This window comes from Actinoplanes sp. NPDC004185 (assembly GCF_053603475.1).
The window spans coordinates 53881-166187 of the sequence record NZ_JBSGFR010000009.1; the positions used below are offsets into that span (position 1 = coordinate 53881).

Annotated in this window: 106 protein-coding genes, 4 tRNA genes and 1 other RNA gene (2 of these 111 only partly in view); 56 read left to right on the forward strand and 55 right to left on the reverse strand. The window is 69.9% G+C overall.

Annotated features, from left to right (window positions below):
* Window positions 1-1023, forward strand: partial view of a hypothetical protein gene (locus tag ACWEOZ_RS11485; RefSeq protein WP_451910769.1) — the 3' portion only. 981 nt of this gene lie to the left of the window's left edge; the window shows 1023 of its 2004 coding nt (coding positions 982-2004); the start codon falls outside the window, past its left edge; its stop codon occupies window positions 1021-1023.
* Between the two features lie 160 nt (window positions 1024-1183).
* Here the strand turns inward: ACWEOZ_RS11485 and ACWEOZ_RS11490 are convergent, their stop codons facing one another.
* The gene (locus tag ACWEOZ_RS11490; protein ID WP_451910770.1) at window positions 1184-1900 is read right to left on the reverse strand and encodes a hypothetical protein; all 717 of its coding nucleotides are present in this window, start codon (window positions 1898-1900) and stop codon (window positions 1184-1186) included.
* Window positions 1901-2298: 398 nt separating this feature from the next.
* Between ACWEOZ_RS11490 and ACWEOZ_RS11495 the strand changes: the two genes are divergently transcribed.
* Window positions 2299-3858, forward strand: a complete 1560-nt coding sequence (locus ACWEOZ_RS11495) for a peptide deformylase (RefSeq protein WP_451910647.1) — start codon at window positions 2299-2301, stop codon at window positions 3856-3858.
* Here ACWEOZ_RS11495 and ACWEOZ_RS11500 read toward each other — a convergent pair.
* Window positions 3855-4964: a globin domain-containing protein gene (locus ACWEOZ_RS11500; protein ID WP_451910648.1), complete on the reverse strand. Its 1110-nt coding sequence runs from the start codon at window positions 4962-4964 to the stop codon at window positions 3855-3857. The two genes, ACWEOZ_RS11495 and ACWEOZ_RS11500, sit on opposite strands and share 4 nt — an antisense overlap.
* A gap of 156 nt (window positions 4965-5120) precedes the next feature.
* On the opposite strand from ACWEOZ_RS11500, the gene ACWEOZ_RS11505 reads away from it, so the two are divergent.
* On the forward strand, window positions 5121-5894 hold the full coding sequence (locus tag ACWEOZ_RS11505; RefSeq protein ID WP_451910649.1) for a CPBP family intramembrane glutamic endopeptidase: 774 nt from the start codon (window positions 5121-5123) through the stop codon (window positions 5892-5894).
* Here the strand turns inward: ACWEOZ_RS11505 and ACWEOZ_RS11510 are convergent.
* Window positions 5881-6531 (reverse strand): hypothetical protein, encoded by a 651-nt coding sequence (locus ACWEOZ_RS11510; RefSeq protein ID WP_451910650.1) that lies wholly within the window; start codon window positions 6529-6531, stop codon window positions 5881-5883. The genes ACWEOZ_RS11505 and ACWEOZ_RS11510 overlap by 14 nt on opposite strands.
* Here ACWEOZ_RS11510 and ACWEOZ_RS11515 point away from each other — a divergent pair.
* Both ACWEOZ_RS11515 and ACWEOZ_RS11520 read left to right on the forward strand, forming a co-directional pair.
* The gene (locus tag ACWEOZ_RS11515) at window positions 6530-7003 is read left to right on the forward strand and encodes a hypothetical protein (protein WP_451910651.1); all 474 of its coding nucleotides are present in this window, start codon (window positions 6530-6532) and stop codon (window positions 7001-7003) included. The genes ACWEOZ_RS11510 and ACWEOZ_RS11515 overlap by 2 nt on opposite strands.
* 788 nt (window positions 7004-7791) lie before the next feature.
* Window positions 7792-7885 (forward strand) — tRNA-Ser (locus tag ACWEOZ_RS11520).
* 54 nt (window positions 7886-7939) lie between these two features.
* Here ACWEOZ_RS11520 and ACWEOZ_RS11525 read toward each other — a convergent pair.
* Together ACWEOZ_RS11525 and ACWEOZ_RS11530 are read right to left on the reverse strand one after the other, a co-directional pair.
* Entirely contained in the window at window positions 7940-8617 is a 678-nt protein-coding gene (locus ACWEOZ_RS11525) for a hypothetical protein (protein WP_451910652.1), read from the reverse strand.
* Window positions 8617-9171, reverse strand: a complete 555-nt coding sequence (locus tag ACWEOZ_RS11530) for a SigE family RNA polymerase sigma factor (protein ID WP_451910653.1) — start codon at window positions 9169-9171, stop codon at window positions 8617-8619. The genes ACWEOZ_RS11525 and ACWEOZ_RS11530 overlap by 1 nt, the downstream gene beginning before the upstream one ends.
* A gap of 173 nt (window positions 9172-9344) precedes the next feature.
* Here ACWEOZ_RS11530 and ACWEOZ_RS11535 point away from each other — a divergent pair.
* Window positions 9345-9420: transfer RNA gene (locus tag ACWEOZ_RS11535), tRNA-Arg, on the forward strand.
* Between the two features lie 353 nt (window positions 9421-9773).
* On the opposite strand, the gene ACWEOZ_RS11540 is transcribed toward ACWEOZ_RS11535, so the two are convergent.
* The 3 genes from ACWEOZ_RS11540 to ACWEOZ_RS11550 are packed head-to-tail and all read right to left on the reverse strand — an operon-like array spanning window position 9774 to window position 11826.
* The gene (locus tag ACWEOZ_RS11540; protein WP_451910654.1) at window positions 9774-10175 is read right to left on the reverse strand and encodes a contact-dependent growth inhibition system immunity protein; all 402 of its coding nucleotides are present in this window, start codon (window positions 10173-10175) and stop codon (window positions 9774-9776) included.
* Window positions 10176-10193: 18 nt separating this feature from the next.
* The gene (locus ACWEOZ_RS11545; RefSeq protein WP_451910655.1) at window positions 10194-11360 is read right to left on the reverse strand and encodes a putative T7SS-secreted protein; all 1167 of its coding nucleotides are present in this window, start codon (window positions 11358-11360) and stop codon (window positions 10194-10196) included.
* The gene (locus ACWEOZ_RS11550; protein ID WP_451910656.1) at window positions 11353-11826 is read right to left on the reverse strand and encodes a hypothetical protein; all 474 of its coding nucleotides are present in this window, start codon (window positions 11824-11826) and stop codon (window positions 11353-11355) included. Before ACWEOZ_RS11550 ends, ACWEOZ_RS11545 begins: the two co-directional genes overlap by 8 nt.
* A gap of 241 nt (window positions 11827-12067) precedes the next feature.
* Here ACWEOZ_RS11550 and ACWEOZ_RS11555 point away from each other — a divergent pair, with 241 nt between their 5' ends.
* The gene (locus ACWEOZ_RS11555) at window positions 12068-12277 is read left to right on the forward strand and encodes a hypothetical protein (RefSeq protein ID WP_451910657.1); all 210 of its coding nucleotides are present in this window, start codon (window positions 12068-12070) and stop codon (window positions 12275-12277) included.
* 224 nt (window positions 12278-12501) lie between these two features.
* Here the strand turns inward: ACWEOZ_RS11555 and ACWEOZ_RS11560 are convergent, their stop codons facing one another.
* Together ACWEOZ_RS11560 and ACWEOZ_RS11565 are read right to left on the reverse strand one after the other, a co-directional pair.
* A complete protein-coding gene (locus ACWEOZ_RS11560; protein WP_451910658.1) occupies window positions 12502-13251 on the reverse strand; it encodes a DUF7662 domain-containing protein in 750 nt (249 codons plus the stop codon).
* A 293-nt stretch (window positions 13252-13544) separates the two neighbouring features.
* The gene (locus ACWEOZ_RS11565; RefSeq protein WP_451910659.1) at window positions 13545-13817 is read right to left on the reverse strand and encodes a hypothetical protein; all 273 of its coding nucleotides are present in this window, start codon (window positions 13815-13817) and stop codon (window positions 13545-13547) included.
* Between the two features lie 1028 nt (window positions 13818-14845).
* Between ACWEOZ_RS11565 and ACWEOZ_RS11570 the strand changes: the two genes are divergently transcribed.
* The 3 genes from ACWEOZ_RS11570 to ACWEOZ_RS11580 all read left to right on the forward strand — a co-directional run bounded on the left by ACWEOZ_RS11570 (window position 14846) and on the right by ACWEOZ_RS11580 (window position 18883).
* Window positions 14846-15166, forward strand: a complete 321-nt coding sequence (locus ACWEOZ_RS11570) for a helix-turn-helix domain-containing protein (protein WP_451910660.1) — start codon at window positions 14846-14848, stop codon at window positions 15164-15166.
* A gap of 157 nt (window positions 15167-15323) precedes the next feature.
* Complete coding sequence (locus ACWEOZ_RS11575) at window positions 15324-15623, forward strand: fibronectin type III domain-containing protein (protein WP_451910661.1); 300 nt, start codon at window positions 15324-15326, stop codon at window positions 15621-15623.
* 1103 nt (window positions 15624-16726) lie between these two features.
* Window positions 16727-18883 carry a hypothetical protein gene (locus ACWEOZ_RS11580; protein ID WP_451910662.1) on the forward strand — a complete coding sequence of 719 codons (2157 nt, stop codon included), beginning with the start codon at window positions 16727-16729 and terminating at the stop codon, window positions 18881-18883.
* 60 nt (window positions 18884-18943) lie between these two features.
* On the opposite strand, the gene ACWEOZ_RS11585 is transcribed toward ACWEOZ_RS11580, so the two are convergent.
* A complete protein-coding gene (locus ACWEOZ_RS11585) occupies window positions 18944-20524 on the reverse strand; it encodes a hypothetical protein (RefSeq protein WP_451910663.1) in 1581 nt (526 codons plus the stop codon).
* Window positions 20525-20670: 146 nt separating this feature from the next.
* Window positions 20671-21123 carry a winged helix-turn-helix transcriptional regulator gene (locus ACWEOZ_RS11590; RefSeq protein ID WP_451910664.1) on the reverse strand — a complete coding sequence of 151 codons (453 nt, stop codon included), beginning with the start codon at window positions 21121-21123 and terminating at the stop codon, window positions 20671-20673.
* An 82-nt stretch (window positions 21124-21205) separates the two neighbouring features.
* On the opposite strand from ACWEOZ_RS11590, the gene ACWEOZ_RS11595 reads away from it, so the two are divergent.
* Window positions 21206-21712, forward strand: coding sequence for a pyridoxamine 5'-phosphate oxidase family protein (locus ACWEOZ_RS11595; protein WP_451910665.1), 507 nt, complete (start codon window positions 21206-21208; stop codon window positions 21710-21712).
* 4 nt (window positions 21713-21716) lie between these two features.
* Here the strand turns inward: ACWEOZ_RS11595 and ACWEOZ_RS11600 are convergent, their stop codons facing one another.
* The 3 genes from ACWEOZ_RS11600 to ACWEOZ_RS11610 all read right to left on the reverse strand — a co-directional run bounded on the left by ACWEOZ_RS11600 (window position 21717) and on the right by ACWEOZ_RS11610 (window position 24184).
* Complete coding sequence (locus ACWEOZ_RS11600; RefSeq protein ID WP_451910666.1) at window positions 21717-22541, reverse strand: DUF1206 domain-containing protein; 825 nt, start codon at window positions 22539-22541, stop codon at window positions 21717-21719.
* 122 nt (window positions 22542-22663) lie between these two features.
* Window positions 22664-23719 (reverse strand): NaeI family type II restriction endonuclease, encoded by a 1056-nt coding sequence (locus tag ACWEOZ_RS11605; protein WP_451910667.1) that lies wholly within the window; start codon window positions 23717-23719, stop codon window positions 22664-22666.
* A gap of 6 nt (window positions 23720-23725) precedes the next feature.
* Window positions 23726-24184 (reverse strand): very short patch repair endonuclease, encoded by a 459-nt coding sequence (locus ACWEOZ_RS11610; protein WP_451910668.1) that lies wholly within the window; start codon window positions 24182-24184, stop codon window positions 23726-23728.
* 101 nt (window positions 24185-24285) lie between these two features.
* On the opposite strand from ACWEOZ_RS11610, the gene ACWEOZ_RS11615 reads away from it, so the two are divergent.
* Together ACWEOZ_RS11615 and ACWEOZ_RS11620 are read left to right on the forward strand one after the other, a co-directional pair.
* On the forward strand, window positions 24286-25527 hold the full coding sequence (locus ACWEOZ_RS11615) for a DNA cytosine methyltransferase (RefSeq protein WP_451910669.1): 1242 nt from the start codon (window positions 24286-24288) through the stop codon (window positions 25525-25527).
* A 109-nt stretch (window positions 25528-25636) separates the two neighbouring features.
* The gene (locus ACWEOZ_RS11620; RefSeq protein WP_451910670.1) at window positions 25637-26473 is read left to right on the forward strand and encodes a phosphoribosylaminoimidazolesuccinocarboxamide synthase; all 837 of its coding nucleotides are present in this window, start codon (window positions 25637-25639) and stop codon (window positions 26471-26473) included.
* Between the two features lie 3 nt (window positions 26474-26476).
* Here the strand turns inward: ACWEOZ_RS11620 and ACWEOZ_RS11625 are convergent, their stop codons facing one another.
* The 5 genes from ACWEOZ_RS11625 to ACWEOZ_RS11645 all read right to left on the reverse strand — a co-directional run bounded on the left by ACWEOZ_RS11625 (window position 26477) and on the right by ACWEOZ_RS11645 (window position 28706).
* On the reverse strand, window positions 26477-26650 hold the full coding sequence (locus tag ACWEOZ_RS11625) for a hypothetical protein (protein WP_451910671.1): 174 nt from the start codon (window positions 26648-26650) through the stop codon (window positions 26477-26479).
* Window positions 26651-26669: 19 nt separating this feature from the next.
* Complete coding sequence (locus ACWEOZ_RS11630; RefSeq protein WP_451910672.1) at window positions 26670-26963, reverse strand: DUF3040 domain-containing protein; 294 nt, start codon at window positions 26961-26963, stop codon at window positions 26670-26672.
* Between the two features lie 80 nt (window positions 26964-27043).
* The gene (locus tag ACWEOZ_RS11635; RefSeq protein ID WP_451910673.1) at window positions 27044-27496 is read right to left on the reverse strand and encodes a hypothetical protein; all 453 of its coding nucleotides are present in this window, start codon (window positions 27494-27496) and stop codon (window positions 27044-27046) included.
* Window positions 27493-27804, reverse strand: coding sequence for a CU044_2847 family protein (locus tag ACWEOZ_RS11640; protein WP_451910674.1), 312 nt, complete (start codon window positions 27802-27804; stop codon window positions 27493-27495). The genes ACWEOZ_RS11635 and ACWEOZ_RS11640 overlap by 4 nt, the downstream gene beginning before the upstream one ends.
* A gap of 14 nt (window positions 27805-27818) precedes the next feature.
* Window positions 27819-28706, reverse strand: a complete 888-nt coding sequence (locus tag ACWEOZ_RS11645; RefSeq protein ID WP_451910675.1) for a LysR family transcriptional regulator — start codon at window positions 28704-28706, stop codon at window positions 27819-27821.
* An 80-nt stretch (window positions 28707-28786) separates the two neighbouring features.
* Here ACWEOZ_RS11645 and ACWEOZ_RS11650 point away from each other — a divergent pair, with 80 nt between their 5' ends.
* A complete protein-coding gene (locus ACWEOZ_RS11650) occupies window positions 28787-29578 on the forward strand; it encodes an NAD(P)-dependent oxidoreductase (protein WP_451910676.1) in 792 nt (263 codons plus the stop codon).
* Complete coding sequence (locus ACWEOZ_RS11655; RefSeq protein ID WP_451910677.1) at window positions 29575-29973, forward strand: RidA family protein; 399 nt, start codon at window positions 29575-29577, stop codon at window positions 29971-29973. Before ACWEOZ_RS11650 ends, ACWEOZ_RS11655 begins: the two co-directional genes overlap by 4 nt.
* A 210-nt stretch (window positions 29974-30183) precedes the next feature.
* Here the strand turns inward: ACWEOZ_RS11655 and ACWEOZ_RS11660 are convergent, their stop codons facing one another.
* Complete coding sequence (locus tag ACWEOZ_RS11660; RefSeq protein ID WP_360546324.1) at window positions 30184-30510, reverse strand: hypothetical protein; 327 nt, start codon at window positions 30508-30510, stop codon at window positions 30184-30186.
* 314 nt (window positions 30511-30824) lie between these two features.
* On the opposite strand from ACWEOZ_RS11660, the gene ACWEOZ_RS11665 reads away from it, so the two are divergent.
* Window positions 30825-31715: a helix-turn-helix domain-containing protein gene (locus tag ACWEOZ_RS11665; protein ID WP_451910678.1), complete on the forward strand. Its 891-nt coding sequence runs from the start codon at window positions 30825-30827 to the stop codon at window positions 31713-31715.
* A gap of 49 nt (window positions 31716-31764) precedes the next feature.
* On the opposite strand, the gene ACWEOZ_RS11670 is transcribed toward ACWEOZ_RS11665, so the two are convergent.
* Window positions 31765-32001: a DUF397 domain-containing protein gene (locus ACWEOZ_RS11670; RefSeq protein WP_212987754.1), complete on the reverse strand. Its 237-nt coding sequence runs from the start codon at window positions 31999-32001 to the stop codon at window positions 31765-31767.
* Window positions 32002-32259: 258 nt separating this feature from the next.
* Between ACWEOZ_RS11670 and ACWEOZ_RS11675 the strand changes: the two genes are divergently transcribed.
* Both ACWEOZ_RS11675 and ACWEOZ_RS11680 read left to right on the forward strand, forming a co-directional pair.
* Window positions 32260-32508, forward strand: coding sequence for a hypothetical protein (locus ACWEOZ_RS11675; RefSeq protein WP_451910679.1), 249 nt, complete (start codon window positions 32260-32262; stop codon window positions 32506-32508).
* The gene (locus ACWEOZ_RS11680) at window positions 32486-32857 is read left to right on the forward strand and encodes a hypothetical protein (protein ID WP_451910680.1); all 372 of its coding nucleotides are present in this window, start codon (window positions 32486-32488) and stop codon (window positions 32855-32857) included. The genes ACWEOZ_RS11675 and ACWEOZ_RS11680 overlap by 23 nt, the downstream gene beginning before the upstream one ends.
* A gap of 316 nt (window positions 32858-33173) precedes the next feature.
* On the opposite strand, the gene ACWEOZ_RS11685 is transcribed toward ACWEOZ_RS11680, so the two are convergent.
* Together ACWEOZ_RS11685 and ACWEOZ_RS11690 are read right to left on the reverse strand one after the other, a co-directional pair.
* Window positions 33174-34001 (reverse strand): SAM-dependent methyltransferase, encoded by an 828-nt coding sequence (locus ACWEOZ_RS11685; protein WP_451910681.1) that lies wholly within the window; start codon window positions 33999-34001, stop codon window positions 33174-33176.
* 107 nt (window positions 34002-34108) lie between these two features.
* Window positions 34109-35713 (reverse strand): diguanylate cyclase, encoded by a 1605-nt coding sequence (locus ACWEOZ_RS11690; RefSeq protein WP_451910682.1) that lies wholly within the window; start codon window positions 35711-35713, stop codon window positions 34109-34111.
* 204 nt (window positions 35714-35917) lie between these two features.
* Here ACWEOZ_RS11690 and ACWEOZ_RS11695 point away from each other — a divergent pair, with 204 nt between their 5' ends.
* Window positions 35918-36589 carry a TetR/AcrR family transcriptional regulator gene (locus ACWEOZ_RS11695; RefSeq protein WP_451910683.1) on the forward strand — a complete coding sequence of 224 codons (672 nt, stop codon included), beginning with the start codon at window positions 35918-35920 and terminating at the stop codon, window positions 36587-36589.
* Between the two features lie 116 nt (window positions 36590-36705).
* A complete protein-coding gene (locus ACWEOZ_RS11700; protein ID WP_451910684.1) occupies window positions 36706-38133 on the forward strand; it encodes an MFS transporter in 1428 nt (475 codons plus the stop codon).
* A 160-nt stretch (window positions 38134-38293) separates the two neighbouring features.
* On the opposite strand, the gene ACWEOZ_RS11705 is transcribed toward ACWEOZ_RS11700, so the two are convergent.
* Complete coding sequence (locus ACWEOZ_RS11705; RefSeq protein WP_451910685.1) at window positions 38294-39901, reverse strand: MDR family MFS transporter; 1608 nt, start codon at window positions 39899-39901, stop codon at window positions 38294-38296.
* The gene (locus ACWEOZ_RS11710) at window positions 39898-40386 is read right to left on the reverse strand and encodes a MarR family winged helix-turn-helix transcriptional regulator (RefSeq protein WP_451910686.1); all 489 of its coding nucleotides are present in this window, start codon (window positions 40384-40386) and stop codon (window positions 39898-39900) included. Before ACWEOZ_RS11710 ends, ACWEOZ_RS11705 begins: the two co-directional genes overlap by 4 nt.
* A 106-nt stretch (window positions 40387-40492) precedes the next feature.
* On the opposite strand from ACWEOZ_RS11710, the gene ACWEOZ_RS11715 reads away from it, so the two are divergent.
* Window positions 40493-41095, forward strand: a complete 603-nt coding sequence (locus tag ACWEOZ_RS11715; RefSeq protein ID WP_451910687.1) for a TetR/AcrR family transcriptional regulator — start codon at window positions 40493-40495, stop codon at window positions 41093-41095.
* A gap of 144 nt (window positions 41096-41239) precedes the next feature.
* Here ACWEOZ_RS11715 and ACWEOZ_RS11720 read toward each other — a convergent pair whose 3' ends face one another.
* Window positions 41240-42682, reverse strand: coding sequence for a cellulose binding domain-containing protein (locus tag ACWEOZ_RS11720; protein ID WP_451910688.1), 1443 nt, complete (start codon window positions 42680-42682; stop codon window positions 41240-41242).
* A 183-nt stretch (window positions 42683-42865) separates the two neighbouring features.
* On the opposite strand from ACWEOZ_RS11720, the gene ACWEOZ_RS11725 reads away from it, so the two are divergent.
* Together ACWEOZ_RS11725 and ACWEOZ_RS11730 are read left to right on the forward strand one after the other, a co-directional pair.
* Window positions 42866-43627 carry a dienelactone hydrolase family protein gene (locus ACWEOZ_RS11725; RefSeq protein ID WP_451910689.1) on the forward strand — a complete coding sequence of 254 codons (762 nt, stop codon included), beginning with the start codon at window positions 42866-42868 and terminating at the stop codon, window positions 43625-43627.
* 157 nt (window positions 43628-43784) lie between these two features.
* Window positions 43785-45452 (forward strand): hypothetical protein, encoded by a 1668-nt coding sequence (locus ACWEOZ_RS11730; protein WP_451910690.1) that lies wholly within the window; start codon window positions 43785-43787, stop codon window positions 45450-45452.
* Window position 45453: 1 nt separating this feature from the next.
* Here ACWEOZ_RS11730 and ACWEOZ_RS11735 read toward each other — a convergent pair whose 3' ends face one another.
* The 4 genes from ACWEOZ_RS11735 to ACWEOZ_RS11750 all read right to left on the reverse strand — a co-directional run bounded on the left by ACWEOZ_RS11735 (window position 45454) and on the right by ACWEOZ_RS11750 (window position 50095).
* Window positions 45454-45819 (reverse strand): hypothetical protein, encoded by a 366-nt coding sequence (locus ACWEOZ_RS11735; protein WP_451910691.1) that lies wholly within the window; start codon window positions 45817-45819, stop codon window positions 45454-45456.
* A 65-nt stretch (window positions 45820-45884) separates the two neighbouring features.
* On the reverse strand, window positions 45885-47522 hold the full coding sequence (locus ACWEOZ_RS11740; protein ID WP_451910692.1) for a DUF2334 domain-containing protein: 1638 nt from the start codon (window positions 47520-47522) through the stop codon (window positions 45885-45887).
* Complete coding sequence (wecB, locus tag ACWEOZ_RS11745; RefSeq protein WP_451910693.1) at window positions 47522-48715, reverse strand: non-hydrolyzing UDP-N-acetylglucosamine 2-epimerase; 1194 nt, start codon at window positions 48713-48715, stop codon at window positions 47522-47524. The genes ACWEOZ_RS11740 and wecB overlap by 1 nt, the downstream gene beginning before the upstream one ends.
* Window positions 48716-48748: 33 nt before the next feature.
* Window positions 48749-50095: a glycosyltransferase family 2 protein gene (locus tag ACWEOZ_RS11750; protein WP_451910694.1), complete on the reverse strand. Its 1347-nt coding sequence runs from the start codon at window positions 50093-50095 to the stop codon at window positions 48749-48751.
* Between the two features lie 493 nt (window positions 50096-50588).
* Between ACWEOZ_RS11750 and ACWEOZ_RS11755 the strand changes: the two genes are divergently transcribed.
* From ACWEOZ_RS11755 to ACWEOZ_RS11765, 3 genes are read left to right on the forward strand one after another with little or no spacing between them, the layout of a single operon-like run.
* Complete coding sequence (locus ACWEOZ_RS11755; RefSeq protein WP_451910695.1) at window positions 50589-51164, forward strand: hypothetical protein; 576 nt, start codon at window positions 50589-50591, stop codon at window positions 51162-51164.
* A 27-nt stretch (window positions 51165-51191) separates the two neighbouring features.
* A complete protein-coding gene (locus ACWEOZ_RS11760) occupies window positions 51192-53258 on the forward strand; it encodes an SPFH domain-containing protein (protein ID WP_451910696.1) in 2067 nt (688 codons plus the stop codon).
* Window positions 53255-58144, forward strand: coding sequence for a DNA repair ATPase (locus tag ACWEOZ_RS11765; RefSeq protein ID WP_451910697.1), 4890 nt, complete (start codon window positions 53255-53257; stop codon window positions 58142-58144). Before ACWEOZ_RS11760 ends, ACWEOZ_RS11765 begins: the two co-directional genes overlap by 4 nt.
* A gap of 11 nt (window positions 58145-58155) precedes the next feature.
* On the opposite strand, the gene ACWEOZ_RS11770 is transcribed toward ACWEOZ_RS11765, so the two are convergent.
* From ACWEOZ_RS11770 to ACWEOZ_RS11810, 9 genes are all read right to left on the reverse strand, one after another.
* A complete protein-coding gene (locus ACWEOZ_RS11770) occupies window positions 58156-58875 on the reverse strand; it encodes a hypothetical protein (protein WP_451910698.1) in 720 nt (239 codons plus the stop codon).
* Between the two features lie 108 nt (window positions 58876-58983).
* Window positions 58984-59613, reverse strand: a complete 630-nt coding sequence (locus ACWEOZ_RS11775; protein WP_360546282.1) for a GTP-binding protein — start codon at window positions 59611-59613, stop codon at window positions 58984-58986.
* Window positions 59591-60061, reverse strand: coding sequence for a DUF742 domain-containing protein (locus ACWEOZ_RS11780; RefSeq protein ID WP_451910699.1), 471 nt, complete (start codon window positions 60059-60061; stop codon window positions 59591-59593). Before ACWEOZ_RS11780 ends, ACWEOZ_RS11775 begins: the two co-directional genes overlap by 23 nt.
* Window positions 60058-60528 (reverse strand): roadblock/LC7 domain-containing protein, encoded by a 471-nt coding sequence (locus ACWEOZ_RS11785; protein WP_203768908.1) that lies wholly within the window; start codon window positions 60526-60528, stop codon window positions 60058-60060. The genes ACWEOZ_RS11780 and ACWEOZ_RS11785 overlap by 4 nt, the downstream gene beginning before the upstream one ends.
* Window positions 60525-63281 (reverse strand): sensor histidine kinase, encoded by a 2757-nt coding sequence (locus tag ACWEOZ_RS11790; protein WP_451910700.1) that lies wholly within the window; start codon window positions 63279-63281, stop codon window positions 60525-60527. Before ACWEOZ_RS11790 ends, ACWEOZ_RS11785 begins: the two co-directional genes overlap by 4 nt.
* On the reverse strand, window positions 63268-64344 hold the full coding sequence (locus ACWEOZ_RS11795; protein WP_451910701.1) for a hypothetical protein: 1077 nt from the start codon (window positions 64342-64344) through the stop codon (window positions 63268-63270). The genes ACWEOZ_RS11790 and ACWEOZ_RS11795 overlap by 14 nt, the downstream gene beginning before the upstream one ends.
* 561 nt (window positions 64345-64905) lie before the next feature.
* Window positions 64906-66576: a DUF885 domain-containing protein gene (locus tag ACWEOZ_RS11800; protein ID WP_451910702.1), complete on the reverse strand. Its 1671-nt coding sequence runs from the start codon at window positions 66574-66576 to the stop codon at window positions 64906-64908.
* A 38-nt stretch (window positions 66577-66614) separates the two neighbouring features.
* A complete protein-coding gene (locus ACWEOZ_RS11805) occupies window positions 66615-67682 on the reverse strand; it encodes a PHP domain-containing protein (protein ID WP_451910703.1) in 1068 nt (355 codons plus the stop codon).
* A gap of 16 nt (window positions 67683-67698) precedes the next feature.
* Window positions 67699-68658 carry a hypothetical protein gene (locus ACWEOZ_RS11810; protein WP_451910704.1) on the reverse strand — a complete coding sequence of 320 codons (960 nt, stop codon included), beginning with the start codon at window positions 68656-68658 and terminating at the stop codon, window positions 67699-67701.
* Between the two features lie 139 nt (window positions 68659-68797).
* Between ACWEOZ_RS11810 and ACWEOZ_RS11815 the strand changes: the two genes are divergently transcribed.
* Window positions 68798-70639, forward strand: coding sequence for a M48 family metallopeptidase (locus ACWEOZ_RS11815; RefSeq protein WP_451910705.1), 1842 nt, complete (start codon window positions 68798-68800; stop codon window positions 70637-70639).
* Between the two features lie 22 nt (window positions 70640-70661).
* The gene (gene mtnA, locus ACWEOZ_RS11820; RefSeq protein ID WP_451910706.1) at window positions 70662-71624 is read left to right on the forward strand and encodes an S-methyl-5-thioribose-1-phosphate isomerase; all 963 of its coding nucleotides are present in this window, start codon (window positions 70662-70664) and stop codon (window positions 71622-71624) included.
* On the opposite strand, the gene ACWEOZ_RS11825 is transcribed toward mtnA, so the two are convergent.
* Together ACWEOZ_RS11825 and ACWEOZ_RS11830 are read right to left on the reverse strand one after the other, a co-directional pair.
* On the reverse strand, window positions 71621-72193 hold the full coding sequence (locus tag ACWEOZ_RS11825) for a DinB family protein (RefSeq protein WP_451910707.1): 573 nt from the start codon (window positions 72191-72193) through the stop codon (window positions 71621-71623). The two genes, mtnA and ACWEOZ_RS11825, sit on opposite strands and share 4 nt — an antisense overlap.
* Before the next feature lie 40 nt (window positions 72194-72233).
* A complete protein-coding gene (locus tag ACWEOZ_RS11830) occupies window positions 72234-73241 on the reverse strand; it encodes a prephenate dehydrogenase (RefSeq protein WP_451910708.1) in 1008 nt (335 codons plus the stop codon).
* 138 nt (window positions 73242-73379) lie between these two features.
* Here ACWEOZ_RS11830 and ACWEOZ_RS11835 point away from each other — a divergent pair, with 138 nt between their 5' ends.
* Window positions 73380-74483: a hypothetical protein gene (locus tag ACWEOZ_RS11835; protein ID WP_451910709.1), complete on the forward strand. Its 1104-nt coding sequence runs from the start codon at window positions 73380-73382 to the stop codon at window positions 74481-74483.
* Window positions 74484-74556: 73 nt separating this feature from the next.
* Here ACWEOZ_RS11835 and ACWEOZ_RS11840 read toward each other — a convergent pair whose 3' ends face one another.
* Entirely contained in the window at window positions 74557-75300 is a 744-nt protein-coding gene (locus ACWEOZ_RS11840) for a M23 family metallopeptidase (RefSeq protein WP_451910710.1), read from the reverse strand.
* 95 nt (window positions 75301-75395) lie between these two features.
* Between ACWEOZ_RS11840 and ACWEOZ_RS11845 the strand changes: the two genes are divergently transcribed.
* The 4 genes from ACWEOZ_RS11845 to ACWEOZ_RS11860 all read left to right on the forward strand — a co-directional run bounded on the left by ACWEOZ_RS11845 (window position 75396) and on the right by ACWEOZ_RS11860 (window position 77110).
* Window positions 75396-75782, forward strand: coding sequence for a hypothetical protein (locus ACWEOZ_RS11845; protein WP_451910711.1), 387 nt, complete (start codon window positions 75396-75398; stop codon window positions 75780-75782).
* Between the two features lie 67 nt (window positions 75783-75849).
* Window positions 75850-76053, forward strand: coding sequence for a hypothetical protein (locus ACWEOZ_RS11850; RefSeq protein ID WP_212987928.1), 204 nt, complete (start codon window positions 75850-75852; stop codon window positions 76051-76053).
* 89 nt (window positions 76054-76142) lie between these two features.
* Window positions 76143-76664 (forward strand): tRNA adenosine deaminase-associated protein, encoded by a 522-nt coding sequence (locus ACWEOZ_RS11855; protein WP_451910712.1) that lies wholly within the window; start codon window positions 76143-76145, stop codon window positions 76662-76664.
* Window positions 76664-77110 carry a nucleoside deaminase gene (locus ACWEOZ_RS11860; protein WP_451910713.1) on the forward strand — a complete coding sequence of 149 codons (447 nt, stop codon included), beginning with the start codon at window positions 76664-76666 and terminating at the stop codon, window positions 77108-77110. Before ACWEOZ_RS11855 ends, ACWEOZ_RS11860 begins: the two co-directional genes overlap by 1 nt.
* Before the next feature lie 15 nt (window positions 77111-77125).
* Here the strand turns inward: ACWEOZ_RS11860 and deoD are convergent, their stop codons facing one another.
* A complete protein-coding gene (deoD, locus tag ACWEOZ_RS11865) occupies window positions 77126-77833 on the reverse strand; it encodes a purine-nucleoside phosphorylase (RefSeq protein ID WP_451910714.1) in 708 nt (235 codons plus the stop codon).
* A 108-nt stretch (window positions 77834-77941) separates the two neighbouring features.
* Here deoD and ACWEOZ_RS11870 point away from each other — a divergent pair.
* The 5 genes from ACWEOZ_RS11870 to ACWEOZ_RS11890 all read left to right on the forward strand — a co-directional run bounded on the left by ACWEOZ_RS11870 (window position 77942) and on the right by ACWEOZ_RS11890 (window position 81332).
* Window positions 77942-78031: transfer RNA gene (locus ACWEOZ_RS11870), tRNA-Ser, on the forward strand.
* 179 nt (window positions 78032-78210) lie between these two features.
* Window positions 78211-79071, forward strand: coding sequence for a pentapeptide repeat-containing protein (locus tag ACWEOZ_RS11875; RefSeq protein WP_451910715.1), 861 nt, complete (start codon window positions 78211-78213; stop codon window positions 79069-79071).
* Between the two features lie 21 nt (window positions 79072-79092).
* Window positions 79093-79587 (forward strand): hypothetical protein, encoded by a 495-nt coding sequence (locus ACWEOZ_RS11880; RefSeq protein WP_451910716.1) that lies wholly within the window; start codon window positions 79093-79095, stop codon window positions 79585-79587.
* Between the two features lie 243 nt (window positions 79588-79830).
* Window positions 79831-80910: a hypothetical protein gene (locus tag ACWEOZ_RS11885; RefSeq protein ID WP_451910717.1), complete on the forward strand. Its 1080-nt coding sequence runs from the start codon at window positions 79831-79833 to the stop codon at window positions 80908-80910.
* The gene (locus tag ACWEOZ_RS11890; RefSeq protein ID WP_451910718.1) at window positions 80910-81332 is read left to right on the forward strand and encodes a ribosomal maturation YjgA family protein; all 423 of its coding nucleotides are present in this window, start codon (window positions 80910-80912) and stop codon (window positions 81330-81332) included. The genes ACWEOZ_RS11885 and ACWEOZ_RS11890 overlap by 1 nt, the downstream gene beginning before the upstream one ends.
* Here ACWEOZ_RS11890 and ACWEOZ_RS11895 read toward each other — a convergent pair.
* Entirely contained in the window at window positions 81262-81675 is a 414-nt protein-coding gene (locus tag ACWEOZ_RS11895; protein WP_451910719.1) for a glutaredoxin domain-containing protein, read from the reverse strand. The genes ACWEOZ_RS11890 and ACWEOZ_RS11895 overlap by 71 nt on opposite strands.
* 58 nt (window positions 81676-81733) lie before the next feature.
* Here ACWEOZ_RS11895 and ACWEOZ_RS11900 point away from each other — a divergent pair, with 58 nt between their 5' ends.
* From ACWEOZ_RS11900 to ACWEOZ_RS11930, 7 genes are all read left to right on the forward strand, one after another.
* Window positions 81734-82960, forward strand: coding sequence for an ArsB/NhaD family transporter (locus ACWEOZ_RS11900; RefSeq protein ID WP_451910720.1), 1227 nt, complete (start codon window positions 81734-81736; stop codon window positions 82958-82960).
* Window positions 82957-83430, forward strand: a complete 474-nt coding sequence (locus ACWEOZ_RS11905; RefSeq protein ID WP_451910721.1) for a universal stress protein — start codon at window positions 82957-82959, stop codon at window positions 83428-83430. The genes ACWEOZ_RS11900 and ACWEOZ_RS11905 overlap by 4 nt, the downstream gene beginning before the upstream one ends.
* A gap of 228 nt (window positions 83431-83658) precedes the next feature.
* The gene (locus tag ACWEOZ_RS11910) at window positions 83659-83868 is read left to right on the forward strand and encodes a hypothetical protein (RefSeq protein WP_203768881.1); all 210 of its coding nucleotides are present in this window, start codon (window positions 83659-83661) and stop codon (window positions 83866-83868) included.
* Window positions 83869-83974: 106 nt separating this feature from the next.
* Window positions 83975-84499 carry a DUF6886 family protein gene (locus ACWEOZ_RS11915; RefSeq protein ID WP_451910722.1) on the forward strand — a complete coding sequence of 175 codons (525 nt, stop codon included), beginning with the start codon at window positions 83975-83977 and terminating at the stop codon, window positions 84497-84499.
* 81 nt (window positions 84500-84580) lie between these two features.
* Window positions 84581-84922, forward strand: a complete 342-nt coding sequence (locus ACWEOZ_RS11920; RefSeq protein ID WP_451910723.1) for an STAS domain-containing protein — start codon at window positions 84581-84583, stop codon at window positions 84920-84922.
* 32 nt (window positions 84923-84954) lie between these two features.
* Entirely contained in the window at window positions 84955-85569 is a 615-nt protein-coding gene (locus tag ACWEOZ_RS11925) for an ArsR/SmtB family transcription factor (protein ID WP_451910724.1), read from the forward strand.
* Window positions 85566-86810, forward strand: a complete 1245-nt coding sequence (locus tag ACWEOZ_RS11930) for an MFS transporter (protein ID WP_451910725.1) — start codon at window positions 85566-85568, stop codon at window positions 86808-86810. Before ACWEOZ_RS11925 ends, ACWEOZ_RS11930 begins: the two co-directional genes overlap by 4 nt.
* 83 nt (window positions 86811-86893) lie before the next feature.
* Here the strand turns inward: ACWEOZ_RS11930 and ACWEOZ_RS11935 are convergent, their stop codons facing one another.
* The 4 genes from ACWEOZ_RS11935 to ACWEOZ_RS11950 all read right to left on the reverse strand — a co-directional run bounded on the left by ACWEOZ_RS11935 (window position 86894) and on the right by ACWEOZ_RS11950 (window position 92235).
* Window positions 86894-88675: a trypsin-like serine protease gene (locus ACWEOZ_RS11935; protein WP_451910726.1), complete on the reverse strand. Its 1782-nt coding sequence runs from the start codon at window positions 88673-88675 to the stop codon at window positions 86894-86896.
* A gap of 572 nt (window positions 88676-89247) precedes the next feature.
* The gene (locus ACWEOZ_RS11940; protein ID WP_451910727.1) at window positions 89248-90234 is read right to left on the reverse strand and encodes a DUF3800 domain-containing protein; all 987 of its coding nucleotides are present in this window, start codon (window positions 90232-90234) and stop codon (window positions 89248-89250) included.
* A gap of 53 nt (window positions 90235-90287) precedes the next feature.
* Window positions 90288-91937: a glycosyltransferase family 39 protein gene (locus tag ACWEOZ_RS11945; protein ID WP_451910728.1), complete on the reverse strand. Its 1650-nt coding sequence runs from the start codon at window positions 91935-91937 to the stop codon at window positions 90288-90290.
* A gap of 210 nt (window positions 91938-92147) precedes the next feature.
* Window positions 92148-92235: transfer RNA gene (locus ACWEOZ_RS11950), tRNA-Ser, on the reverse strand.
* Window positions 92236-92314: 79 nt separating this feature from the next.
* Between ACWEOZ_RS11950 and ffs the strand changes: the two genes are divergently transcribed.
* From ffs to ACWEOZ_RS11995, 9 genes are all read left to right on the forward strand, one after another.
* Window positions 92315-92410, forward strand: an RNA gene (gene ffs / locus ACWEOZ_RS11955) — signal recognition particle sRNA small type.
* A 68-nt stretch (window positions 92411-92478) separates the two neighbouring features.
* Entirely contained in the window at window positions 92479-96138 is a 3660-nt protein-coding gene (locus ACWEOZ_RS11960; protein WP_451910729.1) for a DNA polymerase III subunit gamma and tau, read from the forward strand.
* A gap of 95 nt (window positions 96139-96233) precedes the next feature.
* On the forward strand, window positions 96234-96542 hold the full coding sequence (locus ACWEOZ_RS11965; protein WP_239130031.1) for a YbaB/EbfC family nucleoid-associated protein: 309 nt from the start codon (window positions 96234-96236) through the stop codon (window positions 96540-96542).
* A 4-nt stretch (window positions 96543-96546) separates the two neighbouring features.
* Complete coding sequence (gene recR / locus ACWEOZ_RS11970; protein ID WP_360546216.1) at window positions 96547-97140, forward strand: recombination mediator RecR; 594 nt, start codon at window positions 96547-96549, stop codon at window positions 97138-97140.
* A 147-nt stretch (window positions 97141-97287) separates the two neighbouring features.
* Complete coding sequence (locus ACWEOZ_RS11975; protein ID WP_451910730.1) at window positions 97288-98967, forward strand: ABC transporter substrate-binding protein; 1680 nt, start codon at window positions 97288-97290, stop codon at window positions 98965-98967.
* A gap of 91 nt (window positions 98968-99058) precedes the next feature.
* A complete protein-coding gene (locus tag ACWEOZ_RS11980; RefSeq protein ID WP_451910731.1) occupies window positions 99059-100066 on the forward strand; it encodes an ABC transporter permease in 1008 nt (335 codons plus the stop codon).
* Window positions 100067-100080: 14 nt separating this feature from the next.
* A complete protein-coding gene (locus ACWEOZ_RS11985; RefSeq protein WP_451910771.1) occupies window positions 100081-101022 on the forward strand; it encodes an ABC transporter permease in 942 nt (313 codons plus the stop codon).
* 6 nt (window positions 101023-101028) lie between these two features.
* Entirely contained in the window at window positions 101029-102012 is a 984-nt protein-coding gene (locus tag ACWEOZ_RS11990) for an ABC transporter ATP-binding protein (RefSeq protein WP_451910732.1), read from the forward strand.
* Window positions 102009-103118, forward strand: a complete 1110-nt coding sequence (locus ACWEOZ_RS11995; RefSeq protein WP_451910733.1) for an ABC transporter ATP-binding protein — start codon at window positions 102009-102011, stop codon at window positions 103116-103118. Before ACWEOZ_RS11990 ends, ACWEOZ_RS11995 begins: the two co-directional genes overlap by 4 nt.
* Here ACWEOZ_RS11995 and ACWEOZ_RS12000 read toward each other — a convergent pair.
* The 5 genes from ACWEOZ_RS12000 to ACWEOZ_RS12020 all read right to left on the reverse strand — a co-directional run bounded on the left by ACWEOZ_RS12000 (window position 103115) and on the right by ACWEOZ_RS12020 (window position 108840).
* Window positions 103115-104725, reverse strand: coding sequence for a beta-N-acetylhexosaminidase (locus ACWEOZ_RS12000; RefSeq protein WP_451910734.1), 1611 nt, complete (start codon window positions 104723-104725; stop codon window positions 103115-103117). The two genes, ACWEOZ_RS11995 and ACWEOZ_RS12000, sit on opposite strands and share 4 nt — an antisense overlap.
* Window positions 104726-104777: 52 nt before the next feature.
* Window positions 104778-105305 carry a hypothetical protein gene (locus ACWEOZ_RS12005; protein ID WP_451910735.1) on the reverse strand — a complete coding sequence of 176 codons (528 nt, stop codon included), beginning with the start codon at window positions 105303-105305 and terminating at the stop codon, window positions 104778-104780.
* Window positions 105302-105946 (reverse strand): HNH endonuclease family protein, encoded by a 645-nt coding sequence (locus ACWEOZ_RS12010; protein WP_451910736.1) that lies wholly within the window; start codon window positions 105944-105946, stop codon window positions 105302-105304. The genes ACWEOZ_RS12005 and ACWEOZ_RS12010 overlap by 4 nt, the downstream gene beginning before the upstream one ends.
* 136 nt (window positions 105947-106082) lie before the next feature.
* A complete protein-coding gene (leuA, locus tag ACWEOZ_RS12015) occupies window positions 106083-107828 on the reverse strand; it encodes a 2-isopropylmalate synthase (RefSeq protein ID WP_451910737.1) in 1746 nt (581 codons plus the stop codon).
* Between the two features lie 205 nt (window positions 107829-108033).
* Window positions 108034-108840: a hypothetical protein gene (locus ACWEOZ_RS12020; protein ID WP_451910738.1), complete on the reverse strand. Its 807-nt coding sequence runs from the start codon at window positions 108838-108840 to the stop codon at window positions 108034-108036.
* A 221-nt stretch (window positions 108841-109061) separates the two neighbouring features.
* On the opposite strand from ACWEOZ_RS12020, the gene ACWEOZ_RS12025 reads away from it, so the two are divergent.
* Window positions 109062-110327 (forward strand): aspartate kinase, encoded by a 1266-nt coding sequence (locus tag ACWEOZ_RS12025; protein ID WP_212987807.1) that lies wholly within the window; start codon window positions 109062-109064, stop codon window positions 110325-110327.
* 7 nt (window positions 110328-110334) lie between these two features.
* Window positions 110335-111399 (forward strand): aspartate-semialdehyde dehydrogenase, encoded by a 1065-nt coding sequence (locus ACWEOZ_RS12030; protein WP_451910739.1) that lies wholly within the window; start codon window positions 110335-110337, stop codon window positions 111397-111399.
* Window positions 111400-111456: 57 nt separating this feature from the next.
* Here ACWEOZ_RS12030 and ACWEOZ_RS12035 read toward each other — a convergent pair whose 3' ends face one another.
* Window positions 111457-112307, reverse strand: partial view of a methyl-accepting chemotaxis protein gene (locus ACWEOZ_RS12035; protein ID WP_451910740.1) — the 3' portion only. It continues 436 nt past the right edge of the window; 851 of the gene's 1287 nt are visible here — the last part of the coding sequence; its start codon lies beyond the right edge, outside the window — the gene reads right to left on this strand; it ends in the stop codon at window positions 111457-111459.

A 112307-nucleotide genomic window follows, 5' to 3' on the forward strand; every position in this document is an offset into this window, starting at 1 on the left:
CAGTTCTTCGGGCCGCAGAGCTATCACGGGCTTCCCGAGTTCGTCCGTTACTTCGGGGCCGACCTGGGTTCCTTCACCGCGTACGCGCAGCGCTCGATCGCCGGAAACAGCGTGACCGCGGGCCGCCTCGCCCAGAACGCCGCCGAGGAGAACGCGTTCTTCGGCTGGGGGCTGGTCATTCTCTTCTTCGGCCTGGTCGCCTGGATGCGTCGTAGTGTGACGATCGTGACATTGGCCGGCGTGGCTCTGTTCTTCGGCGCGATGTCCCTCGGCCCGCGCATCCGGCTCAACGGCGTCGACACCGGCGTCCCCGGCCTCTGGTCGCTGCTGCACAGCGTCCCGATCCTCAACTCGGCCGTGCCGACCCGCTGGGCCCTGGCCATCGCGCCGATCGTTGCCATCATGCTGGCCCTGGGCGTCCAGCGCGCCTCGGAGCTGATGAAGGCCCAGCCGGCCGCCCGCGGCCCGGTCCGAGTGGCGATGATCACCGCGGTGGCCATGGCGCTGGTACCGCTCACGCCGACGCCGCTGCGCACGGTCCCCATGGACCCGGTTCCGGCGTTCGTGACCTCGGGTGCCTGGAAGCAGTACGTGGACGAGGACCACACGCTGGTCGCCCTGCCCCTGCCCGACAGTTCATATCCGGACCCGCTGCGCTGGAGTGCCTACACGGGCCAGGACATGCGGATCGTCAGCGCGTACGCCCTGCTGCCGAGCCGCAATCCGCTCGATCCGACGGACCGCTCGGCCCAGTTCGCCCCGCCGTGGCGCCCGACCAGCGGCCTGATGGCGTCGATCAAGCAGGGCAATCCGATCCCGGAGATCACCGAGACCCGCCGCGAGATGACCCTGGCCGACCTGCGGTACTGGAAGGCGGGGGTGGTGGTGCTGACCCCGCAGGTCCGCGACATCGAGATGCTGCGGGCGATGACCCAGCTGCTGGGCTTCCAGCCGACCTGGACCGGCGGCGCCTGGGTCTGGAACGTCCGCAACCTCGTCGACGCCCAGAAGGTCGACCAGTAAGCGCGGCTCACAGTCAATCCGGCATCAGCGCTGCCGGAAAGTTCGGAGCTGGTCGTCGCTCTGCCCGAGCCCGCGAGGCGCATCGTGCCGTCAGCAAGCTCGGCATGCAGGGCAGCCCGCAGCGCATCCACAGTCGGCTCGGTGAGCCGGCTCAGGGTCACTACTTGATGCAGCAGCCCACGCAGACCTTGGGCTTGGGCAGGGTGAAGGCCAGGCAGCAGGTCTTGCGCTGCACGTCCAGGTTTCCGCCGCGCCCCGGGACCAGCTCGATCAGGTCCTCGACCCCGAGCGTGCCCAGCAACGTGGCGATCGTCTCCGCCGACGAGCCCGGCAGCACATCCGCCGACCGCAGCACCGCGTAGGCCACTCCCGACGACAGCGACCCCAGCAGCGTGCGCTGACCCAGCCGCACCTTCGTGTGGATCGCGTCGAGCAATGGCGTCAGGTGCTCGTCCAGCAACGAGCGCCGCAGCTCCTCCAGCAGTGCCGCCTCGTCCGCGACGACCCGGACCTGGGCCAGGCCGCTCAGCGCCAGCGGGTCGGACGGCAGCACCGCCACCGTGATGTCGCTGCGGAGACCGAGAGTGACCAGCGGCCGCGGGTCGTTGAAGTGCATCAGCACGTCGGTGCCGGTCAGCAGCGGCACCCGGCGGGCGGAGGCCCAGCCCAGCACGGCCGGCAGGGCCAGCCAGTACGTGTATGCCTTCCAGGCCAGCGCGGCCGCCGCGTGCGGCTGGGCCTGCCAGCGTTCGCGGGACGAGTCGAGCAGGGTGTCGAGGCTGGCGCCGGTCAGGTCGGACGTGGGCTGCCAGCCGGCCGGGTCGTGGACCGTGAGGTCCGGCGCCAGGCCGGGCAGCTCGGTGCTCGTGCCGAACATCGCCCGCAGGGTCGCGGTCACCGGCGCCAAAGGCTGCGCGGGGTGGGCGGAGTGATCGGAGACGACACGATCGAGAGCTGTGGTCACCGGCGTGCGCCGCTCAGGGAGAGGCAGCGCGGCTTCATCCGCTGGATCACCACTGTCACCTCGCCACGCTTCGCTGGTCAGGACGGCCCACCATACCTTGTTAAGGCTAACCTAACCACGCCAGCAAAACCCCCACATACCCGGCCCCGGACAGGTGTTCTTCGGGGAAATACCCCCAGCAAGGGTGACCTAACCGAGCGTTGCGCCGTTGCCGGTTTCGTCAAGGTATCTGTCGGCAACGCGCTACTAGCCCCATGCGGACACCGGAAGACATGGACACTGAAATTCCTGTCGCAAAGGGGACATCCGTGATGACCACCTCGCCTGTCGAGAGGGCTGCCGACCACTTCGTGTCGGCGCTCGCGCAATGGCGGGTCGAGCGCGGGATGACGAAGAAGCAACTCGCCGCGCGCATGGGGTTCGATCCGTCCTACGTCAGTCACGTCGAGGGCCGCCGGCACAAGCCCACCGAGGACTTCGCCCGGCGTGCGGAGGCGGTCCTGGCCGCCGGTGGCGCGATCTGGCAGAGGTTCCAGGAGTACGACGAACTGCGGCACGCCCGCGGCCCCGTCCTGCACCGGGACCCTCCCGTGCCCGCGCAGTGGATGCCGCCGGGCACCGGCCTCATCGTCGAGCAGGAGGTCGCCGAGCTCACGTACACCGAAGGGGCCTATCGGTGTGTGATCCGGCGGGCGCTCTACAACGCCGGTGTGGAGCCGGTCACCCGCTATCTGGTGAAGATCGCCGTGGACCGGTATCCGCACGATCCGCAGGGCTCCAACCGCCACCACCGCCAGCATCCGCTCAGCTTCGAGGAGATGGATCTGCGCGCGGTGGCCGGCGAGGGCGCCGCCACCGAGCCGATGCAGTGGCGGCTCAAGCTCGACCGGGACGCCGCCAAGGAGGTCTGGCTGCTCTTCGCCAACGACCACGGCCAGTTCCCGCTCTATCCCGGCGAGCGCACCACGATCGAGTACGCCTACACCGTCGGCGAGGAGAAGTGGGGGCAGTGGTTCCAGCGGGCCGTGCGCCTGCCCACCCGCAACCTCACCGTACGGCTGAACTTCCCGGTCGAGTTCGAGCCGCAGGTGTGGGGGGTCGAGACCTCGCTCGCCGCCGAGGTGCCCGTGCGTACCCCGTTGGAGCGGCACAACGACGCCCGCCGCGCCGTCTTCGAGTGGTCGACCGACGCGCCGCTGCTCAACGCCCGGTACCGCCTCGAGTGGCGGTTCCGCGGCGAGTCCGCACCGACCACCCCGGACGAAGGAGTCCCCAAGCCCCGCAACGGCCAGGAGCGCCGCACCAACGGCCATGAGCTGAGAGCGAGCCAGCGGATGCGCGGAATCGGCATCGTGCAGCGCGGCGCGGATCTGCTGCGCCAGCGCGCCCGGCACTTCCAGCTGCCCCGGGAGGAAGCGGCCGCCCGCGACGCGGTCGCCGGGCTGCGGGCCACCCTCGAACGGCTGGAGGGGCTGCACGACTTCAGCAAGGGGGTGGGACTGGCCGCGTCGCAGATCGGCCTGGCGGTTGCCGCCGCCGTGGTACGCCCACCCGAACGCGGAGCTGAGTCCGTGGTCCTGCTGAACCCGCGGGTCGTCGACGAATCGAGCGAGACCGACGAGCAGTACGAGGGCTGTCTCTCTTTCTTCGATTACCGCGGTCTGGTGGTCCGGCCGTTGCGCGTCGACGTGGAGCACGCCCGTTTCGACGGCACCCGGGTCATCACCTCCTTCGAGCGGGCCATGGCCCGCCTGGTCAGCCACGAGATCGACCACCTCGAGGGCCGGCTGTACGTGGACCGGATGGTTCCCGGGGCCAACCTCGTGCCGGTCGAGGAGTACCGCCAGACCGGCCAGCCGTGGAACTACTAGTCGGAGAAGCTGTCGTACTTGATGCGTACGGATGGGACCTGGAGCTCGGCCAGGGTCCGCAGGGTGGCCTTGACCATCTTGCCGGAGCCCGACACGAAGAAGTCGTGCTCGTTCCACGGGCCGTAGCGGGCCACGACGTCGGAGATGTTGCCCTGCTCGCCGGGGAACGTCGGGTCCTCGCTGCACGCGGTCACCACGGAGAGCCAGGGGTAGCGGGCGGCGAGCCGGTTCAGCTCGGCCAGGTCGTAGAGGTCCTCGCGGGTACGGGCGCCGAAGAAGACGTGCACCCAGCGCGTCCGGTTGTAGCGGGTCAGTTCCTCGAGCAGTGACTTGACCGGGGCGAGGCCGGTGCCGCCGGCGACGAAGACCGCGTCGCGGGTGGAGCGCCGGTCCAGGTTCATCGAGCCCATCGGCGCGGCCAGCCGGATCATGTCGCCGACCTCCAGCCGGCGCACCAGCGCGCTGGAGACCCAGCCCGCCCCGACCGCCTTGACGTGGAACTCCAGGGTGTTGTCGCGCCGGGGAGCGTTCGCCGGCGAGTAGGTCCGCCAGAGCCTGGGCTGGAAGCGCGGGCATTCCAGGCTGAGGTACTGGCCCGCGCGGTACTCCAGCGGCTGCATCGGCATGACGGTGAAGACGGCGATGTCGGTCGCCCGGCGTTCGTGCGCGGTGACCTCGGCGTACCAGTACGGCGGGTTGGTGTCGGCCTCGGCGCCGGCGAGCATCTTGGCCGCGATCACCGCGTACGCGTCGGCCCAGGCCTGGTCGTACTCGACGCCCCACTGCTCGCCCGCGAACTGCCGCATCGCCTCGATCAGCGCCCCGCCGACCACCTCGTAGTGGGCTGGTTCCACGTGGAACTTGCGATGATCACGACCGAGGGACCGGAGGTACTCGTCGAACTTCTCCGGGTCCTCCAGCGTCTGCACGGCGGTGACGATGGCGTTGAGCAGCCGGGCTCGCTGGACGTCCATGTGCACGGGGAACAGGTCCCGCAGGTCCGGGTGTGACAGGAAGATCCGCGCGTAGAAGTAGCCGGCAACCTTGTCCTGATGCTCCTCGACGAGGCTCCAGCTCTCCTTGAGCAAACGCGCGAGGTCTCCCATGCCTTCAGCCTGGGGAAAACAGCGCGTAACGCATCGCACCCGAAGTGCGATGTACGCCGCACAATTGCCGACACACGGCGAGTCGCTTGCCCCGATAGGTCCGAATATGCATGAACGCGATCACTCGAACGGTGGAGTCGAATCTAGAGTGGTCGGGTGACGGTAGCTCTAGATCGGCCGCAGGCCACCCGCAAGCAGCTGCGCCTGGAGATAGGGATCGTCCTTTTGCTGTCCCTGGGCCAGTCCGCGGTCTATGCGGTCGTGTCCCTGGTGGCGAAGCTCACGGCCGGCAAGCCGCTGTCCCAGCAGACGGCCACGCTGAACCCGTCCCAGTCGCCGCGGCCGTACCTCGATCTCACGTACCAGTTGCTCGGGATCTTCTTCGCCCTGATCCCGGTCCTGCTGGCGCTCTATCTGCTGAACCGCGACCGGCTCGACCCGGCGCGCACCCTCGGCATCGACTTCCGCCGCCCCGCCGGCGACGCCGGCTGGGGCACTGCCCTGGCCGCGGCCATCGGCATCCCCGGCCTGCTCCTGGTGTACGCGGCCGCGACGCTCGGCCTGAACGCCCAGATCGTGCCGGCCGCCCTGCAACCGGTGTGGTGGGCCGTCCCGGTGCTGATCATCGCGGCCATGCAGAACGCGATCCTGGAAGAAGTGATCGTCGTCGGCTACCTGATGACCCGCCTGCGCGAGATGGGCTGGCGCATCGGCTACATCGTCGCGGCCAGCGCGGTCCTGCGCGGCTCGTACCACCTGTACCAGGGCTTCGGCGCGTTCGTGGGCAACGCCGTGATGGGCGTCGTGTTCGCACTGTTCTTCCTGCGCAAGGGCAGGGTCATGCCGCTGATCGTGGCCCACAGCCTGCTCGACATCGCCGCCTTCGTGGGCTACACCCTGCTGCCCAAGGACTGGCTCAGCTGGCTGTGACCGAGCCTCGGCTCAACGCGCGGTAGTGCACGGTCGCCCGGGCCGCCATGGCCCGCGCGGCGCCCCGGCTGGTCAACGTGGCGACCAGCAGGCTGGTGCCCGGGAAGAAATGATTGATCGCCCGGACGGCCGCCCACCCGCCGGCCTGCGCGGCGATCATCCGGCCCAGCCGCCAGGTGGCGTCGGTGAGCCCGCTGTTGTCGTAGCTGTGCTGCTCGGCGGTGGCGAGGGCCGCCACCGCGTCCTCCCGGACGGGATGCACCCGGGTCAGGACCAGCAGGTCGACCGCGCGCTCCCGGTCGGTCGGGTCCAGGCCGTACGCGGCGGCGACGTGCAACGCCAGCTCGGCGTGCGTGTAGGCGGCCGCACCGAGCAGCGCGATCGGCGCGTACGACCCGGCGACCGCGGCGAAGACACTGCTGACACTGCCGAACCGGGTGAACTGCGAAACGGCCAGCCGGGCCAGCGCGTCCGGGCCGGCGCCCGGGTAGGCGGCGCGGGTGCGGGCGACCCACTCGCCGGCCCGCGGGCCGATGGTCTGCAGAGCGGCGAGGGCGAGCAGCTCGGGAGCGTGGCCGGGATCGGCGATCAGCGCGGGCCAGGCCTCGGTGCGCACGCCGGACAAGGTGTCCGCCATGGCGGCGACGGCCGGCGGCAGGGTCGGGACAACGGGGACGGCAGCCCCCGGCTGCCCCGGGGCCGTAGCCGGGGGCTCGGCAGCCGGGGATGTCGCCTTTTCCTGTACGACGGCAGCCAGGCTCGGCGTGTCCTCGGGGATCAGCTCGTCGTCCGCGGAGGGCGCGTTGCCCTTCACGGCCGATCCGTTGTCGCTCGCTGATCCGTTGTCGGTGGCCGGTTGCCGGCTCGGCGGCGTCTGCGCCGGCGTGGCGGTGCGCGGCTCATCGGGCACTGTGGTCATGTCCGGGGTGACCACGGCCGGAGCGATCTCCGCGGCGGCTGCCTTGATGGTCGCCGCTGCCTTCTTCGCGGACCTCGCCGCCTTCTTGACCGGCGCTGCCTCGCCTTGCGTCGGCGTCGCTTCGGGCCGGGCTGCCTTGGACGGCGCTGTCTCCGGCCGCGTTGCCTTCGCCGGCGTCGCCTCGGGCTGAGGCGCTTTCGCCGGTGCCCCCGTGGACGGGGCCTGCTTGGCAGGCTGTGCGTCCTGTCGGGTTGGCTCGGCGGTCGTCGTCGCCGCGGCGGGAGTTGTCGTGGCGGGAGGGGTGGCTTTGCGGGGCTGGCGCTTCGCGGGCGTCGCCTTGGCCGGGGGCGTCGCCTTGGCCGGGGGCGTCGCCGTGGCGGCGGGCGTTGCTTTGGCCGGCGGGGCGCTTTCCGTGGCGGGCGTGTCCGTTGCGGCCTCGACGCGGGGCGCGGCCGACTTCGCGGCGGCTTGGGTCCTGCTGCGGCTGGGCGGCTGGTTGCCGGTGCTCGGGCGCTGCGGGCTCTCGCCAGGCGGCGGGGCCGGGGTCGGGGCGGGAGCCGACCTCGCGCGGCGTTGCGGGGCCGTTGCCTTGCGCGGCGTGGACTCCGCTGGATCGCGTTGCGGGCGGGGCGACGGTGTTGCTTCTGGTGCGTCTGTGCCCGTACCGGAAGAGGTTTTGTCGGCAGCCGGTGGCCGGAAGGTCACCGCCGGGGGTGCCTTCGCCGGTTTGGCCTGGGGAGTTGGCTGGTCAGGCGTGCTGAACGCGGGGTTGGACGTCCGCGGACGGCGCTGCTTCGGCTCGTTCTCCTCCATGCCGAGGCAGCCTAGTCGCGTGGCGGTCATTTCACCTGTTGGAAGACGGTGCGGTCCGTCGATTTCTCCGGATTTCGATGATCGGCGTGGCCGAGGGGCAACCTCTTTGCCGGGCCCCCGGGCGGTCCGGTATCCTCAACCGTCGGTGGCCCGCGAGCCACCGGAGGAGACTTCGCCTAGTCCGGTCTATGGCGCCGCACTGCTAATGCGGTTGGGGTTTTATAGCCCCTCCCGGGTTCGAATCCCGGAGTCTCCGCCACGCACGCGAAAGGGCCGTGAGCTTAGCGCTCACGGCCCTTTCGCATGGACCGGATCAGCCGGCGCCCTGCTTGGCGGCCTTGGTCACGTGGACGCCGGCGCCGAAGTCGACCATCTGCTCGTGGCTCAGCCCGATGTCGGCCCAGAACTGGATCTGCAGGTAGACGCCCGACGGCTGCTCGACCCACAGGGTCCGGCCGCTGTCGTTGTCGAGGCTCTTGGCCAGCACGCCGTTCCGGTCGCCGACCTTGACCGCGGTGCCCGCCGGCGGGCCGTCCTGGTCACGGCTCTGCAGCATCACGGCGATCTTGCCCTCGAAGCTGCGCGGGTCGTACAGCGGATCCTGGGACGGTTCGACGCCCGGCTTGCTCTTGATGCGGCTGGGCGCCAGCACGATGCTGCTGTCGTCGTCCGCCTGCACGAACCAGCCGTCCGGCACCTTGTCGAGGACAAAACCCTTGGGCTGCTTGCCCTTGTAGGACACGAGCCGGGTGGTCGAGACGGCGGTGCTGCTGTCCGTCGCGCCGGGCCCCGGAACGCCGCCGCCGAGACCGGTGGTGAAGATGAAGGCCGCGACGAAGGCCGCCGCGGCGAAGGCGGAACCCCCGAGCGTCTGAGCGGTACGGCGGCGGCGCAGCGCCCGGCGGCCCCGGGCCAGGTCGGCGTCCGCGTCGGCCGCGGTGGGGGCGACCGCCGGACCGGCGATCGCGTCGAGCTGATCACGCAGGTCCATCACGAGGTCACTCCTTGGCGAAGAAAGGTGCGATTCTGCTCACTGGGCTGCCCTTTGGTCCGCGTTTGCAGGGCGGCCCTCAGGCGGTCCAGCGCGCGGGCGGTCTGGCTCTTGACGGTCCCTTGCGAGCACCCGAGCGCATCGGCGGTCTCAGCGACATCAAGGTCGTAGAAGTAGCGGAACACAACGGCGGCGCGCATGCGCGGAGGAAGCTCCCGCAACGCCGTCCGCAGCCGCTCATCGAGCTCACCGGGTGGCCCGGACTCACCCGGATGCGGCCGGTCGGGCAACTCGGCGGTGGGCCGCTCCCGCCGCCACCACAGCCGCCGCCGTTCATCGACGAGGACATTGACCAGGACGCGGCGTACGTAACCGTCCGGGCTGTGCGCCCGCTGGAAGGCGGGCCAGGCGAGGTACAGCTTGGTCAGCGTGGACTGCACCAGATCCTCCGCGAGATGCGCATTCCCCGCGGTGAGCAGGGTGGCAGTCCGCACCAAGCCGGCCCGGCGAGCCAGGACGAAGTCATGGAACTGCGCATCTCGCTCGCTACTCACGAGCTCTCCTCGTATCTCACAGCCCCCAGACGGATGAAGGGCCGCAAGGGTTGCATGGGCGAGCGAGGGGGTCGCGGACCGCCTTGGGGGAGGGCCGGGACGACATGCTAGAGTCGTCGTCTAGCAGGTCCGGGGTGCGGGAAAGGCCCAGGACCAGCGGAAACGTTCGGCAAGCGCCCGTAGCTCAATGGATAGAGCATCTGACTACGGATCAGAAGGTTAGGGGTTCGAGTCCCTTCGGGCGCACCAGAATTGTAAAGCCGTCACCAGCGGAAACGCGGGTGGCGGCCTTTCTCGTTCCCATATTCAGCGGGCCGTTTCCCAGCGTTTGGGAGCGTGGTGCTCGAATGGTGCTCGTCGAGCATCCGGACCACTGCTTTTTTTGCGTCCGAGAGCGCTCATGACTTGACCGTCTCGAGGAGTGGAGCGACTGTTCGTGCACCCGGCCGCCTGGCGCCGGCACCGTGGCGGCTGCTCCGAGAGCCGGACGTCGCTGTGGCGGCGTCGCTGGAGGCCCGCCCTCAGGTTCGCGATGCATCCCGCGCTATTGGGTGATCGCGCCCGGTGGCTTCTCGATCTTGTCGGCGACTCTTGGCATGACGCTATCGGCGGAGGAATTCGGTGGCGCGGTTGTACAAAACGTCAAAGGTCTCCTCCGGGTCCAGCGCCTCGGCCACGGCGCGCGCGCGCGTACGTTGATCTTTGTGCGCCTGCCAGTAAGAGTCGGGCACGCGCCGGATCAAGGCGTCGAGGAGGTCTCCCGGATAGAAGTCGCCCTCGGCAAGCGGATCCTGCTCGACCTGTTCGAGTGCCAGCGGAACGATGGTGTCCAGCCCGATCTGTTGCGAGATGAGCAGCCGCAGACCCTCGGCGTCGAGTGCACCTACGGGACGCTTGCGCAGCGCGTAAGCCGTGCTGACCAGCCGGGTCGCGCCAGCCGGCGGGTCGCCCCAGCGGTCGTCCTCGATCTCTTCGAGTGACCGGCTCTTGTCAGGCTCGGACACCGTGTCTCCTTAACTCGTTCAGGCCCGGGGGACGAATTGCTCGGAGTAGTCGAGCAACCGGCTCGCCTCGGACAGTTCGGCCTCGAACTGCGCACGATCCGCAGCTGACACTCGCGAGTCGCCGAGCAAGCGCTTCAGCTTGCCGATCCGATTGACCAGGCCGTCCTGGGCGTTCCTCACCTCGTCCACATGGTCCCACGGCACGCCGTTCGATTTGGTTGCCACCACCTCGCCGTTCAACTCCCGACGCGCCGCGTCGAGGTCCCGGTCGGTGAGGTGTTCCTTCATGTTGTCGGTCTTCGTCGGCCCGACCGGCTCCGAGCGGCCGGTACGTACAGGTGTGATCGCGTCGTCCGAAGCGGCGTGCTGCATCAGCAGGCCACTCGCCGTGGCCGTCATCCCCGCGCCGGCGGTGATGCCCGCCGCCGAGACGATGTTCAAAGGAACACCGCCGATCGCGCCGACCCCGGTCGCGTCAAGAACCAGACCGGTTCCCTCGCCCAATGCGCTGACCTCGGTCAGCAGAAGACCGCCGACGAGCGATGCGGTCTCAGCGGGGTGGTGCACCATCGCGTTGCCGAACGAGGCCAGTCCGTTGACGACATGTGCGCCCGCGGTCTGCAGGAAGCCGCCCACCTTGTCCAGCCAGCTCGACTTCTTCGGCGCCGACTCCGCCTCCTGGTCGAGGAAGCGGGCGGCCACGTCCCCGGCCGACATGACCTGGTTGCGGGCGGCGCTCAGTGTGTCGACCGCGTTCTGCCGTCCGGACGCGCCGGTGTCAACGAACGGGCCGACGGCCTGCTCGGGCGGTGCCTGCGCAACGGCCTGCTGGTAGTCCTGCTGAGCCTTCTGGGTCTGCGCCTGAGCCTCGTCCCAGAGCCGGATGGCTTCGGCGGCCTGCTGCTGCGCCCATTCCAGAACGTGCGCGTACGTGCTGAGGGCGCTTGCCGCGGTCGCGAGCGAGCCGGCCGCCAGGTACCACTTGTTGGGTTCGTAGCTGAACTTGTCCCGGAACTCGTCCGCGGCCGGCCCCGTCCACGCGCCGGTGTCGATGTCGACAAGGCCGTCGCCGGCCTTCTCCACGTGCTCCGATCGCGCCTTCAGTGCTGTCGCGTTCGCCCTGATGGCGCCAGGATCGCCGGGTATCAACGCTCGCGGATCGTGCGTCTGCCCGAGCTCACTCATCGACGACCGGCTTACCCGGGTCGGAGGTCAGCCGGCCCGCTGCGGCCTGGTCGGCTGCCTGGTATGCGTCGGCCACCTTGCCCAGCAGATCCCCGATAACCTTGGCGTCCTTGGTCAGGATGTCGATGCCGTCGCTCCACCGATCGCAGAAGATCTCCATCGACTTGTGCAGGCGGTCGTGGCCGTAAACGCTCTCCGCCCGATCCAGGTGCGAGAGTGCCGACCCCTTCTGGTCGGCCACACTCTCCTCGATCCCGGCGGATGCCGACTTCAAGGTGCCGATCTCGACGTGGAATCCAGGTCCGCCCATGCCAACCTGCCCTCCCGGCTGGAATCCACAGAGTATGACCGCCCCGCCAATGCCCGTCCGCTCTTCCGAAGACGGTGCTCCGCCGCTCGGCCTGTCACAGCGACGTCTGGCGGATTTCTTCACGGCCTGGTGATCGGCGACCGCGGGGAAGATCATGCGCACCGACTGGGAAGAGATCGATTCCGTGCCGCCAATCCGGCGCGAACTGTAGCCCCGTCGGCGCGCCGGGACCCGCCGATTCGACGCCGACAGACTGTAAGCCGTTGTCGGCTGACATTTCCCGCACCATGGCGGACAGCTGCCCGCCTGCTTGAAGAGCGCCATCGAGCAGCGCCGCTACCGACATGCTCGGCCGCTTGGCTCCTGCCTCCAGGTCCCATACATAGCCGTGTGATCAGTGGATCATCTGGCCGAGTCGTCGCAGCGATATAGCGTGCTGTTCGCGCAGGTCCTTGAGCATCCGCGAGAAATCGGGATCAACGACGACAGTCCGTCGCGGCATGAATCGATCCCCCAGGCTTCGGCCGACAAGATCGGCTTTTGCATTCCTTTGGATCGCGTAGCGTGCGCGAACCATACCGGATCCGCTTTGATCCATCCGGCCTAGATCGGTGGACAGAGGACGGACCCTTTGCCGACCCGGCCCCGTCTTCTCGGCTGTCGTTACGCCGCTTCGCGGGAATGAGGTCGGCGTCGGCGTTGGGGTCGCCGTAGTTCGAGGATGCCGATGGTGGAGTGGCCGAGGACCTCTTGGATCTCTTTAATGTCGGCGCCCCGTGGCCGAAGGACGTGGCGGCGCAATGCCGGAGGTCGTGCAGGCGTACCGGCCTCCTAACCCGGAGAGACTTCGCCATCCTCGGCGACGAGGAGCACGTCGATTCCAGCCCGGTGCAGGCTGGTCTTCGTGCGCTGGAAGAGGCTGCGGTAGGTGGGCACGTCGGGAAGGGCGATCGCGACGTCGACGTCCGGCTCTTCGTCGCGGATCAGCATGCACTTGAGTACGGCCTGGGCGTACCAGTGCCTTGCCTGAGTGGCGGGCTGGGTGGGCTTGAGTTCGTCGGCTCGGCGGGGATCCGCGTAGGTCAGGCTGGGGTATCCCTTGACCTCGACGGCGAGGGTGCGCTCGTGGCGGGTTGCCAGCACGTCCGTCCCTCGTTCACGGGTGGCAGTGTGGGCTACTCGGAGGATTCGCCAGCCCTCCTTGACCAGGTACGCGACGAGGCGGCCCTGCACGGCCTCCTCGGTCATGTCGGAGCCGAGGTTCTGCTGATTGGCCTCTCCCCGCGTCCTTGGCGCGCCCCCGGTGGCCGGTTCGACCTTGCGGGTGGCCAAGTACGCCCCGCCGACCGTCCCTCGGGCGAAAGTGACCCGCCCTATCGTCTGGTCGACGGCCGCGACGTGCCACCCCGCCGATCGCCACGCCTGGGCCTGCACCTTGGAGTCGTTCGCCCACCAAGCGCGGTGTTGGTGCGCGGAAAGTGGCAATGGCCCGACCAGCGTCTCGACTTCGTCGAACGTGAGGACGACTTCGTCAAGCTGCCGGGATGCCAGAAGGTCTCGGAGAGGGTCGTACTTACCCATGTGCTTCCTTCACGACTTCATCGGTGGAGCTCGTGCTGATGGCGATCACGTTGGTACGCCGGCGGCCATCCTGCTCGCCTGTCATGGTCAGCGTCTCCACGTGCCCGGGCCTGGATCTCTCGAAAGGATGCCGCCGGTCGTGGACCGTCGCAAAGCGGGCCGACTGTGTGTGGCGACGTCGGTCCGACGTTGACGGCATGAAGCCGCTGAGATGGGGATCGGGCTTTGCTTGGCGGTGGCTTCCGAGGGGTGTTGCCCGCAGGCTTGGCATCCGTTGCAGCGGGGACGGTCGTTCAGTTCGGTGTGGTCCGGCGGCGGTCGGACGCGGCGACTTCTTCGGTGCTGCTGACGGTCCACCGTTCGGTGCGGCTGTCGTAGAGAATGATGCTGCCGTCGTTCAGGACGATCCGGTCGCGGTAGCGCTCGGGGTCGGCCGCAGTCGTGGCCTCCTGGTCGTATTCGGCCAGGGCGGGGATGATCTCGGCGAGCAGGATCGTCATCGTCATGGTGGGTTCGTCGAACGCGCGGTTGAGTGTCTCGGCGACGTCGGCGGCGGTGGCGCTCATGTGCGTGACCTTCCTCGTACGGCTGGCGGAGTGGCTGCCCCTGTCACGGAAGGCGCGGGTGAGGTTCGCCCGCTTCCCTGAGTGCATCGTGCGGCATGCCGCGGCGTGGGGCGTGATGCCCCGCGAGCCCGAATTGCTGAAGGCGCCTGGGAGCGCTACGTAGGTTCGCCGCTTTGCCCAGGCCCGCCGGCGTTGTGACGATGGCGTCGCGGGCGCTCGGCTCTGCGGCCGGCTTGATGGTCGTGGTCCTGCAGACTCAGCGGACCGTCGGCGACACGGCTGAAGCCCTCACGGCTCGCCGAGAAAATCTATGGCGACAGGGCTAGACATTCTGGTGAAGGCTGGTTAGTGTTTCCCTCGTTGACAACAAAGATCGTTGAAGACGCAGACGAAGACCGAGCGTCAAGCAGGGCCCGGATCCTTTCGTGGCTCGCTCGGCAACGCGGTGGCACAGCACCACCGCATGCATGTCAGTAAGGCAGTTGTATGACAAGACCTTGACGTAACTCCAGGTCAGGGCACATGCGGGTGGGGCTAGTGCAGGTTCAGGGCCCCAGCTGATGCAGGACAGCAGTCGAAGTAGTGAGTAAGGCAAGTGCGAGACAAGACCTTGACGACGTTCCAGGTCAAGGCAGACGCAGGTGGGGCCGGTGCAGGTTCAGGGCTCCAGCTGATGCAGGAAGATCCGCCGTACGTGTGCGGGGCCGTGAAGTTGGCGTGGGGCTCCGCCACCGGCAGGTAGTACGACAGCACCACAGGAAGTGGAAGCAGAGGAAAGGGAGGGACGAGCACCGTTGGATCGCCCGCCGTCAGAACAGTTTTCGGGTTCTGGGGCGGACACCGCAGTCTCCATCGAACGTGAGGTGGTCTCCGGTCACGCTTATGCGATCCTCGCACCGCAAGCCGCGAGAGGCGGCAGGTGCGGAAAAGGCAAGCCGACGAACCTGTCGGTAGATGGTGTTGTGAACCCGTAACCCTGGGCCCCGGCGCTTCCCGCGCCGGGGCCCTCGTCATGCAGAGGAGTGTGGATGGCCCAACCCGATGACATGCTCGACGACGAGCACTACCCGGCCTACACGATGGGCCGCGCCGCGGAGATCACCGGCGCCTCGCAGGATTTCCTGCGCCGCCTGGAGAAGGCGAAACTGTTCACCACGTCCCGCTCGGCCGGCGGTCATCGTCGTTACTCGCGTTACGACCTGCGTCTCGCCGCCCGGGCCCGCGAGATGGTCGATCAAGGCATCGCCCTGGAAGCCGCATGCCGCATCATCGTTCTCGAGGATCAGCTCCAGGAAGCTCTTCAGCGCAACCCGAGCCAACCGCACCGACAGCAGGCGGAAGCGGCCTGATCCCGATCGCCTTCACGGTCCTTCTCCGATCATGGGAGGAGGACCGTTTCGCATGGCCCACGTTCCCCCTGACCGTACGTGTCACCGGCAGGGCGGCTGTTCAGACGGTGGGGGTGCGCAGCGTGATGGGACCTGGTACCACCCCGGCGACTCCACCGTGACGAGCTGCCAGGTCACCAGCATCGCCCAGGAATTCACCCCCGGCGAGCAGCGAGAACTGGAATGGCAGAAGGTCAACCCCAGCGAGGACTGCGGGGAGCTCACCGCCACCGTCACCGGCCTCGAACCGGACTCCGCCTACGTATTCTCCGTCGACGCCGTCCGTCCGGGAGGCCACCTGTCAGAACGCCGCCCGTACCGCTGCTGTCGCCCGCTCTTAAGCCGTGCGCACGCTCTGACCGTGGTTGCCGTCGCGGCGGGCCTGCCGCCCGTTTGCTACGCGCCGGTCCGGGAGTAGCCGATGCCGGTAGTCGCGCTGGTCCCAAGGATGAGACTCCACGGCCGGCGCTCTGCCGATCACGAAAGGATCACCGCCGCCGTCCGGCCGGTGGAGCTACACCAGCACCGCTGGACTGCTCCTCGTCGGTGAGGTGCTGTCCGGAGGATCTGGAGTCGTTGGCCGGATCATCAAGCGCTACGCACGGTGGACAGGGGTGCAGGGCTGCCTCACAGGTGGACCCGGACGATCGAATCGCGGTCTGCCCCTCGCCGATGGGGGCCGGCACCCGGTTGCCGTGTGTGTCCTCAGGCGGCTGGCTGCCTGGTCCTGGTTTTGGCCGGAGAGGCGTGGTGGCGGCCGACTTCAACGCAGAGTGATCTGATCCGGTGGTGATCCGGTGGTGATCGGATGTCGGCGACCGTTTCAGCACGGGCGCGACTAATCAGCACGATCGATTGAGCGATGCCCGTTCGACGGGCCTGGAAATCATGCACTCGGCCGGTGCCTGCGAATAATTGCACCCACTCCGACCTGGCTCAACGCCTTTGATGCGGTCCTGCGCGACGGTGGTAACAGAGTGTACTAGTGACCACTAGGCATTTGACTACAAGTCGGAAGGTCAACGAGAGATGCACGGCTGAGGCGAGCGAACTACGTGGTGCCCCGACGGTGCTCGGATGTTCGGCGCTGATCGGGCACGAACGAGCCCGGCCAAGCACCTAACGCTACATGTGGTGCGGCCCTCGGGTCCGGAGCCTGGCTGGCACGGCCAGGACCAGCGCAGACGGAAGCGACTTTGTGTCGGACGTTCGGCTCTCGGGTCGGACGGATGGCATGTCTGCGAGCTGCATATGTGACTCTTCAGATCTACCTGGCTACGGATCGAAAGGTTACGGGTTCGAGTCCTTTCGGGCGCACCAGCAAAGCAAAGCCCTTCATCAGCCATAGCGGCGCGGTGAAGGGCTTTCTCATTCCGCGACACCAGCCCCACCGCCGACCCTCGGCTCGGACAAGGTCACTTTCTTCGCCGAGTATTTCCCACGGGAGGGCCAGGCAGCCGGGCATTGCCCAGAGGGCTGGCCCATTGGTTCATCCCAGTGGTTGCCGTAGCCGTTCTCACCATGAGCCCGCCCATGCCGCCACCTGTTGTCCTGCCGACGGCCCCGCTGGTGCTTCTCTTACGGTCGGGTCGAAACGGTACCGTTCTGAGACCTTGTCTTCTTAGGATGATCGCGTTGATCTATGTCGGTTCACGGGGGCCATCCATGAAGTCTGTTCTGTCCTTGACGGTCCGCCGTCGTCGTCGTGTCCGGGCGGCCGCCCTGGCCGTAGCCCTGTTGGCCGGGCTCGGAGCGGTTCTCACCCCGTCCGCCCCGGCGTCGGCTGCCACGCCTGACGGGCACCTGCTGCCGATCACCGGGACCGGCGACATAGTCATCGACGGCAGCCATCAGCGAATCTTCATCGCCGACCCGTGGGGCAGCAAGGTGGTCGCCGTCGGATACGACGGCACCATCCTGGGAACCGCGACCAACCTTCCCGGTGTGGAAGGACTCGCTCTCTCTCCCGATGAGAGCACGCTCTACGCGGCCGCCGTTCGTGCGGACGCCATTGTCGCGATCAACACCGAATCGGTCACTGAAACCGCCCGGTACTCGACCGGCGCCGGCACCGAGCCGATGTACCTCGCGGCCGCCGGTGGCAAGGTCTGGTTCGGGTACGGCCCGGACGGCGGTCATGGCGGCCTCGGCTCGCTCGATCCGGCGGCCGGGCAATCGTCGGTGACTCTCGAGCAGGACGCCGGCTGGTACAACGCGCCGATGCTGGCCGCCACCTCGGATGTGCTGGCCCTCGCGGATCCGTACACCACCTCGGGCTTCGTCAAGATCCTCAATGTTGCCGGCGACAGCCCCCAAAAGATTGCCAGCAAGAGCCTGGGCAGCTTCATCGTCGAGGATCTGGCGTTCAGCCCGGACGGCAGCCGGTTGCTCACCGCCGCCCGGGGCACAGAGGTGGACAGCTGGCAGACCTCGGATCTGTCCGAGTCGACCGCCTACGCCACGAAGGTGGGCACGAACGCTGTGGCCGTGGCTCCAGACGGGCGGCTGGCGGCCGGCACAACATGGGGGGACGAGAGCCCCCGGGTGCACGCCTTCCTGCCGGACACCACCACCCCGGTGCGGCAGTTCCGGCTGGCCGACACCGACAGCACCACCAGCAGCCAGGATGACGTCGCCGACCGGGGCCTGCTCTGGGAACCGAACGGCACCCGGCTCTTCGCGATCAGCTCCTCCTACCCCAACACGTACCGGCTCGTGGTGCTCACCGATCCGACGATGTCCGAGCCCAAGCTGACGGTGAGCGTTCCCGCCACCGCCGGCCGGGCGAAGACGATCACCGTCTCCGGTTCGCTCATCTCGTCCCTGCCGCTGGTGGCCGGCACCGGAGTCACGGTCACCCGCACGGACGCGGAGTCACCCACGGGCAAGTCGCTCGGCGTCAAGACGATCAACGCGACCGGCCGGTTTTCCTTCACCGACACCCCGGCCGCCGGCGGGAAACTCACCTACCGGCTCGGTTACGCCGGCGACGCGACCCACCTCTCCGCGTCCGCTGTCGGCGTGGTCACCGTCCCGAGCGACGCGTCCGGGTTGACCCTCAACGGCAACGGCAAGACCTACGCGTACGGCACCAAGGTCACCTTCACGGCGAAGCTCGGCAAGGCGTACACGAATCGGACGGTGGAGATCTGGGCCGACCCCAACGGCGCCGACCAGCGGAACCGCCTGATCAAGAAGGCCGTGGTCAGCTCGAAGGGCACGATCACGGCCGCCCTCACGCTGACCCGCAACACCTCGGTCACCGCCGTCTATCGCGGCGACACACGCACCGCGGCCAGATCAGTGAAGTCCGCCGTGTACACCAAGGTGCGCATCGCCATGGCGGTCTCGAAGCACTACAAGTCCAAGAAGATCGGCAAGACCACCTACTACGTCTTCCACAAGAAGAAGAACCCGGTCTTCACCGTCACGATGACCGCGGCGCCGGGCCGTTCGCAGCGTTTCGCCCTCGAGTACTACTACAAGGGCAAGTGGCGCTCCAACGGCAGTCAGGACTTCAAACTGTCGAGCAAAGGCAAGTCCCAGATCACGGTGGTCGGCCCGCACGAGAAGAACCTGAAGATGCGCGTCCGGTCCGCGTACATCAAGGGCACGTCGGGAGACAGCCTGAACGCCACCACCATCGGCGCGTGGCGCTACTTCATCTTCACCAGCTGAGTCGTCAACTGCAAAGAAGCTGGGCACCCCTTCCGGGATGCCCAGCTTCGATGGTGCTTCTCAGGCGATGCCGTACGCGCGATAGATCGTCACGTCCGTGTAGCCGCCGCTCTTGTACGTGGCCCGCGCCCGCAGTGACACCGCGCCCGAGGTCGGGTTGGGGACGACCGCTGTCCAGACGCCCTTGATCTTCTTGACTTTGACCGTGCGCCAGGTCTTGCCGCCGTCCGGCGACATCTTCGCGCTCAGCGTCTTGAGCTTGGGGTTCTTGCCGCGCTTGGCGTCCGGGTCCTGGCTGTGGCGGCTCAGCTTCAGCGTGACGTTGGTGGTCTTGCCGCCGGCCTTGTTCCAGCCGTTCAGCCCGGCCGGCACCAGGGTCACCGAGTTGACCTCGGCCAGCGCGTTGCTCTTCGGCTTGGAGTAGAAGCGGTAGCTGACCACGCTCTTGGTGGACAGCATGCCGGCCGGGTACTTGATCTCCGGGTAGTACCGGGTGGCCGTGTTGGTGAGCGTGTACCAGCCGGCCTTCTTCACCTTGTAGTACAGGACCGTCATGTCGGGCTCCCAGCCCCGGTCCTTCTTCGTCTTGACCGTCTTGCCCTTGAAGGACAGGGTCGCGGTCGCCTTGTCGCCGCCCTCGCCGCCGGTGTCGTTCCCGGTGAAGGCGGGGTCGGTGAACATGTCGTTCATCGGGAAGTTGATCCGGCCGTACAGGGTTGCCGGCAGCTGGGCGCTCGGACCCCAGGCGGCGTGGTAGAAGCGGACCGTGGACGACTTCCCGGCGGCGATCTTGCGCTCGGCGAAGTACGAGCCGATGTTCCAGCTCTCGCCGTTCTTGGTGGTCGCGGACGTGCTCGACCGGATGTGCCAGGAGCCCGTGGAGAGCCGCAGCTTCACGCGGGTCGGCTGCGCCGCGGTCCACAGGCCGCTGTACATGTCGTCGGCGCAGCCGCGCTTGATCGGCTGCACCGCCACATCGGTGTAGTTCGAGCCGGCCGGGCCCAGCTTGGAGATCACGGAGACCGTGCCGAGCGACGAATGCTTCACCGTCTTGGTCGGCTTGTTCGGTACGCCGGTCGTCTGGTGCACGACCGCGTACGCGTCGCTCAGGCCGGAGCTGTCGCTCCAGGTGCTGAGCGCCGCGAAGGCGATCTTCTTGGAGGTGGTCGGGATGGCGTACAGCTCGTCGCCGTACGCATCGACGTTGTAGTTCGCGCCGGTGGTCTTGGTGCAGATCCGGGCGCTCTGGTTGCGGGAGAGGCCGGCCGGCGCCGGGCTCACCGCGAGGTTGACTCGCCGGCCCTTGCGGGCGTCGACCGTCAGCTTGGTGGATCCGGAGACCTTGACCGTACGGCCGCCGAGCGTGCTCGTGTTGCCGGTGGTGATCGAGGTCAGCACGGCGTAACTGCCCTTGGGCAGCTTCTTCTTCTTGTTGCTGCGAATCGTGTACGACGAGCTGCTGGCCAGGTGGACCACGGTGGCGGAGACCGAGACCTTGGCGCCGGCGCGGTTCAGCACGGTGAGGGTGAGCGTGTTGGTCGCTGCGACGGCGGCGCCGCCGGTGCTGAGCACCAGGGCGGGAACCACGGCGGAGACGGCCAGATATCTGCCGAGACGGGCACGGCTGAAGAGGGAGGGCACTGTGACTTTCCCCTTGGTTGGAGGGGTGACGTCGGCCGTACGTCCGGCCCGACATCGAGAGAGGTGCCGGTGATCATGCCACAGCCGTGCCGGCCGCGTTGTCCCTTCGCGTGCCGCCACCGACCACAATGGATAGCCGGAATTTGCTAGCCGTGCCCCGGTCCGGGCAGCAGGTCGACGGTTTCCGCCGACATCGGCTGATCGCACGCGGAGCAGTGCAGCTCCACCTGCGCGATCTCGCCGCACGCGTGATGCCGGTACAGCACCGGAGGCCCCGCCTCGCCGGCCGTCCACCGGTCGCCCCACTTCACCATGACCATGAGCAGGTCGACGAGCTCGGTGCCTTTCGGGGTGAGCACGTACTCGCTGCGGGCGGGCCGTTCCGAATACTGCTGCCGGGTCAGCACGCCGGCCTCGACGAGCAGCTTGAGGCGCTCGGTCAGCACCTTGCGGGAGATGCCGAGGTCGGCCTGGATCTCGTCGAAGCGGCGGATGCCGACCCACACGTCCCGCAGGATCAGCGGCGACCAGGGCTCGCCGAACACGTCCAGGGTGCGAGCGATCGAACACGCCATCTCGCCGAACTGCGTCCGCTGCATCGGTCCAGGTTAGCCCGTGTGGGTTCCCTGAGGGAACTGAGTCTGTTAAGTTCCCCGAAGGAACTCACTCGGGAGGCGAACGATGACCGGATCTCTGCCGCAAGGTCACCTCGGACTGCTGGAGACGCCGCTGGCGCAGGAACTGCTGACTTCACGAATTCCCGCGCGCCTGGCCTTCATCTGGCCGGACGGCACGCCGCGGGTGGTGCCGACCTGGTTCCACTGGAACGGCCAGGAGATCGTCATGGCCACGTACACGGGAGGGCCGAACGCCGGGATCCGCCACCCGGCGGCCCGGGTCGCCGCTCTCCGGGCCAATCCGGCCGTCGCCTTGACCATCGACACCGATGACGCGCCGCCGCAGTGCCTGACCATCCGCGGCTCGGCGGAGATCACCGAGCTGGACGGGCTGGCCGAGGAGTATGCGGCGGCGGCCCGGCGCTACCTCGGCGACGGCGCGGAACCGATGCTGGCCCAGATGGACCAGCCGGGAACCCGGCAGGCCAGGATCGTGGTACGGCCGACGTGGGTCGGCCTGGTCGACTTCACGACGCGGCTGCCGAGCGTGCTGGGCGGGGTCCTCGGCTGACGGATCAGACCTTGCGGTAGCGGGCCTGCACGATCGAGAACAGACCGTACGCGGCGATGCCGAGCGCGGTCAGGGCCAGCAGCCACGGGCCGTAGCTCTGCTCCGACAGCACGTTCAGGGTCGCGTCGAGGCCGCGGGCCTTGTCCGAGTCGTACTGCACGGCGGCGATCAGGAACAGGACACCGGCAATCCCGTACGCGGTGCCCTTGGCGGCGTAGCCGGCGATACCGAGCCGCTCGCTGAGCCGACGCATCTGCGCGGTCATCTGGCTCATCTTGAGGTGCTTCTCGAATTTCTTCCGCACCCCGTAGATGACCAGCCCGACCCCGATCGCGGCGATCGCGATGCCGGCGAGTCCCACCGTGATCCGGCCGCCGGTCGAGGCCATCAGGTCCTCACTGGCCTTCTGCTGAGTGTCGGCGCTCGACGCCTTCTTACCGCGGAGCACCTTGATGCCGGTGAAGGCGAAGTAGGCGTAGAACAGGGCCCGGCCGGCGGAGGCGATGCGCTCGTACAGGCGGTGCCGGCCCCGCTCGGCACGGTGGCCGATGGCGGCCTCGAGAAGCTGCCAGATGATCATGGCAATGAGGCCGATGACGAGCACGACGATGAGGAAGGTGCCGAACGGCTTCTCGGCGAGGTGATGCAGGGCGCCGGACTGGTCGCCGTCGGTGCCGGAGCCGTCGAAGGCGATCTGCAGGATGAGCCAGGCGAAGAGCAGGTGGATGATGCCGTACCCCACCAGCCCGCCGCGGGTCAGATGCTCGAGCCAGCTGCTGTTGGCTGTGCGCGAAGCGGCGCCACGGGCCTGCGTGGGGAGGGAGGGCATGGCCCTGCCATTGACCTGGACACCGATTTTCCAAACGTAGGCACCGGTGCGTCACCGTGCGGGGCAGGGCTGAACAGGCCAAGGTGCACCTACGGCGCTGTGACCATCAAGCCCATGCCCAGTTATAGCAAGGCGTCTGTGGCTGCAGCCATGTCGCTGTGAGCGGGCCGGTTAAGCCATTTGGTCAATGCAGCGGTGTTCATAGGAGGATCTGCCGGATGCCAGCGGCGGATCCGAATCCCATTAATAGTCGCAACTGGTTCGTCGGTTAATGCCTCAGCACGCGTGACCCGCACTGGGACAAAATTGCCGGGCGCGGGGTGGGGAAGCTTCAGGTCGCGCGCCACGCGCTGAGAGGCTAGGCGCGTACCTCCGAGCAGAAGGAAGCCCTCCCTGGCAAGAACATCGGCCGCTCCGCCATTGGCCCTCACGCGCTTCATGCTGTCTTTCTGCTGAGCAGCCGCTTCAATTGACGACCTGTTGACTTGCCTGCCCTCAGCGCGTCGCATAAGCTCCGCGACTCGTGCAGTCCCCTGCGGGGCTGCCGCGATGGCGGCCTGGTCGGCGGCTGATAGCCGCAGAATCGTATTTTCCGGAAGTGGTGCGTCCCTGAAAAGCCACGATGCCTCATCGAGGTGCGTTTTCAGCACGGTCCGCTTCAAGTCTCGATTCGGTCTATTCAAGATGGCATTCCGCGCTCGGATGACGCCGAGGGACCATACGGCTTTCAGGTCATCGGCATACAGCAGCATGCATAGCTTTTCCTGCGCCTCAACGGGAATCATCCAGCCGCCGAAGCGCATTGAGTACTTGGCATCAACGTCGTGCCCGGCTATAAGGAAGTCGAGTTCGTCGCCGTCGGCGTAATGAAAGCGCCGTTGCATGTTGATTTCTACGAGCGTGCCGATGTGTGTTCGTTCCGTCTTGGCGAGACCTTCGATGCTGTAACGTCCAGTCCGCTGGCCGTCATAAATTTGATCGAAAGTGTCGCGAAGCACTTGAGCGGTCAAGGCGCCGTGCGGATCGAGTCTGCGTAGTTCATCCACGACCTGGTCAAGGGCTATGTCTGCTCCCACGCACCCAACTTTAGAGTTCGGCGGCACACTCTGACGAGTGTGCAGGCTGGACAGCGGCTCGATCGAGAAGTTGTCAGAGGTGCCCGCTACGGTCGAACTCATGTTCGATCAATCGAGCGCAGCCTGGACGCTAGCCACCGCCTCGTCGAGTGCCTCATGCTCCCAAATCCGTACAACTTGCCACCCAGCTTCGGCAAGTGCTTCGTTAGCAAGCCGATCGCGCTCCATGTTCCGTCGTAGCTTGGGTGTCCAGTACCACTCGTTGGTGGTTGGCTGGCGGCCATGCTGAGGGCAGACATGCCAGAAGCACCCATCGACGAACACCGCCACCTTGCGAGCGGTGAAAACGATGTCCGGCCGTACCCGCAGCTCAGGGAGCCGAAGCAGCAGATCCTTGCGATAGCGATAGCCCAGCCTGTGCAACGCAGACCTGAGGACAACTTCCGGTTTGGTGTCACTGCGCCGGTTTGCCTGCATATTGCGGCTCCGGCCAGCATTCAGCGGTGCAGGGTAGAGGCCCTTGGCGTGGGCTCGCTCCCGGCCGGCTGCAGAGTCATCAACAGACACGCCGATCCCATCTACCCGCGCCGCTCACGGCGTGTCGCTTCGTCTGAGGCAAGATACTCGGCAGCGGCCGGCCTTTGCGCCCAGCCCTGGAAGGAGGCCTAGTGGCCACGCTTGAGGTAGTGGAAATTTGTGCAGGCGCCGGCGGCCAGGCCCTGGGCCTGGAGAAGGCCGGTTTTGAGCACGCGCTAGCAGTCGAGCTGGACGCGAACGCGTGCAACACCCTGCGAGAGAACCGCCCGTCGTGGAAGGTCGCGCAGGGGGACGTGGCAAGCTCGGACACCTGGCAGCCGTCAGACTACGAGGGCGTTGCGTTGCTCGCGGGCGGTGTTCCTTGTCCGCCATTCACCATCGCGGGTAAGCAGCTAGGTGCTACTGACGAACGCGATCTCTTCGCGTGGGCTGTTGAGCTGGTGACTGTCGTCCGGCCACGAGCCTTGTTGCTCGAGAATGTCCGAGGCCTGAGCATGCCGCGGTTCGCCGGTTACCGGCAGCACGTCCTCGACAGGCTCGCGTCGATGGATTACGTCGCGTCTTGGCAGCTGTTGCAAGCGTCAGACTTCGGTGTTCCCCAGCTCCGCCCCCGATTCGTTCTTGTCGCGATGAAGACCGAAGACGCCCAGTACTTCTCCTGGCCTGAAGTCTCAGACGTTCGACCCACCGTCGGCGAGGCGCTGGTCGACCTCATGGGTGCCAACGGCTGGGAGGGAGCAGAGGCTTGGGCGCGAAGAGCTAATAAGGTTGCCCCGACGATCGTGGGGGGCTCCAAGAAGCACGGCGGCGCGGACCTAGGTCCTACCAGAGCCAAGCGTGCTTGGGCAGAGCTGGGGGTCGACGCTCTCGGTGTAGCCGACAACGCGCCTCCTCCTGGAAGTCGCTTCGCGGTTGGTCCAAAGCTGACCTGCGAGATGGTGGCGCGGATTCAGGGTTGGTCCGACGAATATGCCTGGAACTTCACTGGGCGTAAGACGACAAAGTATCGCCAAATCGGAAATGCATTCCCTCCCCCTGTTGCAACTGCGGTAGGGAGCTCGATTATGCGAGCACTTAATCATCATGGGGTTCCGGCTCAGCGTGAATCGACTGCTCACGATCCTGTGTACCGCGCTCTTCGATCGCATGGTGACTTCCTCAACTACAGTCAACTCGCGCGTGCAGTCGGCCGTCCTATCGAAGCCCCAGAGATAGAACGGCGCATCAGCCTGCTGAGCCGGGACTTTGACATCGAGGTCAAAGAAGGCGCAAGTGGTCCCTCCTACAAGCTAGGTGAGTTCAAGGCATTCGTCGGTCAGCAAGATCATGATCGCCATGAACGCTTCATGATGCACCGGGCGCGTATCAGCTAGGCGCCTTGGGTGATGACGGGATGTGGCAGGCCGGCCGATGGACCACCGTCCATCGGCGGTCCGGCATCCGATACCGTGAGGCGTCTAAGGATGAGCGCTAGGGGGCTACGTGGAGCTGTTGCACTCGGGGAAGGTCCGGGATGTCTACGCCGATGGCGATGACATTCTGCTCGTCGCTTCTGATCGGATTTCGATCTACGACGTCGTCCTGCCCACCGCTGTCCCCGACAAGGGGAAGATTCTCACGCAGCTTTCGCTCTGGTGGTTCGACCAGCTCTCCGACGTGGTGCCCAACCACATCATCTCCGCCACCGATGTGCCCGCCGAGTGGGCCGGTCGTGCTGTGCGGTGTGAGCGGCTCGAGATGGTCATGGTGGAGTGCATCGCTCGCGGTTATCTCGCGGGGTCCGGGCTCAAGGAGTACGAGAAGAGTGGCGCCGTCTCCGGGGTTGAGCTCGTTCCCGGGCTCATCGAGGGGTCGAAGCTGCCCGAGCCGGTCTTCACCCCCACCACCAAGGTCGCTCCGGGCGAGGGGCACGACGAGTTCATCACGTACGCGGATGTCGAGGATTCGGTCGGCGCCGACGTCGCTGCGGAGTTGCGGCGGATCACTCTCGAGGTCTACCGACGGGGGTCCGAGGTTGCCGCCGGCAAGGGGATCATCATTGCCGACACCAAGCTGGAGCTCGGGTTCTCCGGGGGTGTGCTGAAGCTCGGTGACGAGCTGCTGACGCCGGACTCGTCGCGCTTCTGGGCCGCTGACGAGTGGCAGCCCGGTGGCACCCAGCGGTATCTCGACAAGCAGTTCCTGCGGGACTGGTCCTCGTCGTTGACCGGGTGGGACCGGACCGACCCCGGGCCGGAGATCCCCGACGAGGTCGTCGAGGCCACCCGCAACCGGTACGTCGAGGTCTACGAGCGGCTCACCGGCGACCGCTGGCGCTGAGCCTCAGTCCCGGGACTCGCCGGTCGGGGCCGTGTCGGCGGTGCGCGCGTCGTCGTCCGTGGCCGCGTCGTCGTCGGCCGTGTCCGTGGCCTTGCGCAGGGCCGGGTCGTCGAGGACGATCGCTGCGGCTTCCTCCTTGGTCGCCGGGCGGTCTTCCTCGGTTGCCGGATCGGTCATGGCGTTGCCTCCAGGTCGGTCAGAGCGAAGCGCCCGGACGGCGGCGCCGCAGGAAGGACTCGTGCGATCCGGCCGCGGCGAACATCGACGCGGACCATTTCAGGTACGAGCCGTAGGCCACCGCGATCACGGCTATCAGCAGCCCGGTCCATCCGCCGAGGACGACGCACACCGGTGCGATCGCCCACAGGAGTACGGCTAAGCCCACCCGCCTCTTTGAGGGTGGGCCGCCGAGCTTCTTCATCCGGCCGGTGAACTCCGGGTCGTCGGCGCGCAACTGCGCCACGATTGCCTCGAATGCGGGATCGCGCACCGTGGACCACCTCCGCCGCGGGGAGCCGACGGTCTCAGCTACCCGGTGCGGACCGGCCGAAACTCGTCAGGCCCGGACCGTCACCGGCGAAGGTCGGCCAGGTGTTCGTCCCAGCGCCGTTCCAGAGCCTCGTCCGCCGGCGGCCGCACCAGTTGCCCCGAGCCGTAGATGTGCCGCCAATCGTGCCCCGGCACGTCGTGCAGCAGCTCCTCGAACGGCAACCGGTCGACGACCGGCAGCACCCTGTCCCACAACACTTCCGCGTAGAACGTGCTCTTCCCCGGTTTTCCCTGCCAGTGCCCGGCGGGAAAGATCACCCCGTCCGCCAGCCTCCCGCTGGCGACGATGCCGCGGTCGGCCCGCTGCCGCAGCAGAAACACCCGATCACCCGGTGCTGTCCCGCCCCGGCGAGAACCGAAGGTCCATTGCCCCGAGACCACGTTGCCGGCGGCCGTGGCGGCGATGTCCGCGGCGAGGTTCTCCGGCCGGTATCCGGTGTCGCTGGCGTCCCAGATCAGCAGGAACGTGGTCACGCACCCACCGTCCACTTGAGGGTGACCTTCACGTGCGCCTCGCCGCTGGACTCGGCGATGACGAAACCCGTCTTGGCAGTCAGCTTCAGGCCCAGCTCCAGCTCGACCGCCTCCGGCGCGTCCGTCACCTCTCGGGCCTGCTGGATGACCTTGCGGCCCATCCGGACGACCTGGCCGACCGCTTCGTCGAGGCGTTCGGTCGCCGTACCGATGAGGTCGCCGGCGCCGGCGCGCACCAGACCCTGATTGCTGATCTCCACCCGGATGGTCTCGTCGCCGTCGATCGGCAGATCCATGTACGCAGCCACGGACACATCCTGCCCTACAGGGTCGCGGCGATCTGCCGGAGCAGCGAGAGCATGTGGACAACGGTGGGCGTCGGCCGGCGGGCCGTGGCGGCGAAGATCCGGCGGACCGAGGCATCGTCGGGGTGCAGCCGGAGCAGGACCAGGTCGGCCGGGGTGGCGCGGACCGCGAGCGCCGGGACGAGCGCCACCCCGAGGCCCGCCGCGACGCAGCCGAGCTTGCCCGTCCACTCGGCCGCCACGATGTCGATCCGGGGGTGGAAGCCGCTCGGCCGGGTCGCCCGGAGCAGAGTCTCCTCGGCGGTCGCGGAGCCGGCGATGAACGGGTCACCGGCGAGGTCCGCCAGCCGTACGGTGTGCCGGTCGGCCAGCGGATGCCCAGGTGGCACCGCGACTAGCAACTGCTCGTCGAGCAGGTGGTGCAGGTCGAAGCGGGTCGCGTCCAGCGGGCGGTCCGGCGGGGCGCTGACCACGGCCAGGTCGGCCTCGCCCTCGGCGAGCCGGTCCAGGAGGCGGGGCGTCAGGCCCTCCACCAGGGACAGTTCTGCTTGCGGGTACGCCGTACGAAATGCGGCCAGGGCCCGGGGCACCAGCGCGGCCACCGCCGTGGGGAAGGCGCCGACCCGCAGCCGGCCGCCGCCGATGTCGCGCAGCGAGTCCAGGTCGCGCTGCGCTGTGTGCAGCCGGTCGAGCATTGCCTCGGCGTGCGGGAGCAGGGTGCGGCCCTGCTCGGTCAGTTCCACGCCGCGCGGTAGCCGGTCGAACAGGTCGGCTCCGAGATCCTTCTCCAGGACGGCGATCTGCCGGGACACGGCCGATTGGGTGTAGCCGAGGGAGCGGGCGGCGCGGGTGAAGGACTTGCCGCGGGCGACCGCCACGAAGACTTCGAGGCTCTGGGTCTGCACCATTGGCATGCTAGTTCCGCATGATTCTGATGCGGAACATTCGTTGGTGGCATGACTACGCGATGGCTAGCGTCGGGGCCATGACATCGATCGCTGTTCTCGGCACGGGGCGGATGGGCGCCGCCGTCGCGCGCCGGCTGCTTGACGCGGGTCACCAGGTGACCGTCTGGAACCGTACGGCGGAGAAGACCGCGCCGCTGGTGGCGGCCGGAGCCCGCGCCGCGGCGACGCCGGCCGTTCCCGAGGCGGAGGTTGTCATCACGATGCTCACCGACGCCGCGGCCGTTCAGGAAGTTGTGCAGGCTGCCGCGCTGCGGCCGGGGAGCGTCCTGGTGGAGATGTCGACCATCGGGCCGGAGGCGGTACGTGCGCTGCGGGTGCCCGACGGCGTCACGCTGGTGGACGCGCCTGTGCTGGGCAGTGTCGCGGCGGCCGAGTCAGGGCAGCTGAACGTGCTGGCGGGTGGGAACGTCGAGCGAGCGTTGCCGGTGCTGGAGTCGTTGGGCACCGTGCATCGCTGCGGGGATCTCGGCAGTGGGGCGGCGTTGAAGCTGGTCGCCAATACCGCGCTGGTCACGGGGCTGGCGGCGCTGGCCGACACGGTTGCCGTCGCCCGGGCCGTCGGGGTGGACGTGGAGACGGCGTTGTCGGTGGTTTCGAGGGGCGCTCTGGGTGGTGCGGTGGTCCGTGCGACCGCGACCGGTGCGGCTTTTCCGATTGCGCTGGCGGCCAAGGATCTTGATCTGGTGTCGGGCTTTGCTTCCCCGGCCATGGTGCGGGCGGCTGCCGAGGTGCTGCGGGAGGCTCCCGATCAGGCCGCCGATCTCGGCGCGATCGTCCCGGCCGCGATCGTTCCGGACGCGCAGCCATGAAGCTGACTCTCGACAACCCGGATTCCGTTGCCGCGCCGTTCGGCGACCGCTTCGCCCACGTGGCGCGGCTCGAGCTCGGGGGCGGCGCGCTGCTGGTGCTCTCCGGTCAGGTGGCCGTGGACGACTCCGGCGCGGTGGTGGCGCCCGGGGACATGACAGCGCAGGCCGACCGGATCTTCGAGATCATCGGGGGTCTGCTGGCCGCGCACGGCGCGGGCTTCGGCGACGTGCTGCACGTGCGCACGTTCCTGACCGACCTCTCCCAGCTCAGCGACTATGCAGTCGTCCGGCGGAAGGTCTTTCCCGGCAAACCGCCGGCGAGCACGACGGTTGAGGTGAACCGCCTCTTCCTGCCCGGCGCGGTCCTCGAGGTCGAGGTCACCGCAGCGAGTTGATCAGGGGCTGTGCTGATCAGGGGCCGGGGCGCAGGCTCAGCTCAGCCTCACGAGGCCTGGGCCACGCCGCCTTGCTGCCACAACCCTCACAGCTCAACTGGTCGCCGCAGTGGGCGCACCAGTCATTGGTCCGACGCAGATACCAACCCAGGGCGACGCCGGCCAGCAGACTCACCAGCCCTATCACCGCGGCGAGCGCAATGGCTCCGGTCACGAGGCCAGGCCGCCCATGGCGGCCGCGCCGTCGGTGCCGATCCGGGGGCGCCGGGTCATCAGCGGCCCGCTGGCCCGCCGGTCGAGCGCCGGATCCTCGTCAGCGCGGGAGGTCACATAGGAAGCGGTGAAGGTGTCGACGCCCGTGCCCCGGTGGGATCCCGGCCGGTAGGTAACGGTGACCGCGCGCGGTGAGGCGGCCTCGATCACGCCGGCCCGCCAGCCGTCGCGGTAGACCCAGACCGGATCGGCCTTGTGGTAGCTGTCGGCCGGCGCGACATCCGCCGGATCTCGCTGGGGTGGGGCTATGGACGGGGTCGACATTCGAGAGCCTCCTGTTTCCGGGACTCGGTCGTCGGGCGGACACGTCGCGTCGGGGACACGGGGCGCTCGTCTCAGGCGCTGAACCTGAAAAAGGACATACTTTTCAGTACGCACTGTCAGCACCCAAGCAACCGCCTGTCAGATATCATGCTCGGGATCCAGTGCGTCCGCAAGGCCGTCTGCACGTGCATCTGACCCGTGCGCGGCGTGGAGGTGGCCGATCGATCGGTTTCCGGCCGAACGATCTCCCCCTTAGGATGCTCTGGGGCGAAGAGGGTGCAACTTGCATCCGGCAGACGATCGATAGGAGTCAGGTGGGCGCAGGTACGCAGGAGGAGCCGCTCAACAGCGGTCCTACCGTGCTGCGCATCCTGCTCGGTGCCCAGCTGAGGCGGCTGCGCGAGGGCAAGGGCATCAGCCGGGAGGACGCGGGCTACGAGATCCGCGCCTCGGGATCGAAGATCAGCCGGATGGAGCTCGGCCGCGTCAGCTTCAAGGAGCGCGACGTTGCCGACCTGCTCAGCATGTACGGCGTCAAGAACGACGCCGAGCGGGAGGCGTTGCTGGGCCTGGCCCGGCAGGCCAACAACCCCGGCTGGTGGCACCACTTCGGCGACATCCTGCCGCCCTGGTTCCAGTCCTACCTGGGCCTGGAGGCGGCGGCTTCGCTGATCCGCACCTACGAGATCCAGTTCGTCCCCGGCCTGCTCCAGACGCCGGAGTATGCCCGGGCCGTCATCCTGCTCGGTCACGCCGGCGCCAACGCCGACGAGATCGACCGCCGGGTCGAGCTGCGCCGGCAGCGCCAGCAGATCCTCGACCGCACCGAGCCGCCCCAGCTGTGGGCCGTGATCGACGAGGCGGTGCTGCGCCGGCCGATCGGTGGCCCGGAGGTCATGCGGGCCCAGATCGAGGCGCTGATCGAGGCCGCGAAGAAGCCCAACATCCGGCTCCAGATCATCCCGTTCCACGCCGGTGGGCACGCCGCGGCCGGTGGCCCGTTCGCCATCCTGCGCTTCCCGGAGCCGGAGCTGCCCGACGTGGTGTACGTCGAGCAGCTCACGAGCGCCATCTATCTGGAGAAGCGGGACGACGTCGACCACTACGCGATCGCGATGGAACGCGTCTGCATCGATGCCGAGCCGCCGAGCCACACCCAGGAAATCCTCGGCAAGCTGCTGCACGAGGTAGGCCGGCTCAGCTGACCCGCTGGGGCGACGTCCTCACTGTGTGTCAATCACCCCGAGGGGTGAGCTACTGGAGCAGGTTGTCGAAGTCCCCGTCGCGGACCCCGCCCAGGAACGCCTCGATCTCCGCCGGGGTGTAGATCAGGGCCGCACCCTCCGGGTCGCGTGAGTTCCGCATGGCGACGCTGCCGTCCGGGAGTGCGGCGCACTCGACGCAGTTGCCGCTGGGGTTGCTCCGGCCGCTCTTCTGCCAGGTCACACCCTCCAGCTGCCCGGCGGGCATGCCGTTAACAATGCGCGTCATTACTTGCTCCCTAACGGTTTGACCGGTCCGGGGACCGGCTCTGTGTGTCACGCCGGCTACCTGCTGTGCAAATGCACGTGCATTTGGCCTTGCGTTCTCACATGATTGTGAGCATGATAACGCACGAGCCCCACGGAAAGTGGGTCACGGAGGGTGACATCTTTGAGTGACGGTTCGGTCGCGGACAGGCCGCTGCGACTCCGGCACTGCGCGACGCGAGGCTCCCTGGCGGGGGCGTCCGAGCGGGAGGAAACGAGCATGACGGTCCCGAACGCCGGTCCGCAGCAACCGGAGCACGCCGACGCCGACGGCGCGGACATCCGGAGAGGCAACCCGGCCCTGGTCTACCGGGACGAGTCGCTCACCGGAGGCACGGAAGCGGCATCGATCCGGGCCACCGTCTCGCACCGGTTCAGCGGCGTCCGTCACCCCCAGACCCGCTCCAACCGGTTCCCCCAGGCCGAGCAGCACCCGAACGACGGCGGTGATCCCGACGCGAGTCACTGAGCACGTCCACTGCGCGCGCCGACGGCGCTCCGGGACGGCCCTCGGCCGCAAGGTCTGGGCCCTGGCCGCCCCGATCATCCGCAGTGGACGCATCCAGCTGAGCGTCCCCCGCTGGCCGGTGCACGTCTTCGCGGAGAACGACTACTGCTACGGGATCGGCCCGCTCACCCTGCGGGTCGACCGGGTCGAGTGGGGCAAGCCGATCCCGTACGAGGGCGACACCTGGCTCGAAGTGGAGGGCACGGTGATCGACCAGGCCGGCCGCGAGGGATCGCGTCGCCAGGTGCTGGTCCGCGCCGGCCGCCTGCCGCACCCGCCGCCGCGCAGGCGCACGCGGCTCCGGGCCTGACAAATTCATACTTCCGAGCGACGCCCGCGGGTGTCGCTCCGAGCGCGCCGCAGGGCGCGCCGCCCGACTCCGGCCGGGCGGTCCGGTTCCCCCGTGCCGGATCGCTCGGCCGGGCCCCTTTGGGAGCGTCCGGGACAGACCAAGGTCAAGAGCTGGATGTCGTGCCTGAGTGGGTGGTGCTGGACGTCGCTCCCGCCGAGACCGGTCGCTGCGCTCCCTGCCAGCTGATTGCCTGGCTGAGCTCGCTCGCTGCGCTCGCAAACCCCGCTGTCGCTCCGAATCCCGCTGTCGCTCCAACCCGAGCGGAGCGGAGCGGTCAGGGCTTGCGGGCCACGCCCGCCCAGTAGTGAGCCGCCTCCGGGGCCTGGGCAGGCTGGTCGGGCCGCCAAGCGGAGACCGGCACCAACCCCGGCTCCAGCAGCGCCCAGTCGCCGAAGAAGCGCCGGACCTCGTCCTGGGTGCGGGCCACCAGCGTCATGCCGGCGCCGGTCGCCGCGGCCACCGCCTGGTGCACCTGGGCCGGGTCGAAATCAGCCGTCGGATGGGTGATCGCCAGCACGCTGCCCGACGGCATCGCGTCCCGCAGCTCGGCCACCAGCGCCCACGGATCGTCCGCGTCCGCCAGCAGCATCAGGATGGCGATCAGTGTGAGACCCACCGGCTCGGCGAGGTCGAGCGTCGTGATCAGTACCTCGTCCGTGAGGATCGACCGTGGCCGGCGCAGATCGGCCGAGATGTACTCGCTGCGGCCCTCTTCTGAGCTGATCATCAGTGCGCGGGCGTGGACCAGCACGATCGGGTCGTTGTCCACGTAGACCACCCGGGTGCGGGGGTCGATGCGCTGGGCGATCTCGTGCAGGTTGGGCCGGGTCGGGATGCCGGTGCCGATGTCCAGGAACTGCCGGATGCCCTCCCGGGCGACCAGGTCACGGGCCGCCCGGTGGACGAACTTGCGGTTCTCGCCGGCCATCCGGCGCAGGTCGGGGATGGCCTTGATCATGGCTTCGGCGACGGCCCGGTCGACGGCGAAGTTGTCCTTGCCGCCCAGCCAGTAGTCGTAGATGCGGGCCGAGTGCGGCACGTTGATGTCGACCCCCGGCGGGGCGAGCTCGGCCGGCGGGACAACTCCGCTGTGCTGCGTCACGACCGCCTCCTGTTCCGGACCACCCCTGGCCGTCCCCGACGTACGGAACGAGCCTAGTGGGCGGATCGGGTCGGAATTCAGCCATGTCCCTCGATCGATCCGTGGCTTCAGGCCGCCGAAGCGCTGTCCCGGTACGACCGGTGGCGGGCGTCGCGCGGGCCCGTGGAGATCACCCGGTCGCGTCCCGCGTGCTTGGCCACGTACAGGTGGCGGTCCGCGGTGGACAGCAGGCCGGCCTGGGTCGGTGTGGGTGCGTCGCGCAGCCCGGCCGCGCCGATGCTGACGGTGACGGGCAGGCCGCGGGTCAGCTCGGTCCAGTCGTAGTAGCTGACCGCCTGACGGATGCAATCCAGCCGGCCGGTCGCCTCGGACACGTCGGTGCCGGGCAGCACCAGCAGGAATTCCTCGCCGCCCATCCGGGCCACGAAGCCGTCCGGCGAGACCGCCGCGAGCTCCGTCTCCAGCAGCTTGGCCACCAGCACCAGCACCTGGTCGCCGACGTCGTGCGACAGCTGATCGTTGATCCGCTTGAAGTGGTCCAGGTCGACGATCGCCACGGTGAGCGCGCCGCCGGCCTCGATCAGGTCGGGCAGCTCCTCGTCCAGGTAGCGCCGGTTGCGCAACCCGGTCAGCGGGTCGCGCCGGGCCTGCTCGCGGAACCGCTCGGCCTCCTGCCGGGCCTCGGTCGTCTCGAACATGGCCTGCCGGGTGCGGGCCTGAGCCTCCCGCTGCGACGAGTGCAGCGCGTTGTGGGCGGAGAAGAAGATCTTGTGTACGGCGAAAGCCTCCGCGAACTCACCCCGCGCGGCATGCAGCTCGGCCTGCTCCTGGTGCACCCGGACCAGCACGTCGCCGAGTCCACGCTCGACACAGAGGCTGCGGGACATGTCCAGGTTGACCTGGGCGCGGTCGGTGGCCCGCAGGAAGCGCTGGGCGCGGGCCAGCGTCAGCATGTATTCGGCGAGCGCGTCCGCATCCTCGTAGTTGCCGTCGTGGTGGCGCCGGACCGCTTCCCGCAGGGTCCGCTCGGCCGCCAGGTAGTTGCCGTTCTCGATCTCGATGACGCCGATGGTGTCGAGCACGGCGGGGTCGAGGGCGAAGCCGTGCCGCTCGGCCACCTGCTGGAGCCGGTGCGCGACCTCCTGGGCGCGGCCGTTCTCGCCGGCGGCGTGCTCGGTGTACGCGTAGTTGTTGAGCATGCCCATGAGCAGCCGGGGCAGGCCGAGATCGACCGCCAGCTCCTCGGTCTGCTGGTACCGCTGCCGGGCCGCGTCCATCGAGCCGGCCAGGCCGAGCGCGTCGGCCAGCTTGGCCCGGTGCCAGACCTGCATGTGCGGGGTGGCCCGCTCGTCGAGCAGCTCGACGGCGAGCACGGAGTGCTCCAGGCACTGGGCGGCGTCGCCCAGGTGCCGGTGGATGTTGGCCCAGACCAGGTGGGTGCGGGCCAGCACGATGTTGTCGGTGTGGTCGGTGGCCCACTGGTGGATCTTCCAGATCCGCCGGGCGGCCGCGGCGACCTCACCCTTGCGCATGAGCATGTTGGCCTGGCAGAGCCGGGCCCGGAAGACGAGCCGCTCGTCCCCGCGGGCGAGAGCCTGCTCCTCGATCTCGACGGCGGTCGCGAGGGTGGCTTCGGCGTCCCAGAGGTACTGGTCCTCGATCTCCGTCAGGGCAGCCGACAGCCGCGCCGCGTCGTCCTGGCGTACGTCCATCAGGCTCACCCCTTTCCCTCAACGCGAATCATCGACACCGCGGACCCCTGCTGAAGAGAAATGACAAACCTTTCAGGTGTACGGGACATCGCGCTCCGTTCCCAAAGGCTAGCCGTGAGTGAGCGCCGACCCCCAGCGTCCCAGACGTGATCCACCTCGCCGCCACCGCGGGTGGCCCCGCCATGTACGTCGTACAGTTGCCGGATGGCCAAGCGGAACGATGCGACCCGGGGACGGCTGAGCCGCGAGGCGATCGTGGTCGGTGCCGTCGCGCTGGCCGATGCCGAAGGGCTGGACGCGGTCACCATCCGCCGGCTGGCGCAGGAGCACGGCGTCACGCCGATGGCCATGTACTGGCACTTCAGTGATAAGGACAGCCTGCTCGACGGCCTCGCCGAGCACCTGATCGAGGCCGTGCAGCTGCCCGAGCCGAGCGACGCGCCGTGGCCCGACCAGCTCCGCGAGATTCTGGTGGCGTTCCTGGTGGCGATCCGCCCGCACCCGGCCATCGCGGGTCTGGCGCTGCGCCGCATCCTCACCGCCGAGTCCGGGCTGCGGATCGCCGAGCGGGTGCTCGGGCTGCTTCGGGAAGCCGGCTTCGGGGCCGGCCGGGCCGCGGAGATCGGCACCTTCCTGATCTGCTCGGTCATCACGCTGGTCGGCGCGGACCCGGCGCCCGGGCCGTGGCAGCCCGGCGAGGAGCGGGAGCAGGCCCGGCGGGACAAGCGGGCCCGGCTCGAGTCGCTGTCTCCGGAGCGCTACCCGAATGTCCTCGCCGCCGCGCCCGCGCTGGTGGTCTGCCGCGACGAGGACGACTACTTCGCCCTCAACCTCGACCTGCTGGTGCAGGGCGTGCGCGGTCTCCCGCGCGACTGATCAGCGCGTCGTTCGTCACACCGATCCACCCGGTCCGTCGCTTGACGCACCTATACGCCGTACATCTACGGTGTACATGTACGCCGCACAGGGCGGCGCTCGGTGGAGGTGGAACCGTGCAACGCAATCCGTGGTCGACCCTGGCCGTCATCGCGGTCGCCCAGTTCATGGTCGTGCTCGACGTGACGATCGTGAACGTGGCGCTACCCGACATCCAGCAGGATCTGGGCTTCTCGGCCTCCGGGCTGCAGTGGGTCGTCAGCGCGTACACCCTGCTCTTCGGGGGTTTTCTGCTCCTCGGCGGCCGCGCGGCCGACCTGCTCGGCCGCCGCCGGGTCTTCATCGTCGGGCTGGTGCTGTTCGGCCTGACCTCGCTGATCGCCGGCCTCGCGCAAAATCCCGAGCAGCTCGTGGTGATGCGCGCGATCCAGGGCCTGAGTGGCGCGCTGCTGTCGCCGGCCGCGTTCGCCATCCTCACGGTGACGTTCAAGCACGGCCGCGAGCGCAACATCGCGATGGGCGTCTGGGGCGGCCTGGCCGGCCTCGGCGGCACGCTCGGTGTGATCGCCGGTGGCCTGCTGGTCGACTCGCTCAGCTGGCGCTGGGTCTTCCTGGTCAACGTGCCCATCGCGATCGCGCTGGCCGCGATCGTCCCGTTCTTCGTCGGCGAATCCAAGGTCACGACAACCGGTACGCGCACCTTCGACGTCGCGGGCGCCCTGCTCAGCACGGCCGGCCTGCTGGCCATCGTGCTCGGCGTCATCCGGGCCGAGCCGCTGGGCTGGTCCTCCTTCGAGGTGCTCGGGCTGCTGGCCGGTGGCCTGGCCCTGCTGGCCGCCTTCGTCCGGGTGGAGGCCCGGTCGGCGGCGCCGCTGGTGCCGCTGAGCCTCTTCCGCTCGCGGGGCCTGACCACGTCGATCGTGGCGCTGGCCCTGAACGGCGCAGCGTTCCTGGCGATGTTCTTCCTCACCGCGATCTTCCTGCAGCAGGTCCGCGGCCTGACCGCGCTGGAGACCGGCCTGCAGTTCCTGCCGATGGGCATCGCGGCGATCGCCAGCGCGGTGATCGCGTCGCAGCTCGTGACCCGCTTCGGCACCAAGCCGGTCCAGTTCGGCGGCGCGGCGCTCAGCGTGGTCGGCCTGCTCCTGCTCTCCGGCGCCGACGCCACCGGCTCGTACGCCCTGACGATCCTGCCCGGCCTGGTGCTGTTCGGGATGGGCATCATCGCGGTGGGTACCCCGGCCTCGATCGCGGCCGTCGCGGATGTCTCGCACGACCACGCCGGTGCGGCGTCCGGCGTGGTGAACGCGGGCTACCAGGTCGGTGGGGCGCTGGGGCTGGCGGCGATCACGACGCTGGCGACGTCCCACGTGGAGTCTCTGGTGACCGGCGGTGCGGGCCAGCAGGATGCGCTGGTCGGCGGCTTCGAGCGGGGCCTGATGATCGCGGCGCTCTTCGCGGCGGCGAACATCGTGATGGCGCTGGGAGCCCCACGGCTGCGCCCGACCGCGGACCAGATGGCCGAGGCCGCAGCGGCGGCCTGATCCGGCCGCAGGGACGGCAGCGGCACCGGCCTGATCCGGGCGGCCGAGACAGCAGCGGCACCGGCCCGGTCCGGCCGGCAGCTGCACCAGTCTCATCCGGGCCGCAACGACGACAGCGGCGCCCGGGAGAATCCGAGCGCCGCTGTCGTCGTTGCGCTGCTTACCGGCTGATCGAGCCGGCCGGGATCGTCGACTCGTCCTCGGCGGTCTTGGCCGCCGGGGCGGCCGCCGCCAGGTCGATCGTCGAGCGCAGCGTGATCTGCTTGAACAGCAGCGCCGCGATGACGCCGACCACCGCGATGCCCGCCGAGATCAGGAAGATGTGGCCGGTCGCGTCGCCGTACGCGGCCCGGACGATGTGCTGCATCGCCGCCGGGAGCTCGGCCAGGTTGAGGCTGCTGGTGTCGCCGCCGGAGCCGGCCGCCGGGACGCCGGCCGCCGCGAGCTGCGTGGTGATCGAGCCGGTGACCCGGTGGGCCAGGACCGCGCCGAGCACCGAGACGCCGATGGTGCCGCCGAGCGAGCGGAAGAACGCCACCGTCGAGCTGGCCGCGCCGATGTCCTTGAGCTGGACCGAGTTCTGCACCGCGAGCACCAGGTTCTGCATCGACATGCCGACCCCGATGCCGACCAGGGCCATGCCCACGCCGACGTACCAGAGCGGGGTCTGGTGGTCGATCACCGAGAGGGTCGCGAAGCCGGCCACCAGCACCAGCGTGCCCGTCACGATGTAGGGCTTGATCTTGCCGGAGTTGCTGATCATGCGGCCGGAGATGGTCGAGGAGACCAGCACGCCGGCCATCAGCGGGATGGTCAGCAGGCCGGCCTCGGTCGGGCTGTAGCCGCGGCCGATCTGGAAGTACTGGCCCAGGAAGACGGATCCGCCGAACATCGCCATGCCGACCGCGAGGCTGGCCAGGATCGACAGGGCCGTGGTGCGCTGCTTGACGATCGCCAGCGGCACCACCGGCTCGGCCGCCCGGGACTCGACCCAGACCGCGAGCGCCAGCAGCACCAGGCCCGCGCCGACCATGGCGCCGGTCTGCCACGAGATCCAGTCGAACGAGCTGTCCACGAACGACACCCAGATCAGCAGGACGCTGACGCCGGCCGCGATGAGTGAAGCGCCCGCGTAGTCGATCTTCACGTTGTCCCGGCGGATCGTCGCCAGGTGCAGGGTGCGCTGGAGCACGACCAGGGCGATCACGGCGATCGGGGCACCGATGAAGAAGCACCAGCGCCAGCCCAGCCACGAGGTGTCCACGATCAGACCGCCGAGCAGCGGGCCTCCGACGGTCGCCAGGGCGAGCACGCCGCCGAGGTAGCCGTTGTACCGGCCGCGCTCGCGGGGCGGGATCATCGCGGCGATCGCGACCTGGACCAGCGCCTGGACGCCGCCCATGCCGATGCCCTGGAACGCGCGGGCGGCGATGAGCTGGCCCGCCGTCTGCGAGAAGCCGGCCACCACCGAGCCGGCGATGAACAGCACGATGGCCAGCTGGACCAGCAGCTTCTTGCTGTAGAGGTCGGCCAGCTTGCCCCAGATCGGGGTGGTGGCGGTCGCGGTCAGCAGGCTGGCCGTGACGACCCAGGTGTACTGGGTCTGGCTGCCGTTGAGCGAGCCGATGATCTTCGGCAGCGCGGTGGAGACGATGGTGGCGCTGGACATGGCGACGAACAGCACCAGCAGCAGGCCGCTGAGGGCCTCCAGGATCTGGCGGTGGCTCATCGCGCCGGGTTCGGCGCGGGTGACGGTGGGTGCGCTCATCGCGCGACCTCCAGGTTTCGGTCGGTACGGGTCAGCAGGTCGGTGGCGAAGCGCTGGAGCAGCCCGGAGAGGAGCGCGATGTCCGCCGGACTCCAGTCGCGGAGGGCGTCGGCGAGGCGCTCGTCCGCCAGGCGGTTGAACTCGTCGAGGGTGTGCTGCCCGCTCGGCGTGACGGTGAGCACGCTGGCGCGGCCGTCCCTCGGGTCGGCGGTGCGGGCGACCAGGCCGGAACGGACCAGGCCGGCGACGGCCCGGCTGACCGTCGAGGGGTCGAGCGCGCACCGGGCGGCCAGGTCCTTCAGGTGGCAGCCGCCGACCGGCTCCCCGCCGATGGCGTTGATCGTCGCCAGGACGCCGATGGTGCCGGTGGGCACGGTCTCGTGCCGGGCGGGCAGGTCGCTCTTGAACAGGCGGACGGCCTTGAGCAGGTCTCGGACGTTGGCGAGCAGCTCATGACGCGCCGCGGGGCCGGCGTCGTGGGCCATGGGCCACCTCCTCCAGTTGATTGCCACATACAACTATCGGCTCATGTTGCCCACTGTGCAAGTTTGCTCATTGGGAAGTGAGTCACATCCTGGCTAGGCTCGACCCATGAGCACGACGATCGCCGAGGTGGGCCTGCGCGAGCGCAAGAAGGCGGCCACCCGGCAGGCCCTGCACGAGGCCGCGGTGCGCCTCGCGATCGCCCACGGCGCCGACAAGATCACGGTCGAGGCCGTCGCCGACGAGGCCGGCGTCTCCCGCCGCACGTTCTCCAATTACTTCGCCAGTAAGGAAGAGGCGCTGCTGCACGGCGACCACCAGCGGATCGCCGTGCTGATCGGCATGATCGCGGCCCGGCCGGCCGGCGAGGGCCCGTGGCAGGCGCTGACCGGGGCGGCCCGGGAGTTCTACCGGCAGGTCGGTGAGCTCGATCCGGCCTGGGCCGCGCAGACCCGCATGCTGCGCAGCCAGCCCGCGCTGCTCGCGCAGCAACTCAACACCTTCGCGGCGGTGGAGCGCGAGCTGGCCGCCGCGGTCGCGGCCCGCTCGCACCAGCCCGATCCCTCAGGGGTACGCGCCCGGCTGACGGCCGCGACGTTCATGACCTCGCTGCGGGTGGCAGTGCACATCTGGCTGGAAGCCCCGGCGGACACGTCCCTGCCGGACCTGGTCGATCGGGCGCTGGCCGAGGCTGGTCGGGGCTTCGCCTGAGCTGCTCCCGCGACGCCGGAGGCGGAACGCCGAACCGCTGCTTTCGGCCCGGCCCGGAAACGGGGGCGCGGCGCCGAGAGTGGGGGCTCTCGACGCCGCGCGATGGGTTGAGGGTTCGGGGAAACCCTTTCCGGGGACGGGTGGTCAGCCCTGGAACGTGGCGAAGATCTTGCTGAACTCGAACGGGGCCTGGGCCACGTTGGTGCACTGGAACAGCGCGCCCGTGCAGGCGTTGCGGTCGCGGTTGGCCTCCCAGAAGGACACGAAGCCCAGGTGGCTGGCGTTCGCGAAGGCCACTAGGTCCCGGGCGTCGCTCTGGCTGAAGGTGCCGTTGTCGTCGTTCTTGCCGAGCATGGGGGTGACGCCGACCATCCGGAACGCCGCTGCGTCGCTACCGCCGTAGATCGCCTTGAGCTGGTCCTTGGTCGACTTCACGGCCTGGATGGCCAGGTCGCCGTAGTCCTGCGCGGACCGGCCGTAGTCCATCGCCATGATGTTGACCAGGTCGAGGTCGACGCCGGCGTTCTTGGCCGACCGCACCACGCCGAGCCCGTCGGCGGTGAGGCCCTCCGGCAGCACCGGCAGAGTGAGCGAGATCTTCAGGCCCGGGTTGGCCCGCTGCAGGGCGGCCAGCGCGGTCGAGCGGCGGGCGATCGTGGTGGGGTCGGCGACGGCCGCGCCCTCGATGTCGAGGTCGATGTACTTCAGGTCGTACGCCGAGACGACCGCCTGGTACTCGGCCTGCAACGCCTTGACGTCGGTGCACGCCTGGGCGAGCTCGACGCCGGTCGCGCCGCCGAAGGACACCTTGACGTCCCCGCCGGCCGCGCGCAGTGCCGTGATCTGGTCGCCGAACTGCCCGGCCCGCGGGTCGAAGGCGTTGAACCAGCTGGCCTTGCAGCCGGCGCTGGTCACGAAGGCCAGGGTGTACGACTTCACGTTCCCGCTCTTGGCCAGCTGCGCCAGCGTGGTGCTGCCGTTGGACAGCAGCCCCATGTCGACGTAGGGGGCGACCAGGACGTCGCCGCCGGGAGCAGCGGGCGGAGCCGTGGTGGTCGGCGGCGTCTTGGTGGGAGCAGTAGTGGCCGGCGGCGTCTTGGTGGGAGCAGTAGTGGCCGGCGGCGTCTTGGTGGGAGGCGCGGTGGTGGGAGCGGTGGTCGGTGCGGGGCCGCCGCCGGTGCAGGCGGCGCCGTTGATCGTGCAGCTGGTCGGTGCGCCGCTACCGGCCACGATGAAGCCGAACTCGGCGCTGGCCCCGGCCGGGATCGAGGCGTTGTAGCCCCGGTCCTTGGCGGTCGACGTCGTACCCGAAGTGGTGACGGCCGCGTCCCACGAGCTGCCGAGCTTGGCACTCGCCGGCAGCGCGAAGGTCAGCTGCCAGCCGGTGACGGCCGAGCTGCCGGTGTTCTTGATCGTGTAGCGCGCCTGGTAACCGGAGCCCCAGTCGGAGTCCTTGCTGAACGTAGCCGTCAATCCGCCGGGACCCGCGGCCGGAGTGGTCGCTGCGACCGCCGCGAGTGCACCCCCGCCCACAGCGAGTAACGCCGCTGTCAGATAGATGGACAGGCGAAGACGGTTGCGTGCCATGGATGACTCCGTTCGCGGGGGACGCCGACGGCGTTGATCCTGACTCTGAGTGCATTAAAGAAAGAGGGGAAATTCCTTAAATCTGTCTCAAGCACGGGGCCCCGGCGTGCAGTGCGATGCACGGAGGGTAGGAACGCCGCAGTACGGTCGAAGAGATCACCGACGCCGCTCAGGAGGCAGGGCATGCGCAAGACGATGGTGGACGTGCCGACCGAGGACGGGACCGCGGACGCGTACCTGGTGGTGCCGGACGGCGACGGGCCGTTCCCGGGTGTGCTCTTCTTCATGGACGCCTTCGGGCTGCGGCCGCGGATCCACGAGATGGCCGAGCGGATCGCGGAACGCGGCTACGCCGTGCTGGCGCCCAACCTCTTCTACCGCAGCGCCCGCTCGCCGGTCGCCGACACCTCGAATCTGGCCGACCCGGAGGAACGCGGGAAGGTCTTCGGCCGGCTCATGCCGATGATGCAGCAGCTGGACACGGCCGCGATCACCCGGGACACCCGGGCCTACCTCGACTTCCTCGCGGCCCAGGAGGGTGTGTCGGCCGGTCCGGACGCCATCGTCGGCTACTGCATGGGTGGTCTGAACGCGCTCAAGGCGATCACGGCCTACCCGGAGCGGATCGTCGCACTGGCCAGCTTCCACGGTGCCCGGCTGGCCACCGAGGAGCCGGACAGTCCGCACCTGCAGGTCGCCAAGATCAAGGGCGAGGTGTACTTCGCGCACGCCGATCACGACCACTCGATGCCCCAGGAGCAGATCGACCGGCTCGAGGCCGCCCTGGACGCGGCGGACGTGCGGTTCCGGTCGGAGATCTATCCCGGTGCCGAGCACGGCTTCACCATGGCCGACACCGCCGCCTACTCCGCCGAGGCCGAGAAGCGGCACTGGGAGAAGCTCTTCGAGCTGCTCGACAGCACCCTGCCCACCCCGGCCCGCTGACGGGCCGGCTTTTGCTCAAGTAATCGCGGCGCCGGTCGATTGGCGGGTTCGAGGAGAGTCCCGACCACGGCCTGGAGGCCACATGCTCGCCGGCGCTCGAACATTCACCGCCAGGTGGCGTCAGCGCCGGCGCGACCGTCGCACCGATGCCGGCTCCATGCCGCTGGCCATGCTCGTCACCCTCTGCGGGGTCACGCTCAGCGCCGGCCTCGGCGGGGTGGTTCTGGACCAGTTCCACCAGAGTCAGCGCCTCGCCGACCGGGTCGCCGCCGTGGATGCCGCCCAGGCCGGGTTGGACGCCGGGCTCAAGGCGATCCGCGACACCTACAACATCAACGGGGCGCTGCTGGACAAGCTGCCCTGCGGCGTCCTGACCCCGCCCACGGACAAGACCAAGAACCCGTTCGCGGGACTCGGCAACTCCACCAGCGGCATGCCGGCCTACTCCACGACGGTGGGCTACTTCCTCACCAACCCCTCGAACCTCGTCAGTGAGCTGGAGAAGCTCGGGCCGCTGACCAACATCAACAAGCTCGCGGCGGGCAACTCCCTGACCAGCGTCCTGGCCGGGGTGACCAGCAAGGTGACCGACACCACCGGGCTGACCCAGGCGCTGAGCACGGCGATCGGTTGTGTCGGCAGTGACGTCAACGGCGTGGGCGGGGCACTGCAGCAGGTGCCGCTGTTCGGGCTGCTGCGTTCCGAGGGCACGGTCGGCAAGACCAAGCGCACGCTCTACGCGACCTACACGTTCCACACCAGCGAGGACAACATCCCCGGTGGGCGCATCGTCATGAGCGCGTCGAACGTCACCACCAAGCTGTGCCTGGGCAACCTGAAGAACAAGCCGAAGCCGGGCGACCCGGTCAGTGCGGTGCCCTGCACCAGCACCGACAAGCAGGCCGCGATGATCTATCCGAACAACCTGTCCCTGGTGCTCTCCGAGACCCGTGCCCCGAAGGTGAACAACAAGCTGACCGGCCTGCCGGCCACCCCGGCGGACGACGACACCTACACGTACGGGCTCTGCGTGACGGCGACGACGTACACCTACGAGGCGCCGGTGATCTTCCAGGAGTGCGTGAGCCCGAAGATCGGCACCCAGCAGTGGAACTACGAGGTCAACGCCCAGACGTACTACGCCAACGACGGCCTCACTGCCACCAACCGGTTCTGTCTCAACGCCAAGGACGCATCCGTCGGCGCCCCGATCGTGCTGCGCAACAAGACCTACTGCGGCTCGGCGAACGTCAACCAGCGTTCGTTCAGCCCGGAGGCGTCGGTGGGCCCCGGCGGCGCCGGCCCGAAGAGCAAGCAGCTGGTCAGCACCCAGGAGGTCGGCCGCTGCCTGGACCTCACCAACGAGAACGTCAACAACTCGATCAAGGCGCTGATCACCTACCCGTGCAAGCAGAGCTTCAGCAGCGACGTCTACTGGAACCACAAGTGGATCACGCCGACCATCACCGCCCCGGCGTACAAGGCCATCGGGCAGATCTCCACCCAGCCGCCCGGCCTGGTGCCGTACTGCCTGAAGAGCCCGGGGGTGGCCAACGCCTTCGTGTGGGTCGCCAAGTGCTCGGACGGCGGGACGAACCTGCAGTGGACGATCTACGAGAACGCCCCGACGTACAAGGAGTCGTACCAGATCGTCGACGGCTTCGGGCTCTGCCTGATGCCGGCCGGCTCGCTGGGCGCCGCCTACAAGTACAGCGGGCTGTGGAGTGAGGTCATCGTGGCCACCTGCACCGGCAAGGAGATCCAGAAGTGGAACATGCCCTCGTCGGTGGACCCCAGCCCGCTGAAGTCCATGAAGGAGAAGTAGGTCAGTCGTCGTCCAGCAGGCCCGGGAAGTAACGGCGCAGCGCCACCACGTCGTACACCTGCCGGATCCCGCTGATGGCACCGTCGGCGACCGTGACGAACTCGGCGATGCGGACGGTCCCGAAGGGGGCCACGCAGTCGTAGACGAGCGAGGCGCGGTCGCCGGCGCACGTGGTCGACACGATGGTGACCGAGTCGGCGAACGCCGCGATCCGGTCCAGGGTCTGCACCAGTTCCTCGTCGTCGACCGGCACGTCCAGGTTCCACTCGATCTCGGCGTCGCCGGCGATCACCCGGCGCACCGCCCGGGGGTCACAGTTGATCCAGGACTGCGCGTAGAAGGCGACGACCTCCGCCGTACCCGACATCGAATCTCCCTCGTCCGCACAGCGGCCGCCGCCCGGCAGGGCAGCGGCCGCTGGTCATCTTATGGTCAGCCGTTCAGCATCGAGGGGCCGCTGACGAAGGTGTAACCCTGCGCCTTGATCCCCGTGACCAGGTCCTTCAGGTGGTCCGTGCCCAGGTACGGGTGGTAGAAGAAGCTCGCCACGCCGTCCCGGACGACCAGGTTGCGACCGGCCGAGGCGAGCAGGTCGGCGGGGAGCCGGGCCGGGTGGTTGTTGAACGCCTCGGGCTCGACGTTGCCGATGTTCTCCGGGATGACCACCGAGCCGTAGACGTCGCGGACGGTGTAGGGGAAGAACTGGCCGAACTGCCGCGTGTAGTCGAACTTCGCCCCGGTCAGCACGCCCGGGAAGTACAGGCCGCGGTCGTAGCGCCGGCCCAGGGCCGAGTTGACCGCCTGGTAGTCCACGGCACTGCCGGCGTAGTGCGGGAACTCGAAGATGCTGGGCACACCCAGGCCGGCCAGGGCGAAGGTCAGGCCCGAGGCGGCGATCCGGCTCGCGGCCCACGCGGCCGAGTCACCGGGTACGGGCCCGTCGTAGATGACGCTGTTGTTCGCGTCCACGTGCGCCGAGTAGAACTCGAAGTCATTGGCGCTCTCGCCGTCGTACGGGTTGGCCACGCTGCCGAACTGGTGGGTGTAGCCGTGCATGAGCAGGGTGCCGCCGCGCTGCTGCATGTACTTCAGCGCCGCCACCACCTTGGGCTTCTGCATCATTGTGTAGTCCTGAGCCTGGCCACCGTTCTGCACGCCCAGCGGGTCGCGGTAACGCGGGTAGACGGCGACACTGAACGGCACCTTCTGCGCGTACAGGTAGTCGGCGATCGCGCGCAGCTCGGCCGGGTCGGAGTCCGGGCCGACGTCCTCGATGCGGGCCAGCGCGCGGTGCCGTTCCCGGGAGAAGCCGGTGTCGCCCAGCGAGTCGAAGAGCAGGTCGGCGAAGGCCAGGTAGCGGTCGTCGTGCGTCACGTACGCGAACGGGATCTCCCCCACGTAGGTGAGATTGCCCGACTGCACGGCCCACGGGAAGGTGGTGCCGTCCGGGCGTACCGCTGTGGCCAGGGTCTTGACCTTGGTCGCGTCGGTGATCCCGAGGTTCATGATCCCGGACTTGTCGGTGGTGTCCCGGGTCAGCTTGCGGCCCTTGTACTCCACTTCGGCCACCGCGGCGAAGTCGAACGCGCCGCTGGTGAAGCCGTGGGTGGCGGCGAAGTCGGGGTCCCGGGCGGCCAGCTGCCAGATGTTGTCGAACACCCAGGTGACCGGCTTGGTGGTGGCGGTGACGTCGTCCAGGAAGGCGGCCGGCAGCGGCTCGTCGTAGGTCGACCCGAGGTAGATGACCGCGGTGTACGCGGACAGGTCGCCGGCCCGGTAGCCGGCCACCGGAGCGGCCGTCCAGGAGCCGAAGTGCGAGCTCAGGTTGGCCGTCTGGGTCGCGTAGACCTCACCCATCCAGCCGTAGTCGCCGGTGGTGTCGTAGAGGACGAGCGTCTTGGCGGTGCCACCGCCGGGGGCGGCCTTGCCGGACTTCGCGGCGATCGACGTGGTGGCGGCGGTCCGCACGGCGGCGTCGGCGTTGACCACACCGACCCCGAGGGCGGCGGTCGCCGTGACAGCGACGCCGGCACCGAGCAGGGCGCGGCGGGAGAGCTTGGACATGCGCATCAGAGGGACGCTCCGAACGTGGCGGCGGCGGTGGAGACGCCGGTGGGCATGGGGGACGGTGCGGGGGCGAGGCCGAGCAGGGCCGCGGTGGCCTGAGCGGTACGGGCGGCAGCGAGCCCGTCGCCGTACGGGTTGCCGCCCGCGGTCATCGCGTCGCGGCGGAGCTTGCTGTCGAGCAGCGCGGACGCCTCGCTGACGATCAGGTCGGTGTCGGAGCCGACCAGCTTGGCGCAGCCGGCGTGCAGCGACTCGACCCGTTCGGTGACGTCGCGCAGCACCAGCGCCGGTACGCCGAACGACGGCGCCTCCTCCTGGATGCCACCGGAGTCGGTGAGCACCAGGTAGGCCTCGGAGAGCAGCCGGGACAGGTCGGGGTACGGCAGCGGGTCGGTGACCGTGACCCGGTCGATGCCGCCGAGCCCGGCCTCCACCTGGGCGCGGACGGCCGGGTTGGGGTGGCTGGGCAGGATCACGTCGATGTCGGCGTACCGCTCGACCAGCCGGCGGACCGCGGCCAGGATGCGGTCCAGCGGCGCGCCCCACGACTCGCGGCGGTGGGCGGTCACGACGACCAGCCGGCGCCCGGTGGCAGCGGCCCGGGCCGCGGCCACCTGCGGGTTCTCGAACGGAAGCCGGCGCCCGGCGACCGCCAGGGTCGCGTCCACCACGGTGTTGCCGGTGATCAGCACGTCCGCGGTGGCGATGTTCTCGTCGAGCAGGTTCATGGCGGCCAGCGGCGTCGGGGCCAGGTGCAGCGCGGCGACCTGGGCCACGAGCCGGCGGTTGGCCTCCTCGGGGAAGGGCGAGTCGAGGTCACCGGAGCGCAGCCCGGCCTCCAGGTGCACGACCGGGATGCGGCGCCAGAACGCGGCCAGCGCGCCGGCCAGGCTGGTGGTCGTGTCGCCCTGCACCAGCACGGCGGCGGGGGCCCGCCGGGCCCAGAGCGTGTCGAGCTGCCGGATCATCTCGGTGAGCAGTTCGGCCTGGCTGCCGGTGCCCCGCTCGACCTGCAGCGTGACGTCCGGGGTGAGGTCGAAGGCGGCGAGCGCCTGGCTGACCATCGCCGGGTGCTGGCCGCTGGCCACCAGGACCGGGGTGACCAGGCCGGCGGCGTGCATGGCCAGCGCGACGGGGGCGAGCTTGACGGCCTCGGGGCGGGTGCCGCCGATCAGGTGGATCTCGGGGAGCGACATGTGGGGGAGCCTTCTTCCGGGAGGGGGGAACCTTCAGGCGGCGAGTGCGACTTGCAGGTGGTGCGGCAGCGGCTCCTCGGCGAGCCGTTCGGTCTTGGCCCAGGCCTGCCGGCCGGTGGCCTGCCGGCCGATGGCGCGGTAGGTGGCGACCAGGCCGAGGAGCAGGAAGATCGGGTACGCGGACGCGGCGATCAGCAGCCGGCGCAGGGTCTCGTCGCGCAGCCGGTAGCGGTGCACCAGCGCCCAGACGAAGCCGGGGAAGAACGTGACGGCGAACCACGTCCCGCCGCTCGCGCCGAGGGCCGCCCAGCTGTGCAGGTAGGGCACCGGGTGGCCGATCAGCAGGCCTGCCGTGGCGATCGAGACCGCGCCGAGCAGCACGACGGTGACCACCGCGTTGATCCAGGGGGAGATCAGGTAGTGCATGACCTCGAGCAGCGAGGTGGTGCTGATCCGCTTGGAGCTCATCAGCCGGCGCAGGTACCGGACGCACTGGATGTTGCCCTGGGCCCAGCGGGTGCGCTGGCGGGTGAGCCGGCGCAGGTCGACGACGGCCTGCTGGGTGACCGAGGCGCGGGGGGTGTAGCGGATGCCGACCCCGTCGAGGTGCATCCGCAGGCCCAGTTCGAGGTCCTCGACCAGGCACGCGGACCACGGTGCGTCGCCCAGGGCGAGCAGCGCGGACAGCCGGGTGAACTGCCCGTTGCCGCCGAGCCCGACCGTGTCGATGGTGTCCCGCAGGCTCTGGCAGGCGTTGACGATCGCGCCGAACTCCAGGTCCTGCACCGCGCCGAGCAGCTTGTTGCGGTTGCGGATGCGTACCTGCACCTGCACGGCGCCGATCGTCGTGTCGCGCATCATCCGCGACACCTCGAGCAGGATGTTGCGGCTGCCCTGGCCGTCGCCGTCGATGATGCCGATGACGACCTTGTCCGGGTCGACGCCGTCCTCGGCAGTGCGTTCGGCGATGTAGCGGTACGCGGCGTTGAGAGCCTCACCCTTGCCCTTGCGGGCCTCGGGCAGCTCACGCCGCAGCACCCGCAGCCGCGGGTGGTCGATGGCGGCGAGGACCTCGGGGGTGCGGTCGTCCGAGCCGTCGTCCACCACGAGCACCCGGGCGAGCGTGCCGCCGGGTCCGCTGAGGCTGAGAGCGGCGTTGACGGTGTTGCCGACGACGACCTCTTCGTTCAGCGCCGGCACGATGATCCAGAAGTGCTGCGGGGTGCCGTCGCCGTTGGCCAGGGACCGGCTGACGGTGGCGGTCCGGTGCGACGCGGCGTAGCGCACCGCGAAGCTCACCAGGGCGAGCGTGGAGACCGGCCAGGCCAGCATGATCGCGTATCCGACGACCACCAGGTACCAGCTGTCCGCTGCCGTCATCACTCGCCTCCCTTCGCCGCTGTCCGTGTTGCCAGCCGGTGTTTCAAGGCCGCGCTCTTGGACGTAATAGGACATTAGGGTGCTACGCAGCGTGACACAAGAGCGGCGACCGGACCGTTGGCGCCAACTGACCTTTCGGCCCATGACAGACATCTCAGACTCGGCGAATCGCCGTGAAAACCCCGAAAAGCCGCGTCACCCCGCGTGAGGACGCCGACGGACAAAGGCGGACGCTAGGGGTGCCGGAGCGAAGTTTTGACTACAGAAAGTGTTGTCAAGCGGTTGACGAGGCGCTGTCGCCGAGGGGCGCCGATAGCTCACGTTCCGTGAGGAATCGTCGGTATCCCGACTGAACAGACACCACGAACTGGTCGCTTCGGGGACAACACACGTTGACGGTTCCTGCGATCATCGACATCACCGCAGGAACACGGGCCGCCCACCTTTTCGGGCGGCCGATCGCGGTCGGCACACGGGGAAACGGGGCGTAGGCATGGGCGGGTTCTTCGAGGCTGCACTCAGCTTCCCCGCCGTCATCCTGACCCCGCTCCTGGTCGTCGTCATCGGCTACTGGCTCGTCGTCATCGTCGGCGGCGCGGACCCCGACGGCGACGGCGGCGACACCGACGGTGGCTTCCTCGGCTTCCTCGGCTTCGGCGGAGTGCCCGCCTCGGTGGTGCTCTCGCTGCTCATCGCGGTCGCCTGGTTCGCCGCGCTGGCCGGCGGCGAACTGCTCGGCGCGGTCCCGGCCGGACTGGTGCTGGCCGGCGCCCTCGTGGTCGCGTGGGTCGTCGCCCGCCTGGCCGTGTTGCTGCTGCGGCGTTTCCTGCCGTCCGGCGCCGAGCCGTCGCGGGCCGACTTCGTCGGGATGACCTGCATCGTGCGCACCGGGCGGGTCACCACCACCTTCGGCCAGGCGGAGGTGCACTCCCCCGACGGTTCGTCGGCGGTGGTGCAGGTCCGCCAGGCCGGCCACGACGATCTCCGGGCCGGCACGGTCGCCGTGCTCTACGACTTCGACGCGGACGGCGAGTTCTTCTGGATCGTCCCCGCAGACGTAGCTCTCTAGTCAGCCCCTCGGCAAGAAGGATCAATGATGGACGTGATTTCCACCGGTCTCGGTGTGCTCATCGCCGTCGTGCTGCTCATCGTGCTCGGCGTCGTCTTCTTCCTCAGCCGCATGTTCCGCAAGGTGGAGCAGGGCAAGGCGCTCATCGTGTCGAAGGTGCGCCGGGTCGACGTCACCTTCACCGGCGCGGTCGTGCTGCCCGTGCTGCACAAGGCCGAGACGATGGACATCTCGGTGAAGACCATCGAGATCTCCCGGACCGGCCGGGAGGGCCTGATCTGCCGGGACAACATCCGGGCGGACATCCGGATCACGTTCTTCGTCCGGGTCAACAAGACCACCGAGGACGTCATCAAGGTCGCCCAGGCGATCGGCACCACCCGGGCCAGCAGTGAGCAGACGCTGCAGGAGTTGTTCAACGCCAAGTTCTCCGAGGCGCTCAAGACGGTCGGCAAGCAGCTGGACTTCGTCGACCTCTACACCAAGCGCAACGAGTTCCGGGACCAGATCATCGAGGTGATCGGCACCGACCTCAACGGCTACAGCCTCGAGGACGCCGCGATCGACTTCCTCGAGCAGACCCCGATGCACTCGCTCGACCCGAAGAACATCCTCGACGCCCAGGGCATCCGGAAGATCACCGAGCTGACCGCGATCGAGGCGGTCCGCACCAACGACTTCCGGCGCAACGAGGAGAAGGAGATCACCCGGCAGAACGTGGACGCCCGGGAGGCGATCCTCGAGCTGGAGCGCCGGCAGGCGGACGCCGAGATCAAGCAGAACCGGGAGATCGAGACCATCCGGGCCCGCGAGACGGCGGAGATCCAGCTCGCCCAGGCCGAGGAGCGGCTCCGCGCCGAAGGTGCCCACCTGCGCACTGAGCAGCAGCTCGGCGTGCAGAAGCAGAACAAGGACCGGGAGATCGCGGTCGCCGAGAAGAACCGCGAGCGGGTCATCGCGATCGAGACCGAGCGCATCGAGAAGGACCGGATGCTCGAGGTCATCGGCCGGGAACGCGAGACCGAGCTGTCCACGATCTCCAAGGACAAGGAGGTCGAGGGCGAGAAGCGGGCCATCGCCGAGGTGATCCGCGAGCGCATCGCGGTGGAGAAGACGGTCGCCGAGCAGGAGGAGAACATCAAGCGCCTGCGTGTCGTCGAGGAAGCCGAGCGCACCCGCCAGGCCGTGATCATCAACGCCGAGGCCGAGGCCCAGGAAGCGCTGGTCAAGGACATCAAGGCCGCCGAGGCGGCCGAGACCGCGGCCCGGTTCAAGGCCCGCGAGGAGCTGCTGCTGGCCGAGGCCCGTCAGCAGACCGCCGAGCTGGACGCCCGGGCCAAGATCCGGCTGGCCGAGGGTACGCAGGCCGAGGCGGCCGCCGCCGGTCTGGCCGACGTCCAGGTGCGCGAGCGCAACGCCGAGGTCATCGAGAAGACCGGCCGGGCCAACGCCGAGGTCACCGAGCTCACCGGCCGCGCCGAGGCCATCGTCGAGCGGGAGAAGGCGCTGGTCGCCGCCGAGGCGATCCGCGAGAAGCTCAAGGGCGAGGCCGAGGGCCTGACCGAGAAGGCCGCCGCGATGGGCGCGCTGGACGACGCCACCCGCGAGCACGAGGAATACCGGCTGCGGCTGGAGATGGAGAAGGAGATCCGGCTCGCCGGCATCACCGTGCACAAGGAGATCGCCGAGTCCCAGGCGATGGTCGTCGCGGCCGGCCTGGAGAAGGCGAACATCGACATCGTCGGCGGCGACTCGGTCTTCTTCGACAAGCTGCTCGGCTCGATCACGATGGGCAAGAGCCTGGACGGCTTCGTCGAGCACTCGACCGTGGCCCAGGGCCTCGGCTCGCGTTACCTCGACGGTTCGGCCAGCATCACCGATGACCTGAGCCGGCTGCTCGGGTCGGTCTCCACCGGTGACGTGGCGAACCTGACGCTGGCGGCCTTCCTCACCCAGCAGATCAAGAACGGTGGCGAGGACTCGGGCAAGCTGCGTGAGCTGCTCGCCGCGGCCAAGAAGCTGGGCGTCGCCGACACCAGGGTCTCGTCCCTGACCGCGACCCCGGCCAACGGCACGGTGGTGGCCCAGCAGTGACGACCGCGCCCGTGAGTGCCGCGGCCACCGAGGCCGCGGCACTGGATGCCGGCACCTACGAGGTGCTGCGCGCCCGGCTCAGTGGCCAGGCCAAGGAGCTGGCCGCGCGGGCCGAGGCGCTCAACGCCCGCCGGGTGGAGACGTTCGGCGGCCAGCAGATGCGGCTGCTCGGCACCGAGCGCATCCGTACGGCCAACAACTGCGTGCCCCGGGACGTCGTGCAGGTCGGCGGCGCGATGCTGTTCGGCTACAACGTCTTCATCGGGCTCAAGACTGAGACGTCGATCGACGACGTCTTCTCGGTGCACGGCTTCAGCCGCGACGGCGAGGCGTTCCGCTTCGACCCGGGCACCGAGCGGCCCGGCCTGCTCGACGACCCGGTCTTCCAGCGCGACTTCGCGGAGCTCTACCGGTACTACCGCGAGACCCACCTGCTGCAGCTGCGCCGGCTGGAGGGCCTGCTGCTGGCGGTCTTCCAGACCGGGGCGCGGGCGGACGACCTGAAGGTGCTGCGCTGGAAGGTCGGCGTCGACGGCTCGGTGGCGTACGTGGACAACCGCGGCGAACGCGACCACGTCTTCCCGCCGTCGCACGACTTCGAGTGGACGCCGACCACCCGCGAGCAGCACGTCCTGGGCCGGCACCCGCACGTGTCCATCGAGGACGAGGTCTTCGTGGAGACGGTCGGCGGCACCCTGACCGTCAAGGTGGAGAACAACACCGAGGACGGCGAGGGCATCTTCTCCGAGCCGGTCGACGAGCCGCTGCAGAGCCTGGCCGACGCGGAGATCGCGTACGCCCGGATCGGGCCGCTGATCCTGCTGCGGGTGCTGCCGTACAAGGAGACCACCCAGCGCTACCTGATCTTCAACACGCGTACCCGGGACGTGCGGCGGCTCGACGGGATCGGCCAGGCCTGCCAGCGGCTGCCCGAGGACCAGGGCGTCATCTTCCCGGGCGGCTACTACCTGGCCACCGGGCTGGCCAAGACGTTCGACGCGGACGTCACCGACCTGGAGTTCGAGCGGGTGGTCCGCTCGGTCAACGGCGAGGACGTGCTCTACGTCTTCCACGCGCGGGCGTCGGGGCGGTATCTGCTGCTGCCGTACAACGTGATCCGCAAGGAGGTCGCCACCCCGATCACCTGCCACGGGTATTCGCTGTTCGACGACGGCACGCTCATCGCGTTCCGGCACGTCACCGACGAGCCGACCCGGGTGCACCCGATGCAGGTGTGGCAGACGCCGTACGTCTCGGACACGTACGCCGCGGCGCAGCCGGTCGGCACCGGGCCGCTGGACCGGGTGGGCAACGCCGACCTGGTGCGCGGCATCGCCGACACCCTGTCGGTGGCCCGGATGGTCGACGAGATGACGCCCTCCGGCGCCGTCTTCGAGGCCATCATCGCCGCGTGCGGCCGGCTCTTCGACCACTACCACTGGCTCGGCGAGCAGGAGCTGGGCGACCTGCGCACCCCGCTGTCGGAGGTCCGCGCGACCGCCGAGCAGGTCCTGGACGAGTACGAGTCCGTCCAGGAGCTGACCACCCAGGCCGCCACCGCGGTCGAGGAGGCCGCCGCCGCGACCACCTCGCTGATCCGCCGGGCCCGGGGCGAGGTGCCCACCACGACGGACGCGTGGATCCGGCAGCTGGCGTCGTTGCGCCAGGCCCAGGGCCGCATCGTGACCCTGCGCGAGCTGCGCTACGTCGACCTGGCCCGCCTCGACTCCCTCGAGCACGACCTGGCCGCCGAGGTGGACTCCACCGCCCGCCGCGCGGTCGAGTTCCTCCAGCGCGAGGACGCCTTCGCCGGTTACCAGCAGTCGGTCGAGCAGCTGGTCACCGACGCCGCCGGGATCGCCACCGTGGCCGAGGCCGCGCCCGTCGGCGAGCGGCTCACCGAGCAGGCCGACGGCCTCCAGGTCGTCACCGAGGTGGTCGGCGGCCTGGACATCGCCGACGCCACCGTGCGGGTCGCCATCCTGGAACGCATCGGCGAGGTGCTCGGCGGCGTCAACCGGGCCCGTGCCACTCTGGACGCCCGCCGGCGCGAGCTGGCCGCGGTCGAGGGCCGGGCCGCGTTCGCGGCGGAGTTCACCCTGCTGGGCCAGTCGGTCACGGCCGGGCTGGCCGCCGCGGACACTCCGGAACGCAGCGACGAGCAGGTCGCCAAGCTGATGCTGCAGGTGGAGGCGCTGGAGTCGCGGTTCGGCGACTTCGACGACTTCGTGGACCAGCTCAGCGCCAAGCGCTCCGAGGTCTACGAGGCGTTCGCCGCCCGCCGGCAGTCACTGCTCGACGAGCGGGCACGGCGCGCCGACCGGCTGGTCGACTCCGCCCAGCGCACGCTGGCCAGCGTGCAGCGCCGGGTCGCCGCGCTGGGCACCCTCGACGAGGTCAACACCTACTTCGCCACCGATCCGATGGTCGGCAAGCTGCGGTCGGTCGCGGGCGAGCTGCGTACCCTCGGCGACACCGTCCGGGCCGAAGAGCTGGACGGGCGGGTCAAGGCCGCCCGGCAGGAGGCCGGCCGGGCCCTGCGGGACCGCCTCGACCTGTACGGCGCGGACGGCAACACCATCCGGCTGGGCCGGCACACGTTCGCGGTGAACACCCAGGCCATCGACCTGACGCTGGTGCCGGACGGCGACGAGCTGGCGTTCGCCGTCACCGGCACGGACTACCGGGCGCCGGTCCGGGACGCCTCCTTCGCGGCCACCCGGGCGTTCTGGAATCAGACGGTGGTCTCGGAGACCGCCGCGGTCTACCGCAGCGAGCACCTCGCCGCCGCCCTGTTCGCCGACGATCCTGCTGGCGTCACCACGGCGGCCGCCGACGGCACCCTGCTGACCGTCGTGCGCCGGGCCGCTGAGGCCCGCTACGACGAGGGCTACGAGCGTGGTGTCCACGACGCCGACGCGGCACTGATCCTGGAGGCGCTGGTCCGCCTGCACGCCGCCGCCGGCCTGCTGCGCTATCCCGGTCCGGTACGCGCGGCGGCCCAGCTCTTCTGGGCCTTCGGCGAGGGCGACAAACAGGCCTGGAGCCGGCGGGCCACCTCGCTGGTCCGCGCCCGGGAGATGTTCGGCTCGGCCGGTTCCGCCCTGCCCGAGCTGTGCGCCGAGCTCAGTACGGCGGCCGCGGCCGGGCCGTTGGTGGGCGAATACCTGGTGGAGGAGCTGGCGAGCACCCCGGCCGGGTTCGTCACCAGCGCCGGGGCCCGCACCCTGGTCGAACGCTTCCACCGCGCGCTGGGCAGCGGCCCGGCGACGGCACCCCGCGACTACGCGGACGACCTGCGGGCGCTCGCCGATGATCTCGCGGCGCGGCAGCAGCTCGTCACCTCCTGGCTGACCGCTTTCCTGGCCGCGCAGCCGGACGCCGGGTCGGCCGACGACCTCGCCGAGGCGGTGGCGCTGGAGCTGACCGGGACCGCGTTGACCCGGTACGACTCCGCGGCGGCGCTGACCGAGACCGTCGCCGGGCTGCTCGGCAACCACCCGCGGATCGCCGGTGGCCGGCTGACCCTGCGGCTCGACGAGGTGCTGACCCGCACCCGCGAGTTCCGGGCCACGGCAGTGCCGGCGTACCGGGCGTACCAGAAGCAGCGGACCGCCCTGGCCGCCGCCGAACGCGAACGCCTGCGCCTCGACGAGTTCAAGCCCGGCGTGATGAACGCCTTCGTGCGCAACCAGCTGCTGGACCAGGTCTACCTGCCGCTGATCGGCGACAACCTGGCCCGTCAGCTCGGCGCGGCCGGCGACGCCAAACGCACCGACCAGTCCGGCCTGCTGCTGCTCATCTCCCCGCCCGGCTACGGCAAGACGACCCTCATGGAGTACGTCGCCAACCGCCTCGGCCTGGTCTTCGTCAAGGTCAACGGGCCGGCGCTGGGCCACGACGTCACCTCCCTGGACCCGGCCGAGGCCCCGAACGCGACGGCCCGCCAGGAGGTCGAGAAGATCTCGTTCGCGCTGGAGATGGGCAACAACGTCCTGCTCTACCTGGACGACATCCAGCACACCTCACCGGAGCTGCTGCAGAAGTTCATCTCGCTCTGTGACGCGCAGCGCCGGATGGAGGGCGTCTGGGAGGGAAAGACCCGCACGTACGACATGCGGGGCAAGCGGTTCGCGGTGTGCATGGCCGGCAACCCGTACACCGAGAGCGGGCAGCGCTTCCGGATCCCCGACATGCTGGCCAACCGGGCCGACGTGTGGAACCTCGGCGACGTCCTGGCCGGCCGCGACGACGTCTTCGAGATGTCGTACCTGGAGAACGCGCTGACCTCGAACCAGGTGCTGGCCCCGCTGTCCACCCGCGACCGTGCGGACCTGCCCCTGCTGGTCCGGCTGGCCGAAGGCGACGACTCGGTCCGGCCCGACCGGCTCAGCTACGCGTACTCGGCGACCGAGCTGGAGCAGGTGCTGTCGGTGCTGCGCAAGATGCGCCGGGTGCAACGGGTGGTGCTGCGCAACAACCAGGCGTACATCGCCTCGGCCGGGCAGTCCGACGCGGCGCGCACCGAGCCGCCGTTCAAGCTGCAGGGCTCGTACCGCAACATGAACAAGCTGGCCGAGCGGATCGTCCCGGTGATGAACGAGGCCGAGCTGGAGCTGGTGATCGACGATCACTACCGCGGCGAGGCGCAGACCCTGACGACCGGCGCGGAGGCGAACCTGCTGAAGCTGGCCGAGCTGCGGGGCCGGCTGACCGCCGAGCAGCAGGAACGGTGGGCCGAGGTGAAGGCGGCCTTCCTCCGCGAGCAGGCGCTGGGCGGCGACGGCGACGACCCGATGAGCCGCGCGGTGGGCGCAGTGAGCCTGCTCGCCGACCGCGTCGGCGGCATCGAGAAAGCCATCGGCCGCCTGGCCGACCCGGGCTGAGGCGCGGGGCGTCAGTCCTGGGAGCGGAGCAGGCTCGGGTTGTCGCGGAGCAGGGCGGCCAGCCGCTTGGCGGCGATCTCCGTCTCCTCCGGCTCGACCCGCAGCGGGATCGGCTCCGGGAGCGGCGTCGGCATGCCGCGCTGCTGGTCCTGCGGGCCGGCCGCGCGCTGGGCCGCGCTCGGCTCCTCCGGGGCCCGGTGCTGCTCGGCGTGGATGCGCCGGGTCGTCTGCGGCGGCACTTCCGGCGGTGGCGTCGCGGCGAACGGGTGCGGCTGGAACTGCTCGGCGCGGTGGGGCGTCGGCTCCGCGTACCGGTCGTGGTCGATCGGCTCCTGATAGTGCAGGCGGCGGGTCTCCTGGCCGCTCTCCGCGGGCTGCTCGAAGCGATAGCCGTGGGGTGGGGTGTACGGCTCCGGCTCGTCCAGGTCGATGTCGAAGTCCGCGTGCCGGGGTGACGTCGGCGCGGCCTCGGCCACCCGGTCGGCGACCGTGTTGTCCGCGCTGACCTGCACGATGCCGTCCTCGACGGCGAAGTGCAGCAGCACCGGGTCGCCCGCGCCCTCGACGCCGACGGTCACGCCGAGCTCGGGGTTGCGGCCGACGACAGCGGCGATCGCCTCGACCAGCTCCGTCACCGCCGGCGGGGTGCCGTTGGCCTCCGCCGCGGCACGGCGGCGCAGCTCGTCCCGGCGCGCCAGCTTGTCGAGCGCGTCGTCCAGTCCGCCTCGCACGTCACCGTCCTCCCGTCACATGCAGTCGCCGGTAATACTGTGCCCGTTCCGGGGGCGGTTTGGGAACCGGCTGGGAAGCGACCCGGCGCACACTCAAGCCCCGCTACCTTACGACCGCATCTTCATGGCCTTGTCGAGAGCCTGGTCCAGGACCACTAGCAGAGCATCCCGCACCGACCCCCGGAAGCGGGCATCGAACTGGACGATCGGCACGTCATCGCGCACGGCGAGGGCCCAGCGGACCTCGTCCAGGTTGTAGCCGAGCTGCCCGTTGAAGGTGTTGACGCCGACCACGAACGGCAGCCCGGCCCGCTCGAAATAGTCCACCGCGGGATAACAGTCATCGATCCGGGTCGTATCGACCACGACGAGCGCGCCCAGGGCGCCGCGCACGAGGTCGTCCCACATGAACGCGAAGCGGGTCTGGCCCGGCGTGCCGAACAGGTACAGCTTCAGCGTCTGGTCGATGGTCACACAGCCGAAGTCCATGGCGATGGTCGTGGTGGTCTTGCCGGACGCCTGGCCCGGGTCGTCCACGCCCACCCCCTCCATGGTCATCTCCGCCTCGGTGGTCAGCGGCGAGATCTCGGAGATGGCCCCCACGGTGGTCGTCTTGCCCACGCCGAAGCCGCCGGCCACGATGATTTTGACCGGCACCGGGGGTGCGGTCCGCTGGGGCCCGTTGGGCACCCGTGCCGTGCCGACGACGCGGCGGTCAGGATATGGATCGAAGTCCACGGATCACTCGCATGATGGTCTCGGGGTCGGGGAAGTCGTTCTCCAACACGTGAACGTCAAGATGTCCGGCGGCCCTCAGGTCGCCGACGAGAATCCGGGTGACGCCGAGGTGCATCCGGAGCCGGGCGGAGATCTCCGCTACCGACAGCGGCTCACCGCAGAGGTGCACGATCGCCCGCTGCTCGGGCGACAGGCGCGCGGACAGCGCGCCCGGGTGCGAGCTGACCTGGGTCTCCAGCCCGATGTTGGGGTCGAGCCCGTCGACGCGTCCGGAGGTCAGGACGAACGGACGCAGGGACGTGGTCTGCTCGCCGGGTGGGGGCCCGGGTGGGGGCGCCGACGGCGGTGCCGGTTGGTACCGCGCGCCGGTGCCCGTGTTGCGCAGATACGGCCGGACACCTGGCGCCGCCGGGTGTTCCGGGTCGTCGGGGTCGGCCGGGTGTCTCATTGCTGGACGGCGTTCTTCAATTCAGCGATGAGTCGCGGGCTGAGCGCGCCGCCGGCCCGGGTGGCGAACAGCGTCATCTCGTACGCCAGGGTGCCCAGGTTGGCGGTGCGGTCCGCGATGACGCCCAGCACCGAGCCGGCGCTGATCGCGGTGACCAGCAGGTAGCCGTCGGCCATGTCGATGATGACCCGGTTGAGGCTGCCCAGCGCGTACCAGCTCGCGGCGCCGCCGGCCAGGCTGGTCAGACCGGACACGACCGCCGCGAGGCGCTCGGCGTTGGGCCGGTCCTTGATCGCGGACATGGCCATCAGCAGACCGTCGGACGAGACGGCGATCGCTTCGACGACTCCCGCGGTGCCGGACGTGAACGAGTCCAGCAGCCAGTTGAAGGTCTTCGCCTCGGCACTGAGCTGGGAGTGCGCGTAGTCGCGACCGTTGCCGGTTTCGGTGGAGTAGGGGGAAGTCATCGCGGTTGTCCCTCTGGTTGTGGCTGGGTTTCGTTCAGTGCGCGGGCGACGCCGTACTCGAACTGTTCCATCAGTGCGCGTGCGGCGTCCGGGTCGAGCGGCTGGGCCGGCGAGGCGGCCGGCACCGGGTTCATCGGCGGGTCACCCGCCGGCAGCGTCGCGCCCGGTACCCGGCGGGTCAGCGGCGGGTGGCCGGCGGCCGGCGGGGAGGACATGTCCTGCTCGATGACGTCCCATTGGGCGCGGGACACGCCGGCCTCGAAGGCCTCGAACGCCTCGCGGGCCGCGAGGGCGTCGTCCGAGGTCGGCGGGGTGACCGGCAGCTTCGGTCCGGACTCCACCGGCAGCTGGTTGCCGGGCACGCGGCGGCGCAGCGGGGTGACGGGGGCGCCGTTGCGCGCCTCCGGGCTCGTGCGCTGCTGCGGCACCGGCGGTACGGGCCGAGCCGGGGCCGGCGGCTGGAACGGCTCGGGCTCGGTGCGCTGGCGCGGGAGCTGGATCGCGTCGGACGGCGCCGACATGACGATCGGTCCCTCCACCACCTCCGGCTCGGCGTACCGGCCGGCCGACGGCAGTTCCGGGGCGGTCGCGGGGAAGCGGCCGGCCACCGGCGTGCCGGCGTCGTAACCGCCCGGCACCTCGTACGCCGACTGGTGGGCCTGCTGTTCGGCGTAGCCGCTCGGGGCGGCCTCCAGCGCCGGGGCGCCGGCCCGGATCGGGGCGAAGGCGTTCCAGGAGCGGCCCGCCTCCAGGGTCTTGGTCGCGCGGTGCAGCACGTTCGGGTCGAACGGCTGGGCGCTGCCCGGCACCGACCGGGTCGACGTGCCCGCGATCAGCGGCGCGAACTCGGTGTGGTGGCTGGGCACGGTGGCGTGGATCGGCTGCATCGTCGGCATGGCCTCGCGGGGGGCCACGAGGTGGGCCGGGCCGAGGTCGACCCATGCGGTGACGCCGCCCTCGGGCGTGTCGGTGAGGGTGACCTCGATGCCGTGCCGCCGGGCGAGGCGGCCGACCACGAACAGGCCGAGCACCTCACTGGGGGCCAGGTCGAGCCGCTCACGGCGGGTCAGCCGGGCGTTCTCCTCGGCCAGGCGCTCCGGCGCCAGGCCCAGGCCGCGGTCGACGATCGCGAGGCGGGCACCGCCACGCAGTTCCGCCGCGGTGACGGTGACCCGGGTGTGCGGCGGCGAGAAAGACGTCGCGTTCTCCATCAGCTCGGCCAGCAGCAGGGTCAGGTCGGCCAGCACGGCCGGCACGACCACGATCTCCTCCGGCACCTCGACGTCCACGCGGGTGTAGTCCTCGATCTCACCGAGGGCGAGCCGCACGACGTCGGACAGGGCCAGCGGGGCCATGTGGTCGTTCGCGCCGACGGCACCGGAGAGCACGACCAGGCTGCTCGCGTTCCGGCGAAGACGGCTGGACATGTGGTCGAGCCGGTACAGCTCGCGCAGGCGGTCGCTGTCGGTCTCCCGGCGCTCCAGGTTGTCGATCAGGGCGAGCTGGCGGCCGACCAGGTTCTGGGTACGGCGACCGACGTGACCGAACATCTGGGCGACGTTGCGGCGGCCCAGCACCTGCCGTTCCACCAGCCGGGCGGCGGTGTTCTGCACCCGGTCGAAGGCCCGGGCCAGGTCACCGATCTCGTCCTGGGCCTGCACGTCGACGGCGTCGAGCCGGATCGGGCGGGCCGACTCCGCGTCGTCGTCGGCGACCCGCTCGAGTTCGGCCTCGGCGGCGCGGGCGATGCGCTCGGCCGAGCCGGTCAGGCGGCGCAGCGGCCGGGCGACCGCACGGGCCATCAGCAGCGACAGCGCGACCACGAGGAGCAGCAGCAGCACCGCGCCGCCACCGACCAGGGCGGCTGTGCGCAGGGCCTTCTCCCGGTCGTCGGCCACGGCGGCGTCCACGTCCGCGGCGATCCGCTTCTCCACGAAGCCGCCGAGCACGATGACGGACAGCAGCGACGGGAACAGCGTGTCGGGCTTGAGCAGCTTGACCGCGGAGGCGGGGTCGGTGGCCGCGCGGGCGAAGAACTGGTCACCCACGCGGGCCGAGAACGCCTGCTGGGCCCCCGTGTACAGCTTGTACTGGTCGGGGGTGAAGTACGCCTGGGCGCCACCGATGATGAACTGCAGCTGCAGCAGGGTGGACGAGAACAGGTTGGTCAGTCCGGCGTTCTGGGTCGCCACGGCCGCGGTCAGCTGGCTGGACGCCTGGCTGATCAGGTCGTCACTGCGCAGCGCCTGATCCAGCGCGAACACCTGCCGGCCGGTGGCGGTCGTGAGGTCGGCCGAGCGCTGCAGGTCGAGCCCGTCGAGGATCGGGGTGATCACCGCGGTGAACTCGGCCGAGATCTGGTCCGGGCGGATGGTCCGGTTGAGGATGTTGGCGCGGGTGCCCTCGAGCCGCTTGACCGCGTCCACGGCCCGGGTCAGCTGCGGGGTGAGCGGCTGGTCGAGACGCTTGAGGGCGAGGATGCGATCGGTCGACTCGGCGCTCTGCACCACCAGCTGCGGCTGGCCGACCAGGCCGAACAGGAAGCCCACCGAGAGCAGTCGCTCCTCGGACAGCTCCTGGACGGCCGAACCGACCCGGGTGGCCAGCAGGACCGTGTCGGCGGTGTCCTGGGCCTTGCCGGCCACGTCGATGCGGTTGGCGACGATCGGCAGGGCGAGCAGGACGACCCCGAGCAGCGGGACCAGGACCAGCAGCGTCAGCTTGCCGAGGATGCGGAGCTTACCGAAGAGCACCGGATCGCTCCCGCCGTGTGGGGTTGACCTCGCCGTACGCCGGTGCGCGGTGCCCGGCTTCGGTGCGGTCGGTCTCCGGTCCGGTCGGGCCCACGTTCAGGTCGCGGGAACCCGCGTCGGGGGCTGCCGGGAAGATGCGCTGACCGCGGCCGGTGAGCGGCACCATCATGGCCGCGGCGACCAGCAGGACGGCGGCGGCGGCGGAGGCCAGCGCCACGATCATGTCGTTGTCGAGGCTGTCCAGCCGGTCGTCGAGCAGGGCGGTCATCTCCCGGGTCACGATGCCGGAGAGGTTGGCCAGCGAGGTCTGCAGCTGGCTCTGCGCGGTCGCCATCGTGGCCGCGTTCGGTGCGCCGCCCGGGTTGGCGCCGCGGGTCAGCGATTCCACCCCGCGCCGGAACGAGTCGAGGCCGTTGACCAGGTTGCCGCTCAGCGAGACGCTGCTGGTGTCGTCGACCGCGGCCTGCAGGTTGTCGGTGAGTTCGTTGACCGAGGAGTCCACGGCCTGCACGGCGGCACCGAACTGGGGAGCGATCTGCGCGCGGGCCTTGTCGTCGGCGCGGGCGACCAGCTGGCTGAGGTCGCCCATCCGGCTGACCTGCACGACCGACTCCGGCAGGTCGACCGCGACGGCCTCCTGCAGGTGCGAGATGTCGTTGTCGGGGTCGCGGGCCAGCTCGGCGTTGTCCCGCACGGTGTCGTAGAGCTCCAGGGTGAGGTCGGTGACCTCGACGTGCGCCTGGAACACCGCGACCGGGTCGCCGGTGACCTCGGGGAGCTGGTCGATCCTCTGCTTGAGGCCGGTCCAGCGGTCCCGGGTGTTCAGCTCGTCGCCCAGGCGCTGGTCGACCGCCGCGACACCGTTGACTGCGGCGCTCAGTGAGCCGGGGGCGGCCGCGACGCCGGCCAGGGCCGAGGACTGCGCCTCGGCGAGCGCGCTCACCAGGGGAGCGAGGGCGGAGACGTACTCCACGCCCTGCTTCTCCAGCTGCGTGTCGTCGCGCTTGTCGGAGATGGTGCCCCAGACGCTGGCGAACAGGATCGCCGCCGGGACAAGAATCAAGACCGTCAAAACAGCCGCGAGCGCTGAGCGCGTACGGGTTCGCCGGTTGTCCACCGAGACTGACATTGCCAATTCCTCCGCCATGCATCCGCGATAGACCGTTTTGGCGGCTACCCTCCGTAGCCAAGCGGGCGCACCGATCCGGGTCAATCTATCCGAGAAATAATCATGCGACCCCTTTCCAAGGGTCAGAGTTGGCTCGGCTGATCGGGGGATACGCCTCGGGGGCGCGGTGGTTGTACCGCAGGACGGAAACCGGCCTCTGCCAGCACCGGGACGGATAGAAAAGAATGCTCGGGGGTCGCCGTTCACAGCGCGGCGAACGAACTTCGTAGGGTCGTTCGGCGCTTGCCGGGTAGCAAGGAAAGCGTTCCACAATGGAAGCCGATGGCGCCCTCCCGCATTGTCTCCGTTCGGTAACGAACACCTTACGTAGCGCTAAAATGACACGGAGAGTAGCGAGACGGACACGGTGTCCGTCTCGCGATGCGGACGATTTCATGAGAAAGCCCGCCCGGTGGAAGGCCGGGCGGGCCGTTCTGGCTGGTGTGGATCAAGCGGTCAGAGGCGGGCCAGCGCCTTCCGGAGCGGATCCAGACCCAGAGCGCCCAGATCGAGCGCCTGCCGGTGGAAGACCTTGAGGTCGAAGTCGGCGCCCTTGCGTGCCTTCGCATCCTCGCGCGCCTGCAACCAGATCCGCTCGCCGACCTTGTACGACGGCGCCTGCCCCGGCCAGCCCAGGTACCGCTTCCACTCGAAGCGCAGCACCTCCTCGTTCATCCGGGTGTGCGCCCGCAGGAACTCCCAGCCCAGCTCGGGCGTCCAGCGCTCACCGGGGTGGAAGCCGAACGGGTTGTCCCGCGGGATCTCCAGCTCCAGGTGCATGCCGATGTCGACGATCACCCGGCTGGCCCGCAGCGCCTGACCGTCGAGCATGCCCAGCCGGTCACCCGGGTCGGCCAGGTAACCGAGGTCGTCCATCAGGCGCTCGGCGTACAGGGCCCAGCCCTCGGCGTGGCCGGAACAGAAGCAGAGCAGCCGCTGCCAGCGGTTGAGCAGCTCGGCCCGGTAGATCGTCTGGCCGATCTGCAGGTGATGGCCCGGCACACCCTCGTGGTAGACGGTGGTCACCTCACGCCAGGTGGAGAACTCCGTCATCCCCTCGGGCACGGCCCACCACATCCGCCCCGGCCGGCTGAAGTCCTCGCTGGGCCCGGTGTAGTAGATGCCGCCGTCACTGGTCGGGGCCAGGCAGCACTCGATGGCCCGGACCGGCTCGGGGATGTCGAAGTGGGTGCCGTCGAGCGCCGACACCGCCTTGTCGGCCAGCGCCTGCATCCAGTCGCGGAAAGCCTCCTTGCCGGGGATGCGCCGGGCCGGGTCGGCGTCCAGCACCGCCACCGCCTCGTCGACGCTCGCGCCCGGGCCGGCGATCTCCGCCGCGACCACCCGCATCTCGCGCTCCAGCCGGGCCAGTTCCTCGAAGCCCCAGGCGTACGTCTCCTGCTGGTCCACGCGGGCACCCAGGAAGTACTGCGAGGCGCGGGCGTAGCGCTCCGGACCGGCCGCTTCCTTGTCGCGGCCGTGCGGGGCGAGCTCGGTGCGCAGGAACTCCCCGAAGCCGGCCGTGGCGGCGGTGGCGGCCGCCGCGTTGCGCTGCAGCTCCGCCCCGAGCGTGCCGTCGGCGCCGAGCCCGTCGGCCAGCCGGTGGAAGAAGTTGTCCCGGGCCGGGTCCGTCCAGGCGTCACACTGCTCGGCGACCTCGACCATCTGCACCCGCGCGCTGACGTTGCCGCGGGCGGCCTCCTCCAGCAGAGTCCGCTTGTACTGCTCCAGCGCCCGGGGGAAGCCCGCCAGGCGGGCCGAGATGTTGGCCAGCGCCTCCTCGCCCTGGGTCGGCATGAGGTCGAACACCATCCGCAGCCCGTGCAGCGGGCTGGCGATGACGTTGAGGTCGCTGGCTATGTCACCGGCGTCGTAGCGGGCCAGCTCGAGACCCAGACGCTCCTGCATCGCGTCCTTGGCCACGTGCTCGGACTCGGTCGCCGGCTCCAGCGGGTCCAGCCGGGCCAGCGTGCTCCGGGTCAGCTCGGCCTGGGCCGCGAAGCCCTCCGGCGAGAGATCGTCGAGCTCGGCGTCGTGGCCGGCCACGCCGATGAAGGTGGCGCCGGTCGGGTTGAGCGGAGCCCATTCGTCGACGTAATTGTTGGCGAGGTCATCAATCTGTCCCACGCGCCGACCCTACGGGAGCCACCGGCGCGGTGCGGCCCCTAATTGCCGCCGGAGTGACCGGCGGTCCACTCCAGCAGGCGGTCGGCCGGCCACGAATTCACCACCCGGTCCACCGGTACGCCGCACAGCGCCGCGCGCTCACAGCCGTACCGTTGCCAGTCGAGCTGGCCGGGCGCGTGCGCGTCGGTGTCGATGCTGAACAGACAGCCCGCCTCCACCGCCACGGTCAGCATCCGCTTGGGCGGATCCAGCCGGTCCGGCCGCGAGTTGATCTCCACCGCCTTGCCGTGCTCGACGCACGCGGCCAGCACCTTCTTGACGTCGAAGTCGCTCGGCGGGCGGGTCCGCCCGGCCCGGTGCCCCTTGTCGCCGGCCCCGGCCGCGGCCACCTTGCGGCCGGTCAGATGGCCCAGGATGTCGAGGTGCGGGTTCTCGATCGCCGCCAGCATCCGGCGGGTCATCTTCGCCGAGTCGTCGCGCAGGTTGCTGTGCACCGAACCGACCACCACGTCCAGGCGGGCCAGCAGCTCGTCCTCCTGGTCCAGCGAGCCGTCGGCCAGGATGTCCACCTCGATGCCGGTGAGGATCCGGAAGCCGTCGGGCAGCGCGTCGTTCAGCTTGGCCACGTGGTCGAGCTGGCGCCGCAACCGCGCGGCGGTCAGCCCGTGGGCCACGGTCAACCGGGGCGAGTGGTCGGTGAGGACCAGATACTCGTGGCCGAGCTCGACCGCGGCCAGCGCCATCTCCTCGATCGGCGAACCACCGTCGGACCAGTCCGAATGGGCGTGGCAGTCGCCGCGCAACGCCTCACGCAGCGCCGCCGCGGCGCCCTGCAGATCCGTGCCCTCGGTGGCCGCCAGCCGCCGCAGGTAGACCGGCTCCTCACCGTTCAGCGACTCGGCGACACACCGGGCGGTGACGTCGCCGACACCGGACAGCTCCGACAGCGTGCCGGCGGTCGCCCGCTCGGCGAGCTCCGCGGCGGGCAGGGCGGCGACCGTCGCGGCCGCGGACCGGAAGGCCTTCACCCGGTACGTCGCCTCGTTCGCCCGTTCCAGCAGAAAGGCGATACGCCGCAGATCAGCGACTGGATCACGAGATGCCATGGCGCCAGACTAATTGTCAGGAGCGGCCGGCTGCGCGGTATGCCTTCGCGCGGTAGCGGTTGTAGGCCCGTCCGGCGTCGCGGTAGTAGCCCCACGGCAGCTCGGTCGGCAGGTCACCGATGGCGTCGAATCGCTCGGCCGCCGCCGCGTGGTCGCCCGCCAGGTGGAAGACCAGGGCGAACCAGCCGTCGGCGGTCTGGTGTCCCGGGATGCGGCGGAAATCCGGGTGCCGGACGGACTTGTCCGCGGCCGCGTGCACCTCCGCGCGCACCTCCGGCCGGGACAGGTAGTCCTCGGCGCTGCCGTCGGCCTGCAGGGCCGCCTCGAAGTGCGCCACCGCCACCATCGAGCCGAGCGAGCAGCCGGCCGGCATCAGGTCGACGGTGTCGCGGGCGAACGTCAGCGCCAGTTCGTCGCTGCCGCCCCACTTGGCGCACTTCTGCTGGAGCATCCGGGCGTGCGCCGCCCGGTGCCAGCGGTGCCGGGCGACGACCTCCTTGAAACGCCGTTCCGCCTCGTCGAGCCCGAGCCGGCGGCCGAGCGCCGTGGTGATCAGCTCGGCCCAGGCGGTGGCGTCCGCCGGGTCGCGGCTCACCGCCTCGTCCAGGCTGTCCTCGGCGATCTTGAGACGGCGGAAGAACGCGGCGAACTGCTCCTCGGAGACCGTGCTCGCCGTCCCGCTGCCGCGCGCCTCCCACGCCCACTGAACAGCGTGCGCGCCCTTGACCAGGTGCGGCAGCGCGGACTCCGGCTCGGCGGCGAGCCACTTGCCGATCCACGCCTGCGGTCCACTGCGGTCGGCCAGCACCCCGACGTAGAAGGCCCGCAGGTCCTGATCCACGACCGGAGTCAGCACGGCCGAGACGGTCGACCAGTCGCCGCGGCCGGCCGCCTCGTCGAGCCGCCGGGCGGTCCCGTCGCCGAGACAGGGGTCGATGACGGCAGCCGACCTGCCGGCGCGCTTGAACGGCCACATGGCGATGAGTCCTCCTCGGCTCCGGACGGGATGGTAGACGCGCACGGACCTGGTCGGAAGGGGTTGCCGGCGAAGATCGAGATCGGTATCTTCCCTGCGCCGCCGGTGCAGACGGGCGGTGCCACGGGGAGGAAACACCATGCTGCGCGCCGCCGCGTCCGTCTTCATGCTGCTCGGTTTCTATGTCGTCGCCCTGCTCCAGCTCGTCGCCGTGCTGGCGCTGGTGGTGTGGATCTCGACCGTCGGCAACGCCAGTGTCGGGATCAAACTCGGCCTGCCGCTGCTCTTCGCGGTGGGCGCCACCGTCGTCGGGCTGTGGCGGGCGATCCGGACCCAGCCGGAGCCGCTGCACGGCCTGATCGTCGCGCCGCACGACGCTCCCGAGCTCTGGGGCCTGGTGCACCAGCTGGCCGGCGAGGTCGGCACCCGTACGCCCGACGAGATCCGGCTGGTGCCCGAGGTCAACGCCGCGGTCAGCGAGGACACCAAGCTGCTCGGCCTGATCGGCGGCCGGCGCCGGCTGTACCTGGGCATGCCGCTGCTGCAGGCGATGAGCGTCGACCAGTTGCGCTCGGTCGTCGCGCACGAGCTGGGCCACTACTCCGGCAAGCACACCCGGCTGGGCGCGGTCGCGTACCGGGGGCGGCTCGCGATCGGGCACACGATCGGCCGGATCGGCCCGTGGAACCCGGTGGGCTGGACCTTCCGCGGTTACGCCCGGCTCTACCTGCTGGTCGACAACGCCGTCTCGCGCCGCCAGGAGCTGGACGCCGACCGGGCCTCGGTGCGGGTCGCCGGTCCCGACGTGGCCGTCGCCGCGCTGCGGGAACTGCCGGTGATCGACGCAGCCTGGGGTTTCTACTTCGACCGGTACATCAACCACGGCTGGGAGGCCGGCTTCGCGCCGGACGACTTCTTCGGCGGCTTCGGCCGGCTCGTCGCGGCCCGGCACGAGGAGCTCGCCAAACTGCGTGACGACCAGCCCGAGCAGCACCGGTCCCGCTGGGACACGCACCCGTCGCAGGCCGAGCGGATCGCCCTCATGCGGACCGCGCCGCAGGTCGCGCACCCGGTGGACGGCCGGCCCGCCGCGATGCTGGTGCCCTCGATCACCACCGCCGGCATCGCCCTGCAGCGCGAGGTCGTCGACATCGGCAGCCGCCAGGTGCTGCCCTGGCCGCAGTTCACCGCGGCCGCGACCACCGCGGGCCTGCAGCGCAAGGCGGACCGGGTGTTCCGCTCGCTGGGCCGGCTCACCGGCACCGAGGACCCGGGACTGGGCACCCTCTTCGAACTGGTGGCGGCCGGCCGGCTGGGCGAGCTGGCCGAGGAGTTCTACCCGGACGCCACCCGCAAGGAGGCGGCCGACAAGTTCGTCGGCGCGATGGACATGCTGTTCACGCTGGCCGCGGTCCGTTCCGGCGCGGCGTACTGGCGGCACTCGTGGACCGAGCCGGTCACGCTGGTCGACGCGCACGGCGCCGAGCTGGACTATGAGGAGATCGCGAAGCTGGCCGTCTCGCCGGCCACGCTGGAGCAGGCCCGGGCCCGGCTGGCCGAGGCCGGCATCCGGGTCGAGGCGGCGGCGATCGTCGAGCGCCGGGCCACCGCGAGCGGCTCCGACATCGTCGGCGCGATGGCCAATCTCAAGGTCGACGGCCTGCACACCGACCTGGTGCTGCTGGACCGGGGCCTGGTCCTGGTGCCCGCGCCCAAGTCGACCGACAACGGCAAGGACCGGCTGCGCGCCCTGCTGACGTCCGGGCCGGTGGAGGAGCTCGCGACCCGCTTCCGGTTCCTGCCGTACGAGGAGATCGTCGCGGCCACCGTCACCAAGCGCACCCCGATGAAGGCGGAGCTGCGCACCCACGCCGGCGTGACGGTCACCGTCGAGGAGCGCTGGACCGGGGAGCAGCTCGGCGAGAGCCGGGACGCCCTGCTCAGCGTGCTGGACCGGATCGCGGACCGCTCGGTCGTCTGAGCCGGTTGGCTAGGCTCCGGCCATGCGGACGATCGACTGGGTGGACGACGCCATCGAGATCATCGACCAGACGGCGCTGCCGGGTGAGGTGCGCCTGCTGCGGCTCACCACGGTCGCCGAGCTGGTCGCGGCCATCCGGTCATTGGCGGTGCGCGGGGCGCCGGCGCTGGGGGTGGCCGGGGCTTTCGGGGTGGCGCTGGCCGCCCGGCAGTTCGCCGGGGACGAGCGGGCGCGGGCTGACGCCGTACAGCTGGTGGAGCATGCCCGGCCGACTGCCGTGAACCTCGCCCGCGGGGCCCGGCGGGCCGCGGCGCTGCTCGCCGCCGGGCCGCAGGCCGTGCTGGCCGAGGCGTGCGCGGTGCGCGACGAGGAGATCGCCGCCTCGACCGCGATGGCCGCTCTCGGGGCTGACCTGATGGTCGAGCTGTGCGGTGCGCGGCCGCGGCTGCTGACCCACTGCAACACCGGCGGGCTGGCCGCGGTGACCGGCGGCACCGCCCTGGGGGTCGTGACCGAGCTGCATCGCCGGGGCGCGCTGGCCGGGGTCATCGCCAGTGAGACCCGGCCGTTGCTGCAGGGGGCCCGGCTGACCGCGTGGGAGCTGCGGGAGGCCGGCATCGACTTCCGCGTCGCGGTGGACTCGGCCGGGCCGTTCCTGCTGGCCCGGGGCGAGGCCGACGCGGTGATCCTCGGCGCGGACCGGATCTGCGCGAACGGCGACGTGATCAACAAGGTCGGCAGCTACGCGCACGCGCTCGGCGCCCGGCGGGCCGGCCTGCCGTTCGTCGTGGTCGCCCCGGAGTCGACTGTGGACCTGGACACCCCGGACGGCGCCGCGGTGGAGATCGAGGACCGGGGCGCGGCCGAGGTCACCGACTACGCGGCCGCGGTCAACCCGGCCTTCGACGTGACCCCGCACGACCTGGTGACCGCGATCGTGACGGACCGCCGGGTGATCCGCCTCGACCGCGGCGAGCGGCCCTAGGAGGCGGGCTTCCAGGGCTTCATCCAGGGCGATTCGGGCCAGCCTTCGGCGGCGGCCATGATCGGGTACGCGGTCCCGCCGTCCACCGACTCCCGGATGATGTCGGCGTGCCCCGCGTGCCGGGCCGTCTCCTGGATGAGGTGCAGCAGCACCCAGCGCACCGACCAGTTGTCCAGGTCCTGGGGGTTCCACGGCACCGAGTGGTCGACCGGCACGGGGTGGTCGAGGTCGCCGATCTCCGCGACGGTCTTCTCGGTACGGGCGGCGATCCGGTCGTACCGGGCGAAGACTTCGTCGATCGTCTCGCCGTCGCTGAGCGCGAAGTTCTCCTCGTACGCGCGGTAGTCCAGTTCGCGGGGCTCCCGGCGGACGACGTCGATCCAGCCCTCCTCGGTGGACGCGCAGTGCTTGATCAGGCCGCCGACGGTGAGCAGGCTGGCCGTGGGCGTGGCTCGCAACTGCTCGGGGCTGAGGCCGTACGCGGTCAGCTTGACGACGTACCGCATCTGGGCGAGGTACGCGAGCAGACCCTCCTGCTCGTTGGCGATGGCACCGACCTGACCAGGCATGACCTGTCTCCTGTCCTGTTGTCCGGCTTACCGCCTCAGCTTAGGAACCATTGCGGTCACTTCCTGGCCGCATTGTCGAGACTTGGTCGTCGCGTACCGCCGTCACCCAGCCCCCGGCCCGGCCCAGCGCGAGCAAGGCGCCCGGCTCGGGTGTCAGCTCGGCCGGCTCGCCGGGCGCCGCGGGCCAGGCCCGGCGCAGGTCGCTCGGCACCCGCAGCCGCTCGGTGAGGGCCGCGATCGGATCCGGCGCCGCCAGCTCCCGGCCGTAGCTCTGCAGATCGGCGACGATCCCGTCCAGCACTTCCCGGACGGCCGGGGCGTTGCCGCCGCACATGGCCGCGATGAGCTCCGGCCGGGTGCCGGCCACCCGGGTGCCGTCCCGGAACGAGCCGGCGGCCAGCGTGCCCGCCAGCGGACTGCCGGCCAGCACCGTGCTCAGCGCGGCGGCCAGCAGGTGCGGCACGTGGCTGATCTCGGCGACCGCCCGATCGTGCTCGGCGGCGGTGACGGGGACGACGCGGGCGCCCAGCGTGGTGAAGAGGCGGGCCAGCGCCAGCCAGTCGGCCAGGTCGGTGCCGTCCTCCTCCAGGCACAGCACCCAGGCGCAGCCGTCGAACAGGTGGGGATCGGAGGCGAGAAAGCCGGACGACTCCTTGCCGGCCATCGGGTGCCCGCCGACGAACCGGCGGCCGCCCAGCAGGTCGCGCACGGGACCCTTGACCGAGGTGACGTCGGTGATCAGGCCCGGGTGGCCGGCCAGCTCGGCCAGCACGCCGGGCAGCGCCGGGAGCGGTACGGCCAGCACGACCAGCTCGGCGTCCGCGACGGCCTCCGGGATGCTCTCGGCCACCTGCCACTCGCCTTTGATGACGATGCTCCGAGTGCCCGGGTCGGCGGACGGCGGCAGCTCGGCCGCCTTGGCCAGCCCCCGCGCGGCCTCCCGGGTCGGCCGGCCGACGTCGTAGCCGACCACGTGGTGCCCGTGGGCGGCCAGGGCCCGCAGGAGCGAGCCGCCGATGAGACCGAGGCCGATGACTGCGACGTTCACGCGGCAGACTCTCGCACACGATCGGCATCAGCCGTACGGACCTGTCGGTTTTGGTCCGTTTCGCCACTGGTTGGGGATGATCGCCGCCCTTACGGTGATCATGTGACGTACAGGGACAAAGCTGCTTTTATCGGCGTGATGGCCGCGACGATCGCCATGCTTGCCGCGCCGGCGCAGGCCGCACCGTCGGAATCACCGGACGCCGTGCCGAGCTTCAACGGGACGGTGCTGGCTGTCGCGTACTCCGGTAGCACCGTCTACGTCGGCGGCGACTTCACCGCCGCCGTCGTCAAGGGCAAAGCGGTCGCACGCAGCCGGCTCGCCGCGATCAACGCGGTCACCGGCGAGCTGCTGCCCTGGGCGCCGGTCGCGGACGGCCGGGTCAAGGCGATCGCCACCAGCGGGTCAGCCGTGTACGTCGGCGGGGACTTCGCCACCATCGGCGGCCGGCGACGCGACAGCCTGGCCCGGCTCGACGGGCGCAGCGGCGCGGTCGCCGGCACCTTCAAGCACACCATCGAGGGCCGCCCGTACGCGCTGGCCGCCACCGGAGGCCGGCTCTACCTCGGTGGCTCGATCACCAAGGTCGACGGGCAGAGCCGTACCCGGCTGGCCGCCTTCAGCCTGACCACCGGGGCCCTGGACAGCAGGTGGAAGCCGACCGCGGACGACCAGGTCGAGGCGCTGGCGACCGGCGGCGGCCGGGTCTACGCCGGCGGCAAGTTCCACAAGGTCAACGGCACCAGCGGGTACGACCGGCTGGTGGCCCTGGACCCGTCGTCGGCCGCGATCGTCACCGGTTTCAAGCCCAGGCCCCCGGTGATCACCTTCGCCGTGGCGGTCACCTCAACCGGCGTCTACACCGCGCACGGCGGCCAGGGCGGCGCGGCCAGCAGCTACAGCACCACCGGGGGCAAGCGCTGGACGGCCACCTTCGACGGCAACGCCCAGGCGATCGGCGTGCTGGGCGACACCGTCTACGTCGGCGGGCACTTCGACCGGGCGTGCCGGACCGCGCGTACCGGAAGTCAGGGCACCTGCCTGGACGGCTCTGACGACCGGATCAAGCTCGCCGCCCTGGCCATCACCGACGGCCACCTGCGCGACTGGACCGCCGACGCCAACGGCGTCGAGGGCGTGCTGGCCATGGCCGTGCAACCCGGCCTCGGCGCGCTGGCCGTGGGCGGCGCCTTCACGACGATCGGCGGGCGAACCCAGAAACGCTTCGCGCAGTTCGGCTGAGCCGATCCCGAAAGCCTTATCCGCACGGCGGGGCCGCATCTCTTGGGCGAGGGATGCGGCCCTGTGCTGTGCGTCAGGCCTTGCAGTTGTGCGCTTTCTTCCACTTCGCGACCGTGGCCACCGGGCTCTTGTTGCCCTTGGCCCGCCAGGACTTGAGGAACGTCGCCGGCCACACCACACCCCGGCGGACCTTCCAGTCACCGGTCTTGGCGCACGGCGGGGAGATGCCGTAGTGCAGGTGGCAGACGTTGTTGGCGTTGCCGGTGTGACCCACCTTGCCCAGCTGCTGGCCGCTCTTGACCCGGACACCGGCCTTGATCCCGGTCTGGATCTTGCTGAGGTGCGAGCCGTAGTAGCGCACGCCGTCGTCGCCGAGGATCGACACCGACAGACCACCGTTGAGCGGGCCGTCCGGCGCACCCTTCACGTACGCGTCCTTGCGGCTGACCTCGAGCACCACGCCGCTGGTCGTCGCCACCACGGTCTCGCCGCAGTCGGCGAAGATGTCCGTCGCCGGATACTTCGCGTGCGTAGTGTGGAAGGCCACGTTGGACGCCTTGACCGGGAAGGTGTACTTCAGCCCGGCCGGCGCCGTCGTGGGCGCCTTGCTGGGCGTCTTCTTCGGGGTGGCCGAGGACGTCACGGTGCCCGCCGGCGCCTTCTCCGGGACGCCGGGGCTCGGCGTGGGAGCAGCCGACTGCGAGGGCTCCAGGAACTGCGGCGCGCTGGTGGTTGTGGGCGCATCGCTGGGCGAGCCGCAGGCCGCGAGCGAGAACGCCGCGACGGTCAGGACCGAGAGGGTACGCAGGGAAAGCACCGGGCCATCCTGGCAGACGCCAACAGATCCCGCAGACCCAGCGGGGGTGGATAGGCTGGCCGGGGGATCGTCCGACCCCGCCGGATGGAGGCGACATGGCCGAACAGCACGGGGCCTGGCCCGCGGCGGCACAGCCACCCGCCGGCTGGCTGCCCGACCGTCCGTCCGCGCCCCCGGGGCTGCCCCCACGGCCGGTCTACCGCGAGCCGCACCCGATCGCCGTCGCCCCGCTGCTCTCCGGCGTGGGCGCGACGCTGGTCTGGTTCGCCCTGTTCGGCAGCCTCGGCCGCGACCTGGCCGGCTACGCGTGGTGGACGCTCACCGCGGCCGTCTCCGCCTGGGCGGTCGCCATCGTGCTGGCGGTGCTGGGCGATCGCGGCGTCGCCACCGGCGTGGGTCTCGCGGCGGGCCTCGGCCTGTCCATCGCCGGTGGTTTCGTCACGGCCCGGTGGATCTCCACGAGCGACTGGCCGCTGTGGTGAATGTCCAGCTCTGCACCCCCTTGTCATCGACGAACCGTGCCCCTGTGGTGGCGCAGCGCACTCGGCCTTGACGAACGTCGCGCGGCTGGGCACGCTCGGCCTCATGGCCCACGTACCGCAGCGGCTCGACCCCGATCGTCGCCGTCGCCGACTGGAGCTTCTGGCCGCCCTGGCCGATGCCAAGTCCGCCCGCGAGCACAGCCAGCCGCAACGCCTGCGCGGCGCCCGGCTCCGCGAACTGATCGCGAATCGCCGCCGCCACGCCAACTGAGCTACTCCCTTCGGGGCGTGGCGCGGCACCAGCGGCGCACCACCGGCTACCGTCAGGCGCTGAGGACCGCAGGTTTCGTGGGGGGATTCGTGTCGACTTTCGCTGCCGCCGTCGCCCGGGGCAAGAACGGCTGGACGGCATCCGAGCTCCAGCTCACCGGCGTCGCCGACCTCGACGAGGTGGTGGACCGGCTGCGTGACGCCGAGCCGGACGCCGAGTTGTCGCTGTTGTTCGTCGAGGCCGACGACCAGTATCTGGTGATCCTGCGCCTGGACGAGGGTGAGGACGTCCGGGTGTTCTGCTCCGACTCGGCCTTCGCCGACGAGTCGCGGCTGGGCGCTCTGCTGCTCGCCGACGTGGAGACGCCGGCGCTGGAACTGGACGACCTGGCCGCACCGCGCGCCGATGACGACGACGAGGACGACCGGCCGGCCGCCGACCCCGACGCCGACCCGGTGGGCGACGTCGAGCTGCTCGCCGACCTGGGGATCAGCTCGCACCGGCTGCTGACGCTCTGCGGGCTCGAAGGCATGCTCCCGGCCGACGTGACCGCGGAGATCTGCCAGCGGCTCGGCTGCGGCGACGAGCTGGAAGAGCTGCGCGAGGTCTGATGCTCCGCCCCCGGCACGAGACCTGGATGCGACGGGCGCTGTCGGTCGCATCGGCCTCGGCGGAGGACGTGCCGGTGGGCGCGGTCGTCTACGACCCGGACGGCGTCGAGCTGGCCGCGGCCGGCAACGAACGCGAGCTGACCGGCGACCCGACCGCGCACGCGGAGATCATCGCGTTGCGGCGGGCCGCCGTCCTGACCGGCAGCTGGCGGCTGACCGGCTGCACCCTTGTTGTCACCCTGGAGCCGTGCACGATGTGCGCCGGGGCGCTGGTGCTGGCCCGGGTGTCCCGGCTCGTCTTCGGCGCCTGGGAGCCGAAGACGGGCGCGGTGGGCTCGCTCTGGGACGTGGTCCGCGACCGCCGGGTGACCCACCGGCCGGAGGTCTACGCGGGCATCCTCGAGGACGAATGCGCCACGCTGCTGCGGGACTTCTTCCGCGGCTAGGCCCTTCTCCCGGGCTCAGGCGATGGCGGTGTCCAGGCCGATCTGCACCATGTCGGAGAAGCCCTGCTCGCGCTGGGCCGAATCCATCTTGTCGCCGCGCTTGATGTGGTCGCTGACGGTCAGGATGGTCAGCGCCTTGGCGCCGTACCGGGCCGCGATCGTGTAGATGGCGGCCGACTCCATCTCGACGGCGAGCACGCCGTAGTCGGCCAGGGTGTCGTACAGGTCCGGCCGGTCGGTGTAGAAGGCGTCCGCGGCCAGGATCGGGCCGACCCGCAGCGCGACGCCGCGCCGGTCGGCGACATCGGCCGCGGTACGCAGCAGCGAGAAGTCGGCCACCGGCGCGTAGTCGACCAGCCCGTCGAACCGCACCCGGTTCATGTTCGAGTCGGTCGCGGACCCGATCGCGGCGATGACGTCACCGAGGTTCAGGTCCATGGCGAGCGCCCCGCACGACCCGATCCGGATCAGCGACTTCGCGCCGTACTCGTTGATCAGCTCGTGGGTGTAGATCGAGGCCGACGGCATGCCCATGCCGGACCCCTGGACGGAGACCCGCACGCCCTGCCAGGTGCCGGTGAAACCCAGCATGCCCCGCACCTGCGTGTAACAGACGGGATCGGTCAGGAACGTCTCGGCGATCCACTTCGCCCGCATGGGGTCACCCGGTAGGAGGACCCGCTCGGCGATGTCGCCCGGCTGCGCGCCGATGTGCACACTCATGGTCGAGATCCTGCCAGGCGGGCCCGGCGGAGGTGCCACGACCTCGCGCTTTACCCGGGTGGGTAACCCGGCGGCGAGCCCCCCGAGCCATCCGGTAATCTACTGCGCGGTGGTGTGTCCGAGCGGCCTAAGGAGCACGCCTCGAAAGCGTGTGAGGGTGCAAGCCCTCCAAGGGTTCAAATCCCTTCACCACCGCCAGCAAGCAGGGCAGACGCCCGGCACCTCGACACGAGGAGCCGGGCGTCTCTCTGTCTGGTCTCAGTCGGCCGGGATCGGCGGTCCCGGCCGTGCAGATGTCGGCGACATTCGGAGTCGGGTCGGCACTGCTGGAGCAGGCGAGACTGTCCCTCGACAGGTTCCGTCGCCATACTCAATGCATGGGCGCAGCACGCAGGTTCGCGTTGATTGCGACAGCTGGAGCTTTCGCTGCGTTGCTGGCGGTCCTTGTCGTCTGGCTGATTCCGCTGTGGTTGACGGCGCCGGGCATATCGAACGACCGCTTAAAGGCCATGAGTGACGTTCGAACTTCGCTTGTGCAGCTCTGTGCAGGGATCGTTCTGCTCATCGGACTCATTTTCACCGCTCGCACCCTGCGATTGAACCGCGAGGGTCACCTCACTGACAGGTTCCGTGGCGCGGTAGATCAACTCGGAAATTCGGCGGTAGACGTCCGGATTGGCGGGATATACGCGCTGGAACGTCTTCTCCGTGAATCCGCCATAGACCATCAACCCATCGTGGAGGTGCTCGGCGCCTTCGTGCGTAACCACGCCCAGCAGGGCGGCACACGCACCTTTGATCCTGACTGGCAGCGCGGCTCGGGACCCCCTGACGGCCTTCCCTTGTTGGCCAGTGACGTCCAAACAGCTCTGACGGTTCTTGGTCGCCGGCCAATACGTGAAGAGCGGCCCACGCTGAACCTCGTGGCTACCGATCTTCGCCGTGCATATCTGCACGGGCTCCGATTTTCTGGAGCTGTGATGAACGACGCGTGGCTGGACTATTCCGACTTGGGGGAAGCGGACCTCAGCGGATGTCACCTGAAGGGCGCAACCTTCAATCACACCTGGATGCGTGCAGTGGACCTCAGCGGAGCACGCCTCAAGGACGCTGATTTCCGGTTCGCCCACCTGCACGAAGCAAAGCTTTCTTCCAATGAGATAAGTAGTGCCAACTTCAGCGGGGCGGCGTTAACGCGTGATCAGGAGAAGTTCATACAGGTGCACAAGAACGGCTAGACCTCCCAATCTGCAGCCCGGATGAGCGTCTCTGGCGTTCAGCCGCAGGCGGTGACAGGCAAGATGGGCCGACAATATCGTCCCGACGTGCTGTTTGACTGGGGCAAAGACATCGGCGATCATGACTGCACCCTGACGATGGTCGGCGTCGGCCTGCAGAGCACGCCGGCGAATGCCGCGTACCCGACTTCGACTTTCGGCGTGGCTGTGACAGCAGCCAACTCACACGGCAGCATCACCTGGTACAACCGCTCCGTCGGTATTCAAGGTGAAGTGGATGACCATGTGACCGGGGGCTACAGCCAGGTCCGCTTCTTCTTTTACCTCACCGGCGGGACAGCGGCGGCTTACACCACCACCAGGATCGCGTACAGCGGCCTGCCCCCGGTCTCTTTCAATTTCACTCAGAATGCCCCGTCCGGCGGAATCAGCTTGGTCATCATCCGGCTGTGCACCACGCAGGGCGTCTGCAGCCGGGACGACGATAACGAATTTTATCGTTCTCAGGCATCGTAAAAACGAGCGCGACCGCAGCAGTCCTCCGAAGGTGCCGGCCCTGGCGCACGGTGGTTGGCACCCGGCTTGCCCCGCTTCTCACCGCGGCGGCCGCTCCGGACACGGCCGGCTGGCCTTCCCCGGGTGCGCCCGGCGCAGCAGCTCCGGCATGAGGCAGGGCTCCGTCATCGTGCTCCCGTTCCGCGGTTTCCGGTCCTTCAGAGGGGTCGGACAGGGCGGCGCGTGGTCCGTACAGTTCGCATCATGCGAACGTCTTTCGTCGCGCTGGCAGCCACCCTTCTCGGGCTGTCCCTCATTCCCGCCGGGCCGGCATCCGCCGCCCCGGCTGCGGACACCGCGCCGCCCCGGCTCGAGTCCATCAGCCTGGATCGCACCTCCGTCACCGTGTCCGGCGTTCAAACACAGCTGGTGGGCGTGCGGGTGCGGTTGACCGACGAGACCGGCGTCCAGCCGGTCGAGTATCTGCCGGGTCAGGAGCTGGCGTCGCCCTGGCTCCGGTTGAATGTCTCGCAGAATTCCCTGGTTCTGTTGAGATTGACCGAGGGCACCGACAAGGACGGGATCTGGACCGGCACGCTTCCGGTCACCTCGGCCTGGAGCGGGGCGGTCCAGCCGATCGGCATCTATGCCGTGGATCAGACCTACGCCAATGTGCTGAACACCGATCCGCGGATGTTGGTCGACACGCCCAGCCTCCACGTTCAGAGTTCGCATCGGCCGGGGCTGGACATGACGTTCTCGCCGGAGCCTGCTCCGGCCGGTAAGCCGGTCACTCAGCGGATCCGGGCCTGGGACACCACCACCGGCCAGCCCTGGGCCGGTCTGTCGCTGCGGCTGAGCTTCGACAACGGCTGCGCCGAGCCGGGCAGCGTCACGACGGTGCGGACCCGCGCTGACGGCACGTATCAGCGGACCCTCAGTGCTGCTCAGTGGCAGTGGGTGCAGTGCGCCTGGGTGCCGGGCGTCGACCAGCCGACCATGCCGTACCCGATGACGGTCATCGCCTCGGACGGCGGGCACGTGCGCACCCAGCGGTATGCCGTCAGTGCGGCGCCGGCCGCGAAGTCGGCGCCGGTCGGTGAGAACGTCAACGTCAACGGCCGGGCCACCCCCCTGCACCGGGGCAAGGTCATGCAGTTGCAGCGGCTGTACGCGGACAAGACCTGGCGCAAGGTCAGCACCGCCAAAGTGCGGGACAGCGGCCGCTTCACTCTCGTGGCCACGCCGCAGGGCAAGACCACCTACTCCTACCGGGTGTACGCGCCGGGCGACGACTACGCGGTGGGTGGCGTGTCCAGAACCTTCACGATCCGCGGCACGTGATGCGGGGACGGCTGGCGGCGCTCGCCGCGGTCGTGGTGATCGTCGGGCTCGCCTTCGGGATTCGGTCGGTGAGCGACGGCGGGCTCGAACAGTGGTCCGGCACGGCGCTCTACGCCTCGATGATCTACGCGGGGGTCTTCCTGCTGTGGCCGGCGGCTCCGCCCGTCCGGGCCGGGATCCTCGCCGTCGCGTTCTGCTGGGCTGTGGAGTTCTCGCAGCTCACCGGCGTTCCCGCCGCGCTGTCCGAGCGGAGTCCGGCGGCGCGGCTGGTGCTCGGTGCGAGCTTCGACTGGGTGGACGTCGCCTGGTATCCGGTCGGGGTCGTGCCGTTCGTCGTCCTGCACCTGCTGGTCAGCCGGCGCGGAGCCGGCTCCGCAGCCACAGCGGGTCGGGGTTCACGTGTGGGCTCCCGGCCAGGATGACCGTCGGGACGGTCTCGTTGCCCTCGGCCACCGCGCGGACCGCCGCCGCACCCTCCGGGTCCTTCCAGATGTCCACCCAGTAGGCGCGGCGTGAGGTGACGCCCAGCACCGCGCGCAGGCGCATGCAGAACGGGCAGCCCGGCCGCCAGTAGACGACGGCGCGGCCGTCCGCGGCGCTGCGGCGCTGGGCCTCCGCGGCCGGCATCGACCGTGGAAAGATCAGCGGCGACACGAACGCCGCCACCAGGGCGAAGGCCAGGAAGTAGAACACCGACCCCTCGAGGATCCAGAGCAGGGCGCCGAGCGCCAGGAACAGGACGGCCTGACCCCATCGACGAAGCATGATGGGGACGCTACGCGAGGTGTGCGGGGCGCCGCGACTAGCCGTAAGGTGCCCAATCGTGCCCACCGCGATCTCGTTAGTGCTGCTCCTCGCGGTGCTCGGTTTTGCTGTCGTACGGCCCCGGGGTCTGCCCGAGGCCGTCGGGGCCGTGCCGGCGGCGGTGCTCACTGTCGTGCTCGGGCTCGTGTCGTGGCGCGATGCCCTCCACGAGCTGGGTGATCTCGGTCCCACCGTGGCGTTCCTCGCCGCGGTGCTGCTGCTCGCGTACCTGGCCGACCGGAGCGGGGTCTTCCGGTTCGCCGGGGCGGTCGCGGCCCGCTGGAGCGGGGGTTCGCCGCGGCGGCTGCTCGGCCTGGTGTTCGTCATCGCGGCCGCGGTCACCGCCGCGCTCAGCCTCGATGCCACCGTCGTGCTGCTGACGCCGGTCGTGTTCACCACCGCTTCCGCGCTGGCCATCCGGCCCAAGCCCCACGTGTACGCCTGCAACCACCTGGCCAATTCCGCCTCGTTGCTGCTGCCCGTGTCGAATCTCACCAACCTGCTGGCGATGTCCGCGGCCGGCCTGTCGTTCCTCGGTTTCGCCGGGTTGATGGCGCTGCCCTGGCTCGCCGTCATCGCCGTCGAGTACGTCATCCTGCGCCGCTTCTTCGCCGACGATCTGGCCACGCCGCCGCACCGGCCGCCGGTCGAGGCGGTGCCGGCCCCGCGCTTCGCCCTGGCGGTGCTCGGCGTGACCTTGGCCGGATTCGCGCTGGCGTCCCCGCTGGGCGTCCACCCGGCGTGGGTGGCGCTGGCCGGGGCGCTCGTGCTCGCCGTACGGCTGCGGGTCGGCGTGCCCACCCTGGTGCGGAAGGCGAATCCCGGCTTCTGCGTCTTCGTCCTGGCGCTGGGCGTGGTCGTGCTGGGCGTGAGCCGGGGCGGCTTCGGCGCGCTGGTCGACCGGGTCGCGCCGCACCACGCCGACCTGCTCGGCCTGCTGGCCATGGCCTTCCTGGCCGCGCTGCTGGCGAACGTGCTCAACAATCTGCCGGCGACCCTGATGCTGCTGCCGTTCACCGCGCACAGTCCCGGTCTGGTGCTGGCCGTGCTGCTGGGCGCCAACATCGGGCCGAATCTGACCTACGTCGGCTCGCTCGCCACTCTTTTGTGGCGGCAGATCCTGCACAAGAGTGGTCACCCGCCCGTGACGGGTGAATTTCTGCGGCTGGGTGCACTCACCGTGCCGGCCTGCTTGATTGTCGGGGTGGCGTCACTGTGGGTGAGTCTGCGAGTGTCTGGGGTGTGAGGATCCTGGTGTGGGTCGCGGAGGGCACCTGGGCGGCTTGTGTCGATGCGGTGCGCCCCCTGCCCGGGGACGTGACGCTGCTGCACGTCGTGGATGTCGCCACGGCCGCCGCGCTGAGTGGCCCGGTGGGTCTACTGGGCCGTTCCGGCTCGGCCGATCAGGGCGAGTTTCTGCTGGCCCAGGCCGGGACCGAGCTGCTCGACGCGGCCGCGGCCCGGCTCGGCCGGGACGCCGCCCGAGAAGTACGGCGGGGCCGGCCGGAGCGTGAGGTGGTGGCCGCGTGCGCCGATGTGGATCTTCTGGTGCTGGCCCGCGACGGTGACCGCAGCCGGCTGGGGCCGCGCAGTCTCGGGCACCACACGCGATTCGTCGTCGATCACGCACCGTGCCAAATTTTTCTTGTCTGGCCGGAGTCGACGCCGGGCCTCGGGACCCTTCCGCCGCCGCCCCACCATGATCAAATTCGCTGATCAGGTGACGGATGCGTGCCGGTACCGTTTCGTCCCTGGCGGAGCGACGTTGTTACCTGCGAAGATTACCCGGAGTAACAGTTAATACGCCGCCCTAATATGTCGCGTCTGCGCAAGGCGTAGGGCCGAAATCCACCGGATCGGACAACCCGTCCCACCCTGGCGGCGAAAAAGTTTCACACGACGGCCTCGCGCAAAGGTGTCTATGTCTGCCCTAAGGTTGGTCAGGTGAGAGTTGAGCAGCACTGGTGGAATGGTGACAACCGGCTCGCGCGCCGGGATGTCTACGTCCGCACCGACGGCGAAGTCTGGGAGGTCGAGGCCCAGATGGGCGGCCCCCAGGGCAAATCCAAGGTGCAGCAGTGTCCAGGAAAGGCGTCCGCGCTGATCCTGGCCGACGCGTGGCGCGGTCCACGCTGGCAGTGGCGCAAGCTCTGAGCGCCAGGAGCCGGGCTGTGCCGCACGCTTGAACTTCTCGGCCAGCCACATATCTCGATCGGGCCGGACCCTGCGGGGTCCGGCCCGATTCTGTTAGAAACCAGCGGTGCGTCCCCCCGCCGGTCAGGTCCTGCATTTCTCCGAGGACCCCGCGATCACCCGCTTCGTGCCGCACGTCGCGGCCACGGCTCAGCAGCCCGAGCCGTACGTGTGGGCCGTCGACGCCGAGCAGGCGCCGGCCTACTGGTTCCCGCGTGACTGCCCCCGGGTGCTGGCCTGGGCGGGCCCGGAGGCCACCGCGGCCGACCGCCGCTTGCTCGGCGACCGGCGGGTGCATGCCATCGAGTACGGCTGGCTGCCGGCCCTGCAATCAGTCCACCTGTACGCGTACCGCTTCGACGCGGCACCGTTCCGCCCCTTCGGCTCCCCGCAGCCGCACGCGATGGTCGCCACCACTGCCGTGACCCCGCTCGGACCGGCTGAGCCCGTCGGTGACCTGCTCGCCCGGCACGAGGCTGCCGGGATCCAGTTGCGGCTGGTCACGAGCCTGTGGGCCTTCTTGGACGAGGTCGCCGCGAGTTCGCTGGGGTTCAGCGGGATCCGGTTGCGCAACGCGACGCCGCGACGGTGAAGGAGCGGACGAACTGTCCGCCATCGGCCGTTCGGGTGGATCTACGCTGTGAACCCCCTTAACCAGGACGAAAGTGATGCCATGCAGGCCACCGTGACCGACCTCCGCTCCGACGTCGCCGTGCTGCGCCTGAAGGGCGAACTCGACGCCGACACCGCCACCCAGCTCCACAAGCTGCTCGCCGAACTGCTGGAACGGCCGGTGCCGCGCATCGTCGTGGACCTGGCCGACCTGAAGTTCTGCGACTCCGTCGGGCTCAGTGCGTTCATCACCGCCAAGCAGGTGATCGCCGCCCGGGGTGGGTGGCTGAGCTTCGCGGGGGCCAACCGCTTCCTCGTCTCGCTGCTGGAGACCGTGGGCCTGAGCCGCTACTTCGCCATCTTCCCGACCGTCGACGAGGCGATCGCGGCGGCGCAGGGGTAGCGACCCGATATGTGAGAGACTACTCTCGAAACATGTCTCTCACGAATCCGTTCGGCGATCTGCAGGTCACCGACCCGCAGGCGATGCGAGCGCTCGCTCACCCCGTACGGCTGGCGATCTTGTCTCATCTCCAGCGCAACGGACCCGCGACCGCGACCACGCTGTCGCCGCATGTGGGAGCGACGCCGTCGGTCACCAGCTGGCACCTCCGGCACCTGGCCGGGTTCGGCCTGGTCACCGACGCCGACCCGGACGAGGTGCCGGGCGACCGCCGGCAGCGCTGGTGGAAAGCCAAGGCGCGCGGTTTCTCGGTGACGATGGGCGACGATCCCGAGTCGCAGCTGGCCGCCCGGGCCCTCGGCGAGCAGCTCGCCATGGCGGCCCAGCAGCAGGTCAACGCCTGGATCGCCGACGTCGGACCGACCCTGCCGGCGCAGTGGCAGCAGGTCGCCGGCATCTCCAACACCAGCGTGCCCCTCACCCCGGAGGAGCTGGCCGAGCTCAGCGGCCGCATCGACGAGCTGATCGCGCCGTACGTGCACCGCGCCGAAGCAGACGCACCCGCCGGCGCCCGGATCATACGGATCCTGCGGCACTACCTGCCGGCAGCGGACGACCTCCGGCCGACGTCGGGGGAGGAGTCGTGAGGCGCTTCGAGCGGTTGTGGGCGGGGGAGACGATCTCCCAGTTCGGCGACCGGATCAGCGAGCTCGCCCTGCCGCTGATCGCCGTGCTGGCCCTGTCCGCCACGCCCACCCAGGTCGGCCTGCTGACGGCCGCGGTCTGGACGCCGAACCTGCTGTCGCTGCTCGTCGGCTCCTGGGTGGACCGTCAAGCGCACCGCAAGCGCCTGCTGGTGGCCGCTGATCTGCTGCGCGCCGCTGCCCTGCTCAGCCTGCCCGTCGCCCACTGGCTCGGCGTGGTCACCCTCGCCCAGCTGTTCGCCGTGGCACTGCTGGCCGGGGCCGGGCAGGTGCTGTTCTCCGCCGCGTACCCGTCGTTCTTCGTGGCCCTGGTCGACCGCAGCCGCTACGTCGAGGCGAACAGCAAGCTCAGCATGAGCCGGTCCGCGTCCTTCGTGGCCGGTCCGGCGCTGGGCGGCCTGCTCATCCAGGCCGTGACCGCGCCGGTGGCGATGCTGGTGGACGCCGTGTCGTTCCTGGGCTCGGCGCTGCTCATCGGCCGGATCGAGGTGGCGCCGGTGCCGGTCGAGCCACGCCGGTCGCTGCTCGCGGACGCGCGCGACGGCCTGCGGTACGTGCTCGGTCATCCGTACCTGCGCGCCGGGCTCGGCTGTGTCACCACGGTCAACTTCTTCGGTTTCGTCGGCCAGGCGCTGGTGGTGCTCTTCGCCACCCGTACGCTCGATTTGCCGGTCGGGATCCTCGGCCTGGCGCTGGGGCTCGGCGCACTCGGCGGTCTCGCCGGGGCGGCGATCGCCCCCCGTCTCTCCCGGCGCTTCGGGGTGGGCCGGATGATGCTGCTCGGCGCGATCCTGTTCCCGGCCCCGACCGCGGTGATCGCCCTGGCCGGCGGACCGGTGTGGCTGGCCGCCACCCTGCTGGCCGCCGCGGAGGCGATCGCCGGCTTCGGCGTGATGATGATGGACATCAACCTGAACTCCGTGCAGGCCGCGGTGATGGCCGACGAGATGCGCAGCCGGGTGGCCGGGGTGTTCGGCACGATCAACTATGGGGCCCGGCCGCTGGGCGCGGTCGTCGGTGGCCTGCTGGGCAGCGGCATCGGCCTGCGGCCGACCCTGCTGATCGCCGCGGCGGGCGGGATGCTCGGGTCCGGGTGGCTGCTGCGGTCACCGCTGCCCGGGGTACGCACGATGGAGTCGCTGACGCCGCCCGCCGGGTTGACGACGTCCCGGCAGGCGGCGTAGCGCGGCGCGTCACAGGAAGAGCGTGCGCCAGAGGAACGGCCCCCGCGGTTTCCGCGAGGGCCGTTCCGGCAGACCGGTGTTGATCAGAAGATCATGTCGAAACCGGCCCAGCCGGTGTCGATGACACTGCCGCGGCCGTTGATCCAGCCGCCGCGGCCATTGCTCGTGTACAGCCGCACGTCGCCGGCCGTCGTGACGCCGAGCAGGTCGACCAGGTTGTCACCGCTCCAGTCGCCCGGCGACAGGAACGTCGGGAACCCGCCCCACCCGGTACCGATGCGCGTGCCGGACGGGTTCGTCCAGCCGCCGTTGCCGTTGCTGTTGTACAGCCACAGCTCGCCGTTCGCCTTGCGGCCGATCAGCGACTGGTGTCCGTCGCCCAGCCAGGAACCCGGCGTCAGGATCGTGTTGAAGGTGTTCCAACCCGTACCGATCGGGGTGCCCCTGGGGTTGAGCCAGCCGCCTTTTCCGTCGGCGTTGTAGATGACCAGCTTGCCTGCGGCCGTCTTGCCGATCAGGTTGGGCAGTCCGTTGCCGATCCAGTCGTTCGTCACCATGATGTCGGTGAACGCGTTCCAGCCGGAGCCGATCTGAAGTGGCTCGCCGCCGCGCAGCTTTCCGGCGCCATCGCTGCGGTAGTTGTAGAGCCTGCCCGCAGAGTCACGGGCGAAGATCGACTCCGTCTTGTCGCCGGACCAGTCGTTGACCCGGAACAGCTTCGTGAAACGGTTCCAGTTGCTGTCGTTGACGAGCCAGACACCGCTCATGCCGCCGAAGGTGTTCGTCGCGAAGCCCGCGCCTGTTCCCGCGTTGAGCTCACCGGTCGCCTTCCAACGGCCGAAGAGATCGGCGTGCCCGTCGCCCGTGAAGTCCAGGTTGTTGGGCGCGCTCAGCGTGATCTGCTGCTTGACGACGTCGGAGTAGTGGTTCAGCGCCTCGTAGACGCCGTACGTCGACCCACAGTCGGTCGATCCCCAGTCGGTGATGCCGACCTGAACGCGGGCATCGGCCGCACCTGTGAAGATGGGACCACCGGAGTCGCCCGAGCAGGTGTCGGTCGTCGGTGGGGTCCCGGCGCACAAGTTCCGGTCCGGGTCGAAGTCCGCGCCCCACGCGGCGCGGCATGTGGCGTCGGACTTGATCGGCACCGTCGCCGAGCGAAGGATGCCGGAGTCGCCGCTGCCCCGCTCGGTGACGCCGTAACCCACGATCGTCGCGTCGGTCCCGTCGGCCGGGTCGGCCGCGCCCTGGTCAGCGAGCGTCGTCGGCACGTACTGGGCGGGCAGCGGGTCCTTGAGGGTAAGGACACTCACGTCGTCGACCGGCACCGCGCTGCTGTCCGTGAGCAGCCGCTCGTAGTTGAACGTCGGGCTGGTCCACGTGTTCGACACCCGGGCGACGAAGCCGTTGGTGTCCACATCGAGGTTGTTGCGGCCCGCAATGACGAACGTCGTGCCGTACGGCAGGTCGACGATGCAGTGGCCCGCGGTGAGGATCCGGGTCGGGCTGATCACGGAACCGGTGCAGGTCTGCACGAACAGGTCGGCGGACCCGTCGCCGTCATCGTCGAGATAGAAGTAGCTCTCGATGCCGACCACACTGGGGAAGTCCGACGCATTGGCCGTCGTACCACCAGTGATCCGCGGGCTTGCTGTGCCGGCCGGGTCGAACGCGAGCCCCCGCTTGCCAATCTTGGACGGCATCTCGGTGGCCCGCCGAGCGTTCGCCGGCTTGTCTTTCAGCGGAATCTTCCTGGCCTGCCGCGGAGTGCCCGCAGGATCGGCCTTTCCGATCGCGATCGGTGCCGGCGTGCCGGTCGGATCGGCGCTCGCCGCGCCGGCCGGCAGCGTCACGGCAACTGCCATTACCGCCAGCCCCGCCACGATCTTGGTGATGGTGCGTGCCCGCGCCGGGCGGCGCTTGGACGTCTGTACCACGCGACGTCTCCCGTCCACTGAATCCCCGATTTGCACGTGGCTCGGGTGAGCCTCGTGGCCGGACCCCGGCGTCTTCCTCAAGAGGAAGGACTGTCATGGCAGGGAGCGAGGACGTGCGACATTCCCGCCGGACGACCGGCGGTCTGAGACTTTGCGTTATCCCCGTTCCGAGACCCGCCGCACGGGTCCGGCGTGCCACGCTAACAGCGGGGTCAGGCGCAGAGGAAGAGCCATTCACATGTTTCGCTACTCATCCAAAAGGCCAGTGAGGCGTTCCGGGTAACGGTCTGAACACGTCAAGTAGTCGCTACTCGTGGTCGAGTGTGGACACGCCTAGATCCGTTGTGAAGCAACGAAAGGCGCAGAGCCCCGGACCGTCGCACAGTCGATCCCGGCGCATATATCGCTCTCCGGCGTGATGAACCGGAAAGAAGCGCGAGCCGAATTGAGCCGATCGTCACCGACATTTGCCCGGCGCAATACCGGGACGGCCACCCGTTTCATGGCGGGCCATCACGCAGTGAAGTCGGTGAGAGGAACGGCTGAAGTGGGCCGTCGCCGGCCGTCCCCGGCAGCCGCCGGGCCACCCCGGCGAGAAGGTCGGCGACCTGCACCCGAGGATCATCCCGGGAGTCCACAGTGACCAGCCCGGCCAGCGGCGACACCCGGCCCGGCGGCAACCCGGCCTCCTCGGCCAGCAATCGCTGCAGCTGCCGCAACCGTCCGGCGGTGAGGGCGCTCTGCTCGTCGTGGATCACCAGCACCTGCCGCCGCCCGCCGCTCCAGAACAGCACGGTCTCGGCCAGCGCGGGCAGCATCGGCTCCAGCGGCGGCGGTATCGACCGGTCAGCAGCGAAGAGCCGATCCACGACCGCCTGCACGCGCGCCCGGCTGATTCCTTCGAGTCCGTCCGGCCCCAGATCGTCGCGCGCCCGGAAGAACTCGGCGAACGCTTCCGGATCGGGGCGGTGCCGTCGCTTGAGCCGTACCAGCTCGACGAACGCAGCGAGAAAGACGCCCCACGCGTCCCCGGCCGACCGCCCGGCCCGGTACAGGCGGGAAGCCGCCGGCCGGTTCTGCCGGGTGAGCCGGGTGCCCGCCGCGTAGGAAGGTTCCTCCAGGAAGAAGTCGACGATCCGGGTGACGAGAAAGAACTCCTTGTCGACCAGCTGAACGTGCGCCCGGCCACGCAGCTCGGTGAGGAACCACTCCAGCGCCTCGCCCGCCTGCGGACTCCGCAGGAACTGTCCCGACTTGAACTCGTACGGCGAATACCGGAACCCGGACCGCAACGCCGAGATCAACCCGACCGCCTCATCGACGCTCAGGTCGACACTGGCATGCGTGATCACCGGGGTGGTGGGATCGAGCAGGTTGCTGCCGGAGAAGCCGGACTCGTCACAGGCGATCTCCACGACGGGGCCGGACCCGGTGTCGACCGGCGGCAGGCCGCCCTGCAGCGGCAACCACACCCGGTCCCTCGCCATGGCGACCATGCTCGCCCGCCCGCCCCGATCCGACCACCGAATTCACTGGACGGTCATGGCTGTGGGCAGTCGGCCGCAGGTTCCCAGATCTCGTAACCGGCCAGGTGCCACCATCTCTGCCAGTGGCAGGTCGAGCGGGCCAGGGCGGTGTTGCGGGGGTCGCCGGAGCGGAAGACGTAGGCCGCTCGAGGGTCGGCCCGCACCTCGGTCCGGTAGGGCAGGTAGCGGTCGAACCCCGGACGGAGGCCGTTGACGGCATCGCCGAACAGGACAGCGCAGACGATCCGCTCCCCGCTGATGAAGGTCAACCGGTTGCAATCGAGGTAGCCGCTGTAGATATGAGTCACACCTTCGCCGAGCAGAGCATCGATCAGCTGTCGGCTGTCAGCCTCGCCGGGGCCCCGGGCGGAGTCCCGGTACGCCTGCACAGTGCCGAGAGCCAGCGTGATCGCGACGAACCCGAGCGCGGCAGCCCGGAGCGGACCACCGACTCTGGGCGCCACGGAGCGCAGGCCCCACAAGGAGGCGATGACGGCCGGCGTGGCGACGAGGACACCGATGATGTAGCGGAAGTTGTTGGCCGGAGCGACACCGGGTGTGGAACCGGCCGCGAAAGCCGCGACGGTCAGACCAGCTGCGGTGAGCATCGCCAACCGGCTGTACACCTGCGCGCTTCGCTCCTCCGGCGCGCAGCGGCGCAGAGCGCGGACGCAGGCAGCCACTCCCGCGGCCCACAGCACGATCAGGGCGATCCCCCACAGCGTGGCCACGGCGTCGTCCGTCGGCGGACGCCAGCTTCCGGAGAAACCGAAGGGCCAGGCCGGCCGGGCGTACGGGTGGGCGACAGCCGAGCCTCCGCTGACATAGGCGAGGCTGGTCGTCACCGTGTTGGTCACCTGGCTGGCCAGCCCGGCCGATTTCCCGCCGTTGAGCCCGGTGCCACCCATCAGGTAGATGTTCACCACGCCGACCACCCCGCCGTCCCGCCACGGGTGGGTGAAGTCGTGCAGAAGCCACGGCACGGCACCCGCGAGCAGACCACCGCCGAGCGCCCCCAGCCCGCCTCGCGGTGCAGTAGCCCGCCGCCGGACGGTCATCCAGACCAGCACTGCCGAGGTGAGCACGAACGGGGCCGTCAGCATGGTGCTCCACAGCCCGAGCGTGGCGGTGACGCCCCAGCCGGCCAGCCGCCACCGCTGCGCGGCCGCGTGCCCCGGGTCGTCCGACGTGGCCAGCAGCCGGTGGCCGAGCATGAGCAGCAGCGTGCCGGCGAGGAGGGTCTCGGGGATCGCGCCCTGGGCCACCAGCTCGTGGCCGTACAACTCCCGTGACCCGAGCGCCAGCAGTGCGACCGACACCAGCGCCACCGCTGTGCCGTACAGGCGCCGGGCCAGCACGTACATCGCGACGAGGAAGAGCAGGAACAACAGCAGCATCGAGATGCGCAGCCCGGCCAGCGACGGGCCGAACACCCGGAACACCGCGGCGGAGAGATAGGCCTCCGCGGTGCCCATGTACGACTGGCCGTACATGAAGCTCGGGAAGTGGCGGCCCTCGGCGATGTGCATCGCCATCAGGCCCATCGTGCCCTCGTCGCTGTTGCTCGCCGGCCACTCCCGAATCAGCAGACCGACCCGGACGGCAGCCGCGACGACCAGCAGCAGGACCAGAGAAAGCGATGGCGACCAGCGGACCTTCAGCAAGACAGCGCCCGCTTCTCATCGAGCCGCTCGTCGGTCATCGGGCCTCCCCCGGGGTGGGCGGCCAGTTCGCGGAACCGGGCCTGGGCCGGTCCCCTGTCCGGCAGTACGAGCATCGTGACAGCCGAGATCAACTCGGGTGTGACAAAGGGAGCACTCAAGGCGGAAGGCCGGTCCCGACGGGACCGGCCTTCGACGTCTGCCTGCTGCGGCTGGCGGAGGATACGAGATTCGAACTCGTGAGGGTTTTATCCCAACACGCTTTCCAAGCGTGCGCCCTAGGCCACTAGGCGAATCCTCCGTCGGACAGAATACAGGCCCGCCGAGCCGGGTTGCGCGGGAGGGCCGCGCGGCGCCTTCCCCGGGCCAGGTACTCTGTCCGCAGCCCCTCGTGCGGCGTCATCTTGTGAACCTCCCCAGGGCCGGAAGGCAGCAAGGATAAGCGAGCTCTGACGGGTGCACGGGGGGTCCTTTCGTTCCCCGGGGTTTGTTGTTGTCACACCCTCGACGGAGAATGGCGCGGTCGTCGCAGGAGGTGGCAGGAGTGGCACTCGCCCTCTACCGCAAGTACCGGCCCCGGACCTTCGCCGAGGTCATCGGGCAGGAGCACGTCACCGAGCCGTTGTCGCAGGCACTGCGCAGCGGCCGGCTGCATCACGCCTATCTGTTCTCCGGGCCGCGCGGCTGTGGCAAGACGTCCAGCGCGCGCATCCTCGCCCGCTCGCTCAACTGCGAGCAGGGCCCGACCCCGGAGCCGTGCGGGGTCTGCGCCTCGTGCCGGTCGCTGGCCAACGACGGCACCGGGTCGATCGACGTCATCGAGATCGACGCGGCCAGCCACGGTGGTGTCGACGACGCCCGTGACCTGCGGGAAAAGGCGTTCTTCGCCCCCGCCAGCAGCCGCTACAAGATCTACGTCATCGACGAGGCGCACATGGTCTCGTCGGCCGGCTTCAACGCGCTGCTCAAGCTCGTCGAAGAGCCGCCGGACTACGTGAAGTTCATCTTCGCCACGACCGAGCCGGAAAAAGTCCTCGGCACGATCCGTTCGCGCACCCACCACTACCCGTTCCGGCTGATCCCGCCGGCGGTGCTCCGGCCGTACCTCCAGCAGCTCACCGAGGCCGAGGGCGTGCACGTCGACCCGGCCGTGCTGCCGCTGGTCGTGCGAGCCGGCGGCGGCAGCGCCCGGGACACCCTGTCGGTGCTCGACCAGCTCATCTCCGGCGCCGGCCCCGAGGGGGTCAGCTACCCACGGGCGGTCTCGCTGCTCGGCGTGACGGACGTGGCGCTCATCGACGAGATGTGCGACGCGCTTGCGGCTGGTGACGGCGCGGCGGCGTACCAGACCATCGACCGCGTGGCCGAAGCCGGCCACGACCCCCGGCGCTTCGCCTCCGACCTGCTCGAACGCTTCCGCGACCTGATCGTGCTGCAGCAGGTGCCGGACGCGGTCAGCAAGGGCCTGATCGACGGCCCGGCCGACCAGCTCGAGCAGATGGGCGCGCAGGCGACCCGGCTCGGCCCGGCGACGCTGTCCCGCTGCGCCGACATCGTGCACAACGGCCTGGTCGAGATGCGCGGCACGACCGCGCCGCGGCTGCTCCTCGAGCTGATCACGGCCCGCATGCTGCTGCCGGGCGCGGACGACGCGAACAACGCGCTCCTCCAGCGTCTGGAGCGGATGGAGCGGCGTCTGACGCTGACCACCGATGAGGTACGCCCGGAGCCTGCCACCGCAGCGCAGTCCCCGTCTCCGTCCCCGGCGCCGGCGGGCGGGGGTGGGGGCATCTCCGCTGCTCGTGCCGCTGCTGCGGCAGCTGGTCGGCGGGCACCGGCAGGGGGCGTCCCGGGGCCTGCGTCGTCCGGGTCGGCTGTCGGGGCCGCTGCGCCGGTTTCGTCGGCTGGGGTGGGTTCCGCTGCTCCGGTGTCGGTGGTGCCTGGGGCGGCCTCGCCGGTTTCCGCGGCCGGGCCGTCTGCGGCCGGGCCAGTTTCGGCCGCTGGGCCGTCTGCGGCCGGGCCAGTTTCGGCCGCTGGGCCGTCCGCGGCCGCGTCAGTTTCCGCCGCTGGGTCGTCGGCGGCTGGGCCGGTTTCCGGTACACCAGTCTCTGGCGGAGCGTCTGTGGCTGGGCCGGTGTCCGGTGCGCCCGCTGCTGGAGCGGCCTCCCCGGTTGCCGGTGAGCCGGATCTCGGGCCTCCGTGGGACACGGAGCCTGAGCCTGATCCAGGGCCGCCCTGGGAGACGGAACCGGACGTGGAGCCGCCATGGGCGACTGAGCCCGGGTCGGCCGTTTCAGCGGGGAGCCCGGGGTCTCCGGCCGCGCCGGTCTCCGCCGGTGGGAGGCCCGCTGCGAGCACTTCCGCGCGGACCGACTCCGGCGCGTCCTCGGTTTCCGCCGCCCCCACTTCCGGGACGCCGGTCTCGACAAACCCCGTCTCGGGCGGTTCGGTCCCTCCGGGTGCCGGGCCGGCCGCACCCGCCTCGGGCGCTCCTGCCCCGACGGGCCCTGTCCTGGGCAGCCCGAACGGCGGTCCGAACGGCGGCCCGGCCGGTCGCCGGCCCGAGCCCGCCGGTCTCATGCCCGACGCGCCGGAAGAGCCCGGCTACGCCCCGCAGGCCGAGGTCCCCGGGCAGCTGTCGGCCGCGGCGATCCGCGAGGTCTGGCCCGAGATCATGACGGCGGTCAGCCGCAAGAGCAAAAAGATCGCCGCCCTCGCCCAGGGCGCGACCGTGCGTGACCTCGAGGGCCAGACCGTCGTCCTGACCTTCCGCTTCCCCGCGCACGCCAAGATGGTCGCCGCGGAACCGACGCTGATCTCCGACGCCCTGTATGAGGCACTCGGCGGCCGGTGGCAGATCCGCTGTGACGTAGCCGGTGAGAGCGGTCCGTCGCCGGGTTCGGGCGGTTCCGCCCCGGTGGGTCCGCGCGGTGGCCCGGCCGGTCCCGCTCAGCGTTCTCCGCAGGCCCAGGACGGTCCGCCTCGCCAGGAGACGGTTCGCGCCGCACCGACCACCGGAGGGGCTCCGGCGCGGCAGCGGGACCCCGCCCCGCGCGCTTCGGCGACAGTCGCGAGCGACGCCGGCGACGAGTGGCCGGAGCCGGCCCGTCCCGGAGGACTCGCCACCGCAGTCGCCACCCAGGTCGCGGCACCCGTGGTCGAAGACGAGGACTGGCCGGAGCCGGCCCGGCCCGGTGGCGCCGCGATCGCCGGCCGGTCCGGCGGGCCGGGTTTCGCGGACCCGAGCGTCGGTCAGACCACCCCACTCGGTGACGAATTCGACGGTCCGGGTGGCGGCCAGGGTTTCGGCGGCCAAGGAGGCGCTCCGGCCAGCGGCCAAGGCAACGGCCTGGGCAACGGCCAAGGTGGCTCGGGCGGCGGCCCAGGCGGCGGCCCAGGCGGCGGCCTGAGTGGCGGCCCGGGCGGCGGCCTGAGTGGCGGCCCAGGCGGTGGCCTGAGCGGCGGCTCGGGCGGTGGCCTGAGCGGCGGCCAGGGCGGTGGCCGAGGACCCGGCCTGGGCGGTGGCCCGGGTGGTGGCCAAGGACCCGCCCTGGGCGGTGGCCCGAGCGGTGGCCAAGGAGCTGGCCTGAGCGGCGGCCCAGGCGGTGGCCTGAGTGGCGGCCCGGGCGGTAGCCCGAGCAGTGGCCCAGGCGGTAGCCCGAGCGGCGGTCAAGGAACCGGTGGCCCGGGCAACACCGCCCCTGGCAGCACCATCCCGAGCAACCGCGCCGTCTCGGGCACTCCGAGCCCGAACACCACCGACGACCGTGCCCGCTCATCCGACCAGCCCGGCACAGCAGCGGAGAGATCCCGCAACAGCGCACCGACAGCCGCCGCAGCCCCGGTGACCAGCGGACGACCGCCGTCCAGCGGTCTGGCCGCGGCCCGGGCCGCAGCCGCCGGCGCCGGCCGCGGCACCAACGCGGCCTCACCGGCCAGGACCGGCCCCTGGTCCGACGGCTCACCGACCGAGGAAGCGCCCTACGACCCGGAGTACGACGGCCCGCCCCGCCCCGACACCGCCCGGCCCAACGGCAGCGGCGGCCCAGCGAAGGGCGGCGGCCCCGCGTTCGAGGGCTTCGACCCCGGCGACGAGCCGCTCGATGACGTGATCGATGAGAAGACCGCCCGGCAGAGCAGTGAGCAGCAGGCCGTACAGCTGCTCCGGGATGCCCTCGGGGCGGAGAAGATCAGCGAGTCCTGACCCGGTTCCGGGCCGCGCGTGCGGGGCACTGGACAATGGTCGGGACTACCCCCGTTTTAAGGAGCTATGCGATGCGCCCCGGTGGACAGCCGAACATGCAGCAGATCATGAAGCAGGCGCAGAAGATGCAGCAGCAGGTCGCGCAGGCGCAGGCCGAGCTGGCCGAGGCCGAGGTCACCGGTACGGCCGGCGGTGGCCTGGTCACCGTGGTCGTCACCGGGCTGGGCGAGTTCAAGTCCATCAAGATCGACCCGAAGGCGGTCGACCCCGAGGACGTCGAGACGCTGGAGGATCTGGTGCTCGCCGCCATCCACAACGGGTCCGAGGCGGTGCGGGAGCTGACCGAGCAGAAGATGGGTCCGGCCACCGGCGGCCTGGGCGGCCTGTCCCTCCCGGGATTCTGAGCCTGTGTACGAGGGCGCCATCCAGGACCTGATCGACGAGCTGGGCCGCCTGCCGGGTGTGGGCCCGAAGAGCGCCCAGCGGATCGCTTTCCACGTCCTGTCCGCCGATCCCGCCGACGTGAACCGGCTGGCCAGCTCCCTGCGCAAGGTGAAGGAGCTGGTCCGCTTCTGCACGACCTGCTTCAACGTCGCCGAGTCGGAGCAGTGCCGGGTCTGCCGCGACACCCGTCGCAGCAACGAGGTCATCTGCGTCGTGGAGGAGCCCAAGGACGTCGTCGCGATCGAGCGGACCGGTGAGTTCCGCGGTCGGTATCACGTCCTGGGTGGCGCCATCAATCCGCTGGAGGGCATCGGGCCCGACAACCTGCGGATCCGGGAGCTGCTGATCCGGCTCGGCACCGGCGAGGTCAAGGAGCTGATCCTGGCCACCGATCCGAACACCGAGGGTGAGGCCACGGCCACCTATCTCGCGATCATGGTGAAGCCGATGGGCATCGCGGTCACCCGGCTGGCCAGCGGGCTGCCGGTCGGCGGCGACCTCGAGTACGCCGACGAGATCACCCTGGGTCGTGCGTTCGAGGGACGTCGCGCCGTCTGACCGTGTGTCGTGACCTCGTTCCGCAGACTGGGAAAAGACACGATCCGATACCAACCCACGATGTGTTCGCTATGAGCGGTTAGGGTCGCGCCAACGGTGACCAATGGTCACCGCGTTTGTCCGTACCCACAGGACGAGGTGAACACGATGCGTGCATCGAGGATGCAGGCGAAGAGGCTCCGGACGGTCATCACCGCCGGTGTCATTGCGGCTCTGACGATCGGTGCTGCCGGCTGCGCCGACAGCGACCGCGACAGCGGTGGCGACGAAGGCAAGGCCGCTACCGGCGGTACCTTCATCTTCGCGGGCGCCGGAGACCCGAAGAACTTCGACCCGATCTTCAACGATGATGGGGAGTCGTTCCGGCCGATCCGGCAGATGTACGACACCCTGATCGAACATAAGCCCGGCACCGCTGAGCTGCAGGGCGGTCTGGCCGAGAGCTGGAGCAACGACCCGACCGGCAAGATCTGGACGTTCAAGCTGCGGCAGGGCGTCAAGTTCCACGACGGCAGCGCGCTCGACGCCGCTGCGGTCTGCGCGAACTTCGACCGCTGGTACAACATGAAGGGCGATGCCGCCCAGTCCCAGATGATCTACTACGCCGACGTGTTCGGCGGCTTCGCCGGCAACCCGGACGCCGTCTACGACAACTGCAAGGCGCAGGACGCCAACACCGCGGTCGTGACGATGAAGAAGTACAAGGGCGCCTTCCCGGGCGCGTTCGCGCTCACCGCGTTCTCCATCGCGAGCCCGACCGCGATGAAGCAGTACGACTCCGACAAGGTGACGCAGAACGGCGACTCCTTCGCGTACAGCGCGTTCGCGACCGAGCACCCGACCGGCACCGGCGCGTTCACGTACGGCGGCTGGAACAAGGCCACCGGCGAGATCACGCTGAACAAGAACCCCGACTACTGGGGCGAGAAGGCCAAGGTCGACAAGATGATCATCAAGGTCATCAAGGACGAGAACACCCGGAAGCAGGAGCTGCGCGCCGGCACGGTGCAGGCGATCGACTTCCCGGCCCCGGCCGACCGCAAGGCGCTCGCGGGCGAGGGCTACAAGGTGCTCGACCGGCCCGCCTTCAACATCCTCTACCTGGGCATCAACCAGAAGAACCCGAAGCTGAAGGATCTGCGGGTCCGCCAGGCGATCGCGTACGCGATCAACCGCGCGCAGCTGGTGCAGACCAAGGGCCCGGGCGGCGCCACGGTGGCCGACGAGTTCATGCCGAACACGGTTCTCGGTTACGCCCCGGACGTGCAGAAGTACGACTACAACCTCGAGAAGGCCAAGCAGCTGCTGAGCGAGGCCGGCGCGACCGGTCTGACGCTCAACTTCTACTACCCGACCGAGGTCTCCCGGCCGTACATGCCGAACCCGCAGGAGATCTTCACCGTCCTGGCGAACGACCTGCAGGCTGCCGGCATCAAGGTCAACGGTGTCCCGCGGCCGTGGAACGGCGGCTTCAAGGACGACGTGCAGCAGTTCGGCAAGCAGGACCTGCACATCCTCGGCTGGACCGGCGACTACAACGACCCGGGCAACTTCGTCGGCACGTTCTTCGGCCGGGAGAAGGCCGAGTTCGGTGACGCGGCGATGACCGACATGTTCACCGCCATCGGCAAGGCCGACGCGACCGTCGACATGGCGGCCAAGAAGACCGCGTGGGAGCAGGTCAACCGCGACCTCGCCACCAAGTGGCTGCCGGCCGTCCCGCTCTGGCACGCCCCGCCGGCGCTGGTCACGACGAAGAACGTCGCGGGTCTGGTGCCGAGTCCTCTCACCAACGAGGAATTCAACACCGTCACGCTGACCAAGTAGTCCGTAGCACCAGGCACCGCCGCGGCCCGGACCGGGATGATCTCCCGGTCCGGGCCGTCCGGCGCGATTCTGACAGGATGCGTCATTCCTTATGGTGAGAGTCATCTTGCGCCGCCTGCTCCAGCTGGTCGTCACCCTCATTGCCCTGACCACCCTGGTTTTCTTCTGGCTGCGCAGCCTTCCTGGCGGGCCTGTCGACGCGTTGCTGGGCGAACGCGCGACCCCGCAGACCCGCGAGTTACTGACCCGGGCCCTCGGCTATGACCAGCCGATCTGGACGCAGTACGGCCGCTTCGTCAAAAACGTGGTGACCGGTAATTTCGGGAACTCCATCCGCACCGGCGAGCCGGTGATGGACGTGATCAGCCGGTCCTTCCCGGCGACCATCGAGCTGGCGATCGCGGCGATCATCATCGCGATCGGGCTGGGCATCCCGCTGGGCTACATCGCGGCCCGGTACCGCGGGCGGTTGCTGGACAACGCCACCATCATCGTCACGCTGATCGGCATCTCGATCCCGATCTTCTTCCTGGGTTACCTGCTCAAGGACGTGCTGACCCAGAACATCCACATCTTCCCGCCGTCCGGCCGGATCACCACCGGCATGGACAACACGGACGTGACCGGCTTCTTCGTCCTGGACGGGCTGCTCACCCGGGAGTTCGACGCCTCCGCCGACGCCCTCTGGCACCTGGTGCTGCCGGCCCTCACCCTGGCCACGATCCCGCTGGCGATCATCATCCGGATCACCCGGGCCAGCGTGCTGGACGTCCTGGACGAGGACTACATCCGTACCGCGGACGCCAAGGGCCTGCGCAACACGACCATCCGCAAGCGGCACGTGCTGCGCAACGCGCTGCTGCCGGTGGTCACCACCATCGGCCTGCAGGCCGGTGCCCTGCTGGCCGGCGCGGTGCTGACCGAGAAGGTCTACAACTGGGGCGGTCTCGGCACCCTGATCACCGACTCGATCAGCGGCGGCCGCGACTACCCCGTGCTGCAGGCGTTGATCCTGCTCGCCGCAGTCGTCTTCATCGTGGTCAACCTGCTGGTCGACCTCTCGTACGCCGTCATCGACCCGAGGGTGCGTGTGCAGTGAGCGGAACCGGAGGATTGGCGACGCTCGCCGACCACAAGCGCCGCCGGATCGAAGAGCTGACCGCGAAGACATCCGAGGCCGGTGGGGTCAGCCTGATCCGCGACGCCGGCCGCCGGCTGCTGCGCAACCCCACCGCCGTGGTGGGCGCGATCATCATCCTGCTGTTCCTGATCATCGCGATCTTCGCGCCGCTGGTGGCCCCGCACGACCCCGTGCAGCGGTTCCCGGAGCTGACCAAGGACCTGACCGTCGACACGATCCCGGGCGCCACTGCCGGGCATCCGCTGGGCAGTGACCCGCTGGGCCGCGACTTCGCGTCTCGGATGATCTACGGCGCCCGGCAGACGCTGTTCGTCGGCGTCCTGGCCACGTTCATCGGCCTGGCGCTCGGTGTCCTGCTGGGTGCGATCGCCGGCGCCGTCGGGGGCTGGGTCGACGTGCTGATCATGCGGCTCACCGACGTCATGCTGGCCCTGCCCAGCCTGCTGCTGGCGATCACGCTGGTCGCCCTGGCCAGCCGGTCCACCCAATGGACGGTGATCATCGCCGTGGCGGTGGTGAACGTGCCGATCTTCGCCCGGCTGCTGCGCGGGTCGATGCTGGCGCAACGGGAGAGCGACCATGTGCTCGCCGCCCGCGCGCTGGGCGTGCGGCGGCGCGACATCGTGCTGCGGCACATGCTGCCGAACTCGCTCACCGCGGTCATCGTGCAGGCCACGCTGACCTTCGCGGTGGCGATCCTGGACGCGGCCGCGCTGTCGTTCCTGGGCCTCGGCGACCCGGACATCAACCGGGCCGAGTGGGGCCTGATGCTGGGCGTGGACGGCGTACGGTATTTCGAGGTCCGCCCCGAGCTGGCCTATCTCCCGGCCCTGGCGATCATTTTTGTGGCCCTCGGCTTCACCTTGCTCGGCGAGAGCATGCGCGAGGCGCTCGACCCGAAGAACCGGCGGTGATCAGTCATGCCATTGCTCGACGTTCGTGATCTGTCGGTCGTCTTCCAGCGCAAGGGCGCCAAGCCCTTCACCGCGGTGGACGGCGTCAGCTTCACCGTGGAACCCGGCCAGACGGTCGGGCTGGTCGGCGAGTCCGGCTGCGGCAAGTCGGTGACCAGCCTGGCGATCATGGGTCTGCTGCCGCGCCGCGGCAACAAGGTCACCGGTGAGGTCCGCTTCGAGGACACCGACCTGCTCCAGCTGCGCCCGCAGGAGCTGCGGGACCGCCGCGGCCGGGACATCGGCATGATCTTCCAGGACCCGCTGTCCTCGCTGAACCCGGTGCTCCCGCTCGGCCTGCAGGTGGCCGAGGTGCTGGAACGCCACCAGGGCCGGACCCGGCAGGCGGCGCTGCGCGAGGCCCGGGGACTGCTCGACGCGGTCGGCATCCCGGACCCGATGCGGCGGCTCAAGGAGTTCCCGCACCAGCTCTCCGGCGGTATGCGGCAGCGGGCGCTGATCGCCATCGCGCTGGCCTGCAAGCCGCGCCTGCTGATCGCCGACGAGCCGACGACGGCCCTGGATGTGACCATCCAGGCCCAGATCCTGACGCTGCTCAAGCAGCTGGTGGAGGATTCCGGTACGGCGCTGGTGATGATCACCCACGACCTCGGGGTGGTGGCCGGTCTCTGTGACACGGTCAACGTCCTGTACGCCGGCAAGGTGGTCGAGCGGGCCGAGCGGCACGACCTGTTCGCGGAGCCACGGCACCCGTACACGCACGGGTTGTTGCAGTCGGTGCCGCGGCTGGATCTCGACCGCGGTGGGCGGCTGCACCAGATCCGGGGCTCGGTCAGCGACAACATCCCCTGGTCGGAGGGCTGTGCCTTCGCACCACGCTGCGACCGGGTGATCGACGCCTGCATCGGCGAGACGGTGCCCCTCGAGCCCACCTTCCGCGGCGGCGCGCTGCGGTGCACGAACCCCGTACCGCAGGAGGTGCCGGTGTGAGCGACGCACTCGTGGAGATCGACGACCTCAAGGTCCACTTCCCGATCAAGAGCGGACTGCTCTTCGACCGTACGGTGGGTCATGTCTACGCCGTCGACGGTGTCTCCCTGAAGGTCAAGCGGGGTGAGACCTACGGCCTGGTCGGCGAGTCCGGCTGCGGCAAGTCGACGCTGGGCCGCGGCCTGCTCCGGCTGGTCGAGCCGACCAGCGGCGGGATCACCTTCGACGGCACCGACGTGCGCTCGCTCAAGGGCGAGCAGATGCGGCTGTTCCGGCGCCGCATCCAGATGGTGTTCCAGGACCCGCTGTCCAGCCTGGACCCGCGGCAGTCGGTGGAGTCCCTGCTCGTCGAGGGGCTCAAGGCGCACGGCCTGCACAAGGACAAGACCGACGTGCAGAAGCGGCTGAAGTCGACCCTGGACTCGGTCGGCCTGCCGGCCTCGGCGCTGAACAAGTACCCGCACGAGTTCTCCGGCGGGCAGCGGCAGCGGATCGGCATCGCCCGGGCCCTGGTGCTCGGCCCCGAGCTGATCGTGGCCGACGAGCCGGTGTCCGCGCTGGACGTGTCGATCCAGGCGCAGGTGGTCAACCTGCTCGGCGACCTGCAGGACTCGCTGGGGCTGACCTACCTGGTGATCGCCCACGACCTGGCCGTGGTCCGGCACATCTCCGACACCATCGGCGTGATGTATCTGGGCTCACTGGTCGAGGAGGCGGACGGCGACCAGCTGTACGACCGGCCGCTGCACCCGTACACCAAGGCTTTGATGTCGGCCGTGCCGGTCCCCGACCCGCAGGTGGAGGACCGGCGGGAGCGGATCCTGCTGGCCGGCGACCTGCCGTCGCCGGCCAACCCGCCCAGCGGCTGCCGGTTCCACACCCGCTGCCCGTGGGCGCAGCCGACCCGCTGCGCCAGCGAACGCCCGGAGCTGCGGGTGTTCGACGACTCCGGCCAGCGGGTGGCCTGCCACTACGCCGAGGAGATCCTCAGCGGACAGCTCAAGATGCACGAGGTACGCGCGGAGATCGTCCGCCCGGAGTCGGACACCGCGCCCGACGTCGGCGCCGAGCTGATCCAGACCCGGACGGACCTGCCCGCGCCCTAACTCCAGTCGATCTGCGGCGAGGGATAGAAGTCGACGCCGCGTGCGGTCCATCGAGGGCCGTACGCGGCGAGCCGCTCGCGGAACGACGCCCAGTCGTGGGTGCTCTGCGGTGACCAGCCGAGTTCGGCGATCGCCGGCAGGCGGGGGAACGCCATGAACTCGATGTCGTCCAGGTCGCGCAGCGTCTCCGACCAGAGCGGCGCTTCCACGCCGAGGACCGCGGTGGCGGGCAGGCCGGTGAGATGGTTCGCCGGGTCCCAGTCGTACGCGGTGCGGACTTCGATGAAGCCGGCCCAGGACAGGCCCAGCGGCGTGTTCGCGTCGTACTTCTGGTCGATGTAGGCCTTGTTCGCCGGGGACATGACCACCTTGGTGCCCCGGGCGGCGGCGGCCACGACGGTCGGGTTGGTGGTCGCGGTGTCCCAGAACTGGGCCACGGCGTTCGCGGAGGCCGGCGACTTGGTGATCTCGTTCCAGCCGTACGCGATCTTGCCGTACTTGGTGACGAGCGGAAGCACGCGCTGCTGGAAGGTCAGGTAGTCGGCGTCGGTGGTGGCGTGGGCCTCGTCGCCGCCGATGTGCAGGTACGGCCCTGGCGTCAGCGCGGCGAGCTCACGGATGACGTCCTCCACGAACCGGTACGTCGTCTCGGAGCCGATGCACAGCGAGCTGTAGCCGACCGCGGTGTCCGTACGCGGCGGCGGAGCCACGCCGTCGCAGGTCAGCTCGGGATAGGCGACCTGGGCGGCGTTGACGTGCCCGGGCATGTCGATCTCGGGCACGATCGTCACGTGCCGGGCGGCCGCGTACCGGACCAGGTCCCGGTAGCCGGCCTTGGTCAGGTAACCGGGACCGGTGCCGTCGACGCCGGTGCCGGGGCCGCCGCCGACCGTGGTCAGCCGCGGCCAGCTGTCGATCTGGATGCGCCAGCCCTGGTCGTCCGCGAGGTGCAGGTGCAGATAATTGATCTTGAAGCGGCTGATCTCGTCGACGTACGCCTTGATCTCGTCCGGGGTGTGGAAGTGCCGCGCCACATCGAGCATCGCCCCCCGGTACGCGAACCGCGGGTGGTCCACGATGCTGCCGCCGGCCACGCTCCACGCCCGGCGCACGACGGTCCGGGACTCGATCTCCCTAGGCAGCAACTGGCGCAGCGTCTGCGTCCCGGCGAAGAGCCCGGCCGCCTTGTTGGCTCGGATGGTGACGCTCCGGCGGTCGACGCTGAGCCGGTAGCCCTCGTCCCCGAGCTGCGCGTCATCGGCGCCGAGCAGCAGCGAGATGGTCGGCAGCACGCGCGGGGCGGCCGGCAGGACGGGCAACGGGTAGCCGGTCGCCGGGCGCAGAGCACGGGCGAGCTGATCACCGACGGCCCGGGCCGCGGCCGAACCGGGCTGCGTGCGGATCACGGTGAGCGGCCCGAGCCGGAAATCCGCGCCGGCCACGGGCCGCACCTCGACGGGCGCGGGGATGACACTGCTCAGTGCCGGGACCGCGCCTGCCGCCGGGGCGGCCGAGGCGGCAATGGGCGGCGCGGCAGTGGGCAGCGCGGCAGTGGGCAGCCCGAGAGCTGCGACGATGAGCATGCGGGTCACGACAGGTCTGGCCACGACCCGACGCTACATTCGGGTTTGTCGATCTGTAAAGGTTCCGTGCAGTTGATCAGCCCTCGGGCCGGTTCAGCAGTCCGACCGCGATCGCATGGACGGCGTCGAGGTCGGCCGGGTCCTTGAGGGTGGTCTTCGCCCCGGTCACGGCATACCACTCGTCGGCGTCCTTGTACTGCGCGCGGATGGTCACCTCGTTGCCGGAGAGCTCCGTCAGGAGGGTCACGTCGCCCGTGATGACACCGGCCTCGTCGGTCATGACGCCGCCCTGACCGGCGACGATGTCGGTGGTCCGGCTCGTCGCCGCGGTGGCAGGGGCCTCGGAGGTGGTGGCAGCCGCCGGGGCAGGGGCGGCTTCGGAGGTGGTGGCAGCTGCGGGGGCAGCGGCCTCGGTGGCCGCAGTCCCAGCTGCCGGGGCCGGCTCGGCGGCGGCACCCTCAGAGACGGCGGCCTGCTCGGCGGGAGCGGCCTCCGTCGCGGACGTGGCCGCAGCCGCCGGCGTGGTGGCGGTGGGCTGGGCCGCGGCCGGAGCGGCGGCCTCGGCGGGCGCGGCGGACTCGGGGGCGGGCTTGTGCTTGGTCATCGGCACTTCTCCAGCATTTTCTTCAGCTCGACCTTCTCCTTGGTGGTGACCGTGAGCTTCCACCGGCTCTTCACCACGATCCAGTCCTGAGCGTATTGGCACCACGAGCCGGTCTGCTCGGGTTTCCAGGTCGACGGGTCCTGGTCACCCTTTGACCTGTTCGACGCGGCCGAAACCGCCACCAGCTGGGGATCGTCGAGATCGTTGGCGAACTCCTCGCGCTGGTCCGTGGTCCAGGCGGCCGCGCCCGAGCGCCAGGCGTTGGCCAGCGGCACCACGTGGTCGATGTCCACCTTGGCCGGGTCGGTGATCTTGTCGCCGTCGTAGACGCTGATCCAGGTGCCCGCGACCACGTTGCACCCGGAGACCTTGACCTTGGTGCCGTCGCGCTTGAGGACGGTGTCGCGGACGTCGCAGTTGCTGCCGGTGCTGTTCCAGTGCGGGAACTTGGCCCGGCTGTAGCCGCGCATCGAGCCGGTCTTCGTGACGACCTTGAGGGCGTCGAGCTTCTTGCGGGCCTCGGTGGGATCGGTCGTGGTGGCGCCGCCGGTCGGGTCCGAGCCGGAGCCCGAGCCGTTCTCGGCGGGTAGCTGGCAACCGGCGGCGACGGTCACGGTCAACAGGGCGGCAGCGACACGCAAGGTCCACAAAGGAGTGATACGAGGGGGCACGAAGTAAGCGTATGCGCCCTACGCCCGGTTGGCGCAAGTCGTCATCCGTGCCGGATACGTCCCGCGCGCCGCCCGGGTGAACCCGGACGGCGCGCGGAACAAATGCTCAGCGGACGCGGTTGACCGCGCTCGTCACGGCCTTGATCGAGGCGGTGACGATGTTGGCGTCCAGTCCCACGCCCCACACGGTGCGGCCGTTGACCTCGCACTCCACGTACGCGGCGGCCTGGGCGTCGTGACCGGAGGACAGGGCGTGCTCGGCGTAGTCGAGGACCCGTACCTGGATGGCCAGCGGCTCCAGCGCCTGCACGTACGCGTCGATCGGGCCGTTGCCGACCCCGACGACCGGGCGCCGGGTGTTGCGGTGCCGGACCTCGGCGTCGATCTCGACCTTGCCGTCCACCGTGGCCGTGCTGTAGCGCTCCAGCTCGATGAGGCCGAACTGCTGGTGGTCGACCAGGTACTCGCCCGCGAAGATGTCCCACATCTGCTGCGGGCCGACCTCGCCGCCGTCGGTGTCGGTGAAGTGCTGCACCACGCCGGAGAACTCGATCTGCAGCCGGCGCGGCAGGTCGAGCTTGTGCTCCTCCTTCATGATGTACGCCACCCCGCCCTTGCCGGACTGCGAGTTGACCCGGATGACCGCCTCGTAGCTGCGGCCCACGTCCTTCGGGTCGATCGGCAGGTACGGCACGCCCCAGGCGAAGGCGTCCACCTCCACGCCGGCCTCGCTCGCGTCCTCCTGCAGCGCGGTCAGGCCCTTCTTGATCGCGTCCTGGTGCGAGCCGGAGAACGCGGTGTAGACCAGGTCACCGACGTACGGATGCCGTTCGTGCACGGGCAGCTGGTTGCAGTACTCCACCGCGCGCTTGACCTCGTCGATGTCCGAGAAGTCGATCATCGGGTCGATGCCCTGGGAGAAGATGTTCAGCCCCAGCGTCACCAGGTCCACGTTGCCGGTGCGCTCGCCGTTGCCGAACAGGCAGCCCTCGACGCGGTCGGCGCCGGCCAGCACGCCCAGCTCGGCGGCGGCGACGGCGGTGCCGCGGTCGTTGTGCGGGTGCAGGCTGAGGACGATGCTCTCGCGCCGCGGCAGGTGCCGGTGCATCCACTCGATCGAGTCGGCGTACACGTTGGGGGTGGCCATCTCGACGGTGGCCGGCAGGTTGATGATCAGCGGGCGGTCCGGCGTCGGGTCGATGACGTCGATGACCGCCGAGCAGATCTCCAGCGCGTACTCCAGCTCGGTGCCGGTGTAGGACTCGGGGGAGTACTCGTAGAAGATCTCGGTGTCCGGGGTGTGGATCTCCGCGTACTTCTGGCAGAGCCGCGCCCCGGTCGTCGCGATGTCGGTGATCCCGGCCTTGTCCAGGCCGAAGACGACCCGGCGCTGCAGCGTCGAGGTCGAGTTGTAGAAGTGCACGATGGCCCGCTTGGCGCCGCGGATCGACTCGAAGGTGCGGTCGATCAGGTGCTCGCGGCACTGCACCAGCACCTGGATCGTGACGTCGTCCGGGATCAGGTCCTGCTCGATGAGCTGGCGGACGAAGTCGAAGTCGGTCTGGCTGGCCGCTGGGAAGCCGACCTCGATCTCCTTGTACCCCATCCCGACCAGCAGGTTGAACATGCGCCGCTTGCGCTCGGGGGACATCGGGTCGATCAGAGCCTGGTTGCCGTCGCGCAGGTCGACCGCGCACCAGCGGGGCGCGGCCTCGATGCGGCGGGCGGGCCACTGCCGGTCCGGCAATTCGACATCGAACTGCTGCTGGTAGGGCTGGTAACGCTGGTACGGCATCCGGCTGGGGCGCTGACGCGCGATGGGGTCGCCGGTTACATCCGTGGAGGAAGACATGGTGAGGGCTCCTGAAAAGTGGTCAGTTCCGAGGAACGACCGGCGCGCGTCAACTCCGCGACGAGGTGCCGGCCTGGGATGGGGCCTCGTCGCGGCAGCGAAGGAGAAGCGCCTGCCACATGTCGAACGTCACCCTACGTGATCAATTTGAACCTGCCCAACCCTACGCCCGGATCGTGGGAAGCAGGAGGTCAGGCGGACAGCTTCACGCGGACGGTACCGGCTGTGACGGCACCACCGGCTGCTCGGTCACCGGCGGAGGCGGCGGGGCGTCCTGACCCATCGGCTCGCCGCCGGTCACGGGGCCGGGCAGGTCGATCGTCGGCGGGGCCGCGGCCGGCGCGCCCGCGATGGTGAGCGTGCCGAACTTGACCCGGGCCGCGGTGAGCAGGCCGTCGTCGGCGTAGCAGTAGATGCCGACGTCGACCGGCGCGGACAGCGAGGCGGAGATCGTGTCGATGGAGAAGCACCGCCCGCTGGAGCCCTGAAGTGGCTGGGCGGCGGTCACCGACAGGGCCGACTGGCGATCGGTGAAGACCGGCAGCCACTGCCGGAAGACCCGCTGGATCTTGGGATCGTACTCGCCGGGGACCTTCTTGCCGGCGTCGGCCACCCGTACGCAGGACGGGCTGACCGGGTTGGTCGCCGACGGGATGGCGCACTGGAACAACCCGGCCGGGAGCTGGGCGATCGACACGTCAGCCGTACCCCCGAGGGCGCCGGACGGGATGTCCACCCGCCACGATCCGTCGACCGCGACCGTCGCCAGCACCGAGCGCGGGGCGAAGCCCGGCGTCTGCAGGGTGTACATCGCGGAGAAGCGGTGGTCCTCGGCCAGCGCGGCCCGCGCGGCCAGCGCGACCCGGGCGTCCTGGTCCGGGGCCGGCACGGACGCCGACGGGGACGGAGTGGGCTCCGGCGCGGGCGCCGAGTCACCGCAGGCGGAGACGCCGAGGGTGAGCAGGGCGGTGGCCAGCGCGGGCAACACACGCGTGGCGGGGCGGGAGCGCATCGAGACATTCTCGCCTCTCGTCGCCCGGACCGGTCGTTGCGGGCACCGGAACCCTTTCCCGGCGTGTCGTACGTCGCAGCGGCCGGAATCTGGGATCGCGTGTCAGCGATCAGCCGGCCCGCCGCTAGTCTGGGTGGCGATTGACCGACTGGCGCCGCCGGGCCGCTGATCTCCTGGCCAGGCGGCGTCGGCACGTGTGGGGTGGAAAGGAGCCGGCTGCCGTGGCCCTCGTGGTGCAGAAGTACGGCGGTTCGTCCGTCGCTGATGCCGAGCGCATCAAGCGCGTGGCGGAGCGCATCGTGGCCGCCCGCAAGGCCGGCGACGACGTGGTGGTCGTGGTGTCCGCGATGGGCGACACCACCGACAACCTGCTCGACCTGGCCAACCAGGTCAGCCCGCTGCCACCCGGCCGTGAGCTGGACATGCTGCTCACCGCGGGCGAGCGCATCTCGATGGCGCTGCTGGCGATGGCCATCCACAACCTGGGGTACGAGGCCCGGTCCTACACCGGCTCGCAGGCCGGCGTGCTGACCACCTCGGTGCACGGCAAGGCCCGGATCATCGACGTGACCCCGGGTCGGCTGCGCACCGCGCTGGACGAGGGCGCGATCGCGATCGTGGCCGGCTTCCAGGGCGTCTCGCAGGACACCAAGGACATCACCACCCTGGGCCGCGGCGGCTCCGACACGACCGCTGTCGCGCTGGCCGCCGCACTGCACGCCGACGTGTGCGAGATCTACACCGATGTCGACGGGGTCTTCACCGCCGACCCGCGGATCGTCCCGAACGCCCGGCACATCAAGCAGATCACCTACGAGGAGATGCTCGAGCTCGCCGCGGGTGGGGCAAAGGTGCTGATGTTGAGATGTGTCGAGTACGCACGGCGGTTCAAGGTGCCGATCCACGTACGCTCTTCGTACTCGAACAAGCAGGGCACGCTGGTCACCGGATCGATGGAGGACGCGGGAGTGGAACAAGCGCTGATCACCGGGGTCGCCCACGACCGCAGCGAGGCGAAGATCACGATCGTCGGCGTGCCCGACGAGCCCGGCGCCGCCGGCCGCATCTTCGAGACTGTCGCCCAGGCCGAGATCAACATCGACATGATCGTGCAGAACGTGTCGACCGAGGGCACCGGACGCACCGACATCTCCTTCACGCTGCCCAAGGCCGACGGCCCCACCGCGATGGCCGCCCTGGACAAGATCAAGGAGCAGACCCGCTTCAAGTCGCTGCTCTTCGACGACCACGTGGGCAAGGTGTCGCTGATCGGCGCCGGCATGCGTTCGCACCCGGGCGTCGCCGCGTCGTTCTTCGCCTGCATCGGTGAGGCCGGGGTCAACATCGAGATGATCTCGACCTCGGAGATCCGGGTCTCGGTCGTCTGCCGCGACAGCGACCTCGACACGGCGGTACGCGCGGTGCACGACACGTTCGAGCTCGGTGGCAACGAGACCGCTGTGGTCTACGCCGGGACCGGCCGGTAGCCGGCGGATGCCGCAGCAGCAGCCCACGCTGGCTGTCGTCGGAGCCACCGGCTCCGTCGGCACGGTCATGCGTGAGCTGCTGACCTCCCGCCGCAACGTCTGGGGCGAGATCCGGCTGGTCGCGTCCGCCCGCTCGGCCGGCCAGGAGCTGTCCTGCCGCGGTGAGCAGCTGGTCGTCCAGGAGCTGACCCCCGAGGTCTTCGACGGCGTCGACGTGGCGATGTTCGACGTGCCCGACGACGTGTCGATCCGCTGGGCCCCCATCGCGGTGGAGCGCGGCGTCACGGTCGTCGACAACTCGTCGGCGTTCCGGATGGAGGCCGACGTCCCGCTGGTCGTGCCCGAGGTCAACCAGGAGGAGCTGCGGCGCCGCCCGCGCGGCATCGTCGCCAACGCCAACTGCACCACGATGGCCATGATCATGGCGATCGCCCCGCTGCACCGCGAGTACGGCCTGCGCGAGCTGGTGCTGGCCAGCTACCAGGCGGTCTCCGGAGCCGGTCAGGTCGGCGTGGACACCCTGCACGACCAGCTGATGAAGGTGGCCGGCGACCGGACGCTGGGCTCGCGCCCGGGCAACGTCCGCCAGGCGGTCGGCGACGACCTCGGCCCGTTCACCGCGCCGATGGCCCTGAACGTGGTCCCGTGGTCGGGCGACCTGGCCACGGACGGCTGGTCGTCGGAGGAGCTCAAGCTCCGCAACGAAAGCCGCAAGATCCTCAACCTGCCGGCCCTGAAGGTCTCCGCGACCTGCGTCCGGGTCCCGGTGGTGACCGGCCACTCGATCGCGGTCCACGCGGTCTTCGGCTCGGAACTGGACGCGGAGGGCGCCCGCCAGGTGCTGCGCAACGCCCCGGGCGTGATCCTGGTCGACGACCCGGAAGCGGGCGAATACCCGATGCCGATCGACGCGGTCGGCACGGACCCGTCCTGGGTCGGCCGCATCCGCCGCGCAATGGACGACCCCCGGGCGCTGGATCTCTTCATCACGGGCGACAACATGCGCAAGGGCGCGGCGCTGAACACGGTGCAGATCGCGGAGCTGCTGGCCGCCGAGATCGCCAAGGGCTGACCGGCCACCTCGGTCGAGGCGGCCGGTTCGTCCTGCAGTAGTTGCTTTTCGGGCGGGTCAGCGGATGCTGACGGCCGAGGCCGAGCGGGCCACCTCGTCTGCCGCGTCGATGACCAGGCCGCGGGTCTGGCCGGCCAGCGTGACCTGCTCGCCCATGACCGACGACGCCAGCCGCTGGGCGTCGGCCACCGAGCTGAGCCGGCTGGTCATGCCCGATACCGCCGCGCCGACTGCGGCTGCGCCGGTGGTGACCTCGTGGACCGTGGATTCGATTCGGGCCGTGGCTTCCGCGGTCTGGCCTGCGAGTTGCTTGACCTCGCTGGCCACGACCGCGAAGCCCTTGCCGACCTCGCCGGCGCGGGCGGCTTCGATCGTCGCGTTCAGGGCGAGGAGGTTGGTCTGGTCGGCGACCGCCTGGATCAGGCCGGCGATGGTCGCGATGTCGGCCACGGAGGTGCGCAGCTCCTCGAGGGACTTCAGGGCCACGTCGGCGTCCGACAGGGTGGTGCCGACCTGGTCGCTGGCGTGCTCGACGGTGCGGGCCACGTCGGACAGCGCCGCCTCGAAGCCGCTCAGGGCCTCGTCGGCGTCGGTGCGCAGGCGGGCGCCGGTCTGGCTGGTGTGCTGCAGGACTTCCTCCAGGCGGACGGCCATCTGCTCGGCCCGGTCCAGCTGGGACGTGGCCTCGGCGCGGGCCGCCTCCTCGCGGTGGGTGGCCTCGTCAGCGGCGGCGCGGAGGCGGCTCGCGTTCTCCTCGGCCTGCGTGGCCTGCCGGCGCTCGTTCTCGCGGCGGGCCGCGGCGTCGAAGTGCCAGTACGTGACCTGGGCGGCCGCCATCGCCAGCACGAAGAAGGTGTGCAGCAGGGCGCGGCCCAGCACGCCGTTGGTGCTGTGGTCGGTGTGGGCGA

Coding starts and splice junctions, on each gene's coding strand:
- ACWEOZ_RS11490 (WP_451910770.1), bottom strand. CDS start 1,900: ATGTTCGGCACGAGCACCGAGCTGCCCGGCCTGGCGCCGGACCTCACG.
- ACWEOZ_RS11495 (WP_451910647.1), top strand. CDS start 2,299: ATGACCACCTCGCCTGTCGAGAGGGCTGCCGACCACTTCGTGTCGGCG.
- ACWEOZ_RS11500 (WP_451910648.1), bottom strand. CDS start 4,964: ATGGGAGACCTCGCGCGTTTGCTCAAGGAGAGCTGGAGCCTCGTCGAG.
- ACWEOZ_RS11515 (WP_451910651.1), top strand. CDS start 6,530: ATGGCGGCGACGGCCGGCGGCAGGGTCGGGACAACGGGGACGGCAGCC.
- ACWEOZ_RS11510 (WP_451910650.1), bottom strand. CDS start 6,531: ATGGCGGACACCTTGTCCGGCGTGCGCACCGAGGCCTGGCCCGCGCTG.
- ACWEOZ_RS11525 (WP_451910652.1), bottom strand. CDS start 8,617: ATGGACCTGCGTGATCAGCTCGACGCGATCGCCGGTCCGGCGGTCGCC.
- ACWEOZ_RS11545 (WP_451910655.1), bottom strand. CDS start 11,360: ATGAGTGAGCTCGGGCAGACGCACGATCCGCGAGCGTTGATACCCGGC.
- ACWEOZ_RS11550 (WP_451910656.1), bottom strand. CDS start 11,826: ATGATCTTCCCCGCGGTCGCCGATCACCAGGCCGTGAAGAAATCCGCC.
- ACWEOZ_RS11560 (WP_451910658.1), bottom strand. CDS start 13,251: ATGGGTAAGTACGACCCTCTCCGAGACCTTCTGGCATCCCGGCAGCTT.
- ACWEOZ_RS11565 (WP_451910659.1), bottom strand. CDS start 13,817: ATGAGCGCCACCGCCGCCGACGTCGCCGAGACACTCAACCGCGCGTTC.
- ACWEOZ_RS11570 (WP_451910660.1), top strand. CDS start 14,846: ATGGCCCAACCCGATGACATGCTCGACGACGAGCACTACCCGGCCTAC.
- ACWEOZ_RS11580 (WP_451910662.1), top strand. CDS start 16,727: ATGAGCCCGCCCATGCCGCCACCTGTTGTCCTGCCGACGGCCCCGCTG.
- ACWEOZ_RS11590 (WP_451910664.1), bottom strand. CDS start 21,123: ATGCAGCGGACGCAGTTCGGCGAGATGGCGTGTTCGATCGCTCGCACC.
- ACWEOZ_RS11595 (WP_451910665.1), top strand. CDS start 21,206: ATGACCGGATCTCTGCCGCAAGGTCACCTCGGACTGCTGGAGACGCCG.
- ACWEOZ_RS11600 (WP_451910666.1), bottom strand. CDS start 22,541: ATGCCCTCCCTCCCCACGCAGGCCCGTGGCGCCGCTTCGCGCACAGCC.
- ACWEOZ_RS11605 (WP_451910667.1), bottom strand. CDS start 23,719: ATGAGTTCGACCGTAGCGGGCACCTCTGACAACTTCTCGATCGAGCCG.
- ACWEOZ_RS11625 (WP_451910671.1), bottom strand. CDS start 26,650: ATGACCGATCCGGCAACCGAGGAAGACCGCCCGGCGACCAAGGAGGAA.
- ACWEOZ_RS11650 (WP_451910676.1), top strand. CDS start 28,787: ATGACATCGATCGCTGTTCTCGGCACGGGGCGGATGGGCGCCGCCGTC.
- ACWEOZ_RS11655 (WP_451910677.1), top strand. CDS start 29,575: ATGAAGCTGACTCTCGACAACCCGGATTCCGTTGCCGCGCCGTTCGGC.
- ACWEOZ_RS11660 (WP_360546324.1), bottom strand. CDS start 30,510: ATGTCGACCCCGTCCATAGCCCCACCCCAGCGAGATCCGGCGGATGTC.
- ACWEOZ_RS11670 (WP_212987754.1), bottom strand. CDS start 32,001: ATGACGCGCATTGTTAACGGCATGCCCGCCGGGCAGCTGGAGGGTGTG.
- ACWEOZ_RS11675 (WP_451910679.1), top strand. CDS start 32,260: ATGACGGTCCCGAACGCCGGTCCGCAGCAACCGGAGCACGCCGACGCC.
- ACWEOZ_RS11690 (WP_451910682.1), bottom strand. CDS start 35,713: ATGGACGTACGCCAGGACGACGCGGCGCGGCTGTCGGCTGCCCTGACG.
- ACWEOZ_RS11695 (WP_451910683.1), top strand. CDS start 35,918: ATGGCCAAGCGGAACGATGCGACCCGGGGACGGCTGAGCCGCGAGGCG.
- ACWEOZ_RS11705 (WP_451910685.1), bottom strand. CDS start 39,901: ATGAGCGCACCCACCGTCACCCGCGCCGAACCCGGCGCGATGAGCCAC.
- ACWEOZ_RS11710 (WP_451910686.1), bottom strand. CDS start 40,386: ATGGCCCACGACGCCGGCCCCGCGGCGCGTCATGAGCTGCTCGCCAAC.
- ACWEOZ_RS11715 (WP_451910687.1), top strand. CDS start 40,493: ATGAGCACGACGATCGCCGAGGTGGGCCTGCGCGAGCGCAAGAAGGCG.
- ACWEOZ_RS11720 (WP_451910688.1), bottom strand. CDS start 42,682: ATGGCACGCAACCGTCTTCGCCTGTCCATCTATCTGACAGCGGCGTTA.
- ACWEOZ_RS11725 (WP_451910689.1), top strand. CDS start 42,866: ATGCGCAAGACGATGGTGGACGTGCCGACCGAGGACGGGACCGCGGAC.
- ACWEOZ_RS11730 (WP_451910690.1), top strand. CDS start 43,785: ATGCCGCTGGCCATGCTCGTCACCCTCTGCGGGGTCACGCTCAGCGCC.
- ACWEOZ_RS11735 (WP_451910691.1), bottom strand. CDS start 45,819: ATGTCGGGTACGGCGGAGGTCGTCGCCTTCTACGCGCAGTCCTGGATC.
- ACWEOZ_RS11740 (WP_451910692.1), bottom strand. CDS start 47,522: ATGCGCATGTCCAAGCTCTCCCGCCGCGCCCTGCTCGGTGCCGGCGTC.
- wecB (WP_451910693.1), bottom strand. CDS start 48,715: ATGTCGCTCCCCGAGATCCACCTGATCGGCGGCACCCGCCCCGAGGCC.
- ACWEOZ_RS11750 (WP_451910694.1), bottom strand. CDS start 50,095: ATGACGGCAGCGGACAGCTGGTACCTGGTGGTCGTCGGATACGCGATC.
- ACWEOZ_RS11755 (WP_451910695.1), top strand. CDS start 50,589: ATGGGCGGGTTCTTCGAGGCTGCACTCAGCTTCCCCGCCGTCATCCTG.
- ACWEOZ_RS11760 (WP_451910696.1), top strand. CDS start 51,192: ATGGACGTGATTTCCACCGGTCTCGGTGTGCTCATCGCCGTCGTGCTG.
- ACWEOZ_RS11780 (WP_451910699.1), bottom strand. CDS start 60,061: ATGAGACACCCGGCCGACCCCGACGACCCGGAACACCCGGCGGCGCCA.
- ACWEOZ_RS11785 (WP_203768908.1), bottom strand. CDS start 60,528: ATGACTTCCCCCTACTCCACCGAAACCGGCAACGGTCGCGACTACGCG.
- ACWEOZ_RS11805 (WP_451910703.1), bottom strand. CDS start 67,682: ATGGCATCTCGTGATCCAGTCGCTGATCTGCGGCGTATCGCCTTTCTG.
- ACWEOZ_RS11810 (WP_451910704.1), bottom strand. CDS start 68,658: ATGTGGCCGTTCAAGCGCGCCGGCAGGTCGGCTGCCGTCATCGACCCC.
- ACWEOZ_RS11815 (WP_451910705.1), top strand. CDS start 68,798: ATGCTGCGCGCCGCCGCGTCCGTCTTCATGCTGCTCGGTTTCTATGTC.
- mtnA (WP_451910706.1), top strand. CDS start 70,662: ATGCGGACGATCGACTGGGTGGACGACGCCATCGAGATCATCGACCAG.
- ACWEOZ_RS11825 (WP_451910707.1), bottom strand. CDS start 72,193: ATGCCTGGTCAGGTCGGTGCCATCGCCAACGAGCAGGAGGGTCTGCTC.
- ACWEOZ_RS11835 (WP_451910709.1), top strand. CDS start 73,380: ATGGCCGCGACGATCGCCATGCTTGCCGCGCCGGCGCAGGCCGCACCG.
- ACWEOZ_RS11845 (WP_451910711.1), top strand. CDS start 75,396: ATGGCCGAACAGCACGGGGCCTGGCCCGCGGCGGCACAGCCACCCGCC.
- ACWEOZ_RS11860 (WP_451910713.1), top strand. CDS start 76,664: ATGCTCCGCCCCCGGCACGAGACCTGGATGCGACGGGCGCTGTCGGTC.
- deoD (WP_451910714.1), bottom strand. CDS start 77,833: ATGAGTGTGCACATCGGCGCGCAGCCGGGCGACATCGCCGAGCGGGTC.
- ACWEOZ_RS11875 (WP_451910715.1), top strand. CDS start 78,211: ATGGGCGCAGCACGCAGGTTCGCGTTGATTGCGACAGCTGGAGCTTTC.
- ACWEOZ_RS11880 (WP_451910716.1), top strand. CDS start 79,093: ATGAGCGTCTCTGGCGTTCAGCCGCAGGCGGTGACAGGCAAGATGGGC.
- ACWEOZ_RS11885 (WP_451910717.1), top strand. CDS start 79,831: ATGCGAACGTCTTTCGTCGCGCTGGCAGCCACCCTTCTCGGGCTGTCC.
- ACWEOZ_RS11890 (WP_451910718.1), top strand. CDS start 80,910: ATGCGGGGACGGCTGGCGGCGCTCGCCGCGGTCGTGGTGATCGTCGGG.
- ACWEOZ_RS11895 (WP_451910719.1), bottom strand. CDS start 81,675: ATGCTTCGTCGATGGGGTCAGGCCGTCCTGTTCCTGGCGCTCGGCGCC.
- ACWEOZ_RS11920 (WP_451910723.1), top strand. CDS start 84,581: ATGCAGGCCACCGTGACCGACCTCCGCTCCGACGTCGCCGTGCTGCGC.
- ACWEOZ_RS11925 (WP_451910724.1), top strand. CDS start 84,955: ATGTCTCTCACGAATCCGTTCGGCGATCTGCAGGTCACCGACCCGCAG.
- ACWEOZ_RS11935 (WP_451910726.1), bottom strand. CDS start 88,675: ATGGCAGTTGCCGTGACGCTGCCGGCCGGCGCGGCGAGCGCCGATCCG.
- ACWEOZ_RS11940 (WP_451910727.1), bottom strand. CDS start 90,234: ATGGCGAGGGACCGGGTGTGGTTGCCGCTGCAGGGCGGCCTGCCGCCG.
- ACWEOZ_RS11965 (WP_239130031.1), top strand. CDS start 96,234: ATGCAGCAGATCATGAAGCAGGCGCAGAAGATGCAGCAGCAGGTCGCG.
- ACWEOZ_RS11975 (WP_451910730.1), top strand. CDS start 97,288: ATGCGTGCATCGAGGATGCAGGCGAAGAGGCTCCGGACGGTCATCACC.
- ACWEOZ_RS11980 (WP_451910731.1), top strand. CDS start 99,059: ATGGTGAGAGTCATCTTGCGCCGCCTGCTCCAGCTGGTCGTCACCCTC.
- ACWEOZ_RS11990 (WP_451910732.1), top strand. CDS start 101,029: ATGCCATTGCTCGACGTTCGTGATCTGTCGGTCGTCTTCCAGCGCAAG.
- ACWEOZ_RS12005 (WP_451910735.1), bottom strand. CDS start 105,305: ATGACCAAGCACAAGCCCGCCCCCGAGTCCGCCGCGCCCGCCGAGGCC.
- leuA (WP_451910737.1), bottom strand. CDS start 107,828: ATGTCTTCCTCCACGGATGTAACCGGCGACCCCATCGCGCGTCAGCGC.
- ACWEOZ_RS12020 (WP_451910738.1), bottom strand. CDS start 108,840: ATGCGCTCCCGCCCCGCCACGCGTGTGTTGCCCGCGCTGGCCACCGCC.
- ACWEOZ_RS12030 (WP_451910739.1), top strand. CDS start 110,335: ATGCCGCAGCAGCAGCCCACGCTGGCTGTCGTCGGAGCCACCGGCTCC.